Source organism: Leisingera sp. XS_AS12, assembly GCF_041224635.1.
In the GTDB taxonomy this organism is placed as follows: Bacteria; Pseudomonadota; Alphaproteobacteria; order Rhodobacterales; family Rhodobacteraceae; genus Leisingera.
The window spans coordinates 1-113,906 of record NZ_JBGFGM010000126.1; the positions used below are offsets into that span (position 1 = coordinate 1).

At 63.4% G+C, this 113,906-nt stretch carries 104 protein-coding genes, 1 tRNA gene and 2 pseudogenes (1 of these 107 running past the window's edge); 62 read left to right on the forward strand and 45 right to left on the reverse strand.

The window, feature by feature from the left end; genetic code table 11:
• The 3 genes and pseudogenes from AB9K35_RS20330 to AB9K35_RS20340 form a co-directional block, all read right to left on the reverse strand.
• A pseudogene (locus tag AB9K35_RS20330) lies at positions 1-112 on the reverse strand (EamA/RhaT family transporter); the annotation flags it as partial.
• Between the two features lie 262 nt (positions 113-374).
• On the reverse strand, positions 375-1,730 hold the full coding sequence (locus AB9K35_RS20335; protein ID WP_012112698.1) for an IS1380-like element ISPme1 family transposase: 1,356 nt from the start codon (positions 1,728-1,730) through the stop codon (positions 375-377).
• A gap of 159 nt (positions 1,731-1,889) precedes the next feature.
• The gene (locus AB9K35_RS20340) at positions 1,890-2,624 is read right to left on the reverse strand and encodes a FadR/GntR family transcriptional regulator (RefSeq protein WP_369928958.1); all 735 of its coding nucleotides are present in this window, start codon (positions 2,622-2,624) and stop codon (positions 1,890-1,892) included.
• A gap of 124 nt (positions 2,625-2,748) precedes the next feature.
• On the opposite strand from AB9K35_RS20340, the gene AB9K35_RS20345 reads away from it, so the two are divergent.
• The 15 genes from AB9K35_RS20345 to AB9K35_RS20415 all read left to right on the forward strand — a co-directional run bounded on the left by AB9K35_RS20345 (position 2,749) and on the right by AB9K35_RS20415 (position 21,833).
• Positions 2,749-3,519 (forward strand): DUF2182 domain-containing protein, encoded by a 771-nt coding sequence (locus AB9K35_RS20345; protein ID WP_369928960.1) that lies wholly within the window; start codon positions 2,749-2,751, stop codon positions 3,517-3,519.
• Between the two features lie 18 nt (positions 3,520-3,537).
• On the forward strand, positions 3,538-4,170 hold the full coding sequence (locus tag AB9K35_RS20350) for a DUF1326 domain-containing protein (RefSeq protein WP_369928962.1): 633 nt from the start codon (positions 3,538-3,540) through the stop codon (positions 4,168-4,170).
• A gap of 14 nt (positions 4,171-4,184) precedes the next feature.
• The gene (locus AB9K35_RS20355; RefSeq protein WP_369928964.1) at positions 4,185-5,273 is read left to right on the forward strand and encodes a dimethylsulfoniopropionate demethylase; all 1,089 of its coding nucleotides are present in this window, start codon (positions 4,185-4,187) and stop codon (positions 5,271-5,273) included.
• A gap of 57 nt (positions 5,274-5,330) precedes the next feature.
• Positions 5,331-6,320 carry an acryloyl-CoA reductase gene (gene acuI, locus AB9K35_RS20360; RefSeq protein ID WP_369928966.1) on the forward strand — a complete coding sequence of 330 codons (990 nt, stop codon included), beginning with the start codon at positions 5,331-5,333 and terminating at the stop codon, positions 6,318-6,320.
• 452 nt (positions 6,321-6,772) lie between these two features.
• Entirely contained in the window at positions 6,773-8,368 is a 1,596-nt protein-coding gene (locus tag AB9K35_RS20365; RefSeq protein ID WP_369928968.1) for a BCCT family transporter, read from the forward strand.
• Positions 8,369-8,661: 293 nt separating this feature from the next.
• Positions 8,662-9,885: an aminotransferase class V-fold PLP-dependent enzyme gene (locus AB9K35_RS20370; RefSeq protein ID WP_369928970.1), complete on the forward strand. Its 1,224-nt coding sequence runs from the start codon at positions 8,662-8,664 to the stop codon at positions 9,883-9,885.
• A 24-nt stretch (positions 9,886-9,909) separates the two neighbouring features.
• Positions 9,910-11,334 (forward strand): deoxyribodipyrimidine photo-lyase, encoded by a 1,425-nt coding sequence (locus AB9K35_RS20375; protein ID WP_369928972.1) that lies wholly within the window; start codon positions 9,910-9,912, stop codon positions 11,332-11,334.
• Positions 11,335-11,402: 68 nt separating this feature from the next.
• Positions 11,403-12,608, forward strand: a complete 1,206-nt coding sequence (locus AB9K35_RS20380; RefSeq protein ID WP_369928974.1) for a class I SAM-dependent methyltransferase — start codon at positions 11,403-11,405, stop codon at positions 12,606-12,608.
• Between the two features lie 31 nt (positions 12,609-12,639).
• Positions 12,640-13,080, forward strand: a complete 441-nt coding sequence (locus tag AB9K35_RS20385; RefSeq protein WP_369928977.1) for a TrgA family protein — start codon at positions 12,640-12,642, stop codon at positions 13,078-13,080.
• A 30-nt stretch (positions 13,081-13,110) separates the two neighbouring features.
• Positions 13,111-14,235 carry an NUDIX domain-containing protein gene (locus AB9K35_RS20390; RefSeq protein WP_369928979.1) on the forward strand — a complete coding sequence of 375 codons (1,125 nt, stop codon included), beginning with the start codon at positions 13,111-13,113 and terminating at the stop codon, positions 14,233-14,235.
• Positions 14,236-14,302: 67 nt separating this feature from the next.
• Entirely contained in the window at positions 14,303-15,337 is a 1,035-nt protein-coding gene (locus AB9K35_RS20395) for a cysteine synthase A (protein ID WP_222453347.1), read from the forward strand.
• Positions 15,334-17,784, forward strand: coding sequence for a DUF3772 domain-containing protein (locus AB9K35_RS20400; protein WP_369928981.1), 2,451 nt, complete (start codon positions 15,334-15,336; stop codon positions 17,782-17,784). Before AB9K35_RS20395 ends, AB9K35_RS20400 begins: the two co-directional genes overlap by 4 nt.
• Positions 17,771-18,508 carry an alanyl-tRNA editing protein gene (locus tag AB9K35_RS20405; protein ID WP_369928983.1) on the forward strand — a complete coding sequence of 246 codons (738 nt, stop codon included), beginning with the start codon at positions 17,771-17,773 and terminating at the stop codon, positions 18,506-18,508. The genes AB9K35_RS20400 and AB9K35_RS20405 overlap by 14 nt, the downstream gene beginning before the upstream one ends.
• 81 nt (positions 18,509-18,589) lie before the next feature.
• Positions 18,590-18,679, forward strand: a tRNA-Ser gene (locus AB9K35_RS20410).
• Between the two features lie 847 nt (positions 18,680-19,526).
• Complete coding sequence (locus AB9K35_RS20415; RefSeq protein ID WP_369928985.1) at positions 19,527-21,833, forward strand: Hint domain-containing protein; 2,307 nt, start codon at positions 19,527-19,529, stop codon at positions 21,831-21,833.
• 124 nt (positions 21,834-21,957) lie between these two features.
• Here the strand turns inward: AB9K35_RS20415 and AB9K35_RS20420 are convergent, their stop codons facing one another.
• The 6 genes from AB9K35_RS20420 to AB9K35_RS20445 form a co-directional block, all read right to left on the reverse strand.
• Positions 21,958-22,545, reverse strand: a complete 588-nt coding sequence (locus AB9K35_RS20420; protein WP_369928987.1) for an NTP transferase domain-containing protein — start codon at positions 22,543-22,545, stop codon at positions 21,958-21,960.
• Between the two features lie 265 nt (positions 22,546-22,810).
• Positions 22,811-25,228 carry an FAD-dependent oxidoreductase gene (locus tag AB9K35_RS20425; protein ID WP_369928989.1) on the reverse strand — a complete coding sequence of 806 codons (2,418 nt, stop codon included), beginning with the start codon at positions 25,226-25,228 and terminating at the stop codon, positions 22,811-22,813.
• A 151-nt stretch (positions 25,229-25,379) separates the two neighbouring features.
• Positions 25,380-26,690 (reverse strand): HlyC/CorC family transporter, encoded by a 1,311-nt coding sequence (locus tag AB9K35_RS20430; RefSeq protein ID WP_222453341.1) that lies wholly within the window; start codon positions 26,688-26,690, stop codon positions 25,380-25,382.
• 84 nt (positions 26,691-26,774) lie between these two features.
• Positions 26,775-27,716 carry a site-specific tyrosine recombinase XerD gene (locus AB9K35_RS20435; RefSeq protein WP_369928991.1) on the reverse strand — a complete coding sequence of 314 codons (942 nt, stop codon included), beginning with the start codon at positions 27,714-27,716 and terminating at the stop codon, positions 26,775-26,777.
• Position 27,717: 1 nt separating this feature from the next.
• Positions 27,718-29,238, reverse strand: a complete 1,521-nt coding sequence (locus AB9K35_RS20440; protein ID WP_369928993.1) for a hypothetical protein — start codon at positions 29,236-29,238, stop codon at positions 27,718-27,720.
• Positions 29,228-29,377: a hypothetical protein gene (locus tag AB9K35_RS20445; RefSeq protein WP_222453338.1), complete on the reverse strand. Its 150-nt coding sequence runs from the start codon at positions 29,375-29,377 to the stop codon at positions 29,228-29,230. The genes AB9K35_RS20440 and AB9K35_RS20445 overlap by 11 nt, the downstream gene beginning before the upstream one ends.
• Before the next feature lie 81 nt (positions 29,378-29,458).
• Here AB9K35_RS20445 and AB9K35_RS20450 point away from each other — a divergent pair, with 81 nt between their 5' ends.
• Both AB9K35_RS20450 and aroB read left to right on the forward strand, forming a co-directional pair.
• Entirely contained in the window at positions 29,459-30,049 is a 591-nt protein-coding gene (locus tag AB9K35_RS20450; protein WP_369928996.1) for a shikimate kinase, read from the forward strand.
• Positions 30,049-31,155: a 3-dehydroquinate synthase gene (gene aroB, locus AB9K35_RS20455; protein WP_369928998.1), complete on the forward strand. Its 1,107-nt coding sequence runs from the start codon at positions 30,049-30,051 to the stop codon at positions 31,153-31,155. The genes AB9K35_RS20450 and aroB overlap by 1 nt, the downstream gene beginning before the upstream one ends.
• A gap of 70 nt (positions 31,156-31,225) precedes the next feature.
• Here the strand turns inward: aroB and ssb are convergent, their stop codons facing one another.
• Positions 31,226-31,744 carry a single-stranded DNA-binding protein gene (gene ssb, locus AB9K35_RS20460; RefSeq protein WP_369929000.1) on the reverse strand — a complete coding sequence of 173 codons (519 nt, stop codon included), beginning with the start codon at positions 31,742-31,744 and terminating at the stop codon, positions 31,226-31,228.
• A 239-nt stretch (positions 31,745-31,983) separates the two neighbouring features.
• Here ssb and AB9K35_RS20465 point away from each other — a divergent pair, with 239 nt between their 5' ends.
• A complete protein-coding gene (locus AB9K35_RS20465) occupies positions 31,984-32,568 on the forward strand; it encodes a lytic transglycosylase domain-containing protein (RefSeq protein ID WP_369929002.1) in 585 nt (194 codons plus the stop codon).
• A 143-nt stretch (positions 32,569-32,711) separates the two neighbouring features.
• Complete coding sequence (locus AB9K35_RS20470) at positions 32,712-33,086, forward strand: hypothetical protein (RefSeq protein WP_369929004.1); 375 nt, start codon at positions 32,712-32,714, stop codon at positions 33,084-33,086.
• A gap of 97 nt (positions 33,087-33,183) precedes the next feature.
• On the opposite strand, the gene AB9K35_RS20475 is transcribed toward AB9K35_RS20470, so the two are convergent.
• The 6 genes from AB9K35_RS20475 to miaA form a co-directional block, all read right to left on the reverse strand.
• Complete coding sequence (locus tag AB9K35_RS20475) at positions 33,184-35,274, reverse strand: dipeptide ABC transporter ATP-binding protein (protein WP_369929006.1); 2,091 nt, start codon at positions 35,272-35,274, stop codon at positions 33,184-33,186.
• A gap of 96 nt (positions 35,275-35,370) precedes the next feature.
• Positions 35,371-36,585: an ABC transporter permease gene (locus AB9K35_RS20480; protein WP_369929008.1), complete on the reverse strand. Its 1,215-nt coding sequence runs from the start codon at positions 36,583-36,585 to the stop codon at positions 35,371-35,373.
• Positions 36,586-36,597: 12 nt separating this feature from the next.
• A complete protein-coding gene (locus AB9K35_RS20485; RefSeq protein ID WP_222453330.1) occupies positions 36,598-37,644 on the reverse strand; it encodes an ABC transporter permease in 1,047 nt (348 codons plus the stop codon).
• Positions 37,645-37,769: 125 nt separating this feature from the next.
• Positions 37,770-39,440, reverse strand: a complete 1,671-nt coding sequence (locus tag AB9K35_RS20490) for an ABC transporter substrate-binding protein (protein ID WP_222453329.1) — start codon at positions 39,438-39,440, stop codon at positions 37,770-37,772.
• Positions 39,441-39,762: 322 nt separating this feature from the next.
• The gene (locus AB9K35_RS20495; protein ID WP_369929011.1) at positions 39,763-40,536 is read right to left on the reverse strand and encodes a helix-turn-helix transcriptional regulator; all 774 of its coding nucleotides are present in this window, start codon (positions 40,534-40,536) and stop codon (positions 39,763-39,765) included.
• Between the two features lie 206 nt (positions 40,537-40,742).
• Positions 40,743-41,603: a tRNA (adenosine(37)-N6)-dimethylallyltransferase MiaA gene (gene miaA / locus AB9K35_RS20500; protein WP_369929013.1), complete on the reverse strand. Its 861-nt coding sequence runs from the start codon at positions 41,601-41,603 to the stop codon at positions 40,743-40,745.
• A 128-nt stretch (positions 41,604-41,731) separates the two neighbouring features.
• Here miaA and pyrH point away from each other — a divergent pair, with 128 nt between their 5' ends.
• The 14 genes from pyrH (at position 41,732) to AB9K35_RS20570 (ending at position 54,870) form a co-directional block, all read left to right on the forward strand.
• Positions 41,732-42,481, forward strand: a complete 750-nt coding sequence (gene pyrH, locus AB9K35_RS20505; RefSeq protein ID WP_222453326.1) for a UMP kinase — start codon at positions 41,732-41,734, stop codon at positions 42,479-42,481.
• 429 nt (positions 42,482-42,910) lie between these two features.
• Positions 42,911-43,474 carry a ribosome recycling factor gene (gene frr, locus AB9K35_RS20510; protein ID WP_369929015.1) on the forward strand — a complete coding sequence of 188 codons (564 nt, stop codon included), beginning with the start codon at positions 42,911-42,913 and terminating at the stop codon, positions 43,472-43,474.
• A 9-nt stretch (positions 43,475-43,483) separates the two neighbouring features.
• Complete coding sequence (locus tag AB9K35_RS20515) at positions 43,484-44,242, forward strand: isoprenyl transferase (RefSeq protein ID WP_369929017.1); 759 nt, start codon at positions 43,484-43,486, stop codon at positions 44,240-44,242.
• Positions 44,239-45,024 (forward strand): phosphatidate cytidylyltransferase, encoded by a 786-nt coding sequence (locus AB9K35_RS20520; protein WP_369929019.1) that lies wholly within the window; start codon positions 44,239-44,241, stop codon positions 45,022-45,024. Before AB9K35_RS20515 ends, AB9K35_RS20520 begins: the two co-directional genes overlap by 4 nt.
• Before the next feature lie 16 nt (positions 45,025-45,040).
• Positions 45,041-46,213, forward strand: coding sequence for a 1-deoxy-D-xylulose-5-phosphate reductoisomerase (gene dxr, locus AB9K35_RS20525; RefSeq protein WP_369929021.1), 1,173 nt, complete (start codon positions 45,041-45,043; stop codon positions 46,211-46,213).
• 5 nt (positions 46,214-46,218) lie between these two features.
• Positions 46,219-47,568: an RIP metalloprotease RseP gene (gene rseP / locus AB9K35_RS20530; protein WP_369929023.1), complete on the forward strand. Its 1,350-nt coding sequence runs from the start codon at positions 46,219-46,221 to the stop codon at positions 47,566-47,568.
• A gap of 140 nt (positions 47,569-47,708) precedes the next feature.
• Positions 47,709-47,834: a hypothetical protein gene (locus tag AB9K35_RS20535; RefSeq protein WP_369929025.1), complete on the forward strand. Its 126-nt coding sequence runs from the start codon at positions 47,709-47,711 to the stop codon at positions 47,832-47,834.
• A 128-nt stretch (positions 47,835-47,962) separates the two neighbouring features.
• Positions 47,963-50,362: an outer membrane protein assembly factor BamA gene (bamA, locus tag AB9K35_RS20540; RefSeq protein ID WP_369929027.1), complete on the forward strand. Its 2,400-nt coding sequence runs from the start codon at positions 47,963-47,965 to the stop codon at positions 50,360-50,362.
• A gap of 49 nt (positions 50,363-50,411) precedes the next feature.
• Entirely contained in the window at positions 50,412-50,999 is a 588-nt protein-coding gene (locus AB9K35_RS20545) for an OmpH family outer membrane protein (protein ID WP_369929465.1), read from the forward strand.
• Positions 51,000-51,074: 75 nt separating this feature from the next.
• Positions 51,075-51,545, forward strand: coding sequence for a 3-hydroxyacyl-ACP dehydratase FabZ (gene fabZ / locus AB9K35_RS20550; protein ID WP_222453318.1), 471 nt, complete (start codon positions 51,075-51,077; stop codon positions 51,543-51,545).
• A gap of 1 nt (position 51,546) precedes the next feature.
• The gene (gene lpxA / locus AB9K35_RS20555; RefSeq protein WP_222453317.1) at positions 51,547-52,332 is read left to right on the forward strand and encodes an acyl-ACP--UDP-N-acetylglucosamine O-acyltransferase; all 786 of its coding nucleotides are present in this window, start codon (positions 51,547-51,549) and stop codon (positions 52,330-52,332) included.
• Positions 52,333-52,336: 4 nt separating this feature from the next.
• Positions 52,337-53,125: an LpxI family protein gene (locus tag AB9K35_RS20560; RefSeq protein ID WP_369929030.1), complete on the forward strand. Its 789-nt coding sequence runs from the start codon at positions 52,337-52,339 to the stop codon at positions 53,123-53,125.
• Positions 53,122-54,282 (forward strand): lipid-A-disaccharide synthase, encoded by a 1,161-nt coding sequence (lpxB, locus tag AB9K35_RS20565; RefSeq protein WP_369929032.1) that lies wholly within the window; start codon positions 53,122-53,124, stop codon positions 54,280-54,282. The genes AB9K35_RS20560 and lpxB overlap by 4 nt, the downstream gene beginning before the upstream one ends.
• Positions 54,283-54,870: a hypothetical protein gene (locus tag AB9K35_RS20570; protein ID WP_369929034.1), complete on the forward strand. Its 588-nt coding sequence runs from the start codon at positions 54,283-54,285 to the stop codon at positions 54,868-54,870.
• A gap of 87 nt (positions 54,871-54,957) precedes the next feature.
• Here AB9K35_RS20570 and mnmA read toward each other — a convergent pair whose 3' ends face one another.
• The gene (gene mnmA / locus AB9K35_RS20575; RefSeq protein WP_222453313.1) at positions 54,958-56,103 is read right to left on the reverse strand and encodes a tRNA 2-thiouridine(34) synthase MnmA; all 1,146 of its coding nucleotides are present in this window, start codon (positions 56,101-56,103) and stop codon (positions 54,958-54,960) included.
• Between the two features lie 147 nt (positions 56,104-56,250).
• Here mnmA and AB9K35_RS20580 point away from each other — a divergent pair, with 147 nt between their 5' ends.
• The 5 genes from AB9K35_RS20580 to AB9K35_RS20600 all read left to right on the forward strand — a co-directional run bounded on the left by AB9K35_RS20580 (position 56,251) and on the right by AB9K35_RS20600 (position 62,167).
• The gene (locus AB9K35_RS20580; RefSeq protein WP_222453312.1) at positions 56,251-56,538 is read left to right on the forward strand and encodes a DUF1153 domain-containing protein; all 288 of its coding nucleotides are present in this window, start codon (positions 56,251-56,253) and stop codon (positions 56,536-56,538) included.
• 115 nt (positions 56,539-56,653) lie between these two features.
• Complete coding sequence (gene ctrA / locus AB9K35_RS20585; protein ID WP_222453311.1) at positions 56,654-57,373, forward strand: response regulator transcription factor CtrA; 720 nt, start codon at positions 56,654-56,656, stop codon at positions 57,371-57,373.
• 183 nt (positions 57,374-57,556) lie between these two features.
• Entirely contained in the window at positions 57,557-59,809 is a 2,253-nt protein-coding gene (gene ligA, locus AB9K35_RS20590) for an NAD-dependent DNA ligase LigA (RefSeq protein ID WP_369929037.1), read from the forward strand.
• On the forward strand, positions 59,806-61,896 hold the full coding sequence (recG, locus tag AB9K35_RS20595) for an ATP-dependent DNA helicase RecG (RefSeq protein WP_369929039.1): 2,091 nt from the start codon (positions 59,806-59,808) through the stop codon (positions 61,894-61,896). Before ligA ends, recG begins: the two co-directional genes overlap by 4 nt.
• Before the next feature lie 148 nt (positions 61,897-62,044).
• Entirely contained in the window at positions 62,045-62,167 is a 123-nt protein-coding gene (locus AB9K35_RS20600; protein WP_369929041.1) for a hypothetical protein, read from the forward strand.
• A 298-nt stretch (positions 62,168-62,465) separates the two neighbouring features.
• Here the strand turns inward: AB9K35_RS20600 and AB9K35_RS20605 are convergent, their stop codons facing one another.
• The gene (locus tag AB9K35_RS20605) at positions 62,466-62,918 is read right to left on the reverse strand and encodes an iron-sulfur cluster assembly scaffold protein (RefSeq protein WP_369929043.1); all 453 of its coding nucleotides are present in this window, start codon (positions 62,916-62,918) and stop codon (positions 62,466-62,468) included.
• Between the two features lie 75 nt (positions 62,919-62,993).
• On the opposite strand from AB9K35_RS20605, the gene hisI reads away from it, so the two are divergent.
• Positions 62,994-63,365 carry a phosphoribosyl-AMP cyclohydrolase gene (hisI, locus tag AB9K35_RS20610; protein WP_369929045.1) on the forward strand — a complete coding sequence of 124 codons (372 nt, stop codon included), beginning with the start codon at positions 62,994-62,996 and terminating at the stop codon, positions 63,363-63,365.
• 49 nt (positions 63,366-63,414) lie between these two features.
• On the opposite strand, the gene gluQRS is transcribed toward hisI, so the two are convergent.
• The 4 genes and pseudogenes from gluQRS to AB9K35_RS20630 all read right to left on the reverse strand — a co-directional run.
• Entirely contained in the window at positions 63,415-64,275 is an 861-nt protein-coding gene (gluQRS, locus tag AB9K35_RS20615; protein ID WP_369929047.1) for a tRNA glutamyl-Q(34) synthetase GluQRS, read from the reverse strand.
• On the reverse strand, positions 64,272-64,886 hold the full coding sequence (locus AB9K35_RS20620; protein WP_369929049.1) for a class I SAM-dependent methyltransferase: 615 nt from the start codon (positions 64,884-64,886) through the stop codon (positions 64,272-64,274). The genes gluQRS and AB9K35_RS20620 overlap by 4 nt, the downstream gene beginning before the upstream one ends.
• A 34-nt stretch (positions 64,887-64,920) precedes the next feature.
• Positions 64,921-66,276 (reverse strand): methylenetetrahydrofolate--tRNA-(uracil(54)-C(5))-methyltransferase (FADH(2)-oxidizing) TrmFO, encoded by a 1,356-nt coding sequence (gene trmFO, locus AB9K35_RS20625; RefSeq protein WP_369929051.1) that lies wholly within the window; start codon positions 66,274-66,276, stop codon positions 64,921-64,923.
• 387 nt (positions 66,277-66,663) lie between these two features.
• Positions 66,664-67,452, reverse strand: a pseudogene (locus AB9K35_RS20630) (enoyl-CoA hydratase); the annotation flags it as partial.
• A 55-nt stretch (positions 67,453-67,507) separates the two neighbouring features.
• Between AB9K35_RS20630 and AB9K35_RS20635 the strand changes: the two are divergent.
• Positions 67,508-67,930 carry a PaaI family thioesterase gene (locus AB9K35_RS20635; RefSeq protein WP_369929053.1) on the forward strand — a complete coding sequence of 141 codons (423 nt, stop codon included), beginning with the start codon at positions 67,508-67,510 and terminating at the stop codon, positions 67,928-67,930.
• Here the strand turns inward: AB9K35_RS20635 and asd are convergent.
• The 4 genes from asd to AB9K35_RS20655 all read right to left on the reverse strand — a co-directional run bounded on the left by asd (position 67,927) and on the right by AB9K35_RS20655 (position 70,973).
• Complete coding sequence (gene asd / locus AB9K35_RS20640) at positions 67,927-68,817, reverse strand: archaetidylserine decarboxylase (RefSeq protein WP_369929055.1); 891 nt, start codon at positions 68,815-68,817, stop codon at positions 67,927-67,929. The genes AB9K35_RS20635 and asd overlap by 4 nt on opposite strands.
• A gap of 311 nt (positions 68,818-69,128) precedes the next feature.
• The gene (speE, locus tag AB9K35_RS20645; protein WP_222453300.1) at positions 69,129-69,992 is read right to left on the reverse strand and encodes a polyamine aminopropyltransferase; all 864 of its coding nucleotides are present in this window, start codon (positions 69,990-69,992) and stop codon (positions 69,129-69,131) included.
• Positions 69,989-70,495, reverse strand: a complete 507-nt coding sequence (speD, locus tag AB9K35_RS20650) for an adenosylmethionine decarboxylase (RefSeq protein WP_222453299.1) — start codon at positions 70,493-70,495, stop codon at positions 69,989-69,991. The genes speE and speD overlap by 4 nt, the downstream gene beginning before the upstream one ends.
• Before the next feature lie 244 nt (positions 70,496-70,739).
• The gene (locus AB9K35_RS20655; RefSeq protein WP_369929058.1) at positions 70,740-70,973 is read right to left on the reverse strand and encodes a DUF1127 domain-containing protein; all 234 of its coding nucleotides are present in this window, start codon (positions 70,971-70,973) and stop codon (positions 70,740-70,742) included.
• 95 nt (positions 70,974-71,068) lie between these two features.
• Here AB9K35_RS20655 and AB9K35_RS20660 point away from each other — a divergent pair, with 95 nt between their 5' ends.
• The 4 genes from AB9K35_RS20660 to AB9K35_RS20675 all read left to right on the forward strand — a co-directional run bounded on the left by AB9K35_RS20660 (position 71,069) and on the right by AB9K35_RS20675 (position 74,402).
• On the forward strand, positions 71,069-72,472 hold the full coding sequence (locus AB9K35_RS20660) for a PLP-dependent aminotransferase family protein (protein WP_369929060.1): 1,404 nt from the start codon (positions 71,069-71,071) through the stop codon (positions 72,470-72,472).
• 164 nt (positions 72,473-72,636) lie between these two features.
• On the forward strand, positions 72,637-73,095 hold the full coding sequence (rplM, locus tag AB9K35_RS20665; protein WP_222453296.1) for a 50S ribosomal protein L13: 459 nt from the start codon (positions 72,637-72,639) through the stop codon (positions 73,093-73,095).
• Between the two features lie 5 nt (positions 73,096-73,100).
• Positions 73,101-73,586, forward strand: a complete 486-nt coding sequence (gene rpsI / locus AB9K35_RS20670) for a 30S ribosomal protein S9 (RefSeq protein ID WP_222453295.1) — start codon at positions 73,101-73,103, stop codon at positions 73,584-73,586.
• Positions 73,587-73,790: 204 nt separating this feature from the next.
• A complete protein-coding gene (locus tag AB9K35_RS20675; protein WP_369929062.1) occupies positions 73,791-74,402 on the forward strand; it encodes a CatB-related O-acetyltransferase in 612 nt (203 codons plus the stop codon).
• Between the two features lie 17 nt (positions 74,403-74,419).
• Here the strand turns inward: AB9K35_RS20675 and AB9K35_RS20680 are convergent, their stop codons facing one another.
• The 8 genes from AB9K35_RS20680 to guaA all read right to left on the reverse strand — a co-directional run bounded on the left by AB9K35_RS20680 (position 74,420) and on the right by guaA (position 82,935).
• A complete protein-coding gene (locus AB9K35_RS20680; protein ID WP_222453293.1) occupies positions 74,420-75,037 on the reverse strand; it encodes a TetR/AcrR family transcriptional regulator in 618 nt (205 codons plus the stop codon).
• Positions 75,030-75,899, reverse strand: coding sequence for a polyphosphate kinase 2 (gene ppk2, locus AB9K35_RS20685; protein WP_369929065.1), 870 nt, complete (start codon positions 75,897-75,899; stop codon positions 75,030-75,032). The genes AB9K35_RS20680 and ppk2 overlap by 8 nt, the downstream gene beginning before the upstream one ends.
• 93 nt (positions 75,900-75,992) lie before the next feature.
• On the reverse strand, positions 75,993-76,910 hold the full coding sequence (gene metA, locus AB9K35_RS20690; protein ID WP_369929067.1) for a homoserine O-succinyltransferase: 918 nt from the start codon (positions 76,908-76,910) through the stop codon (positions 75,993-75,995).
• Positions 76,911-76,969: 59 nt separating this feature from the next.
• Entirely contained in the window at positions 76,970-77,833 is an 864-nt protein-coding gene (locus AB9K35_RS20695; RefSeq protein ID WP_369929069.1) for an ATPase, read from the reverse strand.
• 162 nt (positions 77,834-77,995) lie between these two features.
• Entirely contained in the window at positions 77,996-79,108 is a 1,113-nt protein-coding gene (locus AB9K35_RS20700) for an OmpP1/FadL family transporter (RefSeq protein ID WP_369929071.1), read from the reverse strand.
• Positions 79,109-79,214: 106 nt separating this feature from the next.
• Positions 79,215-80,099, reverse strand: coding sequence for a DMT family transporter (locus AB9K35_RS20705; protein ID WP_369929073.1), 885 nt, complete (start codon positions 80,097-80,099; stop codon positions 79,215-79,217).
• A 68-nt stretch (positions 80,100-80,167) separates the two neighbouring features.
• Positions 80,168-81,187: a hypothetical protein gene (locus AB9K35_RS20710; RefSeq protein ID WP_369929075.1), complete on the reverse strand. Its 1,020-nt coding sequence runs from the start codon at positions 81,185-81,187 to the stop codon at positions 80,168-80,170.
• Between the two features lie 179 nt (positions 81,188-81,366).
• A complete protein-coding gene (guaA, locus tag AB9K35_RS20715) occupies positions 81,367-82,935 on the reverse strand; it encodes a glutamine-hydrolyzing GMP synthase (RefSeq protein ID WP_222453286.1) in 1,569 nt (522 codons plus the stop codon).
• Positions 82,936-83,165: 230 nt separating this feature from the next.
• Between guaA and AB9K35_RS20720 the strand changes: the two genes are divergently transcribed.
• On the forward strand, positions 83,166-84,713 hold the full coding sequence (locus AB9K35_RS20720) for a trimethylamine methyltransferase family protein (protein ID WP_222453285.1): 1,548 nt from the start codon (positions 83,166-83,168) through the stop codon (positions 84,711-84,713).
• On the opposite strand, the gene AB9K35_RS20725 is transcribed toward AB9K35_RS20720, so the two are convergent.
• The gene (locus tag AB9K35_RS20725) at positions 84,706-85,095 is read right to left on the reverse strand and encodes a DUF6477 family protein (protein WP_222453284.1); all 390 of its coding nucleotides are present in this window, start codon (positions 85,093-85,095) and stop codon (positions 84,706-84,708) included. The genes AB9K35_RS20720 and AB9K35_RS20725 overlap by 8 nt on opposite strands.
• Positions 85,096-85,325: 230 nt before the next feature.
• Between AB9K35_RS20725 and AB9K35_RS20730 the strand changes: the two genes are divergently transcribed.
• Positions 85,326-86,408 (forward strand): DUF6456 domain-containing protein, encoded by a 1,083-nt coding sequence (locus tag AB9K35_RS20730; RefSeq protein WP_369929078.1) that lies wholly within the window; start codon positions 85,326-85,328, stop codon positions 86,406-86,408.
• A gap of 84 nt (positions 86,409-86,492) precedes the next feature.
• On the opposite strand, the gene AB9K35_RS20735 is transcribed toward AB9K35_RS20730, so the two are convergent.
• Positions 86,493-87,041 (reverse strand): peroxiredoxin, encoded by a 549-nt coding sequence (locus tag AB9K35_RS20735; protein ID WP_222453282.1) that lies wholly within the window; start codon positions 87,039-87,041, stop codon positions 86,493-86,495.
• A gap of 297 nt (positions 87,042-87,338) precedes the next feature.
• On the opposite strand from AB9K35_RS20735, the gene lipA reads away from it, so the two are divergent.
• Positions 87,339-88,289, forward strand: a complete 951-nt coding sequence (gene lipA, locus AB9K35_RS20740) for a lipoyl synthase (protein ID WP_369929080.1) — start codon at positions 87,339-87,341, stop codon at positions 88,287-88,289.
• Entirely contained in the window at positions 88,286-89,428 is a 1,143-nt protein-coding gene (locus AB9K35_RS20745; RefSeq protein WP_369929082.1) for an amidohydrolase, read from the forward strand. The genes lipA and AB9K35_RS20745 overlap by 4 nt, the downstream gene beginning before the upstream one ends.
• Before the next feature lie 19 nt (positions 89,429-89,447).
• Here the strand turns inward: AB9K35_RS20745 and AB9K35_RS20750 are convergent, their stop codons facing one another.
• Together AB9K35_RS20750 and hpt are read right to left on the reverse strand one after the other, a co-directional pair.
• Positions 89,448-89,774 carry a hypothetical protein gene (locus tag AB9K35_RS20750; RefSeq protein ID WP_369929084.1) on the reverse strand — a complete coding sequence of 109 codons (327 nt, stop codon included), beginning with the start codon at positions 89,772-89,774 and terminating at the stop codon, positions 89,448-89,450.
• Between the two features lie 199 nt (positions 89,775-89,973).
• A complete protein-coding gene (gene hpt / locus AB9K35_RS20755) occupies positions 89,974-90,519 on the reverse strand; it encodes a hypoxanthine phosphoribosyltransferase (protein ID WP_222453278.1) in 546 nt (181 codons plus the stop codon).
• A 75-nt stretch (positions 90,520-90,594) separates the two neighbouring features.
• On the opposite strand from hpt, the gene AB9K35_RS20760 reads away from it, so the two are divergent.
• A complete protein-coding gene (locus AB9K35_RS20760; RefSeq protein ID WP_369929086.1) occupies positions 90,595-91,047 on the forward strand; it encodes a type II toxin-antitoxin system RatA family toxin in 453 nt (150 codons plus the stop codon).
• 358 nt (positions 91,048-91,405) lie between these two features.
• Positions 91,406-91,684 carry a hypothetical protein gene (locus AB9K35_RS20765; RefSeq protein ID WP_369929088.1) on the forward strand — a complete coding sequence of 93 codons (279 nt, stop codon included), beginning with the start codon at positions 91,406-91,408 and terminating at the stop codon, positions 91,682-91,684.
• Positions 91,685-91,843: 159 nt separating this feature from the next.
• On the opposite strand, the gene AB9K35_RS20770 is transcribed toward AB9K35_RS20765, so the two are convergent.
• Genes AB9K35_RS20770 through AB9K35_RS20780 form a run of 3 tightly spaced genes read right to left on the reverse strand, consistent with a single transcriptional unit; the run spans position 91,844 to position 93,941 of the window.
• Entirely contained in the window at positions 91,844-92,314 is a 471-nt protein-coding gene (locus tag AB9K35_RS20770) for a CinA family protein (RefSeq protein ID WP_369929090.1), read from the reverse strand.
• Positions 92,311-92,808 (reverse strand): phosphatidylglycerophosphatase A, encoded by a 498-nt coding sequence (locus AB9K35_RS20775; protein ID WP_369929092.1) that lies wholly within the window; start codon positions 92,806-92,808, stop codon positions 92,311-92,313. The genes AB9K35_RS20770 and AB9K35_RS20775 overlap by 4 nt, the downstream gene beginning before the upstream one ends.
• Entirely contained in the window at positions 92,805-93,941 is a 1,137-nt protein-coding gene (locus AB9K35_RS20780) for a bifunctional 2-C-methyl-D-erythritol 4-phosphate cytidylyltransferase/2-C-methyl-D-erythritol 2,4-cyclodiphosphate synthase (RefSeq protein WP_369929094.1), read from the reverse strand. The genes AB9K35_RS20775 and AB9K35_RS20780 overlap by 4 nt, the downstream gene beginning before the upstream one ends.
• 184 nt (positions 93,942-94,125) lie before the next feature.
• Here AB9K35_RS20780 and dusB point away from each other — a divergent pair, with 184 nt between their 5' ends.
• The 5 genes from dusB (at position 94,126) to AB9K35_RS20805 (ending at position 101,345) form a co-directional block, all read left to right on the forward strand.
• On the forward strand, positions 94,126-95,112 hold the full coding sequence (gene dusB, locus AB9K35_RS20785) for a tRNA dihydrouridine synthase DusB (RefSeq protein WP_369929096.1): 987 nt from the start codon (positions 94,126-94,128) through the stop codon (positions 95,110-95,112).
• Positions 95,109-96,188, forward strand: coding sequence for an ATP-binding protein (locus tag AB9K35_RS20790; protein WP_222453271.1), 1,080 nt, complete (start codon positions 95,109-95,111; stop codon positions 96,186-96,188). The genes dusB and AB9K35_RS20790 overlap by 4 nt, the downstream gene beginning before the upstream one ends.
• A gap of 3 nt (positions 96,189-96,191) precedes the next feature.
• Positions 96,192-97,559, forward strand: a complete 1,368-nt coding sequence (locus tag AB9K35_RS20795) for a response regulator (RefSeq protein ID WP_369929099.1) — start codon at positions 96,192-96,194, stop codon at positions 97,557-97,559.
• A 100-nt stretch (positions 97,560-97,659) separates the two neighbouring features.
• A complete protein-coding gene (locus tag AB9K35_RS20800; protein ID WP_369929101.1) occupies positions 97,660-99,939 on the forward strand; it encodes an ATP-binding protein in 2,280 nt (759 codons plus the stop codon).
• Entirely contained in the window at positions 99,936-101,345 is a 1,410-nt protein-coding gene (locus AB9K35_RS20805; protein WP_369929103.1) for a sigma-54-dependent transcriptional regulator, read from the forward strand. The genes AB9K35_RS20800 and AB9K35_RS20805 overlap by 4 nt, the downstream gene beginning before the upstream one ends.
• Positions 101,346-101,507: 162 nt before the next feature.
• On the opposite strand, the gene AB9K35_RS20810 is transcribed toward AB9K35_RS20805, so the two are convergent.
• Positions 101,508-101,981: a hypothetical protein gene (locus AB9K35_RS20810; RefSeq protein WP_222453267.1), complete on the reverse strand. Its 474-nt coding sequence runs from the start codon at positions 101,979-101,981 to the stop codon at positions 101,508-101,510.
• Between the two features lie 113 nt (positions 101,982-102,094).
• On the opposite strand from AB9K35_RS20810, the gene trkA reads away from it, so the two are divergent.
• The 4 genes from trkA (at position 102,095) to hflX (ending at position 106,640) form a co-directional block, all read left to right on the forward strand.
• Positions 102,095-103,471, forward strand: coding sequence for a Trk system potassium transporter TrkA (gene trkA / locus AB9K35_RS20815; RefSeq protein ID WP_222453266.1), 1,377 nt, complete (start codon positions 102,095-102,097; stop codon positions 103,469-103,471).
• Position 103,472: 1 nt separating this feature from the next.
• Positions 103,473-105,008 carry a TrkH family potassium uptake protein gene (locus AB9K35_RS20820; RefSeq protein WP_369929105.1) on the forward strand — a complete coding sequence of 512 codons (1,536 nt, stop codon included), beginning with the start codon at positions 103,473-103,475 and terminating at the stop codon, positions 105,006-105,008.
• Positions 105,009-105,129: 121 nt separating this feature from the next.
• Positions 105,130-105,369: an RNA chaperone Hfq gene (hfq, locus tag AB9K35_RS20825; RefSeq protein ID WP_005611588.1), complete on the forward strand. Its 240-nt coding sequence runs from the start codon at positions 105,130-105,132 to the stop codon at positions 105,367-105,369.
• Positions 105,369-106,640, forward strand: a complete 1,272-nt coding sequence (gene hflX, locus AB9K35_RS20830) for a GTPase HflX (RefSeq protein WP_369929108.1) — start codon at positions 105,369-105,371, stop codon at positions 106,638-106,640. Before hfq ends, hflX begins: the two co-directional genes overlap by 1 nt.
• A gap of 54 nt (positions 106,641-106,694) precedes the next feature.
• Here hflX and AB9K35_RS20835 read toward each other — a convergent pair whose 3' ends face one another.
• Complete coding sequence (locus AB9K35_RS20835) at positions 106,695-109,190, reverse strand: penicillin acylase family protein (protein ID WP_369929110.1); 2,496 nt, start codon at positions 109,188-109,190, stop codon at positions 106,695-106,697.
• Positions 109,191-109,305: 115 nt separating this feature from the next.
• Here AB9K35_RS20835 and AB9K35_RS20840 point away from each other — a divergent pair, with 115 nt between their 5' ends.
• The gene (locus AB9K35_RS20840) at positions 109,306-110,178 is read left to right on the forward strand and encodes an NAD(P)-dependent oxidoreductase (RefSeq protein ID WP_369929112.1); all 873 of its coding nucleotides are present in this window, start codon (positions 109,306-109,308) and stop codon (positions 110,176-110,178) included.
• 119 nt (positions 110,179-110,297) lie between these two features.
• Here the strand turns inward: AB9K35_RS20840 and AB9K35_RS20845 are convergent, their stop codons facing one another.
• A complete protein-coding gene (locus AB9K35_RS20845) occupies positions 110,298-110,873 on the reverse strand; it encodes a YSC84-related protein (RefSeq protein ID WP_222453261.1) in 576 nt (191 codons plus the stop codon).
• 136 nt (positions 110,874-111,009) lie between these two features.
• Positions 111,010-112,008: a porphobilinogen synthase gene (hemB, locus tag AB9K35_RS20850; protein ID WP_222453260.1), complete on the reverse strand. Its 999-nt coding sequence runs from the start codon at positions 112,006-112,008 to the stop codon at positions 111,010-111,012.
• 198 nt (positions 112,009-112,206) lie between these two features.
• Between hemB and AB9K35_RS20855 the strand changes: the two genes are divergently transcribed.
• Complete coding sequence (locus AB9K35_RS20855; RefSeq protein ID WP_369929115.1) at positions 112,207-112,728, forward strand: component of SufBCD complex; 522 nt, start codon at positions 112,207-112,209, stop codon at positions 112,726-112,728.
• Between the two features lie 47 nt (positions 112,729-112,775).
• Positions 112,776-113,906: the 5' portion of a transcription-repair coupling factor gene (gene mfd, locus AB9K35_RS20860; RefSeq protein ID WP_369929117.1), read on the forward strand. It continues 2,328 nt past the right edge of the window; the window shows 1,131 of its 3,459 coding nt (coding positions 1-1,131); its start codon is at positions 112,776-112,778; its stop codon lies beyond the right edge, outside the window.

A 113,906-nucleotide genomic window follows, 5' to 3' on the forward strand; every position in this document is an offset into this window, starting at 1 on the left:
TCAGGATCTGCCCCACCGGCAGCGCGGCGGCGGCGGATTTGAGGAACATGTCCTCCAGCGCGAAGGCCCCCATCGCCAGCACCATCAACAGGCTTCCGCGCAGCGTATCCATGCAAGACCTTTCCGCAAAAATCACTTCAAGTGAATGTCTGCCCGACATTCCCCAAGTGGCCTGCCGCTTGACTTCAAGATCGCCTGATTTTGCTCGCTGGGCAAGCGTTTTTCGCCCCGAGCGGTGTCTGTCGTCGCGCAAACGGCCGAAGTCGGGTGGATCAAGCCTCGAACCCGCAGCATTCTGGCCCGGCAGAGCCGCTTTTCCGCGCGGCAGACGGACCTGTCCTGCCGCTTTCGTTCAGCTTGGGCATGGATCGTGGTCATGCGCATGACGGAGGCGTTCGAAGACGGCGGATGGCGGCAAGGACGGCCCGCACCATCGGGCCGGTGACGGCGACCTCGGCCAACTGGAAGGTAATGGCGCGGGCGTGGCGGACGACGCGGGCGCCGATCTTGATCAGCTTGAGTTGCAGGCTGGTCAACGACCAGTCCGCCATGGCCTCGGGCAGTTCGATGCAGCGCAGGAAGGTTGCCAGGTTGTAGGCCAGCGCGTGCAGTTGCAGCCGCACCTCGTTGTGCCGGAACTTCCGGCATGACAGCCGCGTCCAGCGAAAGGCATATTTGCCTTCCTTGATGTGCTGCTCTGCGGTGCCGCGCTGGTTGTAGAACCTCACCACCCAGTCTGGCTCCATCGGCAGGTTGGTGACGATGAAGCCGACTTTGGGGAACAGCTCGCCCGGATGCCATTCGATCTTGGCGATGACGCGGCGCGGCTTGTCCCAGGACGCCGCCTGATACTCGAAGTCCTCGAAGAACCGTTTGACCTTGGTCAGCGAAGGCCGTCCCACGGGCCGTGTCAGCCGATGCGCGATCTTCTCGCGCAAGACGGCGTTGGCGGGCAGACGGATGGCGTAGAAGAACCTGGCTTCTTCCAGCCGCATATAGATCGCGGGGATCGCGTAGGCAGCGTCGGCCCGGAAGAAGCGTCCACCAAGGTCGCGGCCAGCATATCGGGCAATGACGGGATCAAGGACATCCCGCCAGCCATCGGCGCTGTGGACATTGCCGTTACGCAGGGCGCAGCGCTCCAGCATGCCAAACTGGTTGAACAAGAAGATGGGGTGATAGCAGGTGCAGTCGAAATGCCCGTTCCAGGCAGCACCTTCCTGATCGCCGTGGGTGGGGCTGACCGAGCTGTCCATGTCCAGCACGATGTATTTCAACCCGTTGCGGTCATGAAACCGGTCGATCCATTGGCCGTTCAGATCGGCCAGCGCCGCCCGGTTCGCGGCCAGAGCCAGCGTCTCGGTCTCGAACCGTCCCATCTGCGATGCCGAAGCAGCTTGCGCCTCGACGGCCCTGCCGCCAACGACCTGACGCATCACGGGATCGAGGGCCAAGCGGTCGGCATCGTTCACATCCTCGTATCCGGCCAGTCGTCCGAACACCGATTGCCGGAACAATCCGTCAAGCCGATGGAGCGTGTTCTTCCCGGTGCGGCTGTCTCGCAGCGCCTCCGACGCCAGATTGGACAGGCCGAGCACGTCATCAAGCTCGCGCATCACCAGCAGGCCACCGTCTGAACTGATCTGCGCACCACGGAACTCCAGACGCACACGGCGGTCGAAATCAACCCGATCTCCCCGCGCCAAGCCCGCACCCTCCAGGTGATCCATGAAACGCGCCCCTCGCAGCCGTCAACGCCATGATTTATATGCGAAATATCACGATTACGACAGCGAAATCAGCGACTTACTTGGAGAATGTGGGTGCAGAACAATTCATGATCCGGCCGCTATCCGGGGGGGCGGCTGAATGCGAGCCGGGTGTTCGCTTCAAGCGCTGCGGGCGGCACGCGCGGCAAAGACATCCGCGGCGAGCTTGCGGGTTTCGCCCTCAAGATCCTCAAGCCCCGCCACCGCGGCCGCCCCGTCTCCCGCCTCGATCGCATCGGCGATACGCCCATGTAGGGCGGTGATCGTGGCGCGGTCGCGGGCGGTAAAGGTGATCATGTTCATGAGCGGTTGCATGGCTTCCACCGCACCGGCCAGCTGGTAGGAGAGCACCGGGTTTCCGGCGCCATCCACAAGCGCGCGGTGAAACGCAACGTCGGACGCGCAGAACGCCTCATCGGTCAAACCCGGCTGCTGCTGGCGAAAGATCTCCGCCCGCATCGTCGCCAGTTGATCGGCACTGCAGCGAGCGGCCGACAGTGGCGCGCAAGCGCGCTCGAGCGCGTAGCGCGCCTCGCAGGCTGTGTCAAAGCTCACCGCGTTCATGCTCAGCAGCAGGGTCGAGGTGGTGATCTGCTGGGCGTAGGCATCTTCAAAGCTCAGTCGCTTGACAAAAGCGCCGCCCGTGGCACCCCGCTGGGTGCGGATCAGTGACTGCGCCGCCAGGCGTTTCAGGGCCTCGCGCACGGTTGGCCGCGAGACTTGGAAATGCTCGGACAGCTCTGCCTCGGAAGGCAGGCGCTCATCCACGTTCAAGTCGCCCGAAATGATGGCATCCTTTATCGCCTGAGCGATCTGCACCGATAGATCGGCGGAACTGTTTGGGTCGATCCGCATGTGACTGCCCTGACGCTGCGTTACGCCGGGAGAGGCCCGGCCAGAAATCATTTGTCTGACATTTAAAAGTCTGACATTTAAAACTCAAGACGTGAGTCGCAGACCCTCTTACCCGGAGCGCGCCATGAAAGCCATTCTGGCACAACGCATCAGGACCATGGCAGGCTGGCATTGGCTGGCCCTCTTCGGGCTGATCTTGGGGGCATGGATTGCATTGTACGCGATGTCGGTTCCGGCTGATCTGCGGCAGGCGAGTGCGCTTTACGGGCCGGATTTCTGGCGCGATTTCTGCACCCTGACACCGGATGCGGCGGGTTTCGCGAAGATGGCGATGATGTGGGCGCTGATGTCGGCCGCGATGATGGCACCGACGGCCTTGCCGGCCTTTGCCACCTACGAGGATTTGTCCCACACGGCGCCCGATACCGATTTTACCCGGTTGGTCGGCGGCTATCTGGCGGTGTGGGGCGGCTTTTCCGCCCTGGCGGGGCTGTTGCAGCTGCTGCTGTTCCGGGCGGAGTTGATTACCGCCTTCGGCGACAGCAATTCGCGCTACTTGTCGGCAGCGCTGCTGCTGATCGCGGGGGGCTACCAGTTCTCGCCGATGAAGGAAGCTTGCCTCAGCAAGTGCCGACGCCCGCTGGTGTTTTTCATGCAGCATTGGGAAGAAGGCCCGTTGCGCAACGGGGTGCGACTGGGGCTGGTTTGCCTGGGCTGCTGCTGGGCGCTGATGCTGCTGGCTTTTGTCGGTGGGACCATGAACCTTGCCTTCATGGGGCTCGCGACGGTGATCATGATTTTGGAAAAGCTGCCGGAGCTGGGCCGCTACATCACCAAACCGCTGGGTGCGGGGCTGGTGGGGATGGCGCTGGCGCTGGCGGCAGGAATTGTCTGAACATTAGGGAGGAAAGAAATGGCACTCGACGCAGCAGTGGGCACCGTGCCCTGGACCATCAAGGGGGAGCTGATCCTCAACTGCAACTGCACCGTCTTCTGCCCCTGCGTGGTATCGCTGGGCCAGCACCCGCCGACCGAAGGCCACTGCCAGGCCTGGGCAGGCGTGCGCATCGACGAAGGCAGCTACGGAGACGAGGACCTCTCGGGCCTGAACGTCGGCCTGTTCCTCGAGATCCCGGGCAACATGGGCCGCGGCAACTGGAAGGCCGCCGCCTTCATCGACGAGCGCGCCTCGGACGCTGCCTATGACGGGCTGGTCAATATCTTCTCGGGGGCTGCCCGCGGCACCACCGGGCTGTTCTCGCTTCTGGTGAGCGAATTCCTCGGCGCCGAACGCGCCCCCGTGGTGTTCGAAACCGAAGGCAAGGAGCGCCGCCTGATGGTGGGCAAGAAGATCCAGGGATCGGTGGTGCCGGTTGAGGGCAAGGACGGCAAGGACATCGTCGTCACCAACACCGAATACTGGATGGGTCCCGACATCACCGTGGCCAAGGCCACCAAGGGCCGCGTGCGCGCCTTCGGCCGGGTCTGGGATTTCGACGGCCGCTCGGCCGAGATCTGCCAGATCGACTGGCACGGGCCCAAGTAGGCGGAGGGCAGGGCATGGCCAGCATCTTCCCCTCGCGCCGCGTCCGGCGCACGCCCTTCTCCCCCGGCGTCGAGGCGGCGGGCATGAAAGTCTGCACCGTCTACAACCGGATGATCCTGCCGTCGGTCTTTGCCAGCCAGGAGGAGGACTACCGCCACCTGAAGACCCATGTGCAGGTCTGGGACGTCGCCTGCGAGCGCCAGGTCGCGGTGCAGGGGCGGGACGCGCGCAAGCTGCTCGACCTGATCAGCCCGCGCGACCTCGACGGCATGGCGGCGGACCAGTGCTACTACATGCCCGCCATCGACCGCGACGGCGGCATGCTCAACGATCCCGTGCTGGTGAAGCTGGCCGAGGACCACTACTGGATCTCGGTCGCCGACAGCGACTACCTGCATTACGTGCTTGGCATCGCCGATGCGCTGGCGCTGGATGTGCGGGTGTGGGAGCCGGACGTGAGCCCGCTGGCCGTCCAAGGGCCGAAGGCCGATGAGCTAATGGCCCGCGTCTTCGGCGAAGAGGCGCGGAGCATCCGCTTCTTCCGCTACAAGCGTCTGGGGTTCCAGGACACCAGCTTCGTGGTGGCGCGCTCGGGCTACTCCAGGCAGGGCGGCTTCGAGATTTATGTCGAAGGCAGCCACTACGGCATGCCGCTGTGGGACGCGCTGTTTGCGGCGGGCGCGGACCTCGAGGTGCGCGCAGGATGCCCCTCCACCATGGAGCGGGTCGAGGGCGGCTTGCTCAGCTACGGCAATGACATGACGCGCGAGAACACGCCCTTCGAATGCGGGCTGGGCAAATTCGTGAACTCGCCGCGCGACTATATCGGCAAAGCGGGCCTGATGGCCCGGTCCGAGCCGAAGCAGCAGATCCGCCCGGTGGAGATCAGCGGGGAGATCCCGCCGATCACCGCGCCCTGGCCGCTGATGGCGGATGGCAAGCAGGTCGGCCAGGTCACCACCGCCACCTGGTCGCCGGACTTTGCCACCAACGTGTCGATTGCCATGGTCGAACGCTCGCATTGGGATGCGGGCACCGTGCTGGAGGTGGAGACGCCTCTCGGCACCCGCCGGGCCGAGGTGAAGCCCGGCTTCTGGATTTGACGGCGCCCGCAGGCGCCAATCGGAAACAGCGGGAAAGCCCCGCGGAAAGGAGATAGGATGAAAGCTCTGGTCGTACGCAAGGAAGGCGACGAAAAGCCCGTTGCCGCGGTCGAGGACGTCACCGAGGACATGCTGCCTGAGGCTGACGTCACCGTGGCGGTGGACTATTCCACCGTGAACTACAAGGACGGGCTGTGCATCGGCCCCGGCGGCGGTCTGGTGCGCAAGTACCCGCATGTGCCGGGCATCGACTTTGCAGGCACCGTGGAGGCCTCCTCGGATGACCGCTATAAGCCCGGCGACAAGGTGGTGCTCACCGGCTGGCGCGTGGGCGAGGCGCATTGGGGCGGCTACGCCCAGAAGGCGCGGGTGAAGGCCGACTGGCTGGTGCCGCTGCCCGAGGGGCTGGACACACGGCAGGCGATGGCCGTGGGCACCGCGGGCCTGACCGCAATGCTCGCCGTGATGGCTCTGGAAGATCAGGGCATGGAAAAGGACCACGGGCCGGTTCTGGTCACGGGTGCCGCAGGCGGTGTCGGCTCGGTTGCCACCGCGATCCTCGCCAACCTCGGCTACGAGGTCGCCGCCGTCACCGGCCGCCCGGATCAGGCCGACTACCTGAAATCGCTCGGCGCCACCGAGATCGTCGCCCGCGACGAGCTGACCGAGGTGACCCGCAAGCCGCTCGAGAGCGAGCGCTGGGCGGGCTGCGTCGACGCCGTGGGCGGCGCGATGCTGGGCCGGGTGCTGAAGCAGATGAAATACGGCACCTCGGTTGCTGCCATCGGCCTTGCAGGCGGTGCCGCCATCGACGGCGCGCTGGTCACGCCTTTCATTCTGCGCGGGGTGAACCTCTTGGGCATCGACTCGGTGATGCAGCCCTTCGCCAACCGCCAGCGCGCCTGGCAACGCATCGCCAGCGACCTGCCGATGGACAAGCTGGAGGCGATGGTGCAGCCCGCGACGCTCGCAGACCTGCCGGAGCTCGGCAAGGGCATCCTCAAGGGCCAGGTCAAGGGCCGCGTCGTGGTCGACGTGAACGCCTGACGCGACGCGCACCGCATTTGCATAAATCTGACAGGGGGCGGTCTTTGGGGCCGCCCCTCTCTTTTCGCCGCTGCTTCCACGGCGCGCTTCGACACCGCGTCCTGACGCTGTTGCGCAGCAGGCAGAAGCCGGTTCAGCCCGATCCCGGGCTGTCTGTTTTACGATCCTGATCATTGCTGTTAGGTAGCCCGCTCGCAGGAGGCTTTTGCCGCCCTGTCCCAGCCTGCATGCGGCGTGGAGATCGCGCTTTGATTGTATTTTGTCGGCAGCGGACGGGCGCGATGGCCATAGGATTGCGGCATGGATGCGCAGGTTTGCGCACACGCCACAGGGCTGGTCTGTCACAAATCTGTGGCAATGTCGCTTTTTCGCGGATTGGAGTCTCAATTTCGGCTCCGTCGGCGGCGGATCCTGCGGATGACAGAAGGACTGACTAAACGGGGAGACAAGTCATGACGACAGAATCTACTGAGTCCGATGCCGACTATGAGGTCGGGCAGGACAATATCCAGGTACTGGGACTGGATGTACATAACCCGGTGTTTGCCATTTCGGCTGTGACCATCGTCGCATTCGTCTTCTTTTCGCTGGTGTTCAAGGAGCAGGCCTCCGAATTCTTTGGCTGGCTGCGCCCGACGTTGACCAGCAAGTTCGACTGGGTCTTCATGATCTCGACGAACATCTTTGTGCTGTTTTCGCTGTTCCTGGTGGTGTCCCCCTACGGCAAGATTCGCCTCGGCGGCGATGACGCACGGCCGGACTACTCCTATGCCGGGTGGTTCGCGATGCTGTTCGCTGCGGGCATGGGCATCGGTCTGGTGTTTTGGGGCGTTGCAGAGCCGATCTCGCATTTCGGCGCCTCCGTCGGCGGCACCGCCGTCGGCGAGGATGGGCTGCGCACCGACTGGGCACCGCTCGGCGCCGCCGCAGAGAACCCGGAACAGGCGCGCTCTCTGGCGATGGCATCGACCATCTTCCACTGGGGCCTGCACCCCTGGGCGGTCTATGCGATCGTTGCCCTGGCGCTTGCCTTCTTTTCCTTCAACCGCGGTCTGCCGCTGACCATGCGTTCGGTATTCTACCCGCTGTTCGGCGAGGCGACCTGGGGCGTGATGGGGCATATCGTCGATGTGCTGGCGGTGTTCGCCACCATTTTCGGCCTCGCAACCTCGCTCGGCTTGGGTGCGTCGCAGGCGCTGGCCGGTCTGAACTACCTGTTCGGCGTGCCGCTGACCGACGGTATGAAGGTCGCGCTGATCGTAGCAATCACGCTGTTTGCCTTGGTGTCCGTGGTGGCTGGCCTGGAAAAGGGCGTCAAGCGCCTGTCCGAAGCCAACATGATTCTCGCAGCCGTTCTGCTGGTGCTGGTTCTCCTCGTTGGCCCGACTGTGGCGATCCTCTCCGGCTTCTTTACCAATCTGGTGGATTACGTGGTCTACCTGCCGGAACTGTCGAACTGGGTTGGCCGGGAAGACACCAACTTCATGCAGGGCTGGACCACCTTCTACTGGGCATGGTGGATCTCCTGGTCGCCCTTCGTCGGCATGTTCATCGCGCGTATCTCGCGCGGGCGTACGGTGCGGGAGTTCGTCACCTGCGTTCTGCTGATCCCTACAGTTGTCGGCGCCCTGTGGATGAGCGTCTTTGGCGGTGCGGCACTGGATTTGGTCATGGGCGAAACAGGGCAGGCCCTGCAGGATGCGGCGCTTGAGCTGAAGATGTTCAAACTGTTCGAGACCTTCCCGCTGACTGGCATTCTGTCTTTCGTCGGTGTCATCCTGGTGGTGGTGTTCTTCGTGACCTCCTCCGACTCCGGGTCGCTGGTGATCGATACCATCACCGCCGGCGGCAAGACCGATGCGCCGACCGCCCAGCGTGTGTTCTGGTGCATTCTGGAAGGGGCCATCGCCGTTGTGCTCCTGCTGGGGGGCGGCCTCGGCGCGCTTCAGGCCGCCGCCATTGCGACCGGTTTCCCCTTCGCAATCGTGCTGGTGCTGATGTGTGTGTCGGTCTTCATCGGCCTGGCCCGTGAGCGACGCCTCAAGTAAGCAGGCCCATCGTGCGTAACCAGAAAGGCCCCGGCGTTCGTCGGGGCCTTTTTCATGTCGGCTGCTCCCGGCGCCCGGTCGCGGCGACGCATGCCGCGCCATCCCGGTTGACCGCCGGGCGGATGGTCCGCTACGCAGGTTGTGTCCTGGTCTGACGTTTCTGACTTGCAGGACTGCCGACGGTCCCTCAATCCTGATGCGGGAGCGCGGCTCGGCTGGAAGACCTGCCATGCCCGGGGTGTCCCTGACATGTGCAGTCGGCCCCCGACCCGCAGCGATTGAGGAGACATGCGATGAGCGTTTTGGATATTGATTTCGTACGGGCACAGTTCCCCGCTTTTTCTGAGCCATCCCTTCAGGGGCAGGCGTTCTTTGAAAACGCGGGCGGCTCCTATACCTGTCGACAGGTAATCGACCGGCTGACCCGCTTTTACACTCAGCGCAAGGTGCAGCCCTATGCCCCCTACGAAGCCTCGCGTCTGGCAGGGGCCGAGATGGACGAGGCCCGTAGCCGGTTGGCCGCATTGATGGGCGTTGCCACCGAGGAGTTGAGCTTTGGTCCTTCGACCACGCAGAACACCTATGTGCTGGCGCAGGCGTTCCGCCAGTTCCTGAAGCCGGGCGAGGCGATTGTCGTCACCAATCAGGACCACGAGGCGAACAGTGGCCCCTGGCGGCGGCTGGCGGACGCAGGCATCGAGGTCCGCGAATGGCAGATCGATCCGCAGACCGGGAGCCTGGACCCGGCGCAGCTGGAAAACCTGCTGGATGACAAGGTGCGTCTGGTCTGTTTTCCGCATTGCTCCAACGTCGTGGGAGAGATCAACCCGGTTGCCGAAATCACCGCCATCGCCCATGCCGCCGGTGCCTTTGTCTGTGTCGACGGGGTGTCATATGCGCCGCACGGTCTGCCGAACGTGGATGACCTGGGGGCCGATGTTTACCTGTTCTCCGCCTACAAGACCTATGGGCCGCACCAGGGGGTGATGGTGATCCGCCGGGTGCTGGGGGAGCTGCTGCCGAACCAGGCGCATCACTTCAATGGCGACACGCTGTACAAACGCTTCACGCCCGCGGGCCCGGACCACGCCCAGGTCGCAGCCTGTGCAGGGATCGCGGATTACTTCGAGGCGCTGGCGGCCCATCACGGTCATCAGGGCGATGCCGCCGGAACCGGGGCTTTTGTCCACGACCTGATGCGCGCTCACGAGGTGGACTTGCTGCAGCCTTTGCTGGACAGGCTGGTTGCGCGGAATGATCTACGGCTTCTGGGGCCATCGGATGCCTCCCGGCGCGCGCCCACTGTGGCGCTGGCGCTGGGACGTCCGGCTGAACCGGTGGCAGCGCATCTCGCTGAGTTCGGTATCATGGCGGGCGGCGGTGATTTTTACGCCCAACGGCCACTGGAGGCTATGGGTGTTGATCCAGCGCAGGGCGTGCTGCGTATCAGTTTCACCCATTACACCTCAAGTGCCGAGGTCGAGAAGCTGACCGAGGCGCTGGACCGCGTGCTCTAACGCACCAAGACCAAAGGATAGACCATGAGCAGCTGCCCTCCCGTGATCTGGTGGATCAGGCGCGACCTTCGCCTGCATGACAACCCGGCGTTGAAGGCGGCGCTCGAACACGGCGGGCCGGTGCTGCCCGTCTATATCCTGGATCCGCAGGAAGAGGCGCTGGGCGCTGCGCCTAAGTTCCGTCTGGGGCGGGGGCTGGAGCATTTTCAGCAGGTGCTGGAAGAGCTCGGCTCGCGTCTCATCCTGCGGCGTGGCGCCGCCGCGGCGGTGCTGGAGAAACTGTGCGAGGAGACCGGCGCGAAGATGGTCGTCTGGTCGCGTCTCTATGATCCAGAGGCCATTGCGCGCGACAGCGAGGCGAAACAGCTGCTGAAGGCGCAGGGGATCGACGCAAAATCCTTTGGCGGTCGACTGCTGTTTGAACCATGGACGGTCGAGACCAAGGCCGGCGGCATGTTCAAGGTCTACACGCCGTTCTGGAAATCGGTTCGCAGCCGCGACGTTGCGGATCTTCTCCCCGCTCCGAGCAGCCTGCCCGCACCAAAGGCATGGCCCAGGAGCGAGGCGCTGGCGGATTGGGCGCTCGATGCGGGTATGTCGCGCGGGGGCGACGTAGTCGCCCGTTTCTGTCACGTGGGTGAGACGGCCGCGCTGAACCGGCTATCGGACTTCCTCGAGCAGCGGGTGGATGCCTACAAGGAGCGCCGCGACTTTCCGGCGGAGGACGCCACCTCTGGCCTGTCCGAGAACCTGGCCTGGGGCGAGATCAGCGCGCATCGCACGTGGCATCAGGCGCGCGCGGCCATGCAGCGCGGCGGGCAGGGCGCCGAGACCTTCCTCAAGGAACTGGTCTGGCGCGAGTTCGCCTACCATCTGCTCTATCATTCACCGCATATCCTGACCCGTAGCTGGCGCGACGAATGGGGCCAATTTCCCTGGCGCAAGGAGGACAGGAACAATTGGGCCGCATGGCAACGCGGCCAGACCGGCTATGATTTCGTGGATGCCGCCATGCGCGAACTCTACGTGACCGGCAGGATGCACAATCGTGCGCGGATGATCGTCGCCAGCTTTCTGACCAAACACCTGATGATCCACTGGAAATGTGGAATGGATTGGTTCGCGCAAACGCTGGTAGACTGGGATCCGGCCAGCAATGCGATGGGCTGGCAATGGGTGGCGGGGTGCGGTCCCGATGCTTCGCCGTTCTTCCGCATATTCAACCCCGATGGCCAGCTGCAGAAATTCGACGCGAAGGGCGTTTATACTAGCCGCTGGATCGCCGAAGGACAGAGCGCGCCGCCCGAGGAGGCTCTTGCCTTTTTCGACGCCGTGCCGCGCAGCTGGAACCTGACGCCCGACATGGCGCGCGCGACCCCCGTCATCAGCCTGCAGCACGGACGTGAACGGGCGCTGGCAGCCTATCAGAACATGCGCAACGCGGGCTAACGCACAGTTTTCTTGCCACAAAGCGTTCCGCGCCCTAGCATTTTGTAAGGATGCCGAGGAGGTGCGGAATGATCTTCACACAGACCGAAGGCCACAGCGATCTGCCGCGCTACTTTGCACCGGTCTTTGCGCAGGTGCAGCGGATGGAGGTCGGACAGCTGGACATCCACTTGCCCGATGGTCGCATCTTTCGGACCGTGGGGGCGAACCCCGGCCCGGCCGCGGATCTGCGCATTCACAACCCGGATTGCTTCACCCGGCTGATCCGCGAAGGTGATCTGGGCTTCTCGGATGCCTACCTCGACGGATGGTGGAGCACGTCGGACCTGCAGGCATTCATGGATCTGGTGCATATGGGCGCCGACACGGTTTATGACGGGTTCCAGGGCCGCGCCCTGTTGCGTGCCTATGAACGGTTGCGCTTCTGGCTGCACCGCAATCACCGTCGCCAAGCGCGCAAGAACATCTCGCATCACTATGACCTCGGGAATGACTTCTACCGACTGTGGCTGGATGACACGATGACCTATTCCAGCGCGCTGTTCACCAGCGGCCAGCAAAGTCTGGAAGCGGCGCAGATCGCCAAATACGCCTCGCTCGTCGATCAGATGGGCGTAAAGCCCGGCGATCACGTGCTTGAAATCGGCTGCGGCTGGGGCGGGTTCGCGGAATATGCGGCCCGCGAACGCGGCCTGCGGGTAACCGGCCTGACAATCAGCAAGGAACAGCTGAGCTTTGCACGTCAACGCATTGATGATGCCGGGCTTTCTGATCAGGTCGAACTGCGGATGCAGGATTACCGCGACTGCCGGGGCCAGTTTGACGGCGTCGCCTCAATCGAGATGTTTGAGGCCGTTGGGCAGAAATACTGGCCGACCTATTTTGCCGCGGTGCGTGACCGGCTGAAACCGGGCGGACGGGCCACCTTGCAGATCATCACCGTCGCCGACCGCCGCTGGGAGGTATATCGCCGCGGCGTGGACTTCATCCAGAAATACATCTTTCCCGGTGGCATGCTGCCTTCGCCTTCAGCGCTGCGCGAGCAGGTGGAACAGGCCGGGTTGGGGGTGGTGCGCACGATCGAGTTTGGCGACAGTTACGACCAGACATTGCGGCGCTGGCATGAGACCTTCAATGCACGCTGGGACCAGATTGCGGCCTTGGGGTTTGACGAGCGGTTCCACAAAATGTGGAACTTTTACCTGACCTCTTGCGCGGCAGCCTTTAAAACGGGAAATTGCGACGTAACGCAGATTACCCTGGCCCATCGCTGAACCGGGCAGGCCTGACAACGGAACCGCGCCCATGCCTACAGCCGCCCGCCTGATCGCCGCCATATCCTTGGGCGCGGTGGCTTTCGTGGTGTCCTACCTGGTGATGCCGCTGCTGCCGGAGGGCACGGATTTCGGCTATTTCGTACATGTGAATGTCGCCCTGGGGCTGCTGTCCGGCTGGATCTTCATGGGGCGGCGCGCCGGACGCGGGGTGGTGCCTGCCATCAACAACGGTCTCACCGGAATGGCGGTGATGGTGCTTTGGGCGCTGTTCGCGCAGGGCACATGGGAGATGTTTCGTCTGGCCATGCGCCATCGCTACGATGGCCCGTTCGAAGCGCTTTCGGCAATTTTTGTTATTGCGCTGGAGTACTTCTTTGTTATCGCTGTGCCCAGCGTCATGCTGACCTTGATCACGGGCGGCATCCTGGCGGGCCTGGTGACCGAAAACGCCTTTCGACGCTGGCGCTGATTTAAACAACTTATCAATAGGTTCTGACACGTGGCTGATCTGTTTTTCTATGGCACGCTGCGCCATCTCCCGCTGCTCGAACTGGTGCTGGGTCGCAAAGGCGAAGATTTGGATGCCGTGCCCGCGCAGCTGCCCGGCTACGGCGTTTTCTGGGTCAAGGATCAACCTTTCCCCGCGATCGAGGCGCGGGCCGGATGCAGCGCGGATGGCCTGCTTGCGCGGGGGCTGTCTGATGCGGATCTGGCCGCCTTGAACTTCTATGAAGGCGGGTTCGACTATGCGTTGGAGCGTGTCACCGTGCAGCTTGCCGATGGCAGCGAGGCTGTCGCGCAGGTCTATTTCCCCGAGCCGGGGTTGTGGCAGACCGGCAATCCCTGGGACCTGGAGGAATGGGTGCGGCAATGGGGGGCGCTTTCCCTGCGCGCGGCCGAGGAAGTCATGGCCTATCAGGGCCGGATGACCGCGCAGGAAGTGGCCCGCGTCTTTCCCTCGATCCGCCGTCGCGCGGCGGCCTGGTTGGCGGGACAGGCCCGCCCGGCCGATCCGGCGCATGATCCGGCGCGCGACGTCGTGGTGCATGATCACAAACGCGCCTACATGAACTTCTTTGCGATGGAGGAAATGGACCTGCAGTTCCGTCGCTATGACGGCAGCCTCAGCCCGGTCATCAACCGCGGCGCCGCAATGGTCGGCCATGCCTCCGTGGTTCTGCCCTATGACCCCCAGCGGGACCAGGTGCTGCTGGTCGAACAGTTCAGGGCACCGCCCTTCATCATGGGCGACACGTCCCCGTGGATGTGGGAGCCGGTGGCCGGGGTCATCGATCCGGGCGAAACTGCAGAGCAGGCGGCCATTCGCGAAGCGCAGGAAGAGGCAGGCGTTGCCATCCGGCAGCTCGAAGCGGTGACGCGGGCCTATCCTTCCAGCGGCGCGCTGGCCGAATTCATCCATGTGTTTGTCGGCCTGTGTGATCTGTCCGACCTCAACGGAGGTGGCGGCATGGCGGGGGAGGGAGAAGACATCCGCAGTGAGATCATCAGCTACGACACGCTGATGCAAAGGGTCGACGAGCAGGCCTACAAGGACTTGCCGCTGATGATCTGCGCATTGTGGCTGTCACGCCACCGGGAACGTCTGCGCGCCATGCATCTGTGACAGCTTCGCTGCTTGTGGTCGCCTGATGGCTTGGCTACACCTGAGGGGAACGATTGAAAGGGATACCATGCGCATTGCACGCGATCTGGCTGATGCCATCGGCCACACACCTCTTATCCGCCTGAACCGCGTCAGCGAAGAGACCGGCTGCGAGATCCTGGGCAAGGCGGAATTCATGAATCCCGGCCAGTCCGTCAAGGACCGCGCCGCGCTCTACATCATCAAGGATGCGATCGCCCGTGGTGAGCTGAAGCCGGGCGGCACCATTGTCGAAGGCACCGCCGGCAACACCGGCATCGGCCTGGCCCTGGTTGGGGCCTCGATGGGGTTCAAGACGGTTATCGTGATACCGGAAACCCAGTCGGAAGAGAAAAAGGACATGCTGCGCCTCGCTGGCGCGCAGCTGGTTCAGGTGCCTGCGGCCCCCTACAAGAACCCCAACAACTACGTGCGCTATTCCCAGCGGCTGGCCGAGGAACTGGCCAAGACCGAGCCGAACGGCGCGATCTGGGCCAACCAGTTCGACAACGTCGCCAACCGCCAGGCCCATGTGGAAACCACCGGCCCGGAGATCTGGGAACAGACCGGTGGCAAGGTTGACGGCTTTGTCTGCGCCGTTGGGTCCGGCGGCACGCTGGCGGGCGTTGCCGAGGCATTGCAGCCCAAGGGCGTCAAGATCGGTCTCGCCGATCCGCTGGGCGCGGCGCTCTACTCGTATTACACCGAGGGCGAATTGAAGTCCGAGGGCAGCTCGATCACCGAGGGCATCGGCCAGGGCCGCATCACTAAGAACCTCGAAGGCTTTACGCCCGATTTCAGCTATCAGGTGCCTGACGCCGAAGCGCTGCCTTATGTCTTTGACCTGTTGCACGAAGAAGGCCTGGTGCTGGGCGGCTCGTCCGCGATCAACATCGCCGGTGCCGTGCGCATGGCCAAGGACATGGGGAAGGGCAAGACCATTGTCACGGTGCTGTGTGATTACGGCACCCGTTACCAGTCGAAACTGTTCAACCCGGACTTCCTGCGGGAAAAGGATTTGCCGGTGCCGGAGTGGATGACCCATGCACCCGCCTCGATTCCCGGCGTTTTTGAGGACGTATGACACCTATCATAACCGCTTTGCGGGCATTGCTGCTGGGGCTGGCCTTGATGGCCAGCCTTGTCATGCCTGCCATGGCCCAGCTGAGCGAAGAATCGCGGGCCGCCTATCAGAAATGGCTCAAGACCGCGGAACGCGCCGAAGAGGTCATTGATGCCAACCGCGCCTCCAGCGCCGCAATGGAAGCCTTGCGGCTGGAGCTGACCAGTTACCGCCAGGAGTTTCTTGAGGCCCGGACCGACAACGGTGACCGGATCCGCACCCTGGAAAGTCAGCTCGAGGCCCTCGGACCTGCCCCCGGGGACGGGGAAACCGAACCCGAGGACATCGCCCAGCTGCGCGCATCGCTGCAAAGCCAGCTGAACGAGCTGAAAGTACCGCGCATCGTCTCCGAAGAGGCCTATAACCGGGCCAACGGGTTGATCGCGGAAATCGACAAGATCATCCGCGAGCGCCGCACCCGAACCTTGCTGGAGCGCGGCCCGTCGCCGCTCAACCCTGAACATTGGGGGGAGGCCTGGCGGGCGCTAGCGCGCTCGGGCACCGCGCTCTGGAACGAAACCGCCTACAAGATCGGCAGCGCCACCACGCGAGAGCGTATTCAGAACAGCCTGCCGGCGTTGCTTTTCCTGCTGACGATCTCGCTTCTGTTGTTGCTGCGCGGGCGCCCTTGGGCGCATCGGGCGGGCGAATACCTGCGCAGCTTCGGCAGCAGTGGCCGCGGCGTGTGGACCTTCGTGGTATCGCTGCTGGAGGTCATTCTGCCGTTCGTCGGCATCATCTGCCTTGTGGCGGCTGTCAACCTGTCGGGTGTCCTGGGGATCCGCGGGTCAATCCTGCTGGATTACGTCCCGGGCTGGGCGCTGCTGATCCTGTCGTTCCATTGGCTCGGCAATCAGCTGTTTTCCAGCCGCATCGAAAACGAACTGGTGCCGGTACAGGAAGGTCGGCTGAATGAAACCCGCCTGATGGTGGACATCCTGGCGCTGATCCTTGTGGCGCAGGACGTGCTCCGACAGCTGGAGGTCATCGACAACCTGCCGCCGGAGGCGCATTCGGCGCTCAGCTTCCCGCTCATCCTGGCGGCGGCCCTGGTTCTGCTGCGCCTGCACCGCATCGGCGTCAAGCAGCGCCAGAAACAGGCTGAAACCGATACCGAGGAAGATGGCGCCCTCACGGCGGGCGCGAACCGCGTCATTTCGATCGTGCGTCGTGGCAGCTACCTTCTGGGGTTCATCGCGCCCGTTCTGGCAGCCTTTGGCTATGTCAACGCTGCCGAGGCGCTGATCTTCCCGGCGGTGTCCACCCTGGCGCTGCTCGCGGCCCTTCTGGTGGTGCACCGGTTCCTCGACGACCTGTATGGCTGGTTGTCGGGGCAGGGGCAGGACGCCCGCGAATCGCTGGTTTCGGTCATGCTCGGCTTTGCGCTGGCGGCAGTATCGTTGCCGCTGCTCGCGCTCATCTGGGGCGCCCGGGTGGCGGACCTGACAGAGCTTTGGTCGAAGTTCCTGGCCGGTTTCAGTGTCGGCGATGTGCAGATCTCGCCGACGGCCTTTCTGACCTTCGCCATCGTCTTTGGGGCGGGTTACACGGTCACCCGGCTGGTTCAGGGGTCGCTTCGCAACTCGTTGCTGCCGAAAACCCGAATCGATGCCGGTGGGCAGAATGCGATCACCGCCGGGCTGGGCTACGTCGGTATCTTTCTCGCCGCTCTGGCCGCGATAACCAGCGCGGGCATTGATCTCACGGCGCTTGGCTATGTCGCGGGTGCCCTGTCGGTCGGTATCGGTTTCGGCCTGCAGAACATCGTCTCGAACTTCGTGTCGGGCATCATCCTGCTGATCGAGCGGCCGATCTCCAAGGGCGACTGGATCGAGGTCGGTGGCCTGATGGGCTACGTGCGGGATATCTCGGTCCGCTCAACCCGGATCGAGACCTTCGATCGCTCGGACGTGATCGTGCCCAACTCAGACCTGATTTCCGGCACCGTCACCAACTTCACCCGCGGCAACACCGTCGGGCGGGTCATCGTTCCGGTCGGCGTGGCCTATGACACTGATCCCCGCAAGGTCGAGGCCATCCTGAGCGAGATCGCGCGTGCGCACCCGATGGTGCTGCTGAACCCTGCTCCCTCGGTGGTGTTCCAAGGCTTTGGGGCCGACAGTCTCAACTTTGAGATCCGTGCGATCCTGCGCGATGTGAATTGGGTTCTGTCGGTGAAATCTGACATGAACTACGAGATCGCCAAACGGTTCCAGGAAGAAGGGATCGAAATTCCCTACGCACAACGCGACATCTGGATTCGCAACCCCGAGGCGCTGGCCGCTTCGGGCGTGGCTGGGGCAGGCGCGCGCGCCATGACCACATCCCCGGCGCCTCTGAAACCGGATGCGGAGGACTTGAACCTGACGGACGACGCTGACGAAGGGGATTCGGATGTCGACAAGTGAAAGGCTGTTTGACAGCGACGCCTATGCCCGAACCGCAGAGGGGCGGGTGCAGGCCCATGTCGATATGGGAGACGGGCAGATCGGCGTCGTGCTGGACCGCAGCCTGTTCTATCCCACCGGCGGCGGTCAGCCCGGCGACACCGGGCAGCTCAGCTGGGCGGGCGGGAATTGCCATGTCTCGACCACCCAGAAGGGCGAGGCGGGCGGTATTGTGCTGGTGCTGTCAGACGGCGACGTCCCGCCCGAGGTCGGCGCGACCGTCACCCAGACGCTGGATTGGCAGCGACGCTATGGCCACATGCGCGTGCACACGGCCCTGCACCTGCTCTCGGTCGTGATACCCTTCCCGGTATCGGGCGGGGCAATCACCGCCGAGAAGGGGCGGCTCGACTTCAACATGCCCGAAGCCCCGGCCGACAAACAGGCGGTGCAAGAGCAACTGCAGGCGCTGATCGACCGCGGTCTGGAAGTCGGCGATGACTGGATCACCGACGCCGAGCTCGATGCAAATCCACAGCTTGTCAAAACCATGTCCGTCGCACCTCCCCGCGGAGCGGGCCGGGTGCGCCTGGTGCGTATCGGTACCGAGGATGAACAGGTGGACCTGCAGCCCTGCGGTGGCACCCATGTCGGACGTACTGCGGAAATTGGTCGGATCCGGATCGGGAAGATCGAGAAAAAAGGCAAGCAGAACCGAAGGATATACCTGCATCTGGAGGGCTGAGACGGATTTCGGGGATAAGTGAATTTTTTGCTGATTCAGCTCTTGCATTTCTCCCCGCAATCCTTCAAAAGCCCCCTCAACGGAGAGGTGGCCGAGTGGTCGAAGGCGCACGCCTGGAAAGTGTGTAGGCGGGAAACCGTCTCCAGGGTTCGAATCCCTGTCTCTCCGCCATAACCCCAATCATCGCGATCCGATTTCAGCGCCACCGCTGGTCTTTCAATGTTGACCGGCTGCTTTGGGGGCTTGGCGACCTTCTGTCAGGGATACGCAAGATGCCGATTATGGGATGGTGCGCCCAACTCGGCTTTGAGTTTTCCCGCGCGGCAATTGTTAAAGTATTCAACTTTTTTTCTTTGCGCTTGACCGTTTTCGCTTGTGACTGATTCGTGAGCCTAGCCCGCAGCGCTTCCCTTTCTGGAAACAAAGCATGCTATTTTCCCCAATTGGGCGGCGATCAGTGACTTTACGGAAAGTGCTGTTAACCATTGACTGATCTGCGTTCCGCCTGGTCAGGGTTTGAGGTCTGTTTCCAATTTTTGGCCAATTGAACGCCCTCAGGGTCCGGATTTCCCGGATTTCAGGCGATAGGCGTCGATTGCTTTTGGAATTTCCACGTCGTTGGTTCCAAAGTGGAAACAATGGCAGCCGCCAGGGCGCTCCCAACGCGAAAGGGATTGGCTGCGGCCCCAGTTAATGCAGGTTTAAGGAAATTTTTATTCTTTGTGGAGCCGCGAGGCTCAAGTAAGCATGTTTCAGCCCATCTGGGGGCAAGCGCTGTACGCTGCTGGATTGTCGGCCCGCAAAGACGCCCGGACGCTCGTCTGGTTGGATTGTCGCGGTCACGGAACGGCAGGTGAAGGTATCGCCACCGCGCGCCGGTTTTGATGCGCGGCGCGCTGGCTTCGTGCAGAACGCCGGTTTGGATGAGCGGATTTTATTCAGGGTTCCGCATAAGCGTGCGGCTGTTCGGCTGGTCCCGGGAAGGGGCTTGGGGCCAGATCGGTAAGGAGAGTGTTTGATGACCACGATTGTTGACGAGCCTGAGAACGGTCGCGACGGAATCGTCGAGGGGACCGGCGGCAATGACCTGATTGATGGGGATTATACCGGCGACCCTGAAGGCGACATGGTCGACAATGGCGATGCCATCGACCCTGCGGCAGGCCCCGACGATGACGTGATCGAGGCCGGTAGCGGTGACGACACCGTTTATGCCGGGTCCGGGCAGGATACCGTGTACGGCGGCAGTGGAGATGACGTGATCCACGGCGATGGACATTCCGGTGGCTCCAGCGCGATCAGCGTTCGCATCGACGCCAACAACGGCGGTTACGTGAACAGTGTCTTTGCCTACACGATCGACCCTGCGACCGGCGAAATCGGCGACATCGTCGAACTGACCGCCAGCGCAAAGGACAATGTCGGTCAGGTCTTCACCTATCACGCCCCGGAAGGTGCCTTGGTCGGGATCGGCATTTCCGGGCCGGGCGGCACCTTCTATTCCTCCGGCTATGGTGCGAATGCATCTCTGAACTCGGATGGGCTGCCGCACACCGGTGGGTTCGGCCAGAACCCGGACGGTTCGGTCTCGATCGGTTTCGAGGACATGGCCAATCTGGGCGACCAGGATTACGACGACGTCTTGCTGACCGTCGACCTCGGGACCTCGGGGACGCGGTTCGACAACGCGCATTATGACTATGCCTCCGATCCCGAAGGCGCGGTCTATGGCGGCGACGACAGCCTTGTCGGCGGCGAGGGTGACGACACCATCATCGCGGGCGCCGGGGATGATACCGTCGAGGGCGGCGACGGCTCCGATTCGGTTGAAGGCGGGGCCGGAGATGATGTCATCGACACGTCCGGCGGCGACGCGCTGCCCGATCGTGGCTTTCCGGGCTACAGTGGGACCAATCCGAACATCCCCTACGTGCCTGCTGATGGTGACCCCTACGATGATCGCGATACGGTCATTGCCGGTGCCGGCAATGACACCGTCACCACGGGCGATGACGCCGATGTGATCGATGGCGGCAGCGGCATGGATATGCTTGATGGCGGCATCGACGACGACAGTATTGACGGCGGCGCAGACGACGATGTGCTGATCGGCGGCGAAGGGTCTGACACGCTTGTCGGCGGTAGCGGCAACGACACCATTTACGGTGGCCTGGATCCGTCAGTTTCCGATCGGCTGAACATCACCGATGATGGCAGTGACGGACGCCCTGCGGATCCGGACCCGACCAACGGCCGGGACATCATCCACGGCGGTGCCGGGGACGACGTGATCTATGGTCAGGACGATGACGATCTGATCCGGGGCGGCAGCGGCAATGACACCATCGACGCGGGCATCGACGATGACACCGTCCTTGGTGGCAGCGGCGATGACGTCATCCGCGGCGGGCAGGGCGACGATCTGCTGCGCGGTGGGCGCGGCAATGACGCCATCGACCTCGGCGCGGGGGACGGCGAAGACCGCGCCTACGGCGGCGTCGGGTCGGACAGCTTTACCGGGATCAGTGCCGGTGACATCGTTTATGGTGGGGAGGACCCGGATGGGTCCGACAACGACGTCCTGGATCTGACCGGTGCCGCCGAGGCGCAGAACCCCGGTGGCAGCCTCAGCGTGACCTATGATGCCAGCAACCCGGAAAATGGGACGGTGACCTTCTTCGACGCCGAGGGCCACGCCACCGGCAGCGCGGAGTTCTACGAGATCGAACGCGTGGTGGTGCCCTGCTTTACGCCCGGGACCCTGATCGCGACCCCCGATGGTGAACGCCGTGTCGAGGAGCTGAAGGTCGGTGACAGGGTCATCACCCGTGACAACGGCATTCAGGAGATCCGGTGGATCGGAAGCCGCGCCCTGGCAGCCGCCGACCTGGCGGACGCGGAGCATTTGCAACCGGTCCTGATCCGTCAGGGCGCTCTAGGCAACGGGTTGCCGGAACGTGACATGATGGTCAGCCCCAATCACCGCGTGCTGATCGCGAACGACAAGACCGCGCTGTATTTCGAAGATCGCGAGGTTCTGGTGGCGGCCAAGCATCTCACCGGGTTGGATGGTGTGGACCAGGTGGCGACCTCGCAAGTGACCTATATCCACTTCATGTTCGACCAGCACGAGGTGGTGTTGTCTGACGGGGCCTGGACCGAAAGCTTCCAGCCGGGCGACCATTCCCTGCGTGGACTGGACAATGCGCAGCGCAACGAATTGTTCGCGCTGTTCCCGGAACTGCAGTCCGAACAGGGCCGGATAAGCTACGCCGCCGCACGCCGCGCGCTGCGCAAGCATGAGGCACATCTTCTGGTGCACTGAAAGGTGCAGCCGCAGCCTTGGGGGAGGTTGCGGCAGCTGGCAAGATGTGGCGGGGCGGGGCTTTAGGTCCCGCCCTTTCCGTATTGTCGTCTTGGGTGATCCGTGCGTGAGTCGGGGGCTCGGGTCAGCGCTGTTCAGTGCTACGCCATCTGGCCCAGTCTTCGGGCGTGTCCAGATCCGTCAGCGCCCGGTTGCCGGGCAGGGGCACAGGATGAACCGTCTCATGAACCAGCAGCGGGCGGGCGCCCTGGTCGCCCTGCAAGCCTTGCAGCGCGGCAAAGCAGCGGCGGGGAAACAGGACGGGGTGCCCCGGTTTTCCCTCTGCCGTGCAGGCGCGCAGAATTTGCCCGTCATGCTCCGGCGCTTTCGCGGCGATGGACAGCAGGTCATCAGTGGTGATCTCCGGCATATCGGCAGGCAGGATCATCACTGCATCGGTCGCCACTGGCAGCGCCGCCACGCCGCGGCGGATGGAGGCTGCCATGCCGTCTGAGGCGTCGGGGACTTCGACGGGCCGCGCCGCGCCGATGTGGTCAGCACGCGGATGGTCGAGGCCAGGCAGCGTGACGTAGGTGACCAGTCCCGTCAGCGTGGCCCGGCGACACATCACCGACAACAGGGGGTGGCCGTCAACCACCTCCAGCAGCTTGTCACGTCCTTTCATGCGAGAGGAGGCACCGGCGGCGAGCAGGAGTATGGAAATCGTGGTCATCTGTATTGGGTCCTTGGCAACCGGTGGAACGGCCCTGCGCCCGCGGCAGGTGCAATCGGCATCGAGGAAATCAGCGATAGCCCACAGGTGCAAGCCGAGAGGCGGTAGCCGTGGATAGGTCAGCATCGGTGACCAGATGTTTCGCGCGCGAAACATTCGGGTAGCGGCCCTGACGTATCCGTTGCGGCCAACTCAGCGAGGAGCGCGCGCCGCTGAGGCAACGGCGCGCAGGCAGGTCAGCATTGTTGACCTGCCTGGGGCAGATTCATCCACGCATTTGGGCGCCATCGGCGTCAAACAGCGGCTCGGTCATCAGGCGCGCCCTGTACCGCTTTCCCAGGATTTCAATTTCCACCTGCAGACCGTCCTCGATGCGGTCTGTCGGCACGAAGCCCAGGGCAACGGATTTCTGCGCGTAATGAGAGTAGCCACCCGACGTGCAAAAGCCGACCACGGCGTCCTCAAGCCAGATCGGCTCATAGGCGACCACATCGGCGTCGTCCGTTTCCACCTCGAAGGCGCAGAGCCGTCGGGCAGGTCCGGCGTCCCGCTCGGCCTCGGCGGCGGCGCGGCCGATGAAATCCACGGGCTTCTTAAAGGAGATGAAGCGGTCGAGCCCGGTTTTGGCGGCGGTGTAGTCGGGGGAGAATTCCCGAAGCCACGAGCCGAAGAACTTGTCGAGGCGGAGCGACATCATCGCGCGCATGCCGAAGGGTTTCATGCCGTGCGGCTGGCCTGCCTCCCACAGCGCCTGCCAGAGCGCGCGCTGGCTGGGCAGGTCGCAGAAGATTTCATACCCGAGCCCGCCGGTGTAGCTGACCCGCTGCACGATGCAGTCGGCCATCCCGACGGTGAGGCGGCGCACCTCCATGAAGCGCATGTCCGAAATGTCTTGCCGTGTGCAGGCTTGCAGAACGTCGCGGGCGCAGGGGCCTGCGATCTGGAAGCCGGTGCGGCTGTCGGAGATGTTTTCGACCCGGACGCCGTCCTGCGCGTGCTGCTGGAACCAGCGCATGTGATAGGCCTGCGCGCCGTAGGAGGCGGTGAGCTGGAACTCGTCTTCGGCGAGGCAGGAGATGGTGAAGTCGCCGATCAGCCGACCCTTAGGCGAGAGCATCGGGGTGAGCGAGAGGCGGCCCGGCTGCGGCACGCGGCCCGCCATGATACGGTCGAGCCAGGCGCGGGCGCCGCGGCCGGTGATGCGGTATTTGCCGAAGTTGTGAACCTCATTGATACCAACGGCTTCGCGCACGGCCTTCACCTCGCGCGCGGTGGCGTCAAAGGCGTTGGAGCGGCGGAAGGAGGGGGTCTCGTACCTCGGCTCATCGCCGGTCGCAAAGTAGTTCGGCACCTCCAGACCGTATTGCGCGCCCCAGACCGCGCCCATGCGATCGAAAATGTCGTACATCGGTGTGGTGCGGAACGGGCGGGCGGCGGGCAGCTCCTCGTTCGGGTAGGCGACGGAGAAGCGTTTCTGGTAGTTCTCGATCACCTTGGGGCGGGTGTAGCCCGGGGTTATCCAGTTGCCGAAGCGGGCGCAGTCCATCGCGAAGGTGTCGCGCTCGCATTCGCCCTCGACCATCCATTGCGCGAGCATCAGGCCGACGCCGCCGCCCTGGGAGAAGCCTGCCATCACCGCGCAGGCGGACCAGTAGTTCCGCATCCCCGGCACCGGGCCGACCAGAGGGTTGCCGTCGGGGGCGAAGGTGAAGGGGCCGTGGATCACCGATTTGACGCCCGCGCGCTCCAGCGCCGGGAAGCGGCGGTAGGCGAAGGCGATGGAATCCTCGATCTTGTCGAAATTGTCGGGCAGCAGTTCATGGCCGAAATCCCAGGGCGTGCCGTCCACCGCCCAGGGTTTGCAGGGCTGCTCGTAAAAGCCGATGCAGAGGCCGCGGCCCTCCTGCCTCAGGTAGCTTTCGCCGGCCGGGTCCATCACGTGCGGGTGTTCGCCGCCCGCGTCGATGATGGCGGCGATCTCGGGCACCTCGTCGGTGACGATATACTGGTGCTCCATCGGGTGCAGCGGGAAGTAGATGCCCGCCATGGCGCCGACCTCGCGCGCCCAGAGGCCGCCGGCGTTCACCACATGTTCGGCGTGGATGGTGCCCTTTTCGGTCACCACGTCCCAGGTGCCGTCGGGGCGCTGGTTGGTCTCCACCACCTTGCAGTGAGTCTCAATGGTGGCGCCGCCCATGCGCGCGGCCTTGGCGTAGGCGTGGGTGGTGCCGGAGGGGTCGAGGTGGCCGTCGAGCGGATCGTAGAGCGCACCGAGGATGCCGTCGGTATTGGTGATCGGCGAGAGCTTCTTCACCTCTTCGGGACCGATGATTTCGGTCTCCAACCCCATGAAGCGGTGCTTGGCGCGCTCCGCCTTCAGCATGTCGAACCGTTCCTGGTTGTCGGCGAGGGTGATGCCGCCGACGTGGTGCAGCCCGCAGGACATGCCGGTGAGCGCCTCCAGCTCGCGGTAGAGCTTGATGGTGTAGCCCTGCAGCGCCGCCATGTTGGTGTCGCCGTTCAGCGTGTGAAAGCCGCCCGCCGCGTGCCAGGTGGAGCCGGAGGTGAGCTCCGAGCGTTCGATCAGCATGACATCGGACCAGCCGAGCTTGGTCAGGTGGTAAAGAACGGAGCAGCCGACAACGCCGCCGCCGATCACTGCCACGCGGGTGGTGGTTTTCATCTTGGCCTCCCTCTTGAACCGTCGCCTTCATTCTGGACATATGTGAACAGTAGTCCAGTCAGAAAACGACACCGCATGCCGCGGACTGCCGAATTTGTACCGGCGATCCACGGCATGAAGGGGGGCTGAGGTTGGGGTGAACCCGAAGGGGTCAGTAAAGCGGCCGGATCTTCAGGGCGGTGACGCGGTTGCCTTCCCGTTCGGTCACCTCGAACCTGAAGCCATGGAAGGAGAAGACCTGCCCTTTTGTCGGGATGGTCTGGGCCTCGTGGATGACCAGACCGGCGATGGTGTTGGCCTCTTCGTCCGGCAGGTTCCAGTCTGTTGCCCGGTTGAGATCGCGGATCGTGGTCGCGCCCTCCACTAGGTATGATCCATCGGCGGTCTTCTTGGCGATGTTGCCCTCGGCCGGGTCGAATTCATCGGTGATCTCGCCGACGATCTCTTCGAGAATGTCCTCCAGCGTGATGAGCCCCTGCAAGGCACCATATTCATCCACCACCAGCGCGAAATGCGAGCGCATGCGCAGGAACTGTCGCATCTGTTCATCCAGCGTGGTGGTTTCGGGCACGAAGTAGGGCGCATTGGCGACCTGGGTGATGTCGAAGGATTTCAGCCGGTCCGCATCGCCGCCGGCACCGCCGAGCTGCTCGTACATGGCGCGGGACAGATCCTTGGCATGGACAACGCCGATGATGTTTTCCTGCTCGCCGCGGAACACGGGCAGGCGGGTGTGGGGGCTTTGCAGGCATTGTTCCAGGATTGCCTCGGGATCGGCATCGGCATCAATCATCTGGATGTGCGAACGGTGCAGCATGATCTCCTCGACGAAACGCTCGGAGAGGTCGAGCGCCCCAAGGATCCGATCCCGGTCCTCCTTTTCCACAACGCCCTCGGAGTGGCCGAGGTGCAGGGCGCCGGCGATCTCCTCGCGCACCGCCATGATATGGCTGTCGGGGTCGATCTGTACGCCGAAGATCCGCAAGACACCGCGCACCAGCAGCCGCACCAGGCCAACCACCGGGGCCAGAACGGTCACCAGGACCGAGATCACCGGCGCCACCGCCGCGGCGGCCTTTTCGGCGTTGGAGATGGCATAGGTCTTGGGCAGGACCTCGGCAAAGATCAGCACCAGGAGGGTCATGACCAAGGTCGCCAGGGCAACGCCGCTTTCGCCAAAGGCGCGGGTGAACAGGGCGGTGGCCAGCGAGGTGCCGAGGATGTTGACGAGGTTGTTGCCCAACAGAACGGAGCCGATCAGTCGCTCGTTGTCCTCGGTAACGGTGAGCGCGGTCTGCGCCCCGCGCGAACCCTTGTCGGCCTGGCTGCGCAGCTTGCCGCGAGACGCGGCTGTCAGCGCGGTTTCAGAGCCGGAGAAAAACCCCGAAAGCACCAGCAGCAGAACGATCGCCCCGGCGGTGATCCAGAAGGCGCTGTCAAATACGGTGGAGGCTGTGTCCATGGTGGGTCTGAAATCCGGTCGGTTGTGGAAGGTTTACCGCAGTTATGGGGGCTTGGAGCGCGCGCTTCAAGCGCTGGAGGAGGATCAGTTGCCCTTGGCCAGCGGGTGGTGCTCCAGCACCAGTTCCTGCAGCCGCGCGTCCAGCACGTGGGTGTAGATTTCGGTGGTGGCGATGTCGGCGTGTCCCAGCAGTGCCTGGATGGCGCGCAGGTCGGCCCCATTGGCCAAAAGATGCGTTGCAAAGGCGTGGCGCAGCGTGTGCGGGGTCACCTTGTCCGGCGAGACACCGCCGGTGACCGCCAATTCCTTGATCAGCAGGTAGAAGCGGTGACGGGTCAGGTGGCCGGACTTGCCGCGCGAGGGGAACAGGAAGCGCGAGGGCGGCTGGCCCTTCGCTTCGCGCAGTTCCTCTGCGGCATCGCGTTCCTGCAGCCAGGCCGCCAGCGCCTCGCGGGCGGGCGGGGACAGCGGCACCATGCGCTCCTTGCCGCCTTTGCCCAGCACCAGGAGCATGCGCGGATCGCCACGTGCGGCAGAGACCGGCAGGGACACCAGCTCGGTCACCCGCATGCCGGTGGCATAAAGCAGTTCCATCAGGCAGGTGTTGCGCAGCCGGTCCGCGACACTGCGGCCGGTTTGCCGGGCCGCGTCGAGCAGGCGGTCGACCTCGCTGACGTCCAGTGTCTTGGGCAGGCGTTTTTCCCGTCCGGGACCGCGGATCTGGATGGCCGGATTGTCCGCGCGCCATCCTTCCTCAAAGGCGAAGCGGTAGATCTGCTTGGTCGCCGAGAGCCTGCGCGCGCGGGTGGCGCGCGCGAGCCCCTGGGCGTCGCAGCTGATCAGATACGCCTCGAGATCGTCCTGGCTGGCGCTGAGAAAGTCGAGGTTGCGGTGTTCCAGCCAGCCGCTCAGGTCCTTGAGGTCACGTCCATAGGCCAGCAAGGTATTCTGAGAGGCGCCAGTCTCGGCGGCCTGGGCGTCGAGAAAGGTCGAAATCCATTGGAAGTTGTCGCGCGGTGCCGTCATCTCATTGCGGCTCCAGTAGCAGCAGCTGCAGGGCGGCGCGTCGGGCCGTGTCCTCCAGCCCGACCGCGCGGAAGGCGGCCAGGGCCGCGCTGAGATCGCCGAGATTGCCGTTGGCGCCGCGCCCATACAGCACCATCGCGCGCAGAATGGCCTCGCCCAGCTGACCATCGTCCAGCAGCTGCCGGATGCGGGCGGGCACCGGGCCGGGAGAGGTGAACCCCAGCGCGATGGCGCGGGCGGTGGCGTCAGGAGCAATGTCGGCGTCGGGGCGTCCTTGCGCGAGCGCGGCCAGGAAGCGGCTTGTGTCATCTTCCGCCGGGGCATCCAGCGCGGCCAGTTCGTATTGCGGCGACAGCAGCCTGATGCGCCAGGCCAGCGCCGCGGTTCTCGGCTCGCTGATCGGGGCGCGGGCAAGATGGTCGGCAAAGAGGTCGGCAAACACCGTTTCGGTGCCGGCCGCTTGCATGGCGCTCCAAGCCTCGGCCAGGGTCTCCGTGATCTTTTCGGGGTCGGTGCCGTTCAGCGCCGATTCGAGCCGTTGAACAGCGGCAACCCGATCCCAGATACCGCCCGAAGCGGCGGGTTTGCGGGCGCTGAACAGCCCCAGGAATTGGTTCGGGTTCAACGCACCGCCGCGCGCCAGCCGTTCGGCAGCCTCCAGCTGGGCTTTCCAGCCTGCGATGTCCCGCAAATCCGCAGCGGCAAAGGCGGTCGGCAAAGGTGCGGTCGGCATCGCCTCGCCAATGGTTTCAAACAGGCGGAAGGTCAGCGGATCAGGTTGCGAAGGGCGCGACAGGGGGGTCGCCTGCTCATAGAGATCGGGGTTTAGAAACCGGTCCAGCAGATCGATCTGTGCCTGGGGCAGCAGCTCCAGCGCAATGGCGGTTTCCAGCATCAGCGCCGCCGTCGACCAGTCGCTGCGCCGCGCCGCGCAGAAGATCCGCGCAGCGTAGTTGTCGGACAGATGCGGATCCGCAGCCAGCGCCATGCAGGAGGCATCTTCGCCGCCGGTCAGCAGGGTGGCATCGAACCAGCGGGAAAACCGTGCCGGTGTGGCGGTTGGGCCCGCCTGTTCGGCCAGCGCCTGCGCCGCGTCCGTCGCCCCAAGTGCGAGCAGGCGGTCAAGCCGGGCCAGCAGGATCTGGTCGCCACCGTCCTCCGGTGCGCGGGTCTCCGACAACAAGAGGGTAAACAGCAGCGCCTGCATCGCCGGGCTGCGGCGCACCGGAACGGTGCGGATCAACTGGCTGATGTCACCGGCATCACTGCCCCGCCACAAGTCCGTGGGGAGGCCGGTCGCCGAGGCTGGCACCAGCCCGGCCGGCGGCCGCAAGGCCTCCAGCGGCGTGACCGAAACCTGCGGCAGCGCGGCGGTGCCGGTGACGGGTGGTTCCAGAAGCACGGTTCCGGGCAGTTCGCTGCGTGGCTGCGGCTTGTTCAGCCAGTCGATGGCCGTCAGCGGTTCTGTGGCGAGCGCAGGCCCGGCCAGCAGGACCGCGGCGACGGCCGACTTAATCCGCATTCAGCACCACCGGTTTGCGCACCTCGGTGCTCGGGGCGCTGAAATCAGCGCCAAACCACGGCCCGACATAGGTATAGGCAACGAGCCCTACTGCCGCCAGAACCACCAAGTAGATCAGATATTTGAACAATCGCCCCATGGGTCATCCAGTGCCTGTTTCCTGCTCTTTTGCGGAAGTTATATATTCCCTTTTCCGCAAGATCACGTCATTCACTGAAGAATGAGCGAAAAAGAGCAAAGCAGCGGCCAGAAGGCCGCAGGCCAGGTGCCGGGAACCTTGAAGAAGACCATCGTGATGGTGGGGATGATGGGCGCAGGAAAGACCGCCGTGGGCCGCGCGCTCGCGGCGCGGCTCGGGGTGCCCTTTCTGGACAGCGACCACGAGATCGAGGCCGCTGCCAACATGACGATACCAGAGATATTCGCGCGCGACGGAGAGCCGTTCTTTCGCCAGAAGGAACGGCAGGTGATCGCGCGCCTGCTGGAGGAGGAGCGCGGCGTGCTGTCGACCGGCGGCGGCGCCTTTTTGGCGGAGGAGAACCGTGAGGTGATTTCGGCCAAGGGCGTTGCGGTCTGGCTCAACGCCGATCTTGAGGTGCTGTGGAATCGGGTGCGCCATCGCGACACGCGGCCCCTGCTGCGCACCCCGGATCCGCATGCGACCCTCAGCGCCCTGTACCGCGACCGGGTGCCGCTTTACCAAAAGGCGGATCTGGCGGTGGTCTCGGATGGGCAGGCGTCGATTGAAACCATGGTTGACCGGGTGCTTGAGGCCTTGCAGTCGCGCCCCGATGTGCTGGAGTGGAAATGATGGAACGCAAGGTTCATGTGCCGCTGGATAGCCGCGCCTATGATGTTGTGATCGGCCCCGGCCTGCTGGAGCAGGCGGGCAAGCGGATTGCGCCGCTGCTGAAGCGGCCGCGCGTGGCGGTGCTGACGGATGAGACCGTCGCGGCGCACCACCTGGACGCTCTGCGCGCCGGGCTGGCCTCGGACGGCATCGAAATGAGCGCGCTGGCGCTGCCGCCGGGCGAGGCCACCAAGGGTTGGCCGCAGTTCAGCCGCGCAGTGGAATGGCTGCTGGACCAGAAGGTAGAGCGCGGCGATGTCGTGGTGGCCTTCGGCGGCGGCGTCATCGGGGACCTGGCGGGCTTTGCCGCTGCGGTGCTGCGCCGTGGCGTGCGTTTCGTGCAGATCCCGACCTCGCTTTTGGCGCAGGTCGACAGCTCGGTCGGCGGCAAGACCGGTATCAACGCACCGCAGGGCAAGAACCTGATCGGCGCTTTCCACCAGCCCTCGCTGGTGCTGGCCGACACCGCCGTGCTGGGCACGCTGGAGGCGCGCGATTTCCTGTCGGGCTACGGCGAGGTGGTGAAATACGGGCTGCTGGGTGATGCCGAGTTTTTTGCCTGGCTGGAGGACAACGGCCCGGCGCTGGCGGCGGGCGACATGGCCGCGCGGGTTGAGGCAGTTGCGCGCTCGGTCCAGATGAAGGCCGACATCGTGGTGCGCGACGAGACCGAGCAGGGCGACCGCGCGCTGCTGAACCTGGGCCATACATTCTGTCACGCGCTGGAGGCCGCGACGGGCTATTCCGACCGGCTGCTGCACGGCGAAGGCGTGGCAATCGGCTGCGCCCTGGCGTTTGAGCTTTCGGCGCGGCTGGGCCTGTGCTCGCAGGAGGATCCCAGCCGGGTGCGCGCGCATCTGAAGGCGATGGGCATGAAGACCGATCTGGCCGACATTCCCGGCGAGCTGCCGAACGCCGAGGCTCTGCTGGAGCTGATGGGGCAGGACAAGAAGGTGGTCGAGGGCCAGCTGCGCTTCATCCTCGCGCGCGGTATCGGCGAGGCCTTTGTCACTGGCGATGTGCCGCCTGAGGCCGTGCTGGATGTGCTGCGCGACGCCGGAGCGTGAGGGAAATTTCATCCTGAAACTGAAAAGGGCAGCCACTGGGCTGCCCTTTTTGATAACTGCGGTCCTGTTCTCAGAACGGGATTTCGTCGTCGTCGATGTTGTGCGAGGCGCCACCGCCGAAGCCGCCGCCCTGACCGCCGCCCTGCGGGCCGCTGTCATAGCCGCCGCCGTAACCGCCGCCGCCCTGGCTGCCGCCGCCATAGCCGCCGCCCTGACCACCGCCGCCACCGCCTTCACCGCGGCCGTCCAGCATGGTCAGCGTGCTGCCGAAGCCCTGCAGAACAATCTCGGTGGAGTAACGGTCCTGGCCGCTCTGGTCCTGCCATTTGCGGGTCTGCAGCTGGCCCTCGACATATACTTTGGAGCCCTTGCGTAGATACTGTTCGCAGACCCGCACCAGGCCTTCGCTGAAAACCGCGACGGAATGCCATTCGGTGCGCTCGCGGCGCTCGCCGGTGTTGCGGTCCTTCCAGGTCTCGGAGGTGGCGATGCGCAGGTTGCACACTTTGCCACCGTTCTGGAAGGTGCGCACCTCGGGGTCGCGGCCCAGGTTGCCGATGAGCATGACTTTGTTCAGTGAGCCGGCCATAGGGTTCGGTCCTTTGTCTTTATGAGTCTTTTGGTGTTCCGGTTCGGCAGCGGTGCGGGGCGAATCCCGCCGCGCCGGTTGCATGCACAGTATAGGCCCATGCGGGGTGAGGAAACCCGGTCTCTGTGGAGGAAATCCCGTGCGGTGGCGGGGAATGGCGGATTTGCGACGCGATTGCTTTAAATTTGTGGCGCATCGGGTATAGTCCCCGCGAGTGGGACAGTGTCAGGACAGCGGACATGCGAAAAGCCGTTGCTGGGTTCGTTATTGCAATTGTCGGGGTAGGGCAGCCTGCCATCGCGGATGTACTAAGCAGCAAGAATCGGAAGGCCTTGTTTGCCGCCCATACCCGGGTGCTGGATGGTCGCGCGGCCAGCCAGTACAGGAATTCGGTCAGGTTGCAGCCTAAAACCTACGAGGTGCCCTCGGCGGCGGCGACCTTGCGCTACAATGGCAAGTACCGGGGCGAGTTCCTGACCATGGCGCGCGAGGCGGCGCGCAAGCACAATGTGCCCGAGGAGTTGTTCCTGCGGCTGGTGCAACAGGAAAGCAACTGGAACCCGACCGCCAAGTCGCACAAGGGCGCGCTGGGACTTGCGCAGCTGATGCCCGCGACGGCGCGGGCGCTGGGGGTGGACCCGGCGGTGCCGCGGCAGAATCTGGAAGGGGGCGCGCGCTACCTGGCGCAGCAGTATCGCAAGTTCGGGGATTGGCGGCTGGCCTTGGCCGCCTATAACGCCGGGCCTGAGGCGGTGCGCAAATACGGCGGCATCCCGCCGTACAAAGAGACGAAGAATTACGTCAAGAAGATCTGGGGCAGCTAACCGCGCTTGTCGGCTGACGTCGGGCATTAATCTTCGGGTAAGATCCGTTAATGCCCCGTTAACTCCGTGGGTTTGCCATGTATTTGTCTAAATTTTTCATGAATCTCTCGGCTGAAAATACACGCTGCCAGGAGATTTAACCCATGTATGTCAACAGCTTCGAGGAACGGGTTCATCGGATCGAGTGGCGCCCCACGGCGGTGCCGAGCCGCGCGCTGATCGACAACATGCTGGGCGCGCGCCTGCCACGACGGCCGCGCAGCGCCGTGTTGAGCCTCGCAGCGGCGATTACCGGCCTGCTGATCGGTGTCGGGCTGAAAGGCATGACGCTGGAGGGATCGCCTTGGGGGCCGGGAACGGGGTTTGCCGGGCTGATCGGCGGCGGCCTGTCGCTGGCTGGGCTTGCACTGTCGGTGACGGCGGCCATAGCGGCGGCCTGGCAGGGCAGGAAGACGCCGCGGTTGATGCAATTTGCCTCGATGAACCTTTTGATGATCGTCGTCCTGCTGCTGAGCTGAACGGACCGCCCACTCCTTCGCTGCAACAGAACACTTATCGCCGGGCGCGGGTGCGTTCCATGTCACCTGCGCCCGGCAGATCGTGGCGGAGCTTCGGTTACTCGGCCGCGGTTTTGATGACCGGCGTCATCCGTGCCAGCGTTGCATCGTCCAGATGGCACTTGATCTGGTGACCTTTGCCCAGCTGGCGTTGCGGTGGCACCTCCCGCTCGCACAGATTGCCGGGTACTTCGGACTTCCAGCGGCAGCGGGTCTGGAACGGGCAGCCCGGCGGCGGATCCATCGCCGAGGGAATGTCGCCTTCCAGAACGATATGTTCCTTCTCGACCGAGGTGTCGGCGATCGGCACGGCGGACAATAGCGCCTCGGTGTAGGGATGGTAGGGCGGCGAGAAGACCTGTTCGGTGTCGCCCAGTTCCACCACATGCCCGAGATACATGACCATGACGCGATCGCTGAGATAGCGCACGATGCTGAGGTCATGCGAAATGAACAGCAGCGTGGTCTTCTCCTTCCGCTGGATCTCCATCAACAGGTCGGTCACGGCGGCCTGCACCGACACATCCAGCGCCGAGACCGGTTCATCCGCCACCACGATCCGTGCGCCGCCCGCAAAGGCGCGGGCAATGCCGACACGCTGCTTCTGGCCGCCCGACAACTGCCGGGGCATGCGGTTTGCGAAGGCGCGGGGCAGTTTCACCAGGTCGAGGAGTTCCAGCATCTTCTGACGTCGCTCTGCCTCGGAATCGCCGACCTGAAAGATTTCCAGAGCCCGCATGATCTGACGTCCCACCGTCATCGAGGGGTTCAGCGTGTCGAAGGGATTCTGGAACACCATCTGCACGTCTGAAATGGTGCGGGTGTCGCGGGCTTCGATCGGGGTCTGCTCGATATTGCGGCCATCCAGCAGAATTTCCCCCTCGGTCGCGGTTTCCAGACCCATCAGCACCTTGGCGAAGGTAGATTTGCCACAACCGGATTCCCCGACGATGGCAAGGGTTTCGGATTCGCGGGCCTCGAAGCTGAGCGTTTCGTTCGCCTTCACGACCTTCTTTTCGCCGCCGCCAAACAGCGCGTTGGCGGCAACCTCGTAGTATTTCTTGAGGTTGTCCATTTTCAGCACGACCTTGCCGGGGGCGGATTTCTCCTTCTGCTCGGCAAGGGTCAGCGGGGCGTTCCAGTCGATCTCCTCGAACCGGAGACACCGGGTCTCGTGGCGGTCGTTCCCCGGCACCGGCCGCATCGGAATGACCTGATCCACATCGCAGCGCCCGGCCTCGAAGTAGTCGCAACGCGGCCCAAAGTTGCAGCCGGGCGGGCGTTCATGCGGCAAGGGGAAGTTGCCGGGGATTGCCACCAGGGGGCGGGCGTTCTTGTCGGCTCCGGGCAGGGGGATGGAGCGGAACAGTGCCTGGGTGTAGGGGTGCTGCATCTCGTCGAAGACGTCATGGATCGAACCGCGCTCGACCGCTTCGCCGGAGTACATCACGCAAAGGCGGTCGCAGGTTTCCAGAACCAGGCCGAGGTTGTGCGAGATGAACAGCATCGAGGTGCCGTATTTCTTGCCGAGATCCTTGACCAGATCCACCACCGCGGCCTCGACCGTCACGTCAAGCGCGGTCGTCGGCTCGTCCAGGATCAGCAGCGAGGGCTTGGACATCAGCGCCATCGCAATGACGATGCGCTGCTGCTGGCCGCCCGACAGCTGGTGCGGATAGGAGTTCAGCATCCGCTCGGGGTCGGGCAGGCGGACGTCGGTCACCACCTCCAAGGCGCGGGCATAGGCTTCCTTCTGGCCGACGCCTTCGTGGATCATCGGCACTTCCATCAACTGCTTGCCGATCTTCATCGCCGGGTTCAGGCTGGCCATCGGCTCCTGATAGATCATCGCGATCTCGTTGCCGCGGATGTCGCGCAACTCTTCGGCTGTCATCTCGGCCAGGTCGCGTCCTTTGAAGCGGATGCTGCCGCTGACCACCCGGCCGTTCTTGCCGAGGTCCTGCATCACGCCCAGCGCCACGGTGGATTTGCCGCAGCCGGATTCCCCGACCAGGCCGACCGCTTCGCCCGGCTGAACAGTGACTGAAAAGTCCATTACCGCCGGGATCTCGCGCAGTCGGGTAAAGAACGAGATCGACAGTTTGTCGATTTCAAGGATCGGGCCGTCGTAGTCCGCCAGTTTGCTCATGTTCAATTCTCCCTGTCGGAGCTGGAAACCTGTCTTTCCGTTTGCCCCAAGTCGCCGAGGGGCCGGAGGGCATCCCCCCGGTCCCGTCGGTACGGATCAGTCTTTCAGGCTTTCTTCGCGCAACCCGTCGGCCAGCAGGTTCAGCCCAAGTACCAGCGTCAGCAGCGCAAAGGCCGGCGCAAGGGCGGGGTGCAGGTAGACCGACAGCAGCTTGCGCCCGTCGTTGATCGTCGAGCCCCAGTCAGGGCTTTCCGGCGGCAGTCCCAGCCCAAAGAAGCCCAAGGTGCCCAGCAGAATGGTTGTATAGCCGATGCGCAGGCAGAAATCGACGATCAGCGGTCCGCGGGCATTGGGCAGGATCTCCCACAGCATGATGTACCACGGGCCTTCGCCACGGGTCTGGGCGGCGGCGACATAGTCGCGCGTCTTGATGTCCATCGTCAGCCCGCGCACGATGCGGAACACGGTGGGCGAGTTGACGAAGACGACCGAAACGAACACCACCAGGATGCCGCCGGGAATGTCAAAGAAATCCAGAACGCGGGGCAAGCCCCAAAGGGAAAAGGTCGGCGTGTTCACCAGGTAGCCGCCATTGGAGACCGTTTGCAGGTAGAGCCAGAAGGCGATCACCAGCACCCCGGCGAGCAGCGGGTTGCGAAGCTTGGGGCGGGTGTAATAGCGCGTGTTCAGCAATACGGTGACAAAGACAATCGGGAACAGGAACAGCACGATCGCCATGTAGTTCGGCACGCCTGTGGCAACGATCTCCGGGGTGACCAGAAGGTAGAACAGCAGGATCACCGGGAAGGCCAGGATCAGGTTCGCGAGGAAGGACAGGAACACATCCATTCGTCCGCCGTAGTAGCCCGCGGGCAGGCCCAGGGTGATGCCAACCATGAAGGCGAACAGGGTTGCCAGCGGCGCGATCTGCACCACCACCCAGGCCCCTTTGACCAGACGGCTGAACACGTCCCGTGCAAGGTTGTCGCCGCCAAGCAGATAGTAGGGGTAGCTGCCTTCCTCCGGGTTGCGCAGCGGGGTGCCGGGGGCCTTGTTCTTCATCCCGGACAGCTGCGCCAGCGGATCATGGGTCACGATCATGTCCATGGCCCCGTAGATGCCGGTGAAGACCCAGAACATCACCATGCCAAAGCCGATCATGCCGATCGGACTGTCGAACAGCTTGCCATAGAGCCCCAGTCGCCGCTTGAAGGCGATGGAGAAGATGAACAGGATGACCAGCGTGACCCAGACCGGCGACAGCTGGTAAAGGATCCGCAGGGTGATCTCAAACGTGCCAAGTGGTTCCATCTGCGGCCTCCCTCAAGAAATCCGGATCCGGGGGTTCAGATACACGTAGCCGATGTCGGAAATCAGCTGCGTGATCAGAACCACCAGGACCGAGACCACCGAAACCCCAAGCAGCAGTTCGATGTCGTTGTTGCCGGCTGCCTGCACCAGCGTCCAGCCGAAGCCCTTGTAGTTGAACAGGGTTTCGACGATCACCACGCCGTTCAGCAGCCATGGGAACTGCAGCATGATGACGGTGAAGGGGGCAATCAGCGCATTGCGCAACGCGTGTTTCAGCACGATGTTGTGAAAGCTCACGCCCTTCAGCCGCGCGGTGCGGATGTATTGCGCCGTCATCACCTCGGTCATCGAGGCGCGGGTCATGCGGGCGATGTACCCCATGCCGTAAAGCACGATCGTCAGCACCGGCAGGGTGAAATTCTCGAAATTCGGGTTCTCCATGGCGCTGGTGGCGGTGCCCTTGAACCACTTCAGCCCCACTGCGGAGGAGGAAAAGATGGCGATGAACAGAACGCCCGAGACATACTCCGGTGTCGCCGTGGTGGTGATCGCCACCGTCGACAGGGAGCGGTCCATTGCCGAGCCTTCACGCATCCCGGCCAGCACGCCGAGGATGAGGGCCGAGGGCACCATGATCAGCATCACCCAGAACATCAGGTAACCGGTCAGCCCCAGACGGGTGGCGATGATATTGCCGACCTCGTCGCGGAACACGGTCGAATAGCCCCAGTAGCCCTGCAGGATGCCGCAGTAGCGGGGGGCTTCCTCTGCCGTCATGCCAGGTTGGATGCAGCGCCCTGTGACCGTTCCATCTTCGGCGACGTGCCGGTAGGACGGCGCCAGCCCGATCCACTCCAGGTACTTCTTGGGGGTGGATTGCAGGTAGCCGCCCCGTTCCAGCCAGGTTGCCACGGCCTCGTCCGACATGCGGAAGTTGCCCTGGGTCTTGGCCAGCTTTTCAAGGTTTGGATAGAGGTTCGTCATGAAGAACACGACGAAGGTCAGGCAGAGCGCGGTCAGCAGCATTACACCGACCCGTCTGAGGATGAACACTCCCATGGATTGCTCCCATTGGTGGCTTTGCGCACAGTCCGGGTCTGACCGGCATATGCCGGTCAGGCAAAGGGCGCGACTTGCGTCCAGAAGCGGTCGGCCGCCCGGCGTGGGCGACCGGTTGGGTCAGATCAGGCTTTGCGCGCCCATTTGTAGATCTGCGGCAGATCGGCAATGTGCTTGTCGACGCCGGTGACGGCATCGGTGTGGTGCCGAATTGCGGTGCGCCAGTAGGGCTGGATGGTGACGCCTTCCTCGATCATGATGGCTTGCAGCTTGCCCATCACTTCGCGCCGCTTGTCTGCGTCCGCGATCGAGTTGGCTTCGGCCAGAAGGGCATCGAACTCCTCATTGGCAAAGCCGCTTTCGTTCCAGGCCTCGCCCGAGCGATAGGCCAGCGCCAGCACCTGTGTGCCCAGTGGGCGGTGGTTCCAGTTGGTCGAGGAGAACGGGTATTTCGCCCAGTCATTCCAGAAGGTCGAGCCCGGCAGAATGGTGCGCTTGACCTTGAAACCCGCGTCGCGCAGCTGCGCGGCGACCGCGTCGGTGGTGTTCTTGCGCCAGTCGTCATCAATAGACAGCAGCTCATGCTCGTAGTCCAGCATGCCTGCCTCTTCCATCAGCGCGCGTGCCTTTTCCGGGTCATAGGGCAGGCGGGTCACGCTGGGGTCATGCTCGGGGTGCATCGGCCCGACGTGACAGTTGTCGGCGACGACGCCATAGCCCGACATGCCGAGTTCAAGGCAGACGGCGTTATCTACCGCCATTGCCAGCGCCTGGCGTACGCGCTTGTCGGCATAGGGTTTCTTGCCGTCGACCTCGGCCTGCTGGTTGGGCCGGATCACGATGGTAAAGCCAGACGGAATTTCCGAACGGGTGAGGCCGATGCCATCGAAGATATCGACGTATTCGCCCACCGATTCCCAGTTCATGTCGATTTCCTCGGCCTCATAGGCGGCGAGGAAGGCAGCGGGGTCGGTGCCGTAGTCGATGAACTCGATACGGTCGAGGTAGCCGCCCTTTCCGGCCTCATAGCCCCACCACTCGTGGTTCTCGTTGCGGACCAGCACGCCCTTGACGCCAACTTCCATGCTTTCCGGGAGCATGTAGCCGGTGCCGATGGGGTTCTCCAGCATGGTCGCCGGGTCGTGGCTGGCGTGGGTGATCGCCGCCGGGTAGTCGGCCATGCCGGGGATCAGGGTGATGTCGGGGGTCTGCGGGCGCAGGACCACGGTGTGGCTGTCGACCACGGTGATCGCCCCTTCGGCGGCCTTGCCACTCTCGTTGTCGATCAGCGAGGCCATCCGGCCCGCCATCGAGTTGCCCTCGATGCTCTTGTCGCACCAGCCGGTGATGTTGCGGGCGACGTCTTCAGCGGTAAAGTCATCGCCATTGTTCCACTTCACCCCCTTGCGCACATGCAGGGTGAATTCGGTGGCGTCGTCGTTGGCCTCCCAGCTTTCCAGCAGCATCGGCGCGAACGAGCCATCGCTGTTGTATTCCACCAGGTATTCCAGCCAGCCCGCGGTGAACGTGGCGATCTGGGTCCAGTCGTAGGTGCGCGGATCCTTGAGCGCGCGCACTTCCATCTGCATGCGCAGAGTGCCGCCTTGCTTGGCGTCTTCCGCGGCGCGAACCGGGGCTGCCATGCCCAGCAGACCATAGGCCGCAGATGCGCTCACCCCCAGTGCCGTGGCCCGGCTGAGGAATTCACGCCGGTCCAGCTTGCCGTCCAAAACTTCCCTGGCGTGCATCTTGGCGGCCCAGTGGATCGGGGCGGCGGTACGGATGTCCTTGGTCATGTGGGTCTCCCTGGTTTTGTCTGGAAATTTCGTGTCGCACGATAGACATGCTCAGCTGCCCCGTTGGATGGGCGGCTGTGAGATTTCTTTGTGTTAAAGTTTCCCCATGGCTCCATTCGGGCAGAGATATTTTATTTCGTCAATCCATAGTTTCGGTATTTTGGGGGCGAATAACGACATTTTTCCTGTCGTTTTCTGCGGTTTGGGGGTTTTCAACTCCCACTTCTGTTCACTTGTGTACAGAATCTCTCTGAGCGACAGGCGGATGTCGCAACGCAGGACGGGGAGGGGCGGGAATCGGGGCGTCCCACTGCCCGGGGGATCAGTCGGCGCTGGATTGGGCATATTTGCGCAGCGCGCTGGGTGTCTTGCCGGTGTGGTGGGTGATAAAGCGGGTGAAGTAGGCGGCGCTGCCAAAGCCGAGGCGGCCAGCAATGTCCCGGATCGGCAGATCGGTGGAAATCAGCAGACCCCGTGCCGCATGTAGCTGATGCTCCGTCAGCAGGGCCGCGGCGGTTCGACCGGTTTCGGCTTTGCAGACACGGGTGAGATGGGTGGGGGTCACGGACAGCGCCGCGGCATGGTCGGCCATGCAGGTCTGTGCGCCGGGATGTTTCGCGATCCGGCGGCAATAGGCGCGGCTTAGTCGACGCGCGGCCGAGCTGCGAGCCGGTTCCGGGGTTGCGTCAGCCTGGCGCTGGAGGCTGATGGCAGCCAGCTGGCTGAGGGCATGTACCGCACGCTGCCAATGTGTCTCTTGCGCCGCCTGCTCGCGGTTGATCGTCTCCAGGAGCGCGCTCAGTCGGCTTTGCTCCTGCAGGTTGGCAAGTCGCTTGTGCGTGGCATGCTCCGGAAACGGCGGCGACGGCGGGCCGGTGATCTCGAGCACCTGTCCAAGACACTGCCGCGAGAAGTCCGCGGACCACAGGGTGCCAGCCGGAATGAAGATAGCATGATGGGGGCCGAAGCCCCGCTGGGATCCGTCGACGCAGATGCGCCCCTGGCCGCGGGTGATCCATATCAGCAGGTGGCTGCTCCGGGTGTGGGACAGGCCCGTCTGCCATGCGCCGTCTGGCGCGAGCCGAATGAGCGGCATGACATGAACGTCCCTGGAGAAGCTGGGATCAAATGGCATTTCGTATCGCGTCAAGAAAAAGACGCCTCAAACCAGCCATGAAACGGGTGATTCGGGCAAGTTTTCACCAAATGAGGTGAAAATTTGAATGGAATTTACAGGGGTGTGCTGGCGGGTTATCACCGCCAGCCAAGAGGCTTCAGCGCGCTGCCGATCAAGCGGCGACCTCAGCCGAGTGTCACTTGGGTCCAAGCCTTCATGCGGGCGCGAAACCAGCTGCGTTGACGCTTGGCGAATTGCCGGGTGGCGATTGCGGCGCGTTCCTCGGCGTCCTCGATGGAGATTTCTCCGGCCACATAGGCCATCAGTTCCGGCACGCCGATCGCCTTGCAGGACGGCAGGGCAGGGTCGTAGCGGTCCCGCATCGCTTCGATTTCCTCGAGGGCGCCCTGTTGCAGCATCTGGCCAAAACGTCGGCGAATGCGGGCTTCGAGCCATGTCTTGTCTGAGTTCAACACCAGAGCGGTACAGTCTTCGAGCGCAAGCGCCGGGGCGGGGGTGTCGTCCTGCCAGCCGGCCAAGGGGCGACCGGTGGCGCGCAGCACCTCCCAGGCGCGTTGGACACGGGCGCGGTTCTGCAGGTCGATGCGGCTGGCGGTCTCGGCATCCAGCCCGGCCAGAAGCGCGTCCAGCGACATGCTGTCCGCCTCGGCCCGGACCGCAGCAGGAGTGGCGGGAATCTCCGCCATGCCCTCGGTCAAGGCCGTGAAATACAGCCCTGTTCCGCCCACGATAATTGGTCGCTCTCGCGCGTCCAGCAGGGGCAGCACCTCACGCAACCAGTGCCCGGCGGAGTAGGGGGCATCATAGGGCTGGTGCCCATAGAGCGCATGCGGAGCAATGGCTTCCTCCTCCGGAGAAGGGCGCGCGGTGATGACCCGCCAGCAGTCGTAGACCTGGCTTGCGTCGGCATTGACGATCACGCCTCCGTGGCGCTCGGCTATTTCGAGTGCCAGCGCGGATTTTCCGGAGGCGGTGGGCCCGGCGATCAGGACCGGCAGGTCCGGGGCGATTTCGGGCAGCTGCATCTTGGTATTTTCCGTTTCTCTGGCGGCTTGCGCAAAACTGCGGTCAAACCGCGCCGCGTGCATTGAATCCCACGGCGATTTGATCCATTTTGCGGCCAAACTAACCCTCACATCTTCTGGAGCGCAACATGCCTCAACCGCAAGACAAGCCGGAGCTCGATCCGGCCGCCGCCTATAAACGCGTCATGCTGAAAATTTCCGGTGAGGCCTTGATGGGGGATCAGGGGTTCGGCCTGCATCCGCCGACGGTTCAGCGCATCGCCCGTGAGGTCAAATCCGTGCACGACATGGGGGTCGAAATCTGCATGGTGATCGGCGGCGGCAACATCTTCCGCGGCTTGTCCGGCTCGGCCCAGGGGATGGAGCGCACCACCGCCGATTACATGGGCATGCTGGCCACGGTGATGAACGCGCTGGCGATGCAGTCGGCGTTGGAAGGTCTGGGCGTGTTCACTCGGGTAATCTCCGCGATCCGGATGGACGAGGTGGCCGAGCCCTATATCCGCCGTCGCGCCGTGCGCCACCTGGAAAAGAAGCGAGTCTGCATCTTTGCGGCAGGCACCGGCAACCCCTATTTCACCACCGACACCGCCGCGACGCTGCGCGCCAATGAAATGGCCTGCGAGGCGATCTTCATGGGCAAGAACGGTGTTGACGGCGTCTATGACAAGGATCCCAAGGAGCACACCGACGCGGTGCGTTACGACGAGGTCAGCTACGACGACGTCTTTGCCAAACGGTTGAAGGTCATGGACGCTTCGGCCATCGCCCTGGCCCGCGACAACAACCTGCCTCTGATCGTCTTCCCGCTGGATGAGCCCGGCGGTTTCCGCGGCATTCTCGCAGGCAAGGGCACCTATACCAAGGTACACGGCTGACCCTCACCGGGCGATCGCGCCGGTTTCGCTGCGCGCCATTTGTCGTGGCGACCGGGTGCGCGCCTGTCATCCAGGTGTCATGCGGACCCGTTAGTGTCCGGGCTGGCGGCAGGGTGTTCTGGTAATCCGGTTTGGGCAATTTTGGGCCTGCCTGCCGCCGGGTCTATTTCGGCCAGTTGAAATGCGCGTGGCGGAGAACCGTCACGCGCATTGTCTTTTCCGCGGTCTGTGGCGCACAGTCTGATGCTCGCCCCTGGGGCGGTAAAGGCAGGACCTTTCTCGGCGTCGGCCTATCTTACGCGTAGAGACGGGCCGGGGTGGCGCGGCGGAGGGTCTTGGCTGCGAATCCTCGCCATGATCGCTATACATCGGCCCGGCAATGGCTTATGAGCCAAGGGAAGACCGCCTCAAATAAGGGGAGAGAGCAGCATGTCTGATGAATTTGAACTGGATACCGACGATCTGAAACGCCGCATGGATGGCGCCATGGCCAATCTGCGGACCGAATTCGCCTCCTTGCGCACCGGCCGGGCTTCGGCCTCGATGCTGGAACCGGTGATGGTGGACGCCTACGGGTCGATGACGCCGATCAACCAGGTGGGCACCGTCAACGTGCCGGAGCCGCGCATGGTCACCATCAACGTCTGGGACAAGAGCCTGGTCGGCAAGGTCGAAAAGGCGATCCGTGAGTCGGGCCTGGGGATCAACCCTCAGCTGAATGGCACCATCATCATGTTGCCGATCCCGGAGCTCAACGAAGAGCGCCGCCGCGAGCTGGGCAAGGTGGCAGGCCAATACGCCGAGCACGCCCGCGTCGCCATCCGCAACGTGCGCCGCGACGGCATGGACCAGATCAAGAAGGCCAAGGCCGACGGGATGTCCGAGGATGACCAGAAGTTCTGGGAAGCAGAGGTCCAGGAGCTGACGGACAAGATGATCAAGGTCGTGGATGAGGCGCTAGAGGCCAAACAGGCCGAGATCATGCAGGTCTGACGGCACAGTATGCCGCATGATCCGAATCCAAGAGTGAGTGCTGTCGGCGAAGCTCCGGCAGCGCGCACCGGTCCGCGCCACGTGGCGATCATCATGGATGGCAATGGGCGCTGGGCGCAGGCCCGGGGTCGTCCACGCCTCTTTGGTCATCACGCAGGTGCGCGCAGGGTGCGTGAAGTTGTCGAGTGCTGCCCGGATCTGGGCGTCGAATATCTGACCATCTTTGCTTTCTCGACCGAGAACTGGAAACGCACCCAGACCGAGGTCGCAGGTCTGATGAGCCTGTTCCGCCGCTATATCTCCAAGGAGATGAATGCCCTGGCAGAGCGCAATGTCCGGGTGCGGTTCATTGGCGACCGGGTGCGCCTGGACGCCAAGCTGATCGACCTGATGGACAAGCTGGAACAGAAGACCCAGAAGAACGACGGCACCCAGCTGACGATCGCGCTGAACTACGGCGGACGCGACGAGGTCGCTCGGGCCACGAAGCGGTTGGCGCGTGACGTCGCAGAGGGGCGGCTGAACCCCGAGGATGTCGACGTCGAGACGCTGCCGCGTTACCTTGATACCTGCGTGTTGCCGGACCCGGACCTGGTGATCCGCACCAGCGGCGAAGCCCGGATTTCGAATTTCCTGCTGTGGCAGTCAGCCTATGCCGAATATGAATTCATCGATACGCTCTGGCCAGACTTCACGGCCGAGGAATTGGCGCGGTTGTGCCGTAGTTTTGGACGCCGCGACCGCCGTTTCGGAGCGGTGAAGACATGAGCGGCGCGGCCAAGGATCGTTGGGCGGACCTGCTGCCAAGGCTGTTGTCGGCGGTCGTCATGGTTGGCCTCGGCGGCTGGGCGGTCTGGGTCGGCGGCATCGTCTTTGATGCGCTGATCGCATTGTGCTGCGGTGGCATGATCTGGGAACTGATGCGGATGCTGGCACCGCAACGGCCCGCGATGGCCCTGCAACTGGGTGTCGTCTCTGGCCTGGCAGTGCTTCTGGCGTCCTTTCTGCCGGTGGCCTGGGTATTGCCGGTTCTTGCAGCGCCCGTCACGGTCGGCTTTGGCCAGATCCGCGAGAACAGGCAGCATTTCACCGGGTTTGCATTGTGGGTGATGTTGGCCGGGTTTGGCTTCATCTGGCTGCGTGGGCAGCCGGACACAGGCCTGCTGGGAATGCTGTGGTTGGTCAGCGTCGTCGTGGTGACGGATGTTGCCGGTTACTTCGCAGGCAAGATTATTGGCGGGCCGAAATTCTGGCCCCGTGTCAGCCCGAAGAAGACGTGGAGCGGCACCTCGGCCGGATGGCTGGCGTCGGCGGCTGTTGGTGCCGGGTTTGCCGTGTGGCTGGACAAGGGGGCAGGGATGGTAGTCCTGTCGGTGCTGCTGTCGATGGCGAGCCAGGCAGGGGATGTTGCGGAAAGCGCCTTGAAGCGAAAGATGGGCGTCAAGGATTCCAGCAATCTCATCCCGGGGCACGGCGGGCTGTTCGACCGGTTCGACGGCATGCTGGGGGCCGCGGCCATGTTCCTGGTCGTGACCGCATTCTGGGGCTGACCAGACAGGATCTACCATGCGTAAAATCTCGATATTCGGGGCAACGGGGTCGATCGGGCAAAACACCATCGACCTGATCCGCCGCGCACCCGATAGCTATAACGTGGTGGCGCTGACCGGCGGTGCCAACATCGAGCGGCTGGCGCAGGACGCGATAGCCCTGCGCGCCGATATTGCTGTCACGGCCTATGACTGTCACTTGCCCGCCCTGCAGGCAGCGCTTCAGGGAAGCGGTGTCGAGGCGGCGGCCGGGCAGACGGCGCTGCTGGAGGCGGCGGCGCGCCCGGCAGACTGGATCATGTCCGCCATCGTCGGAGCCGCAGGTCTCGCGCCCGGCCTCGAAGCGCTGAAGCATGGCACCACTCTGGCGCTGGCCAACAAGGAATCGCTGGTCTGCGCGGGCCAGCTGTTGCTGCAGACGGCCGAGCGGTATGGTGCCCGGCTGCTGCCGGTGGACAGCGAGCATTCGGCAGTTTTCCAAGGGCTGGTGGGCGAAGATATCGCGGCGGTGGAGCGTATCATCATCACCGCATCCGGTGGCGCGTTTCGCGATTGGCCGCTGGAAGATCTCCCCAAGGCCACCCTGGCGCAGGCGTCCTCGCATCCCAATTGGGACATGGGGCAGCGGATTACCATCGACAGCGCATCAATGTTCAACAAGGCCTTGGAGGTTATTGAAACCAAGGAGTATTTCGGCGTTCGCCCGGATCAGATTGAAGTCCTGGTGCATCCTGAATCCCTGGTGCATGCGCTGGTCGGCTTCAATGACGGCGCCATCATGGCGCATCTGGGGGCGGCGGACATGCGCCACGCAATCGGCTACGCGCTGCATTGGCCCGAGCGGCAGAGCCTGCCGGTCGAACGTCTGGACCTGGCCCGTATCGGGCAGCTGAATTTCCGCGCGCCTGATCCGGCGCGCTACCCGGCGCTGCGGCTGGCCAATGAGGTCATGGCCCGAGGTGGCATGATGGGCGCCGCCTTCAATGCCGCCAAGGAGCAGGCGTTGGACGATTTCATCGCCGGGCGCATCCGTTTCACTGACATGGCGGTGGTCGTTGAAACCGTGCTGGAGCAGATGTCAGGCGAAAGTGATCTCATTGACGCTGAAATGACCCTTGATAACGTCGGCCGGGTTGACCATCTGGCCCGCAAACAGGCAGCGCGTGCTGCTGCAGAACGCATAGGATAGATCCCTTGGACCTTGTCGCTTTCGTGCCGCAGCTTGGCGGTTTTCTGTATACCATCGCCAGCTTTGTCATCGCGTTGTCGGTGATCGTTGCGGTGCATGAATACGGCCATTACATCGTCGGTCGCTGGTCCGGCATCCATGCCGAAGTGTTCTCGCTGGGATTTGGGCCGGTGCTGTGGAGCCGGGTAGACAAGCGCGGCACCCGTTGGCAGGTGGCGGCGTTGCCCTTTGGCGGTTACGTCAAGTTCCTCGGTGATGCGGACGCGGCCTCCGGCAAGGACGCGGCGGTAATGGAGAGTGCGGCTGCGGATCCGGCCGCATTGCGACGGACCATGCATGGCGCTCCCTTGTGGGCCCGTACGGCGACCGTGGCGGCGGGGCCTGTCTTCAACTTCGTGATGTCGGCGGTGATCTTTACCGCGGTGGCCTTGTCGCAAGGCGTGATGCGTGACCCGTTGACGGTGGGCCAGCTGGCGAGCCTGCCGCAGTCGGCGACGGGCCTGCAGCCGGGCGATGAGTTGATCTCCGCAGGTGGGGTTCCGGTGCCGAGCTATGACGACAGTGCGGCCTGGGATGCTTTCCGCGATAACGTGCCCCAGCGGCAGCCGCTTGAGTACCTGGTGCGGCGCGATGGCACCGAAATGACGGTGGACGGGCCGTACCTGTATCCCCCCCATGTGCGCGGCGTGGCGCCCCGCAGCGCGGCGTCTGACGCTGGGTTGAGACCGGGCGACGTGATCGTCGCAGTTGACGGTACTCCGCTGGTGTCTTTCGATGAACTGAAGGACCACGTGGAGGCCGCGGACGGTCGCGTGCTGGTGCTGGACGTCTGGCGCGAGGGGGAGGTGGTCGAAATGGCGCTGGCTCCCCGGCGCACGGATGAGCCGCAGCCTGATGGCAGTTTTGCCACGAGCTGGCGGATCGGCATTATCGGCGGCATGGCGTTCGAGCCTGCGACCGATGCGGCGGGTTTCGGGGAAGCGCTTGCCGCGGGGAGTTACCAGGTCTGGGCCGTGGTCGAGACGTCGCTGTCTGGGTTGAAGCACATGATCACCGGCGCGATCAGCACCTGTAACCTGTCCGGCCCGATTGGCATTGCCGAGACCTCCGGAGCGATGGCGAGCCAGGGTGCGGAAAGCTTCATCCGGTTCATCGCGGTGCTGTCGACAGCGGTGGGGCTTCTGAACCTCTTCCCGGTGCCGGCGCTGGATGGCGGTCATCTGGTGTTCTACGCCTATGAAGCCGTAACAGGCCGTCCGCCCAGCGACGGCGCAGTCCGGGTCTTGATGACCTTTGGCATCGCCATCGTTCTTTCTCTGATGCTCTTTGCAGTCGGCAACGACCTGTTCTGCTGAAGCTGTTCAACTGGGCGCCGACGGCCAATCCCGGCCATGTTGGTGCCCAATTGACGCCATATTCCGCGGTTAACTTTTTGGAAACCCGTTGACGGTGCACGCTGCGACCGTGAACGGGAGGGTGAGACCGGGGGTTAGACATGCAAACATTGACACAATCCTGCCGTGGCTTGGGGCTGTTGGTGCGGCTGAACTGGGATCGGGCGCTGGCCGGGTTTGCAATCTTTGGCGCATTGACGGCCGGGACCTGGCTGGCCACCTTGTGATTCCCTGCAACCCGAGCCCTGCGATTGGGTTCAGGTTGCAATCTCCAAGTGTCTTGGTTGGTTTTGACAACCGCATTCAAACCCGCTACGCACATGCCAAAGCTGCTATAATAATCGGGTTCTGAAAAATGGTTTGGGGGAAAAACGCAGGCAAGTCCTGTGGGGCGCGCAACACTGGCGTCAACATCTTGTATCGTAAAGTCTCTGCAATTTCTCTGGCCGTTGCCTTGGGTTATGCCTTTGCACCACAGATGGCCGGGGCGCAGAGCTATCGTTTCAATACCGTTCAGGTCGAGGGCAACCAGCGCATCCAGACCTCCACCATCGTGGCCTATACCGGGCTTGAACGTGGCCAGACCGTCAGCGCAGGCGAGTTGAACGACGCCTATCAACGCATCCTTGACAGTGGTGTATTTGAGACGGTCGAGCTGGTTCCCCGCGGCAATACGCTGGTGGTGAAAGTGACCGAGTTCCCCACCATCAGCCAGATCAGCTTCGAGGGCAACGATCGTATCAAGGACGACGCCCTGTCGCAGGTGGTCGAGTCGGCGCCGCGGCGGGTATTCAACCCGTCGGTGGCTGAACGCGATGCCGCTGCCATTGCCGAAGTCTACAGCGCGCAGGGGCGCCTCGCGTCGCGGGTGACACCGCGCATCATTCGCCGCAGCAACAACCGCGTCGACCTGGTGTTCGAAATCTCCGAAGGCGACACCGTCGAAGTCGAGCGCGTGTCCTTCACCGGCAACCGGGTCTATTCCGACCGCCGTCTACGGCGTGTGTTGGAAACCAAGCAGGCAGGGTTGCTGCGCACTTTCATCCGCTCCGATACCTTGATCGAAGACCGTCTGGAGTTCGACAAGCAGGTTCTGCGCGATTTCTACCTGTCGCGCGGCTATGTTGATTTCCGGATCAACAGTGCCAACGCCGAGGTCACGCAAGAGCGTGATGCCGTCTTCCTCGTGGTTGACGTCACCGAGGGTCAGCAGTTCCGTTTCGGCAACATCTCCGTCAGCAGCGAACTGCCCGAAGCGGATGCGGATCTGTTCCGCTCTGTGCTGAAGATCAAGCCGGGCGTGGTCTATTCTCCGACGCTGGTCGAAAACTCCATCGACCGTCTCGAAGGGCTGGGTGTTAAGCAGGAAATTGACTTTCTGCGGGTGGAGCCGCGGATCACGCGCAATGACCGTGATCTGACGCTGGATGTGGAATTCGTTCTGAAACGCGGCCCGCGGGTTTTCGTTGAACGGATCGACATCGAAGGCAACACCACGACACTGGATCGGGTCATCCGCCAGCAGTTCCGGACCGTAGAAGGCGATCCCTTCAACCCGCGCGCCATTCGCAACAGCGCCGAACGCATCCGCGCGCTGGGGTATTTTGCCAATGCCGACGTGGAAACCCGGCAGGGCAGCGCGCCGGACCAGATGATCGTCGATGTTGACGTCGAAGAGCAGCCAACCGGTTCTCTGAACCTTGGTGGTTCCTACTCGGTCAATGACGGGTTCGGCATCAATGTGGGGTTGAGCGAGCGCAACTTCCTCGGGCGCGGCCAGCGGTTGTCGTTTCAGCTCGCCACTGCGACAGAATCGGATTCCTATATTCTCGGCTTCTCGGAACCCTATCTTCCGGGCCGGGATCTGCGCTTCGATCTGGATCTTGGGTTAAACGAGACCGACTCGAGCTACTCAGAGTATGAGACCAAGCGGATTTTCTTCCGCCCGGCGCTGACCTTTGCCACGGGCGAGGATACGACCCTGCAGGTGCGCTACACTTGGGCCGAAGATGAAATGCGCTATACCGAAAGCGACCGGGAACTTGAGGCCGGAACGCGCACGGGCGACTTTTTTGCCGGACCGATCGTGCAAAGCGAAATTGCACAGGGTGCGCGCACGTCCAGCGCCATCGGGCTGACCTATCGCTACGATAGCCGTCTGACCGGGCTGGACCCGAATGCGGGCTTCCTGGTTGAGATCGGCGCGGACTATGCCGGGCTTGGCGGTGATTCCAAGTTCCTCAAGACCACGACCAAAATGGTGGCGCAGAAACGTGTCTTCAACGAAGAAGTCACCCTGCGCGCAACTCTGGAAGCCGGATCGCTGCATTGGAAGAGCGACGGTTTCAGCCGTTCGGTGGACCGCTTCATTCTCACACCGTCGATCATGCGCGGCTTCGAACCCGGTGGTATTGGCCCGCGGGACCAGTCGGCTGGTTACAATGATTTCCTAGGCGGCAACTACTATGCGGTCGCGCGGTTCGACGCGGAATTCCCGCTGGGTCTGCCCGAGGAAATCGGTATGCGAGGCGGCTTCTTCTACGATGTCGGCAGCCTCTGGGGGCTGGAGAACGTCGACACGATGCAATCCAACCGGGTTGTCGGCAACCAGCGCTCGTTCCGGCACGTGATCGGGGTGTCGCTTCTGTGGACCACCGGCATTGGTCCGCTGCGGTTCAACTTCTCCAAGGCTCTGGAAAAAGAGGACTTTGACGAGGAGCAGAACTTTGACCTCACCTTGCAGGCGCGGTTCTGATCGGGTGCCAGTGCCGACGTTCCTGGGCAAAATCCGGCTGACGGGGGCAATTGTGCTCCTGTCAGCCGGGCTGGCCCATGCGCAGGAGGCATCTGATGAAGGCCCAAGGCCGGGGCCGCCATTGGCGCTGGCGACGGCAAGCAATTACCAATTGGGTTTGCCGCAAAGCGGAATCCTTACAATTCAGCCGGATCGGTTGTTTTCGCAAAGCGCCTTTGGGCGCCGGATCGAGCGCGAGATTGAGGCCGAAGGCGCGGTACTGACTGCGGAAAACCGCCGGATCGAGGCGGAGCTGCGGGCCGAGGAACTGGAGCTGACCAAGCGGCGTGCCGAAATGGAACCTGACGCCTTTCGCGCCTTGGCGGATGCGTTCGATCAGAAGGTTCAGGAAACCCGCCGCCGTCAGGACCAGAAACTGCGCGAGATCAACCAGATGGGCGAAGAGGCCCGGCGCGAGTTCCTGAATGCGTCGCTGCCGGTGCTGCAGCAGATCCTGGCCGAAACCGGGGCAGGTGCGATCCTGGATCACTCGTCTGTGTTTCTCAGCGCCGAAGCTGCGGATATCACCGGGCTCGCCATATCGCGGATCGACGAGGTTCTGGGCGATGGCGTCGACACCGATGAGGATGCGCCCTGAGCGCGCAAACTTGCCCAAGCGCCGCTGTCTTGCTAGGCACGGCGAACTACATTTGACGAACATGGGAAATCACGCATGACCACCGAGCTGCAAAGCGCTGACATTCAACTGATCCAGCGGATCCTGCCGCACCGCTATCCGTTTCTGCTGGTCGACAAGGTGGTCGATATCGACGGCTACAAGTCGGCGCGCGGCATCAAGAACGTCACGATGAACGAGCCGCACTTCCAGGGCCATTTTCCCGGCACGCCGATCATGCCGGGCGTGACCATCGTCGAGGCGATGGCGCAGACCGCCGGCGTGATGTTGGGCGTTGGCATGGACATGGTCGACACCGAATTGCTGATCTACTTCATGAACATCGACAAGTGCAAATTCCGCCGCAAGGTGGTGCCGGGCGATGTGTTGGAAATGCAGGTGGAAACCGTCCGTGGCAAGCCCGGCGGCAAGATTTTCAAGTTTTCCGGTCGTGCCACTGTTGACGGCGAAACCGCCGCAGAGGCCGAATTCACCGCAATGGTCGACCGCCAAAGCGAAGAGGCCTGAGATGAGCAGCATCCACCCGAGCGCCATAATTGAAGACGGAGCCAAGATCGGAGAGGGCTGCGAAATCGGCCCGTTCTGCGTGGTTGGCCCTGACGTGGTTCTGGGGGACCGGGTGGTGCTGAAGTCCCATGTCATCGTCACCGGCGATACCGAGATCGGTGACGATACGGTCGTGTTCCCCTTTGCCGTGTTGGGGGAGATCCCACAGGACCTGAAGTTCAAGGGCGAGAAGTGCCGCACCGTGATCGGCAAGCGCAACCGCATCCGCGAGCATGTGACGGTGAATGCCGGCACCGAAGGCGGCGGCGGCATCACCCGGATCGGCGACGATGGATTGTTCATGGCTGGCTGCCACATCGCGCATGATGCGCAGGTGGGGGACCGGGTGATCGTGGTCAACTCCGCCGCTGTTGCGGGCCATTGCGTGCTGGAGGATGACGTCATCATCGGCGGGCTGTCGGGCATCCACCAATGGGTGCGCATCGGTCGCGGCGCCATCATCGGCGCGGTGACGATGGTGACCAACGACGTGATTCCCTACGGGCTGGTGCAGGCCCCGCGCGGCGAACTGGACGGGCTGAACCTTGTTGGCCTCAAACGCCGTGGTGTGACCCGCAGTGACATCACCGCGCTGCGTGCCGCGTTCCAGATGCTGGCACAGGGCGAAGGCACCTTTCAGGAACGGGCGCGGCGGCTCGGCGACGAGACCGACAGCGATTATGTTCAGGAAATCGTTGCCTTCATCACCGGTCAAAGCGACCGTTCCTTCCTGACGCCCGGAGGCTGATGCGATGCTGGCACTGATTGCAGGAACCGGCCAACTGCCGGCCGAGGTCGCGGCGTGTGCGCCGGGGCGACCGCTGATCTGCGCCATGGCGGGATCGGAGCCTGACCAGGTCGACCCCGAGATCACCTTTCGCCTGGAACAGTTGGGCTCGTTCATCGAACGGCTGAAGGCAGCGCAGGTCACGGAGATCTGTCTGGCCGGTGCGGTGAAACGCCCCGCCATCGACCCTGCGGCGATCGATGCGGCGACCATGCCGCTGGTGCCGGTTTTGCAAGGTGCGCTGGCCTCGGGCGACGATGGAGCCTTGCGCGCTGTCATCGGAATTTTCGAACAGGCGGGTTTCACCGTTCGCGCGGCGCATGACGTGGCTCCGGATCTGTTGATGGCAGAGGGGGTGCCGACGCAGGTGCAACCCGGTGAGCTGGACAAGGCCGACGCCGAGCGCGGTGCCGAAATCGTCGCGGCGATGAGCGCGGCGGACATCGGGCAGTCTTGTGCGGTTCGCAAGCGTCAGGCGATCGCGGTCGAGAATGTCTTTGGCACCGACTGGATGCTGTCGGCACTGGCACAGCGCCCCGACGGGCAGGGCGGATTGCTGTTCAAGGCGCCGAAGCCCGCACAGGACCGGCGGGCCGACCTGCCAACCATCGGCGTCGAAACTGTCGAGGCCGCGGCGCGCGCGGGCCTGTCCGGCATTGTACTGGAGGCGGGCGGCGTCATCGTGCTGGACCAGCAGGCGGTGATCGACGCCTGCGACCGGCTCGGCCTGTTCTTGTGGCTGCGCGCAGCATGAGCCTGCGGGTGTTCATCCTGGCCGGGGAGCCTTCGGGCGACCGGCTGGGCGCAGCACTGATGGCGGGGCTGAGGCAGCTGGCGCCGGGGGTGCAGTTCGACGGCATCGGCGGCGCGCTGATGGCGGAGCAGGGGCTGGTGTCGCGTTTCCCGATGGATGAGCTGTCGGTGATGGGGCTGGCAGAGGTGCTGCCGAAGTACCGGCATCTGAAGCGTCGGATCCGGGAAACCGCCGACGCGGTGCTGGAGACCAAGCCGGATGTGCTGATCACCATCGACAGCCCGGATTTCTCCTTGCGCGTGGCGCGGCTGGTCAAGGCGCGCAGCAACATCCGTACCGTGCATTACGTGGCGCCTTCGGTCTGGGCCTGGCGGCCCAAGCGGGCCGGAAAAATGGCTGAAGTGATCGACCACGTTCTGGCGCTCCTGCCGTTTGAGCCGCCGTATATGGAAGCAGCCGGCATGGACTGTGATTTCGTCGGGCACCCGGTGGTCGCCGAGCCGCAGGCAACAGCCGATGAGATCGCTGCGCTGCGGGCGGAATTCGGGCTTGGAGATTCGCCTTTCGTGCTGGCGCTGCCCGGCTCGCGCCGGTCCGAGGTCGGGCGCTTGGCGCCGGTCTTTGGTGAGGCCCTCAAACGTTTTGTGGCTCAGCATCCCGAGTACCGCGTGGTTGTGCCAGCCGCTGCGCCGGTCGCCGCGATGGTGCAGAAGGCCTTGGTGGACTGGCCAACGGACACGGTGATGATCGACCCGGGCCGGTTTCTGCCAGAGCGGGCCAAGGCCCATAAACGCGCGGCTTTCGCCGGGGCGGATCTGGCGCTGGCGGCCTCTGGCACCGTGTCGCTGGAACTCGCCGCCGCCGCCACTCCGATGGTGATTGCCTATCGGTTCCAGTGGCTGACCTGGCAGATCATGAAGCGCATGGCGCTGATCGATACGGTGACGCTGGTGAACCTGGTCAGCGACAGCCGGGTGGTGCCGGAATGTCTTGGTCCCGATTGCACGGCGGAAAACATCGCCGCGCAATTGGATGCAGTGCTGACACAGGCTGACGCGCAACAAGACGCGATGGCGCTGACGATGCAACGCCTGGGGGCAGGCGGGGAGGCACCCGGCCTGCGGGCGGCGCGTGCCGTGCTGGAGCGGCTTGGCTGAATGCTGCTGGACGAGCTTGCCTTTGCTCTTACCGCGGCTGCGGCACAGATGGCGACCAGTCTCGATAACTTCGCGGTGCTTCTCGCGCTGCTGCTGACGGTTGGAAAGGGGCGGGCGATCGCGGGGTATCTCCTGTCGCAAGCCCTTATGTTATCGGTGGCCTTGGGATTTGCACTGGGGGCGGATCACTCGATGCCCGGTGGGCTGGCGGGCTACCTTGGGCTCATCCCATTGGCGATCGGTCTGCGCGGGCTTGTTCGGATGCTGACGCGCCAGCCCGGCGCTGTTGATGTTCAGTTGTCTTCTCGTGCGGGTGTGCTTGGCATTGCGGCGCTGTTTCTGGCGTTGTCGTTTGACAGCCTGGCGGTCATGGCGCCGCTGCTTGCGGACAGTCACCCGGGCTACCGGCCCTGGGCGTTCGGCGGCGCGGCTGGCGCTGTCGCAGGCTTGGCAGGCGCAGCTGCGATGACGGCCAAGGTAGCGGGCCCGATTGGAGCTTGGGCCGCCAGAATCGACCGTATCGGCCCATTTGTCATGATCGCCGCGGGAATCTATGTCCTGCTGAACAGCGGCACTGATCTGCAGTAATGTGAACGCCAGCGCCTCGGTGAAGGGCGCTGGCGATCAGATGGCGAAAGTTTTCAGGCCCGCAGGAACGGCGTGCGGGCCGGTTTTTCAGTAGCCGCGCCAGATCCAGCCGCCGCCAAAAATGCGGCTGCCTTCGCTTGCATAAAAGACGCAAGCCTGGCCGGGGGAGACGCCCTCTTCCGGTGTCAGCAGTTCCACCTCGGCGGTGGTGTCGGTGAGGGGGCGGATGATCGCCTCGCGCGGGGGGCGCGTCGAGCGTACCTTGACCTTCAGATGCCATTCTTCGCGGCTGGTGAAGGGCTCGTCTCCCAACCAATTGATTTCGCGTACAGGAATCGTGCGCGTGGCCAGCAGTTCCTTGGGGCCAACCACGACGTGCTTTTTGTCGACATCGAGCTTTACGACGTACAATGGCTCTGACAGGCCGCCGATGCCCAACCCGCGGCGTTGACCGATGGTGTAGTGGATGACGCCATCATGGGTGCCCAGAACCCGGCCATCCGCATGTACGATCTCGCCCGGCTCTGCGGCACCGGGGCGCAGCTTTTCGATCACGCTTGCGTAATTTCCATTGGGCACGAAGCAGATGTCCTGGCTGTCGGGCTTGTCCGCCACGGCCAGCCCGTATTGCGCCGCCATCTCGCGGGTGGCGTCCTTGGAGGGCAGGTGCCCCAACGGGAATCGCAGGAACTCAAGCTGTTCCGGCGTGGTGGAGAACAGGAAATAGCTCTGGTCGCGGTTGGCGTCTTCGGCCGAATGCAGCTCGGGTCCGTTGGGGCCCATCTTGCGCTGGATGTAGTGGCCGGTCGCCATGCAGTCGGCCTCAAGGTCGCGGGCCGTTTCCAGCAGGTCCTTGAACTTCACGCGCTCGTTGCAGCGGATGCAGGGCACCGGGGTTGCGCCGGCCAGGTAGCTGTCGGCGAATTCGTCGATCACCGCATCCTTAAAAATGTTCTCGTAATCCAGAACGTAATGCGGAAAGCCGCGCTCTTCGGCGACACGGCGGGCATCATGGATATCGATACCGGCGCAGCACGCACCTTTCTTGGCCAGTGCCGCACCGTGGTCATAAAGCTGAAGCGTCACCCCCACCACGTCATAGCCTTGGTCTGCAAGATGGGCGGCCACAACAGAGCTGTCGACGCCGCCTGACATGGCGACCACCACGCGGGTTTCCGAGGGCGGTTTGGCAAAGCCGAGCGAGTTCAATTGCGGGTCTTGGTCCAGCGCCATGGGGCAGCTCCTAAAGGCAAGGGGGCAGGCGTCGCAGAATATATGAAAATCCTAAGGACTCTCAAGGGGCGTGGTTCACGCGCCGTTAAGCCTGATGGGAAATTCTTGCGCCAATGTCCAATGAATAAGATCTTCGGGGGAAGACGGATGTTCTTGAAGAAAGTTGACGGACCGCGCGCGGTCACCTTGCCGGATGGTACCATCATGACACGGGCGGATCTGCCGCCAGAGAAGACCCGGCGCTGGGTGGCCTCCCGCAAGGCCGCGGTGGTGCGCGGCGTGCTGTATGGTCTGCTGCCCCAGAGCGAGGCGATGCGCCGCTATGGGCTGAGCGAAGAGGAGTTCCGCAGCTGGGTGGCCGCGGTTGCAGACCACGGCGAGGAAGCGCTCAAAACGACACAGCTCAAAAAATTCCGCAACAGAGAGGCGAAATAGAAGGACGCCCAAGAGTTGAATTCATAAATTAACCATCATGGTAACGGGCCATTAACTTTTTTCCAGCAAGGTTAACGAGACCTGAGGGAAACAGTGTACAGGCGGAGAAAACAATATGCGCATTCTTTTGGTTGAGGATGATCCAACCACGGCAAAGAGCATCGAGTTGATGCTGACCCACGCGAATCTGAACGTCTACACAACAGATCTGGGTGAGGAAGGGATCGATCTGGCCAAACTTTATGACTACGACCTGATCCTGCTGGATCTGGGGCTGCCGGACATGAATGGCCACGAGGTTCTGCGCCAGCTGCGCATGTCCCGTATTGAAACTCCGATCCTGATCCTGTCCGGTGCCGATGATACCGACAACAAAATCAAGGGTTTCGGGTTCGGTGCCGACGATTACCTGACCAAACCGTTCCATCGCGAGGAGCTGGTTGCCCGGATTCACGCGATCATCCGCCGCTCGAAAGGACACTCGCAGTCCATCATCAAGACCGGCAAGATCTCCGTCAATCTGGACGCGAAGACCGTGGAAACCGGTGGCAAGTCCATCCACCTGACCGGCAAGGAATACCAGATGCTGGAGCTCCTGAGCCTGCGCAAGGGGACCACGCTGACCAAAGAAATGTTCCTGAACCATCTCTACGGCGGTATGGACGAGCCGGAATTGAAGATTATCGACGTTTTCATCTGCAAGCTGCGCAAGAAGCTGAGCACGGCGACCGGCGGCGAAAACTATATCGAAACTGTCTGGGGCCGTGGCTACGTGCTGCGCGATCCGCAAGAGGACCAGATGGGCGGCGATCAGAGGATGGCCGTGGGCGCTTGAAAGCGTGAGGATCCCAGCGGAGCCTGAGCCAGGCTCCGCCGTTTCTGAAAGACCTGCCTTGCGGCGGGTCTTTTTGTTTGTGGTACGCGGCATTATGCAGGGACGGTGCAGGGGCATTACAGGTGCTGGACGCGACGGGCACGGCACCGTATCACCTTGGGCCAGAACGAAGAGGGACCGTGCGTGGCAGACATTCACAAAAAAGACGTGGCAGAGCTGACGGCAGACGAGGCGCGAGAAGAGTTTCTGGCGCTGGAACAGCAGCTGCAAACTGCGGATATCGCTTACCACCAGGCGGATGCTCCGGAAATCAGCGACGCCGAGTATGATTCTCTGAAACGGCGGTATCGCGAACTGGTTGCGGCGCATCCTGACCTCGCCGAGCAGGCCACCCAGCTGGAGAACGTCGGTGCGCCTGCGGCCTCGGGCTTTGGCAAGGTGACCCACGTGGTCCGCATGCTGTCCCTGGGCAATGCCTTCGAAGATGAAGATGTCGCCGATTTCGATCGCAGCATTCGCAAGTACCTCGGGCTCGGGGCGGATGCGGAGCTGAAGTACACGGCCGAGCCCAAGATTGATGGCCTGTCGCTGTCACTTCGCTATGAGCAAGGCCAGCTGGTTCAGGCCGCCACTCGCGGCGATGGCAGCATCGGCGAGAATGTCACCGCCAACGCGCGCACCATTGCGGATATTCCGCAGCAGATCGAAGGCGCGCCCGAGGTTCTGGAGGTGCGTGGCGAGGTCTACATGAGTCATGAGGACTTCGAGGCGCTGAACGCGCGCCACGCCGAACGTGGGGGCAAGATTTTTGCCAATCCGCGCAACGCCGCGGCGGGGTCCCTGCGCCAGCTGGATGCGGAAATCACCCGCGCGCGCCCCTTGCGCTTCTTCGCCTACAGCTGGGGAGACTTGAGCGCGCCGCTGGCTGAAACCCAGATGGAGGCCATCGCGCGGCTGCAAGCGCTGGGGTTTCAGACCAATCCGCTGACGCGGCTCTGTGCCTCAACCGAGGAGATGATCGCCCATTACCGCCAGATTGAGGAACAGCGCGCCACGTTGGGCTATGACATCGACGGCGTTGTCTACAAGGTGAATGACCTGTCCCTTCAGGAACGTCTGGGCTTCCGCTCGACGACGCCCCGCTGGGCGATTGCGCATAAGTTTCCGGCAGAGCTGGCATGGACCCGGCTGGAAGGGATCGACATCCAGGTGGGTCGAACCGGCGCGCTGAGCCCGGTGGCAAGGTTGAAACCGGTCACGGTTGGCGGCGTGGTTGTCTCCAACGCCACCCTCCATAACGAAGACTACATCCAGGGCCGTGATTCCAAGGGCGGGGAAATCCGCGGCGGCAAGGACATCCGGATCGGCGATTGGGTCCAGATCTACCGCGCAGGGGATGTGATCCCGAAGGTGGCGGATGTCGACCTGTCCAAACGTCCCGCGGATGCACAGCCCTACCAGTTCCCGCAGACCTGCGAAATTTGCAACAGTCCCGCCGTGCGCGAGGAGGGGGACGCGGTCCGTCGCTGCACCGGCGGCATGATCTGCCCGGCGCAAGCGGTGGAAAAGCTGAAGCATTTCGTCTCCCGCGCGGCGTTTGACATCGAGGGGCTGGGTGCCAGGCAGGTCGAGCAGTTCCATGCCGACGGCTGGATCAAGGAACCCGCCGATATCTTTGACCTGAAAGAGAAATATGGGTCCGGCCTGCAACAGTTGAAGAACCGTGAGGGCTGGGGCGAAAAATCGGCGGAGAACCTCTTTGCCGCGATCGAGGAAAAGCGCACCATCCCGCTGGCCAAGTTGATCTTTGCTTTGGGCATTCGCCACGCGGGAGAGGTCGCGGCTCGTGATCTGGCGCTGCATTACCGCAGCTGGTCCGCGATGGCTGAGGCGATCGACACCGCGCGCCCCGCGGCCCTCGCGCATCGCGCGGCGGATGAAGCGGAAGGGCAAGAGCGCGAGGCCGCGCAGAAGGAAGGTCGCCGGGCGCGCATATCCGACACCCGTGCGGCCGCGATTGCGGCCTGCGATGTCCCGGCAGCAGCGGCCGCTGCCTGGGCCGACCTGATCGGTGTCGATGGCATTGGTGCGGTGCTTGGTCTGTCCCTGTCCGACGCCTTTGCGAACACGGATGAGCGGGCGGCGTTTGACCGGCTGGTCGCGAAGCTGACCATCGTTGCCCCGGACGCGCCCGCCGCCGACAGCCCGGTTGCCGGCAAGACGGTGGTGTTCACCGGATCGCTGGAAAAGATGACCCGGGCCGAGGCGAAAGCGCGGGCAGAGGCGCTGGGGGCCAAGGTTTCCGGCTCGGTGTCGAAGAAGACCGATATCTTGGTGGCGGGGCCGGGGGCCGGCTCCAAGGCAAAGAAGGCTGCGGAACTGGGGATCCAGACTCTGGACGAGGACGGCTGGCTGGAGCTTATCGCAGGCGCATGAGCGGTCGTCCGGAGATCCTGTTCCCCTTGTTCGCAGGGGCGGAGACCTTGCCAGGGGTGGGGCCGAAAACCGCGCAGTCGCTTGCCCAAATGGGCGTGGAAACGCCGCGCGATCTGCTGTTTTCGCTCCCTTATTCGGTGATCGACCGACGTCGCCGTAGCAGTATCAAGGGTGCGGAGTTGCCCGCCACATTGACGGTTGAGGTGACCATTGGGCGTCATCGGCCGACAAGGAACCGTGGCGGGGCCTACCGCATCCACGTGACGGATGCCGAGGTCGAATTCCAGCTGGTCTTCTTTCACGGTCGCAGCCGTTACCTGGAGGCGCAGCTGCCCGAGGGGGCCCGCCGCGTCGTTTCCGGCAAGGTGGAGCTGTTTGACGGCGTCGCTCAGATGGTTCACCCAGACCACATGGTGCCCCTTGCCGAGGCGGACGACATACCCGCCTTTGAGCCGATCTACCATCTGACCCAGGGCGTAACGCAAAAGACCATCTTTAAGGCCGTGCGCGGTGCGTTGGAGCGCGCGCCCTCGCTGGCGGAATGGATCGACCCGGGACAGGTAACGCGGGAGGGCTGGCCGTCCTGGACTGAGGCCATCGCGTCCGTACATGCGCCACAGGGAACTGCGGACCTCGCGCCCGAGTCGCCCGCGCGGGCGCGACTAGCCTATGACGAGCTGTTTGCCCATCAGCTGACTCTGGCCTTGGCCCGCCAGAAAGAACGCAGGGTTCGCGGGCTCCAAAGCCAGGCCACGGGCCGTCTGCAATCCAAGGTGCTGGCGGCGCTGCCGTATCGGCCCACGAACGCCCAGGCCCGCGCGATCGAGGAAATTGCCGAGGATATGGCCTCCGACAAGCGCATGAACCGGCTGCTGCAAGGGGATGTGGGGGCTGGCAAAACCCTGGTTGCCTTCATGGCTCTGCTGGTCGCGGTCGAAGCAGGCGGTCAGGGGGTGATGATGGCCCCGACGGGCATCCTGGCACAGCAGCATCTCGAAGGATTGGCACCTCTGGCCGAAGACGCGGGGGTGGTGATCGAGATCCTGACCGGCCGTGACAAGGGAGCCGAGCGCAAGGCCAAGCTGGCGGCGCTGGCGCGCGGCGACATTCAAATTCTGGTGGGCACCCATGCGGTGTTCCAGCAGGACGTCGCCTTTCGCGATCTGCGGCTGGCCATCGTCGACGAGCAACACCGGTTCGGCGTCCGCCAGCGGATGGAATTGGCGGAAAAGGGCAAGGGAGCGGATGTGCTGGTGATGACCGCAACGCCGATCCCGCGCTCTCTGGCGCTGGCCCAATATGGCGATATGGATGTTTCGGTCCTGGATGAGAAACCGCCGGGACGCAAACCGGTCAAGACCGCCGTCGTCAGTACCGAGCGCATGTCGGAGGTGGTGGATCACCTCCGCAAGGCGATCGCCGAGGGGCGGCAGTGCTACTGGGTGTGCCCGCTGGTGGATGAAAGCGAGGTGAGCGACCTGACGGCGGCGGAGGAACGTTTCAAACATCTGCACGCGATCCTGGGGGACGATGCCGTGGGGCTGGTGCACGGCCAGATGCCGCCTGCCGAAAAGGATGCGGCGATGGCGGCTTTCCAGGATGGGAGGACCAAGGTACTCGTCGCCACCACGGTGATCGAGGTCGGGGTGAACGTCCCGAATGCCTCGATCATGGTGATCGAGCGGGCAGAGATCTTCGGTCTCGCCCAGCTGCACCAGCTGCGCGGCCGGGTTGGCCGGGGCAGCGCGGAATCGACCTGCCTGTTGATGTATCAGCCGCCGCTGACGGAAGGTGGCCGCAAGCGGCTGGAGGTTTTGCGCGAAACTGAGGATGGCTTCCGCATTTCCGAGACCGACCTTCAGATGCGCGGCGCCGGCGACATGATTGGAACGGCTCAGTCAGGTTTGCCGCGATTCCAGGTCGCCGACCTTGAACGGCAGGCGGGGCTGATGGCGGTGGCGCAGAGCGACGCACGGGCGTTACTCGCCGCGGATCCGCACCTGCAAAGTGACCGCGGGCAGGCGGCACGCGTTCTTCTTTGGTTGATGAAACAGGATCAGGCAATCCGTTTGATTTCAGTGGGTTAAAACGCCTTCGCGCCGTCTTGGGAGGGCGGTGTTCCAGTTTGTTCGCAGATGTTCTCAAAAAGTTCTTTACAGGTGCGCCTGAAAATGAGAACAAAGGGGCAACAAATTTGCCAGAGAGCGAAAAATCAGACTGGAGGAGGCCCGCGCCATGATTTCACAGATCAAGACCACGATTGAGAATGCTCATTCCACGCTTCTGCAGGACGCCATCGGCGCGGCCTCTTTGCTGGTGATGCTGGTTGCGGCCTTGCACCTGCCGAGCCTGCTCTGACGGCTCGTCGCTGCGCCGGTTTGACCGTCGCTAATCGATTTTCCTGATTGCATCTGCGGTGCCGGGTTGGCCAAGATCCCGTCCCGGATTGCCTGGGGGTCACCCGCCTGTCCCGATCCCCGTCTGGATTGCCTCAAGATCCTGCCGGGCCGACCCGGATCCCGCACCGCAGAGCATGACTGCCGCCGCCATCTGCCCGGATGTGCGGCGGTTTTTTCATGTCTGCACAAGGCGACCGACCCGCGGCGGCGGGGCAGGTTGCCAAGGTTGCCTCATCATGGATGCGGGCGTCGACCGCTCAGGCGCACTGTGCCTTTGTGGCTGTCTTCAGGGCCTCCAGCGTGGCCTCCAGCGCCAGCAGAATGGAGGCGTGGCGGTTCTTGAACTCTTTGGCGGGTTGCAGGACCTCAAGCGCATCGAAAGGGGCGTCAGGGACCGGTCCGCCTGCGGTCAGCATCGCTTTCAACTGGTCCCGGGCGGTTTCCACTTCCTCGAGCGACCGGCCGATCACGTTGGCGCCGACGACGGCGGCAGAAGCCTGCCCCAGCGCGCAGGCTTTCACGTCCTGGCCAAAGGCGCTGATCCGGCCATCGGATACCTCGACATCCACCGTCACGGTCGATCCGCAAAGGGGCGAGCGCTTCTTGACGGTCGCATCCGGGGAGTCAAGCCGCTGGAGATGCGGAATATCCGCTGCCAACGCCAGAATGCGGGTGGAATACAGCTTGATCAGATCGCTTTCGCCAGACATCGATACCGGGCTTTCCCTGCTAGTTCGTTCCTCATACATAGGGAGCCGACCAACAGATGCAAAAGGTTTTTCACCATGTCCCTTTCCGCGCGCTTTGATCCCGCCACGCTGTCCTACAACGAAGCGGGGCTGATCCCCTGTATCGCCCAGGACGAGAGCTCGGGGGAGGTGTTGATGATGGCGTGGATGAACGCCGATGCCGTCGCACGCACGCTGGAGACTGGTCGCGTGACCTATTGGTCCCGCTCGCGCCAGTCGTTCTGGATCAAGGGGGAAACGTCAGGCCACGTGCAGGAGCTGGTGGACCTGCGCGTGGATTGCGACAGGGACTGTCTGCTGGCAGTTGTGCGCCAGACGGGCGCAGCCTGCCACACCAACCGTCGGACCTGTTTCTATACTGCCGTGCGCGACGGGGAAGAGGTCGAGCTTATGAAGCCGATGGAGTGATCCTGGCGCGCAAGGGCTTGGCACCGGACGGGGCTGCCCGCGCTGGATGTCAGCAAGAGGAAGGTGGCAATCCGACCATCTCGCGGATGTCCTGCGGGCGGGCACCTTCGGCGCGATATTTGGCGATGGCGCGCGCGTCATCGCGTTTCGCCAGCCTCTTGCCGGTTTCATCGCGGATCAGCCGGTGATGGTGGTATTCAGGCGTGGGAAGCCCCAACAGCGCTTGCAGCAGCACGTGGATCTGCGTCGCCTCGAACAGGTCGGCACCGCGCACCGCATGGGTGATGCCCTGATCCGCGTCATCCACCACCACCGACAGGTGGTAGGAGCTGCCCATGTTGCGGCGAACCAGGATGATGTCCCCGACCGCTGAAAGCAGCTGTTCGGGATCGAGTTCGTAGGTGCCGTTGAACTCCGGCCCGCTTTCCAAAAAGCCGCGCAGTTCAACGGCAGAAATCGCCTTTTCCATGTTCAGCCGCACCACGTCCTGCGGCGTTCTGCCAGCCGTGGGGCGGCTGCGGCAGGTGCCGGGGTAGATGCGCCCGTCTGGGCCAAATTGCGGAACGCCTTCCTGCGGCGCTCCGGCGGCGGCCTCAATATCGGCGCGGTTGCAACGGCAGGGGTAGGTGAGCCCCATGGCGGTCAGCTGCTCGAGCGCCGCGCGGTAGCGCGCCAACCGGTCAGACTGGCGCATTACCGGCTGCGGCCAGTCAAGGCCGAGCCAGCTGAGGTCGTCGTAGATCTGGCGCTCCCACACAGGTCGGGCGCGGGATTGGTCGATGTCCTCTATCCGCAGCAGGAAACGGCCGCCGTGGGCCTGTGCCATGTCATGCGCCAGTAGCGCGGAATAGGCATGGCCCAGATGCAGCGGCCCGGTTGGAGAAGGCGCAAAACGGGTGGTGAATGTCACGCTTTTTCAATTACATATACGGTTGATTTCAGGTCGATGCCCGGCAGGTGGTCGCCGTATTCCCGAAATAGCAGCCGCGCGGCGGAACAGTCCAGCCAATCGTTCAGCTTGCCGGTGTAGGCCCGGTCTTCCAAGGCGTGATCGTTGTAGGAGAAGACGAAAAGCCCGCCGCGATCCAGCCCACGCATGATGACATCGAAGGTGGTCGGCGGCGCCGCCCCCTTGCTGAGCAGGCCGCAGCCCACGATGGCCCGGTAGGTGCCCGGCTTTACCGGCGCCTTGTCGCTGGTGTCCAGTTGCGACAGGTGCCGATAGGCACCCTTGGTGCGGGCCTGGTCGAGCATTTCGGGCGAGGGATCCAGCCCGTCCACGACCTCGTAGCCAGCGGCGCGCAACGCAAGGCCGGCAAGGCCGGTGCCGCACCCGAAGTCAAGGATCGGGCTTTGCGGATCGGGCAGGTACTTCTTCAGGGCGGTCGCAATCCGCCCCGGCGTGGCATAGCCGTTTTCCGCGATTTCAGCATCGTAAGAGGCGGCCCAGCTGTCATAGTGCTTGCGGATCGCCTCGGGGCCGTCCAATCCGTAGGACTTGTCGAGAAACTTGTCGCTCATACGCCGGATGTTAGACCTGCAGGCGGCGCAGCGTCTAGGAAAAGTTGCTCAACCACTCCTGCCAGACCAGTTTTGCGCGGTCGGTATAGGCCTTGTACCGGTCCTTGCGGCCGCGGCGCCCCCCCTTCAGGCCATCCACCGGGCGGAACAGGCCGAAGTTCACATTCATCGGCTGGAAGGTCTTGGCCTCGGCACCGCCGGTGATGTGATGAATCAGCGCCCCCATGGCGCTGTCCTGTGGAACCTCCGGCAAGGTTCGGCCCAGAATCTCGGCGGCGGCCATACGTCCTGCCAACAGGCCCATGGCGGCGCTTTCAACGTAGCCCTCGACACCGGTAATCTGCCCCGCGAAACGGATATGCGGTTTGGATTTCAGCCGCATCTGCGAATCGAGCAGCGTCGGCGAGTTCAGGAACGTGTTGCGGTGAATACCGCCCAGCCGGGCAAAGCTGGCATTCTCCAGCCCCGGGATCATCCGGAAGACTTCGGTCTGCGCACCGTACTTCATCTTGGTCTGGAAGCCGACGATGTTGTACAGCGTCCCCAGCGCGTTGTCGCGGCGCAGCTGCACCACGGCGTAGGGTTTTTGATCCGGCTGGTGCGGGTTAGTCAGCCCTACAGGCTTCATCGGACCGTGGCGCAGGGTCTCGCGGCCGCGTTCGGCCATCACCTCGATCGGCAGGCAGCCGTCGAAATAGCCAGCGGTTTCGCCTTCGTGGAATTCGGTCTTGTCGGCGGCGAGCAGCGCGTCGATGAAGGCCTCGTACTGGTCCTTGGTCATCGGGCAGTTGAGGTAGGCGGTGCGCTCTTCCTCGGTTACGCCCTTGTCATAGCGCGACTGCATCCAGGCCTGCGACATGTCGATCGACTCGGCGTAGACGATCGGCGCAATAGCGTCGAAGAAGGCCAGCGCTTCCGCGCCGGTCTCGGCCTGGATCGCCTGGCCCAGCTCGGGCGAGGTCAGCGGGCCGGTGGCAAAGATCCAATGGCCACTGGTCGGCAGTTCGGTGATTTCCTCGTAGGAGACAGACACATTCGGATGCGCCTTCAGCTTGGCGGTGACGGTTTCGGCAAAGGGCTCGCGGTCCACGGCCAGCGCGCCGCCTGCGGGCAGTCGGTGTTCATCAGCGGTGGCCATGATCAGGCCGCCTGCCGCGCGCATTTCCCAATGCAGCAGCCCAACGGCGTTCTGCTCGTCATCGTCCGAGCGGAAGGAGTTGGAGCAGACCATCTCGCCCAGGTTGCCGGTCTGGTGGGCAAAGGTCTCCACCTTGGGGCGCATTTCGTGGATCACCACTTTCACGCCCATGTTCGCCGCCTGCCAGGCGGCTTCGGACCCGGCCATGCCGCCGCCCACGATATGCAATGTCTGTGCCGAATGATCTGTCATGATCCGCCACATAGGGCAGGGCGCGGGAGCGTGCAATAGGCTTGGCAAGCGTGGGGCGTCTTGGGCCTTGCGGCAACTCGGATGGTCAAATGCGCCGCAGGCTGCTGGGCGCGATGTCGTGTCGGGGTTTGGGGGGATTTGGGGCCGCCGCTGCGGGAATAGGTACACCGGTGAGAGAGAACCGGCTGGAGGGACCCTTCCGCAGCAGCAGCCCAAATTGTGCAGACCGTCTGGCCTTGCCCAATCTTTGCCATCTTTCCGCCCAGATTGAAAGGCAGTTGGCTGGCGTCTTATGGAAACAATAAGTTGCGATTGGTAAACAAAGCCTAAAAATTTCCGAAAACTTCAGGAAAATTTCCGGAAAATGCCAGTAAAGGCTTTGGCGGTTCAATCCTGCCAGTCGGGCGCGCGTTTTTCGATGAAGGCGGCCATGCCTTCGACCGTGTCGCGGTGCATCAGGTTCTCGACAATCGCGTTGCTTGTATAGGCATAAGCCTGATCCAGCGGCATTTGCAGCTGCTGGTAGAATGCCTCCTTGCCGATCTTGACCGCGGCGCCCAGCTTGGCGGCGATGACCTCGGCCATGCGGGTGGTCTCTTCCTCCAGATCCGACAGCGGCACGGCGCGGTTGATCAGCCCCAGCTCGGCGGCGCGGGGGGCGTTGATGAATTCTCCGGTGGTCAGCAGCTCGAACGCCTGTTTGCGCGGGATGTTGCGCGACAGCGCCACCATCGGTGTCGAGCAGAACAGCCCGATGTTGACACCGTTGACCCCGAACTTGGTGTCTTCGGCTGCCAGCGCCAGATCGCAGCTCGCTACCAGCTGACAGCCTGCCGCGGTGGCAATGCCGTGGACCTGTGCAATTACCGGCTGGGGCAGGGACTGCAGACCTGTCATCACATCGGTGCAGCGCGCGAACAGATCCTGGAAATAGGCCAGCCCGCCATCTTCCGCCTGGCGCCCCGCGGTCATCTGCTTGATGTCATGCCCGGCGCAAAAGCCCTTGCCGGCGCCGGACAGGATCACCACCTTGATGCGGCTGTCCGTGCGCAGGGCGTCGATCTGCTCCTGCAGGGCGGCCAGCATCTCGTCCGACAGGGCGTTCAGCCGCTCGGGCGCGTTCAGGGTCAGCCGGGCAATCCGGCCTGTGTCGCAACGTTCCAGAATTGCCATCTTGCTCTCCTCCTCTGGCTTGCGGAAACATTATTCGGGCACAGGCGAAAGGAAAAGCATGACGCTGGTTTTTGACGTGGCGGGGCTGACACAGTACCTGCATGAGATTTTTCCGCAGGTGCGGGATGACTTCGCGATTGAAACGATGGACGGGCAGACTCTGCGGATGCGGCTGCTGACCGGCGAGCGCCACCTGCGCCCGGGAGGCACGGTGTCGGGGCCGTCGATGTTCGCGCTGGCCGATTGCGCGGTCTATGCGCTGATCCTGTCGCGGCTGGGGCCGGAGGCGCTGGCGGTGACCACCAACTGCAGCATCGATTTCATGCGCAAGCCTGCCGCCAAGACTGACATGATCGCCGAAGCGCGGCTTCTGAAACTGGGGCGGGTGCTGGCAGTGGCGGATGTGCTGATGTATTCCGAGGGGCAGGCGGAGCCGGTGGCGCGCGCCTCGATGACCTATTCGATCCCGCCGAAACGCTAGATGGCCGTGGCCAGCGGCTGGCCCAGTTTGATCAGCGTCTCCCGGCCCTTGCCGCTGTTTTCGACCAGATCCTCGGCAAAGCGCACCTTGCCCGGCTCGAACACCACCACCACGGTGGAACCGCCGAATTTGAAGTAGCCCTTTTCCTCCATCTTCCGCGCCGCGCCGGAGGTGCGCGTGTTGACGATGGAACCGACGCCGAAGGCGCCGACCTCGACAAAACAATAGCTGCCGATGGTGTCCGTCTCGATCAGGGTCCAGCTGCGCTTGTTTTCGCCGAACACATCCGGCCCAGCGCCCAGCGCGATCGGGTTCACCGAATGCAGCGCGCCGTCTATGTCGCGCGCGTCCGTGATGCGCCCGTCGGCGGGGAAGTGGTAGCGGTGGTAATCCGCCGGGCACAGCCGCACGATGGCCAGCGCGCCGCCGATGAAGCGGTCTGCGATGCCGGGCAGCATGCTGCGTACCGACATCGGATGGCCCTTCACCGGGACAAAGACGTCTTCGGCCAGTTCGGGAAACACCAGCACCCGTCCGTCGGCGGGAGAGACGATGTCCCTTGGATCATCGCTGTAGGGGCGGACCTCGGGTTTCAGGTGGCGAATGAAAAAATCATTGAAACAGGTGAAGCTGTCCTGCGGTTGCGCGGCCTCACTCATGTCGATGCCGAGTTCCTCGACGACCCTGGCGATCTTGGTCCGCGACAGCCGCGAGTCGAACCAGGCCCCCATCAGGCGGCTCACCAGGGCGGAGCGGAACAGCAGTTTCTCCACCGGCCGGGCACTGGCGCTCTGGTAGGCCCAGCGGATCCATTTTTCCCCCAGCACGGCCTCTTCGAAGGTTTCGCCGGTGGCGCGGTCGACGACAAGGATGGGCTGGTGCTGCATGAATTCCGCCATATGTGGGTTTTGCTGCCGCGTCGCCTAGCAAAGACCGGCAGTCAGGCCAAGAGGGGATTGGCCGGGGTTGCGGCAGGACCGCCCATGGCCGGGGCCGAGCAGGGGCCGGAGGCCGTATTACAAAAGCTCCACCGGAGCTTTTGAGGCCGCAGGGTGCGCTAGCACCGGGAGCGCAAAAGCGTGCCCGCCCTCCGGGCTGGACGGGCACGGCCCGGACGCGGAGCGTCCGCGCGTCACTTGTTTTGAGAGCTGGAAAGCGTGACATGAAAAAGGGGGCCGCGGCCCCCTGGTTCACTCCCTTACGGGAACAATTTCTTCACGTAGTTCGGCAGGGCGAAGGCCGCCTTGTGAACTTCGGGGTTGTAGTAGTCCGTCTCAATCCCGGCGGCGGCGAAACGCGCTTCCAGATCGGCGAGGCTGACGTTGCGCGCCTTGTCCGAATGGCTTCCCCAGCCGAAGGCCATCGGTCCGCCCGCATAGGTCGGGATGGTGGCGAGGTAGCAGGACGCATCGGCAAACAGCGCCTGGAAGGCCCGCAGCGTGCCGGTCAGCTCATCGCCCTGCATGAACGGCACGCCGTTCTGGGTCACGATGATGCCATCCTCGGTCAGCGCGCGCGCGGCGTGGCCATAGAACGTATCGGTGAACAGGACCTCGCCCGGCCCGATCGGGTCGGTGGAATCAACGATGATGACGTCGAACTTCTCGGAGGTCTCCTTCATGAAGACCGCGCCGTCGTTGATCACCAGGTTCAGGCGCGGATCGTCAAAGGCGCCGTCGCTCAGCATCGGCAGATACTCTTTCGAGAAATCCACGACGCCGGCGTCGATCTCCACCATGGTGACATGTTCGACCGACTTGTGCTGCAGCGCCGCGCGGGCCATGCCGCCGTCGCCGCCGCCGATGATCAGCACGCGCTTGGCAGCCCCATGCGCCAGGATCGGCACATGGGTCAGCATCTCGTGGTAGATGAAGTTGTCGCCTTCGGTGGTCTGCACCACGTCGTCGAGCGTCAGGATGCGGCCGAATTGGCCGTTCTGGAACACTTTCAGGCGCTGGTGCTCGGTGTTGCTGTCATAGAGCATTTCATCCACGCGCAGGGACTGGGCGTAGTGGTCATGCAACCGTTCGGTCATCCACTCCTGCTTGTCGGTGTTGCTCATGCCGCGATCTCCTTGGCGATCAGCTCCTCTCCGCGCAGCAGCTCGCGGACCTCGACCATGTCGGTGGCAAAGGCTTCCTTGAGGACATCAACCGCATTCCACGGCTCGGCGTCACCGCACATGAACACGTCAAACGCGCCATAGCCGATCTCGGGCCAGGTGTGGACGGAGATGTGGCTCTCGGCCAGCACAGCCACGCCGGACACGCCCTGCGGCGAGAACTTGTGGGTGTGGATGTGCAGCAAGGTGGCGCCACAGACCTCGACCATGCGGCGGAAGGCTTTCTGGATCCGCTCCTCGCAGTCCAGGCCGGTGCCTTTCATCACTTCGATGATCAGGTGTGTGCCGGCAAAGACCTTGCCGTTCTTGCGGATAAAGTGGTCCTCGCGGTCGCTGTCGACCAGAGAATCAGCAATAGCGGTGTTTACACCGCGGGCGGTATCTTCCTCATGGGCGCCTGTCTCCAGACCGATCCCCAGTTGGAAGAGGTTGGCGTCCGTCATGACACTCCCCTTCGTTCCAGTAGATGACAATCCAGCCGGCCCTTAGCGCCCCCCCGGATAAGAGTCCGGGGTTGGGATCGGTACCGAAAGTGAGGCGGCGTTTAGGATGCATGGCAGATTCGATCAACACCTAATTTCAGCCATCCCGCCGGACGCATGGCTGCCTGCCGACTGGGACAGGTCTGCGCGAAAAAAAAAGGCCGGGGCGAACCCCGGCCGTCAGGAAGTTCCTTTGCCCAGGGGATCACGGGCGCCAGAACGGAAGAGTGGCTTCATGATGGGCGTCCTCGCGGGTCAGCCCGATGTCCTTCAGATGCGCGTCGCTCAACTGCTTGAGCTGTCGGCGGCTGCGCTGGCGCAGGCTCCACTTGGTCAGCATTACCGCGAAGGCCACCGCCCATTGTGCCAGAACCGGCATCGCGCGGCGGCCGGCCAGGTAGGACATGTTCGATTGTGCGGTGGTCAGATACTGTGCCATGGGATATTCCTTGTTATTGTATTGGTACAATCCTGTTGATTTGTCGTGTTGTTTTGATACAAATTGCGACACACTTTGTCTAAGGAACGATTGTAATGGGTACAATTTGGCCGCAAAGTCTTGGGGACAGCAAAGGGCCCAAGTATAAAAAGGTCGCCGATACAATCCGTTCGGCAGTTCAGAGCGGCGCCCTGACGGCTGGTACAAAATTGCCCCCCGTGCGCGAACTGGCGTATCAACTGGGGATCACGCCCGGCACCGTGGCCCGCGCCTATAGTATCCTGACGGATGAGGGCGTGCTGGAGGCCGAGGTCGGCCGCGGCACATTTGTAGCGCACAGGAAGACGCCGGTTCAGGATGACGTATGGTCGCGGCAGCTGCACTTGCTGGAGGCGAAGGACCCGGGACATGTCAGTCTGTTCAGTCCGCGGATCGCGGATATGGGGCAGGTCGCCGCGGTACGCGAGACCTTGCAGAAAGTCGCCGAGTGCGACGCTTACAAGCTGCTGAACTATCCCACCCGCGATGCCTACCGTCCGGTGCGCGAAGTGGCTGCCAGATGGTTGTCACAGTCCCCGGTGGGGTCGGTCAGCGAAAATGACGTGGTCCTGACGCATGGTGGGCAGAACGGCCTGATGGTGGTTCTGCAGGCAATCCTGAAAGGGCCGCAACCGGTCATCATGGTCGAGGACTTGACCTATGCGGGGTTTCGGCGCGCGGCAGAGCTTCTGCGCGCGCAGGTCGTCGGCGTGGCCATGGACGAAGAGGGCATCCGCCCTGATTCCATGGAACTGGCAATCCGCAAGAGTGGCGCGACGGTGCTGTGCACCAGCCCGGAGGTTCACAACCCCACCGGCCAGTTCACGCCCCTGGCCCGGCGCAAGCAGATCGTCGAGATTGCCCGGCGCCACGGCGTGCAGATCATCGAGGACGACTGCTATCGCCTGGGCGAGGCCCGTGCCCCTGGCTACCGCGCGCTGGCGCCGGAGCTGGCCTGGCATGTGTCCTCGATCTCCAAGCTCCTCACTCCGGCATTAAGGGTCGGATTTGCCCTGGCGCCGGAAGGGCGCGCGGCGGATCTGCGCAGGGTGGCCGAATATGGGTATTTCGGGCTGGCCCAGCCGCTTGCGGAACTGGTTCGCATCCTGCTCAGCGATCCGCGGATGCCGGAGTTGATGGCGGCGGTGCGGGCCGAGATGGCGCGATATGTGCGCGTCGCGGTGAATGTGCTGGGGGCCTTCGACCTGACGTGGAACCCGGACGTGCCCTTCGTGTGGCTCCGGCTGCCGTCGGGGTGGCGTGCCGCGGCTTTCACCCGCGCAGCCGAGGCACGTGGGGTGCAGATCCGCTCGGCGGATGAATTTGCCCTGCGCGACGGGCGAGCGCCGCATGCGGTCCGTATCGCGGTCAATGCCCATGTGCCGCTGAAACAGTTCGAAGAGGCAATGCTGCGCCTGCGCGCCCTGTTGGACAATCCGCCGGAACAGATCAGCGTCTAGGTTTGGGGTATTATAATACCTAATTTTTAAACCGTTGAAAACGAACGGTTTTATGTGGTTTGTCTCTGTTGACGTGATCTGTGGATAGCCGTAAACACCCTCCATCGCATTCAGGCGCTCCCGCCTTGGGATTCTGCCTTCACGACAAACAGGATTGACCTGCCATGAAAACCTTCTCTGCTACTCCGGCAGATATCGAGAAGAAGTGGATCCTGATCGACGCCGAGGGCGTTGTTCTGGGCCGTCTTGCCTCGATCGTTGCCATGCGCCTGCGTGGCAAGCACAAGCCGTCCTTCACTCCGAACATGGACATGGGCGACAACGTCATCATCATCAACGCCGACAAGGTGCAGATGACCGGCAAGAAGCGCGACGAGCACTTCTACTGGCACACCGGCCACCCGGGCGGCATCAAGTCGCGCACCAAACAGGAAATCCTGGAAGGTGCCCACCCGGAGCGCGTTGTGTTCCAGGCCGTCAAGCGCATGCTGCCGGGCAACCGTCTGGCGCGCAAGCAGATGACCAACCTGCGTATCTATGCCGGTGCCGAGCACCCGCATGAAGCCCAGGCCCCCGAAGTTCTGGACGTCAAGTCCATGAACAAGAAAAACACCCGGAGCTGATATCGATGGCTGATCAGATCAACACTCTCGAAGAGCTCGCAGCTGCAACCGGTGTGGAAGCAGTGGCCGAAGAAACCATCACCCGTGAGCCGGTTCGTGACGAGCTGGGCCGCGCCTATGCCACCGGCAAGCGTAAAGACGCTGTTGCCCGCGTCTGGATCAAGCCGGGCTCCGGCAAGGTCGAGGTGAACGGCAAGGAAATCAACAAGTACTTCGCCCGTCCGGTGCTGCAGATGATCCTGCGCCAGCCGTTCCAGGTTGCCGGTGTGGAAGGCGAGTTCGACGTCTACGCCACCGTCAAGGGCGGCGGTCTGTCCGGTCAGGCCGGTGCGGTCAAGCACGGCATCTCCAAGGCGCTGCAGCTGTACGATCCGTCCCTGCGCGGCGCGCTGAAAGCGGCAGGCTTCCTGACCCGCGACAGCCGTGTGGTGGAACGTAAGAAATACGGTAAGGCCAAAGCCCGCCGTTCGTTCCAGTTCTCCAAGCGTTAATTCGCAGCGAGACAGTTTTTGGAAAGGCCCGCCGTTCGGCGGGCCTTTTCGCATTCTGGCCCCTGGTCGCATTCTGGCCTCTGGCTACGGGCGATAGCTTTGGGTGGTCGACAACCACAGGTGGGGATTTTCAGGTTTCTTTTAGAAAGTTTGCATAAACAGTGTCCGGCACTTTCATGCAGATCGTAAGGATGGACCGGATAAATGGTATCAGCAGACAGTTTCAAAACCGCGCCGATTGGCGATGGTACTCTCGAAATCGGCCGCTTTACGCATGGCTATGAAGACATGTCGATCCGCGGGCAGGGCGGCGGCACCAATGTCTCGATCGGCTCGTTCTGCACGATCGGCGAGGGGGTGCAGATCCTTATGGAAGCGGCACCACAGGTCGAGTGTCTGACGGCGTTCCCGTTTGGTGCGGTCTTTGCCGAGGAAATGGGCGGCCCGGACGTGCACCCTGCCGCGCCGCGCAGTGGTGATGTGGTGATCGGCAACGATGTCTGGATCGGGGCCAACGCGACCCTGCTGGCAGGCGTCACCATTGGAGATGGTGCGGTCATCGGACCCAATTCCACGGTGACCGAAGACATTGGCGCCTACGAGGTCTGGGGCGGCAACCCGGCGCAAAGGATGCGCAAGCGATTCGACGAAGCGGTCTGCGCGAAGCTGCAACGGTTGCGCTGGTGGGACCTGCCCGTGCCCCTGATCCGGGAGATGACACCGCTGCTGACCGCGCAGCCCACCGTGGAGTTGATTGAGGGACTGCAGTCCATCGTCGACGACCTGGTCACCTTCTCGGATGACGCCGCGGCCTGAGAAGGCCGGGGCGTGCCTCAGCTGTCCGGTTCGATCAGACCCAGCCCACGCAGGTAGATGCCGATGCCGCTTTCCAGCAGGTCTTCGGCCGGGAAGGGCGACGCCGCACCGGGCGAGTTTCGCGCATAAAGCTCGACCACGCCGTGGCTCATCGCCAGCACATGCGCCGAGAACATCGAGGCCGGCGGACGTTTCTCCGCCGGAATATGCTGGCTGAGATCCGCCGCCGCACGTTCCAGAATGGATCTGGCCCGGGCCGCGGCATCAGCCAGTTCCGGTGTGCGGTTCACGGAAATTCCGCTTTCGAACATGGCGATGTAATGGCCGGGATGCTTGCGGGCAAAGGCGAGATAGGCCCGGCCGGTCGCTTCGAAGGCTGCCAACGCCGAGGGCTGATATTTTTCATAGGCGTGCTGCATCAGGTCGGCGAACATCACATAGCCCTGTCGTCCGGCTTCGGCGATCAGGTCCTCGCGTCCCTTGAAATGACGATAGACCGCAGCCGGTGTGACGCCCGCCTGCTTGGCAGCCTCTGACAGGGTGAACCCGGTCGGGCCTTTGGATTCAATCAGTTGCAGCGCCGCTTCGACCAGCGCTTGCCGCAGATTTCCGTGATGATAGCCGCGTTTAGGCATCCCAGATGTCCGGGCCTCCGCAAATTTTCGGGTCCGCAACGCCCACGCGGTCGGGATCCTTGTTGTCGTAGTCGATCGCCGAGAGCACCCGTCGAATGACGGCCAGCCGGGCGCGGCGCTTGTCATCGGACCGCACGATCGTCCACGGAGCCTGGGGGCTGTGGGTGCGGGCAAATGTCTCGGAAATTGCGGCCGTATACGCGTCCCATTTCTGCAACCCCTGCACGTCGATTGCGCTCAGCTTCCATTGCTTCAAAGGGTCGGATTCCCGGTCGAGGAACCGTCGCAATTGTTCGGCGCGCCCAACGTTCAGCCAGATTTTGAACAAAAGGATCCCGTCATCGACCAGCGCGTTTTCAAAATCGGGAACCTGGTGAAAAAAGTGTTCGCGCTGTTCGTCCGTGCAGAAGCCAAAGACCTTTTCGACGACCGCCCGATTGTACCAGCTGCGGTCAAACAGGGTGATCTCGCCGCCGGAGGGCAGATGCTGCACGTAGCGCTGGAAATACCATTGGCTCCGCTCGGCCTCGCTGGGTTTGGACAGGGCAACCACGCGGGCACCGCGAGGGTTCAGATTCTCGCGGAAACGCTTGATGGTGCCGCCTTTGCCGGCGGCATCACGACCTTCAAACAGGATCGCCACCCGCGTGCCGCTGCGCCGCACCCAGTCCTGCAGTTTGACCAGCTCGATCTGAAGCTCTTCGAGTTCCTGCTCGTAGGTCTTGCGCTTCATCCGCTCCCGGTAGGGGTAGCTGGGGCTTAGGATTTCATCCTTGTCCGCCGTCTTGATCGCCTTGCGGATATCTTCGGGCGCGCCCGACTTGCAATAGCTGCTGATGGCGCCGTCAAATGGCAGTTGCATAAGCAAAACCCCTCTGTCCTCAACCCTTTATATGGGAAGGCACTATGGAATGTTAAATGCCTTTACGCAAATGACGGCCCCTAGGCAGCTGTTTCAGCTGCCGATCCGCTCCAGCTCATACGGTGTGGTCTGGTAGATTTCGTTGATCCAGTTGCCGTAAAGCAGATGCGCGTGGCTGCGCCAGCGGTTCTGTGGCTGGCGGCTCGGATCGTCATCCGGGTAGTAGTTTCCGGGCACGTTGATCGCGGTGCCATTCGCCACGTCGCGGTCGTACTCCTGCTTCAGCGTGTCATTGTCATACTCGAAATGATTGAACACGTAGAGCGCGCGATGGGCGGTGTCTTCCACCAGGCAGGGGCCGACCTCGTCACTGCCCAGCAGCGTCTTCAGCCCCGGCACCGCATCGATCTCCGACTGCTTCATCTCAGTCCAGCGGCTGACCGGCACCACGAAATCATCCGAGAAGCCGCGCAGGTAGGGGGACGCGGGCGCCAGGTTCTGGTGGCGGAAGCAGCCAAAGGCCTTGTGGTCCAGCATGTGCTTCTTCACGCCATGGAAATAGTTGATCATCGCCATGCCCCCCCAGCAGACGCCGAAGGTGGAATGCACGTTGGTCTGGGTCCAGTCGAACACCTCACGCATTTCATCCCAGTAGGTGACATCGGTGAATTCCAGATGTTCGATCGGCGCGCCGGTGATGATAAGCCCGTCGAACTTCTCGTGCTTCACCTCCTGAAAGGGGCGATAGAACTCGGCCATATGCTCGGCGGCGGTGTTTCGGGTCCGGTGTTCGCTCATCCGGATCAGGCTCAGCTCGATCTGCAGGGGCGTGGCGCCGATCAGCCGGGCGAACTGGTTCTCCGTCTGGATCTTCTTGGGCATCAGGTTCAAAAGCCCGATCCGCAATGGCCGTATATCCTGACGCGCCGCTTGATCCGGCGACATGACCATGACGCCTTCGTTCGTCAGAACGTCATAGGCGGGAAGGTCTGCGGGGATCTTGATGGGCATGGTTCTGTCCTGATTTGCGGATGTGTGTACGATATAGCGGAGGCTGACAAATAGGCGACCTAGTGGCAGTCCTCAAGAGCCGTGGCGATCAAATCGACGAAACCGGCCTCGTCGCGCACGGCCGAGATCTGGTCGGCAGTCACGGTGATGCCCCAGTTGTCCGCCATCGCCTGATAGCGCGGCTGACGGTGTGCCAGCGCCTGTGCATAGGTCCAGCGGATGAAGGCGTCGGGGTCCACATTCGCTTCTGATAGACCGTTTTCCTTGAGATATTCTTGCCAGACCCGGTCGAGGAACTGGGGTTGGTAGGACATCGGCTTGGGCGCACGGTCGAACCGGCGCACCAGCTCCGCGGTATGGTTTTCATCGCCCTTGATCCACACCATCAGCGTGTGCTTCGACAATTCCGACAGGATGTGGTCATTGGGGTCATCCGGATCGACCCATTCGCAGATCGAGCCGCCGGTGTCGCAGATGAAATTGTCGTAGCCGTAAAGCTGCTGCGCACGGGTCTGGAAATACTGGGTGTCGAGCAGGGCGCGGATCTCCGCCACGCGGAACTGCTCCTGGCGGCGCCGGTATTCATCTATCGGCAGACCGCCCTTGGTCGTGTCGCCCGGTTTTCCGAGGTAGGCCGCGACGGGGGTGAGATTCTCAAAGGTGATGTTGGAACCGATATAGATCGAATCCGACAGCAGCAGCTCGCGCAGGAAGGGCACTTTCATCGCCTCGGCCTTGGCGTTGTCGGCGATGTATTCACCCATGTAGCGGGTGCCGATGCGGTAATCGATCGAGTAGTGGAACCAGCTGCCCGCGCCGCGCAGAATGTTGCTGACATAAGTTTTGCCAAGCCCGGACATGCCAAAGAACAGCACCCGTTTGTTGGGCGCGTCGCGCCAGTCCTGTGCGGAAGAATAAAGCATCGAAGTCTCAAAGTCGCTGAAGGTGTCGCGTCTTGCTAATCGTCAGAGCAGGCGCGGTCAATTCCATGCGCGCCCGTGCCGCAGACGGGGCCGGGTACAGGGCATGAAAAACCCCGCCACCTGTAGCAGGGGCGGGGCTGTCAGTACGGTGCGCGCTGTGGCTCAGAAGTGGTAGCCGACTTTCACGCCAAAGCTGACCGCTTTGTTATCGCGGAAGTTGGCTACCGGCACGCCGCCGGGCGATGCAACTGCATCCCCCAGGTCGGTGTAGCGGATGCCGGCAGAGACCGTCATCTGGTCCTGCTTGTACTGGACGCCCAGACGGATCGCCTCATAGCCATGCGTCGGGGCCAGCGGCGACACGTTCTGGTCGCCGTCCACATCGGCATAGATCAATGCCAGGGAGCCGGACCAGTTCTCGTTGAACTTGCGCCCCACGCCCAGAGTGTAGGTGAAAGAGTCGTCCAAATCGATCAGGTCGCGACCGAAATTTCCGGGGACCAGATCGGTGACACTGTGCTCTGCCCAGCGGATGCCGCCGAACAGGAGCGTGTCTGCGGCAATGCCTGTCTGGAAGTCCAGATTGACCGACTGCGGAGTCTTGGTCTTTGTCGAGCTGTTTGCGCTTACGCTTGCCGGCCCGGAGAAGGTTTCGGTCAAGTCGAAGTCATGTTCGATTTCAGAGCTGTAGGTCAGTGCGGCGCGCAAGGCGATTTCGGGAATCTCATATGCAACGCCTGCAACCCAGCCGAACGCACCGTCCTTGTCGACTTTCACGTTGTAGGAATTAAAAGGCGCTGGCAATGCTGCTCCGTAGAAAGTTCCGGCCAGGTTAATCTCGCCGTCGATCTCCTGATAGCGGATACCGCCGTGGACACTGAAACGTTCGTTGAACTTGTAGCGCAGCAAGGCGGTCAACGCGTTGGAATCCGCCTGTGCGGTGGTGCCGCCCAAGAATGCAGAGCCGCCGACAGGATAGTTTACATCCACGCCCCAGGGCTGGTCGAAGATAAGCGCGAAAGACAGCTGCTCGTTGATGTCTCGCTTGTAGCCTGCGCCGAACATGTTGAAGCGTTCCCCGACATCGCCGGAGGCTGCCCCACCTGATAAGTCATTGCCCGACAGGTCTACCGATGTGGTCGCGGCGGAGAACTCGACGTAGGAGCCTTCCTCGAAGATGATGCCGATGGGCTGGCCGGTGCGGTCCAGACCGCTGGCCATTGCGCCGCCCGAAACCAGCGCCAGCGCGGCTGACGTTGCAAGATAGCGTTTCATTGTTCCTCCCTCAGAAAAAGCCGACGTGCGGCTTCTTGTCATAGAACCGTAACCGCCGATTTTTTGCCAAATCAATGTTAACGGAACGGAAACTTGCCGAAATACATCAGCTGAGGGCGGTTGGACGCGGTTTGGGCGCAACTATATTGAGGTAATTTGCCACGCAGATCACCGCCGCGCCGCCCAGCACCCAGGCATCCAGCGCCTCGCCGTAGATCACCATGCCCAGCACGGCGATGGTCGGCAGACGGGCGAAATCGATCGGCACGACGACGCTTGCAGGGGCCAGCGATAACGCGGTGGTGAGGCAGAAATGCGCGGTCAGACCGGCAATGCCGATCAGCACCAGCCAATGCACGACGTCAGCGGACGGCAGCGCCATGTCGCCGTCCCAGCCAGCCATCAGCAGTCCCATGACCAGCTGCATGACGGTGAGCCACAACAGGATCGAGGCGGTCGGCTCCTTGCGGGTCAACCGCTTGGTCAGGATCGCCGTCAGCGCAAAGAACACCGCACAGGCCGCGGCCGCCAACACGCCCAGGTTCACGGTTTCCGGGCTGGGGCGCGCGACGATCAGGATGCCGATAAACCCCAGTACCACGGCCAGCATCCGCCGACGGGTCAGGATCTCGCCCAGCAGGAGCGGCGACAGGATGATGACCCAGAGCGGCGACGTGAATTCCAGCGCAAAGACCTGCGCCAGCGGGATCAGCGTGACTGCCAGGAACCACAGGTTCTGGCCCGTGAAATGGCAGGCATTGCGCAGAAGATGCACGCCCAGTCTGGCCCGGCTGACCTGATGCCAGCGACCGGTGAAGGTGAGTACGCCCACCACGATCAGAACCCCGACGAGACTGCGGTAGGTCATGATCTCGAAGGTATCCAGTGTCAGACCGGCCTCGCGTCCCGCAATCGCCATTGCAGAGAAGGAGACAATTGCCCCCAGCATCCACAGCGCGGCGCGGCCCGCGCGAGGTTCTGCCTGTTCCATTTATGCGCTCCCCGCTTGCTGGCGGTCACAGAGCGGCAAATTCGCGGCCGGGTCAAGACGGGATGCCCTCAGCCGCGGGCATCGCGCGGCGGGCAGACACGCTTGCGGTGGCTTTGGCGTTTGTCGCTTTGCCTCAGGCAGCCAATGCGTTTTGCGCTGCCGGGGCGGACAGCGATTTTCCCGACTTGATGTAGTCCGACGCCAGGGCGACCGGATCGAACCTCATCCGATTGAGCACTCTGCGGATTTCGGCTGTCAGCGCCTCGGTGACCTGATTGTTGAGCCGTGCGGCATTCTGTTTGGGGGGGCAGAGTTGGTTCGGCTTTGTGTCCCAACGCCGCCAGCAGCCTTGTTGCGCCTTGTGGTGTTGTCGCTTCTTCAAGGCGCGTTTCGACAAAGTTTATCCGATCACTGAATTTCAGCACGTAGTAGGCGTATCGCGGCTCCATCTCGAGAGCGTACCAGAGGGTCCAGCCGATCTGCCCCATCGGGCGCAGGATCGCGGGGTTCACGATGATGTTCGGATAGCTGATGTCCAGATACCATTGCCAGGCAACGGTGATGTTCTGGAAATCATTCCGACTGACGTAGCTTGCACATTGCTTTGCCAGGTCGCGGCGCAGGATGATCAGGGTGCTGCGGTCGGCCAGATCGCTTTCGGCCAGCGCCTCGATCAGGCCGCATTTGCCAAGGGTGTGATTGGTTTCCGCATAGGGGGCTTGCAATGAGGCCAGCTTGTTTTGCCAGAAGGTGTTCATGGAGGCGTCCATGCCCAAGGTGTTGAACCGGCGCATATGGCTGATTTCCGGCATCTGCGAGCCGAAATCCAACACCCCGAGGGGTTCATGTTTCGACGCCACGTTCAGATTGTCGCCGAGGAATTGCACCAGCCACGTCGTGCCCGTGCGCCCGGCCGGAATGTGATTGTAGAAATGCGCTTCGGTTTCGGTTCCGTCCGGCCAGACCTGCCTGCGATCATTTTGCGCCCCCCCCCCGATAGCCCAGGCCTGCGCGGATTTGCTCGTCCGCAGGTTAAATCGGAGTGATGATGCTGTCGTCGTCGCAAAAGCTGGAAAGGGCAATTTCAAATGATGTTCCGCCGACCTTCTTGGTTTTGATGAAGATCAGCTTCAGTGGGTGGCAAATGATCATCGCGTCCTCCGGGCGTTCCGTCTTTGCCGACAGATTCCAGAAACCCCTGACGGGTTTATTACCCAGCTTCAAAAGAAAAACCCCGGCCGATGGGGCCGGGGTTTCGGTATGCGCTTTATTCCCACTCGATCGTGCCCGGAGGCTTCGAGGTGATGTCATAGGTGCAGCGGTTGATGCCCTTGACCTCGTTGATGATCCGGGTGGCGGTTTCGCCGAGGAACTCGTGGCTGAACGGGTAGTAATCCGCGGTCATGCCGTCGACGCTGGTCACGGCACGCAGGGCGCAGGCGTAGTCATAGGTCCGTCCGTCGCCCATCACGCCAACGGTGCGCACCGGCAGGATCGCCACGAAGGCTTGCCAGATTTCGTCGTACAGGCCGTGACGGCGGATCTGGTCGATATAGATGGCATCGGCCTCGCGCAGGATCTCCAGCTTTTCGCGGGTGATCTCGCCGGGGCAGCGGATGGCCAGGCCCGGTCCGGGGAAGGGGTGGCGGCCGATGAAGCTGTCGGGCAGGCCCAGTTCGCGGCCCAGGGCGCGGACCTCGTCCTTGAACAGCTCGCGCAGAGGCTCCACCAGCTTCAGGCCCATCTTTTCCGGCAGGCCGCCGACGTTGTGGTGCGACTTGATGGTGACGGACGGCCCACCCGAGAAGGAAACGGATTCGATCACATCCGGGTACAGCGTGCCCTGTGCCAGGAACTCGGCGCCTTCGATGGTGTCGGCGTGCTTCTGGAACACGTCGATGAACAGTTTGCCGATGATCTTGCGCTTGGTTTCGGGGTCGGACACCCCCTCCAGCTCGCCCAGGAACAGCTCGCTCTCATCGGCGTGGATCAGCTGGATGTTGTAGTTGTCGCGGAACATCGTGACAACTTCTTCGGCCTCGTTCTTGCGCAGCAGGCCGTGGTCAACGAAGACGCAGGTCAGCTGGTCGCCGATCGCCTCGTGGATCAGCACTGCGGCAACCGAGGAGTCGACGCCACCGGACAGCCCGCAGATCACCTTCTTGTCGCCAACCTGCTCGCGGATCTTCTCGATCATCTGTTCGCGGTAGGCGCCCATGGTCCAGTCGCCGGTAAAGCCCGCCAGCTTGACGAAGTTCTCATACAGCTTGGCACCGTTGGGGGTGTGGTGCACCTCCGGGTGGAACTGCACCGCGTAGAAGTTGCGGCTGACATCTGCGGTGATCGCGTAAGGCGCGTTGGGGGAGGTGCCGTAGACCTCGAAACCCGGCGCTATCTGGCTGACATGATCGCCGTGGCTCATCCAGACCTGTTCACGATCGCCATCATTGGCGAACCAGCCATCCAGCAGCGGCAGACGCGCAGTGGTGGGGGTGACAAAGGCGCGGCCGAATTCGGCGGTGCCATGGCCGCTTTCCACCTTGCCGCCCAGCTGGTGCATCATTACCTGCTGGCCATAGCAGATGCCCAGGATCGGCACGCCTAGATCGAAGATCTCCTGCGGCGCACGGGGGGAGCCTTCGCGGGTCACGCTGTCGGGCCCGCCCGAGAAGATCACCGCCTTGGGCGCCATCTCGCGCACAAAGTCCATGGTGACATTCTGATAGGGGTGGATTTCGCAATAGACGTTCAGCTCGCGCAGGCGGCGCGCAATCAGCTGCGTGACCTGGCTGCCAAAGTCGATGATGAGAAGGCGGTCATGGGATGTCTCTGTCATGCACGCGCCATAGGGCAGGACGACCATTTCCGCAAGAGGCTTTGACAGCGCGGCATCGGGTTTTCCGGCCGGGGCGTCGATGCTTGTCCGGTATGCCATCGCCGGCCACGAGGGGCTGAAATGCGTAGGGCATGTCGCTTTTCAACGTGAAAGGACGCAATCCTGCGGCGCGGCAGGGCAGGCGGCCTATAATACCCTTGGCAATGAAATGCCTGTGGTGAGGATAAACCATGACAGAAGCAGCAGCACCGCGCCGTCGCGCCCGGGGTGGCGGCGGCGCCGCCCGCCGCGCCGAACGGTCCTCCGTCAAGATCGAGACGGCCAAGTACATCGAGCGCAACATTCCGAACTTTGAGGTTCTGAACGCCGAGGCGCTGGAGATCATCGAGCACAACGCCGATACCATCCTTGAGGAAGTCGGTGTCAACTTTGTTGACAACCCGGCCGCGCTGGAGCGCTGGCGCGAAGCGGGCGCTGACGTCGAGGGAGAGCGCGTGCGCATCCCCCGCGGTCTGGCGCGCAAGCTCTGCGAAACCGCGCCTGCGGAATTCACCCAACACGCGCGCAACCCGGAGAAATCCGTCGTCATCGGCGGCCGCAACCTGGTGCTGGCGCCGGTCTACGGCCCGCCCTTCGTGCGTGATGCCAATGGTGGCCGCCGCTATGCCACCATGGACGATTTCAACAAGTTCGTGAAACTGGCCTACATGTCGAAGTGGCTGCACCACTCCGGCGGCACCGTGTGTGAACCCACCGACATCCCGGTGAACAAGCGCCACCTGGACATGCTGATGGCGCATATGACCCTCAGCGACAAGCCGTTCATGGGCTCCGTCACCGAACCCAGCCGGGCGCAGGACTCCGTCGACATGGCGGGCATCCTGTTCGGTCAGGACTTCGTGCAGAACAACACGGTGATGACCTCGCTCACCAACATCAACTCGCCGATGACCTTCGACGACGTGATGATGGGCTCGCTGGAAGTCTACGCCAAGAACATGCAGGCCTGCATCATCTCGCCCTTTATCGTCGGCGGCGCCATGGCGCCGGTGTCGGTGGCGGGCACGCTGACCCAGGTGCTGGCGGAAGTGCTGGCGGGCATCGCCTACAGCCAGCTGGTCCGCCCCGGTGCTCCGGCGATCTTCGGCGCCTTCGTGTCCTCGATCGACATGAACTCCGGCGCGCCGACCTTTGGCACCCCGGAAGCGTCGCTGGTGACCTATGGCGCAGGCCAGCTGGCCCGCCGCCTGGGCGTGCCGTTCCGCTCGGCCGGGTCCTTCTGTGGCTCCAAGCTGCCGGACGCGCAGGCCGCGTATGAAACCGCGAACTCGCTGAACATGGGGCTGATGTCGGGCGTGAACTTCATGCTGCACGCCTGCGGCTGGCTCGAGGGTGGCCTGGTGGCCGACTTCGAGAAGTTCGTGATGGATGCTGACCAGCTGGGCGCGCTGCACGGGCTGGCCAAAGGCGTCATGGTTGACGAAAATCATCAGGCCATGGATGCCATCCGCGAGGTGGGCCCCGGCGGCCACTACCTAGGATGCGCGCACACCCAGGCCAATTTCAAGTCGGCCTTCTGGAAATCCGACCTCCTCGACTACAAGCCCTTCGAGCAGTGGGAAGAAGAGGGCAGCCGCGACACCTATGCGCTGGCGTCCAACCGGGTTGAGCATCTGCTCAACACCTATCAGCAGCCGGCTCTCGATCCGGCGATCAAGCTGGCGCTCGACGAATACGTCGCCAAGAAGAAAGCGTCGATGCCGGACGCCTTCATGTAAACGGGCCAATTGGCGCGATATCTTCCGGCCCGGAGACGGGTGCGGGCGGACAACGGCGGTCTTTCGAGGCCGCCGTTTCTGTTTTGGCTTGGCTGCGGCGCGCCGGGCCGCCCAGGCAAGCCGCTTCGCCGACCAGTGCGATCAGCACGTCAACGTGGCGGATCATCGAATATCCCGGGTCATCCGCCTTGCGGGCCGTGTTGAGGTCCTGTTCCAGCTCCAGCAGCCGCAGGGCGGCGACGGCGGGTTTGGGAAGCTGTCCATGGCCGAGGACACGGCGCAGGTCGCGTTGCCTGCAATAGCTCTGGGCCCCCAATCGGGCCGCGCGCGCCAGGATGCGCGGACGGCGGAGCAACCTCACCCGGCTGAATAGATCCTGCATTCCAGTCTCCTTTCCTCTCTTGGTGCAGGCTCTGCTATAACACAACCTCAGGTAGTGTTGCGCCGGGTGCGATATTGGCGAACGGTCCGTTTGAGGAAGATTATGTATTTTTTGGAAACATCCCTGCCTGAATTGAATTTTTGTTGACTGTCTGGCGGATGTTTCTGCACGGGCCGAAGGGGACGCAGTAGGCCCGTACGGTGGCATTCGCTGACGACCGGGGTTGAACCATGCACAACAGTCCGCAGTCGCCCTTGCCAGGTTGGGTGCCGCCAGAAGCCAGCCGTTATCTCCAGCACACAGAGGCTGGCCGGTCAATTCGTCAGCTCGCGCGCAAGGCCGGTTGCCACCCGTCGACCATTTCGCGCCAGGTGCGACGGGTGGAGACCCTGCGGGATGATCCGTTGATCGACGAGGTGCTCACCTATCTGTCCGCGCCTTACCGGAGGGGGGCGGGAAACACTCAGCGTGCGGGGGCGCCCTCGCAGGCGTCGGCCCAGCCTGCCCGAGGGTTGATGTCGGGTTTCGAGCGGGAGGCAACGGGCGTGCTGACCCTATTGAGCCGGGGCGGGGCAGTTCTGGCGGTTGCCGAGGGTATGGAGATGGCGGTCGTGGTGCGTGAGGGCGCGGAGCCGGACCGGCACAGGGTTGCGGTGTCGCGACCGCTGGCAGGTGCGCTTGCGCTGTCCGGCTGGATCACCTGCAGCCGCCAGGGGCGGATCTGTCGCTATGTCATTACCACGGCTGGACGCAACGCGCTCAACCGGATTATCGCGGATCAGGAAAACCGCGCCCGCGCCCGGCTGGAGGGTGGCTTTGCCGAGGCGCAAGATCCGTTTCTGGCCCCTGACAGCGGCGGTGGGAACGCGGCGCGCAAGTCGCGCTATGGCGGTGCGGAAACGCCCTTGGAAATGCTCGCCCGCCTGAGCGACCGGAACGGCAAACCCTTCCTGACCGCGGCGATGGTGCGAGCGGGGAAGCGTCTTCGGGAGGATTTCGAACTCGCGCAGATCAGCTGTCACCTGCATCAGGATCAGCGCCATTACAGCGCGGACAACCAGCTGCTGTGTTCCGGCAGCCATGCGGCAGGCGCAGAGGCGCGCGCGCGACTGACCCGCGCATTGCAGGCGCTTGGCATGGGGTTGAGCGATATCGCCTTGCGCTGTTGCTGCCACCTGGAGGGGTTGGAAACGGCCGAGCGGAACCTCGGCTGGCCTGCCCGCTCGGGCAAGGTCGTGCTGCGCATTGCCTTGCAGCACCTTGCGGAACACTATGGCGAAGATGGCGCCTCGGCGGATGAGATGATCGGATGAAGGATGCGGCGTCGGGCGGTGCAACAGAAAACGGGCCCACCCATGGTGGACCCGTTGCAATCAGACCAGCTGATCGGCTTCGGCTCAGGCCGGAACCGCTGCTTGGGTTTCTTTCAGGTACTTCAGCACGTTTTCCGGTGCGGATTCGCCATAGGGGTCTTCGTTGTGGTTGTCGCACAGGCCGGGCTCTTCGAACCAGGCTTCGACCACGCCGTCGTTCACGATGGCGGCATAACGCCAGGAGCGGGCACCAAAGCCCAGGTTGTCCTTGGCCACCAGCATGCCGATGCGACGGGTGAACTCACCCGAACCATCCGGGATCACCTGCACGTTTTCCAGCTTCTGGTCACGCGCCCAGGCGTTCATCACGAACGCGTCGTTCACGGACATGCAGTAGATCGCGTCGATGCCCTCGGCCTTGAAGTCGGCAAAGCCCTTCTCGTAACCCGGCAGCTGGTAGGTGGAGCAGGTGGGGGTGAAGGCGCCGGGCAGCGAGAACAGAACGACGCGCTTGCCTGCGAAATAGTCTGCGGTGGTCTTGTCTTCCCAGCGGAACGGGTTCGGGCCCTCGATGGACTCGTCACGAACGCGGGTGCGGAAGGTCACGTCGGGCAGCTTAACGCCAGCTTTCATATCGGGATGCTCCTGAAAATGTGGATGTTCGTTTCGGCGCGCAGGCTTAAAATGATTCTAAGCGGGTAGCAACACGTGCCGATGCGCCTCGGCGTCGCAGCGCCTCCGGACTGCTTTTGATGCGGAAAAACTCGCGGGCTGGCCCGGTAAAATGGCCAGAAGTCCCCCGGAAAACCCAGTTGTAATTGTCGGACAGCCATGTCTGCGGCGCAATGCCGGGTTGACGATATGCTCGTGCCAAGCCAGATCAGCTGTGCTACACCCGCTAGAAAGCCAGAGGCCGGAAGGGAAACCCACGTGAGAGACCTAAAGATCCCGGAGCAGCGCCACCCAGAGAAGGCGCATCGTCCCGATAACGCTCAGCCAAAGAAGCCAAGCTGGATCCGGGTCAAGGCGCCGGGCGGCAAGGGCTATGCCGAAACCCACAAGATCATGCGGGAAAACAACCTGACCACCGTGTGCGAGGAGGCCGGTTGCCCCAACGTGGGGGAATGCTGGAGCCAGGGTCATGCCACCATGATGATCATGGGCGAGATCTGTACTCGCGGCTGCACCTTCTGCAACATCGCCACCGGCAAGCCCGACACGCTGGACGCCTTCGAGCCGGGCCGGGTAGCCCATGCGGTGCAGAAACTGGGCCTCAATCACGTGGTCATCACATCCGTTGACCGCGACGACCTCGAGGACGGCGGCGCCGATCACTTTGCCCAGACCATTCGTGCCGTGCGCCATCGCTCCCCCGGGACGACGATCGAAATCCTGACACCCGACTTCATCAAATGCGATGCCAGCGCGCTGGAAAAGGTGGTCGAAGCCAAGCCGGACGTGTTCAACCACAACCTGGAAACCGTGCCCGGCCTCTACCCCGAGGTTCGCCCCGGTGCCCGCTACTTCCACTCGCTGCGCCTGTTGCAGCGGGTAAAGGAGCTGGACCCCTCGATCTTCACCAAATCCGGTATCATGGTTGGCCTGGGCGAGGACGCGCAGGCGGTGAAACAGGTGATGGACGACATGCGCGCGGCGGATGTCGATTTCCTGACCATCGGCCAGTATCTGCAACCCACGCCCAAGCACCACGCGGTGGACCGGTTCGTCACACCTGAAGAGTTCAAGACCTACGAGAAAGCGGCCTATGGCAAGGGCTTCCTGATGGTTTCCGCGACGCCGCTGACACGGTCTTCCTACCATGCGGGCGACGACTTTGCGCGTCTGCGCGAGGCCCGCAACAAGAAGCTGGGGCTTGCATGACGCCGCAACGCCTGGAGCAGCTGACGCGGCTGCGCCAGGCCCTGCACCAGATCCCCGAGGTCTCAGGTGCCGAGGAAAAGACCGCCGCCATGGTGGCGGGCTACCTGCGTGATTTTGCTCCTGACAAGCTGCTGACCGGGCTTGGCGGCCATGGGGTCGCAGCGGTCTACAACGGGCTGGCGGCAGGGCCCACGGTCCTGATCCGCTGTGAGCTTGACGGATTGCCCATCGCCGAACTTTCCGACCAACCTTACCGCTCTCGGCACGAAGGGCGCGGCCATCTGTGCGGCCATGATGGCCACATGGCCATGGTCGCTGGGCTGGCAGCAGAGCTGGCTGCGCGGCGTCCGGCCCGGGGGCGGGCGGTGCTGTTGTTCCAACCCGCTGAAGAAACCGGCAAGGGGGCGACGGCGGTTCTTGCCGACCCTGCGTTCGCGCAGATTGTGCCGGACTATGCCTTTGCGCTGCACAATCTGCCGGGCCTCGCGGTGGGCAAGGTGGGGCTGTGTTCCGGTGCAGCCAACTGCGCCTCGCGCGGCATGCGAATCCGGCTGACCGGGCGCACCTCGCATGCGGCCGCGCCGCGGGACGGGATCTCACCCGCGGCAGCTATGGCGCAGCTGATGACCGGGCTGCCGGACCTAGGGCAGGGCGGTGATCTCGACGCGGATTATGCGCTGGTCACGCTGACCCACGCGCGGCTGGGCGAGGCGACATTCGGCATTGCACCCGGATTGGGCGAGGTCTGGGTGACCCTGCGCACCGTCACCGACGCGCGGATGGAGCAACTGGTCGCTGATGCGACCGCGTTGGCTCGCCGCGCTTGCGCGGATCACGGGCTGATGCTGGATATCGAATTCGATGACGTGTTCGAGGCCTGCACCAACCACCCCGCCGCTGTTCAGATCTTGCAGGACGCCTGCGCAGAGGCAGGCCATCCGGCGCAGCTCGGCGATTTGCCGCAACGCTGGTCCGAGGATTTCGGGCAATTTGCCCGCCACGCCAAGAGCGCCATGTTCTGGCTTGGCTCTGGCGTCACCCAGCCGCAGCTGCACAACCCGGACTATGACTTCCCCGATGCGGCGATCCCGGTCGGAACCGGGATCTTTCTGCAAACACTACGGACCCTGCTGGGCTGACTGACCAGGGTGCCCCCCGTCAGTTGGTCAGCGCGTCGACCACGGCCACCGCGCCGATGATGGCGAGCGTGTCCTTGACGACTTCGTAGATCTTGCCGTCCTTGCGGATGTAATCATGGCCTTCGCGCGGAGGTTTCAGGCCCCAGCGGTCGTAGTCCTCGACCCGGACCCAATCGCCGCCGTGAAGATGCCCGTGCTTGGCGCTGTGCCGCTTCTTCACCTGCCCGGGCGCGTAATGTGCGGCGCTGTTCTTGTGGCCGGGGGCCCATTTTGGCGGGCCTGCGTGAGCGGCAACAGCCGACAAGGCAATGCTGGTGGCCACGGTGGCAAGCAGGGGTCTGAACATGGCATCTCTCCAGTGAATTCTGCTGTTTCCAGAGACATGGGAGAGGCGCAGGCAAAAGGCAAATCGGCATTGCCGGAATCTGCCGACCCCTGACCGGGAACCGGCGGGATAGCGCCGGTTCCCATGGTGGGTGTCAATGGTGTTCTCTGTGGCCTCGGCGCGACAGCGGCGCACCGGAGGTGCTCACGAACGGTTCAGGTCAGCCCGCGTCGGTAAAGCGCACTTTGCCGATATAGGGCAGGTTCCGATTGCGCTGGGCGTAATCGATTCCATAGCCGACGACGAATTCGTCCGGGATCTCGAAGCCGACCCAATCGGAGCGGAAATCCACCTCGCGCCGCGATGGTTTGTCCAGCAGCGCGATGGATTTCAGCCGCGCCGGGTTGCGGCTTTGCAGCAGGTGGGTGACGTGGTTGAGCGTGTGACCGGTGTCGACGATGTCTTCTACGACCAACACGTCCCGGCCTTCAATGGCGCCGCGCAAGTCCTTGAGAATGCGCACTTCCCGGCTGCTTTCCATCGCGTCGCCATAGGAGGAGGCTTCCAGGAAGTCGACTTCGATCGGCAGATCCAGTTCACGCACCAGATCGGCGATGAAAACGAAACTGCCGCGCAGCAGGCCAACGACAACCAGCTTGTCGGTATCGCCGAATTCGCGCTGGATTTCACCGCATAGCTCTTCGATCCGGGCCGCGATGGCCTTGGCCGAGATCATCACATCAATGACATATGGACGCTGTGACATGGCTGCCCCCTTGAAATTTCCGCGCGTTCATAGGACATGACGCGCCACGATCATAGCAGGAAATTCGACGCAGACATGCCAACCCATTCGGAAACCCGCCCGCTGCCTTATACCGCCCAGCAGATGTACGATCTGGTGGCAGACGTGGCGCAGTATCCGAAATTCCTGCCGTGGTGCGCCGCCGCCCGCATTCGCAGCCGCGCGCCCTTGGGCGAGGCCGAGGTGATGGAGGCGGATCTGGTGATCTCCTTCAAGGTCTTTCGGGAGCGGTTCGGCAGCCGGGTCACTCTTTACTCGGACGCCCACAAGATCGACACCGAATACCTGGACGGGCCGTTTCGCTACATGAAATCGCACTGGCAATTCACCCCGCGTGAGGACGGGGGCTGTGATGTGTCCTTCTTTGTTGATTTCGAGTTCAAGAACGCCGTGCTGCAGGGGATCATCGGCGTGGTGTTCAACGAAGCAATGCAGCGTATCGTGCGCGCATTCGAGCGTCGCGCGGCGGAGCTTTACGGCGGCCGGTAAGGGCGCTGCCTGACCATCTGTTAATCATTCGTTTACCACGCTCCCGGGAAACCCGGCATTGCTCAGGTTTTGCCGGATTCCTGCCTTATTTCGGGAGCACCTCCGCGTGCAGAATTAACTTTCTGTTAGGAGTTTTGAGACGATGGTCGTAGGTGGAATTATTCCGGCATCCCCACAACCGCAACCTCAGCCACAACCGGAGCCTGCCCCGCAGGAAGCCGGACCGGCTGCCCCGAGCGGTGCGGGTGAAGCCAGCGGGGGGCAGGCGGACGGCGGGCAGTCCGGAGGGCAGGCCGCCGACACTGGCAGCGCGCGCCGGGGCGGCCGTCGGGGTGCCGAGATGCGCGCCGGAGGCCGGGTGGCGGCAAAACCGGACCAGCCCACTGATGAGCCCCGCACGTCGGCGAGGGACGTGCAGGCGCGTGCACGAGCGCAGGCGGCGCTTGATGATGCCCGCGCCATGGCGCTGATCAGCAGCATGGCCACACCGCAGAACAACGAAGGCTATCTCGGAGCGCTCGTTGGAGGGCAGGCGGCAGCCGATGGCGCACCCATGGTTGCACGCTATGTCGAAAGCCTCGGCGCAATTGCCGTGTCGCCGGGGCCGGAGGTGCAGGCCGCCAACCGCGCGGTCTGACGCCGGATACGAAGCAGGGATGAAACATAAAACGGCCCGCCCACGGGCCGTTTTTCCGATCGCTTGGGCGGCATTGAGGTGCCGCCGCTACCGCGCGGTGCAGAGTGTCCGGGGCGGGAGGAACTGCAGTGGCGGCTGAGGCTGCCGCTGCAAAGTGGCTCAGGGCAGCGCGCTGCGCAGCAGGTTCAGGGCACGATCGCACGCGGCACGACGCACCTCGGCGCGGCCGCGGGCACCGAACTCGACAGTCTCGGTCTGGGTTGCGCCGCCTTTCACGGCCAGGCCAAAGCATACCCGCCCTTCGGGTTTGAACTCGGACCCACCCGGACCCGCGATGCCGGTGACGGATACAGCCAATGCAGTGCCAGAGCGGTTCAGGGCGCCCTCGGCCATCTCGCGTGCCACTTCCTCGCTGACGGCTCCATGGGATTTCAAGGTATCTTCCCGCACGCCCAGCATCTGCATCTTGGCTGCGTTGGAATAGGTGACAAAGCCGCGGTCGACCACGGCTGAGGAGCCCGGAACGTCTGTCAGCGCCGCGGCGATCAGCCCGCCGGTGCAGCTTTCAGCCGTTGCAATGGTGACCCCCGACTCCGTGGCCCGGACAATCAGGTCTGTCGCCTCTGTCATAGCCCAAGGACCCCGTGTGAAAAGCCCGCAAGCAGCGCGACACCGATGGCGGCCAGGATGCCCGCGATGACATCATCCATCATCACGCCGAACGGCCCCTGCTTGCGGTCGGCCCAGCCCACGGGGCCGGGTTTCCAGATGTCGAACAGGCGAAACAGCACGAAGGCGGCGATCCAGCCGGGCCATAACGCGGTGACTGGCAACCCATGCAGCCAGGCGGGCAAAGACACCGCCCAGATCGCGATACATTGGCCGGCCACTTCATCGACGACGATCTCCGACGGATCGTGGTCGTCGCTTCCAGCGGTCATCTGCGCCGTGGCCCAAAGCCCGGCGGGGATGCAAAGCAGCGTCGCCAGCGCCAAGAGGGGAAAACCGCCAAGCTGGTGCAGCCCGTAGGCCAGCGGCAGCGCCGCGAGCGAGCCCCAGGTGCCGGGCGCGGGCCGCAAGTAACCGATGCCGCCGACGGTTCCGATCAGCTGTGCGGCAGTCATGATTTCACCAAGGCCGCGGTGGCGAGAGCTGCGATACCTTCGCCGCGGCCAGTGAAACCCAACCGTTCCGACGTGGTCGCCTTGATCGACACCCGGCTGGCATCGATCCCGAGGATGCCGGCCATCACCTCCTGCATCCGCGCGGCGTGGGGGCCAACTTTGGGGTATTCGCAGACCAGGGTGCAGTCGACGTTGGAGATGGTGAAGCCCATGCCGCGAGCGAGTTCGGCGGCGTGGCGCAAGAAGATGTCGCTGGCGGCACCTTTCCACTGCGGGTCGGTGGGCGGGAAGTGGCGGCCGATGTCGCCCTGTGCCAGGGCGCCATAGATCGCGTCCGTCACCGCATGCATGCCGACATCCGCATCGGAGTGGCCCTGCAGGGTTCTGTCATGCGGGATCTCCACCCCGCAGAGGATGACGCTGTCGCCGGGCCCGAACCGGTGCACGTCGTAGCCATTGCCAAGCCTGATATCCATTTCTGCCCCCAGAATGCGTTCCGCCCGGGCAAAATCCTCGGGGCGGGTGATTTTGATGTTGTCCGGCTCACCCGGAATGATGCGCACGTCAAGCCCCGCGGCGCGGGCGACCTCGACATCATCGGCGGCACCGCCGGGATGGGCGCGGTGTGCGGCCAGAATCGCCTCGAAGTGAAAACCTTGCGGTGTCTGCGCTGCATATAGCCCGCTGCGGTCGCGGGTACCGGTCACGCTGCCCTCGGCACCGGTCCACAGGGCGTCGCTGACGGCAAGCGCGGGCGCGGCGGCGGGCGTGCCGTCCAGCGCGCCCGTTATGCGGTGAACAAGGTCAGGGCTGACACAGGGGCGGGCGGCGTCATGGATCAGTACCTTGTGCGGCTCCAGTGGTGCCAGCGCCAGCAGCCCGTTCAGCACCGAGGCGGCGCGCTCCGCCCCGCCTTTTGCCAGGATCAATCCGGGCCGCTCTGCGAATTCCTGCCAGGCTGTGGTATCGTCTGGCGAAAGCACCAGCGCGATATGCTCCACCCCCGCCTTTTCAAAGGCTTGCAGGGTCCAGTCAATCACCCGTCGCCCTTTCAGCGGCCGCCACTGCTTGGGCAGCCCGCCGCCTGCGCGGGTGCCGCGGCCGGCGGCGACGATCAGGGCGGCTGTGGTCATGGGAAACCTCCTGCGGGACAGACGTGCTTTGTTTATGGGGTGGCGCGGGCTTAGGCAATCACCTGGGGTGAAGCGCCCAAAAATTAGGCAAGTAGCGCTTTGCCGGGCCTTGAACAGGGCGATTTCATTGCTGCATAGCAGGGGCTTCGGGTAAAAACAGATCAACTGCACAAGGATTAGGCATTTGTCCTTCACCCTCGGAACCACCGACATGACCCCGCCCATCGCGCTTGCACCGATGGCTGGAATCACCGACCGCCCGTTCCGGGATCTGGTCCGCTCCTTCGGGGTGGGGCTGATGGTCAGCGAAATGGTGGCAAGCCAGGAAATGGTTCAGGCCAAGCCGGGCGTGCGCGAGCGGGCGGAGCTGAGCGCGGATGTCGAGAACACTGCCGTGCAGCTGGCGGGACGCGATGAATATTGGATCGCCGAGGCCGCCAAGCAGGTGGCCGGGCAGGGCGCGCGGATCATCGACATCAACATGGGTTGCCCGGCCAAGAAGGTGACCAACGGCTATTCCGGATCAGCCCTGCTGAAGACGCCCGACCACGCGCTGCGGCTGATCGAGGCCGTGGTCAACGCGGTGGATGTGCCGGTGACGTTGAAGACACGGCTCGGCTGGGACGATCGTTGTTTGAATGCTCCGGACGTCGCCCGACGTGCCGCCGATGCCGGTGTGAAGATGGTTACGATCCATGGCCGCACCCGCTGTCAGTTCTACAAGGGCTCCGCCGACTGGGCGGCGATCCGCGCCGTGAAGGACGCCGTGCCGGTGCCGCTACTGGCCAATGGGGACATCGTGGATACCGCGACTGCGCGGCAGGCGTTGAAACTGTCTGGCGCAGATGGCGTGATGATCGGCCGCGGGGCCGAAGGTCGCCCTTGGCTGCTGGCCCAGGTGGCGCATGAGCTGTGGGGGTCCCCGGCGCCGACCATCCCTGTAGGGGAGGCGTTTGTGCAAATGGTTTCAGATCATTACGAGGCAATGCTCACCTTTTATGGTGCGGATCTGGGGTTGCGCGTCAGCCGCAAGCACCTTGGCTGGTACATGGACTACGCAGGCACCGGACCGGTGATGCGCCGTCGCGTCCTGACCGAGAAATCTCCGGCGGAAGTGCTGGCGCTGCTGCCTGAAGCGCTGATGCCGACCGCGACGGAGGTCGCAGCATGAGCGACAGTTCCGCACTCTGGGCCTCGCTGCCGGTTCCGGCTTTTCTGATCGATGCCTGGGACAAGATTGCCGATGTCAACGCCGCGGCGGAAGGGTTCCTGAACACCTCCCGCCGGGCGCTGCTGGGGCAGCCGGTCTGGGATACCTTGGCCATCGACGCGCCGATCGAAAGCGCCTTTGCCCGCGCCCGGGTTCAGGGCACGCCATTGTTCGTGAATGACATCGACGTCGGGTCCGGCAGCCGGGCGCCGCTGCAGTGCGGGGTTCAGGTGGCGCCTTTGCAGGGGCAGGACGGCACCATGCTGATGATGGTCACGCCGCGCGAACTGGCCGGGCGGTTGACGCAGAACCATTCGTCGAAATCCGCCGCCGCCTCGGCCATCGGCATGGCCGAGATGCTGGCGCATGAGATCAAGAATCCGCTGGCGGGGATTACCGGCGCGGCGCAGCTTCTCAGCATGAACCTGTCGGGCGAGGATCTGGAACTGACCGATCTGATCGTCAGCGAGAGCCGCCGCATCGTCAAGCTGCTGGAACAGGTGGAGCAGTTCGGCAACCTGTCGGAGCCGGATTTCAAGCCGGTGAACCTGCATGATGTCCTGGACCGTGCGCGGCGCTCGGCGCTGCTGGGTTTCGGCGCGCATATGACCATCACCGAAGGCTATGATCCGTCGTTGCCAATGGCCTGGGGGGATGCGGACCAGCTGTTGCAAGTGGTGCTGAACCTTCTGAAGAATGCCTCGGAAGCCGCTGATAAAAAAGGCGGAAACATTCATATCCGCACCTATTACGAGCATTCCTTCCGGCTTCGTCGGAGTGACGGAACAGGCAAGCTGCTGCCGCTGCAGATCGAAATCTGCGACGACGGCCCCGGCCTGCCGGAGAAAATCAAGGACGATATTTTCGACCCCTTCGTGTCGGGGCGCGAAAACGGCACCGGGCTCGGTCTTGCTTTGGTGAGCAAGATCGTCTCGGAGCATAATGGCTGGATCTCGGTAAGCTCGGTTCCCGGGCGCACGGTGTTCCGGCTGTCGCTGTCGCGCGTCCCGCGCGACGTAGAACTGCAGGAGAGCTGATCCATGGATGGCACCGTTCTGGTCGCAGATGACGACCGCACCATTCGCACCGTTTTGACCCAGGCGCTGACCCGCGCGGGCTGCAAGGTGCATGCCACGTCCTCCCTGACCACGCTGATGCGCTGGGTCGGAGAGGGCAAGGGCGACGTGGTGATTTCGGACGTCATGATGCCCGACGGGAACGGTTTGGAGATGTTGCCCAAGATCCAGGCCGACCGGCCCGGCCTGCCGGTCATCGTGATTTCCGCGCAAAATACGATCATGACGGCGATCCGCGCGGAGGAGGCCGAGGCCTATGACTACCTGCCCAAGCCGTTTGACCTGCCCGAGTTGATGAAGCGTACCTCCAAGGCGTTGTCGGCCAAGCGGACCGCGTCGACGCCCACCCGGGAAGAGACGCAGGAGCGGCCCGAGGAACTGCCGCTGATCGGCCGCAGCGAGGTGATGCAAACCCTATACCGGCTGATTGCGCGGGTGATGAACACCGATTTGCCGCTGCTGGTGACGGGCGAGAGCGGGACGGGCAAGTCGCTGATTGCGCGGGCCATCCATGACTTTTCCGATCGCCGGACCTTGCCTTTCGTCCATGTGGATGGCGCGTCTCTGATCGAGCTGGAAGGTCCGGCGCGGCTGCTGGCGCAGGCCAAGGGCGGCATGCTGGTGATTGATGAACTGGCCGATCTGCCCGAGGAAGCCCAGGCGCGCCTGGTGCGGATGATGGATGCGCCGGGCGACCACGCACCACGGTTCCTTGCCTCCAGCCAGCGTGATCTGGCCGCGGCGATGGAGGCAGGTGAGCTGCGGCAGGATCTCTACTATCGCATCTGTGGCACTGCCTTGCATGTGCCGGCGCTGAGGGAGCGGGTGGAGGATATTCCGCTTTTGGCGGAGCATTTCCTGACGCGGGCCGAGAATGAGGGCGCGCCGCATCGGAGCATGAACGAGGCCGCGCGCGAAGCGCTACGCCATTTTGGCTGGCCCGGCAACGTGCGGCAGCTGGAGAACACCGTGCGTCGACTGGCGCTGACCGCACGGGGCGAGGAAATCACCGAGGCCGACGTGAATGCGGTCCTTGGCCCACATTTTGGCCCGGAGCCGAGCAGCGCCGGTTTTGCCAACGAGAAGCTGTCCGAAGCCGTGGGGCGCCACCTGCAGCGCTATTTCGATCTGCATGGTGACATGTTGCCGCCGCCGGGCCTCTACATGCGGTTGCTGCGCGAGGTGGAAACCCCGCTGATCGAAATCGCCCTGGCTGCGACCGGGGGAAACCAGGCCAAATGTGCCGATCTGCTGGGGATCAACCGGAATACGTTGCGCAAGAAAATCACCGATCTGGATATTGAGGTGACACGCCGCCGCAAACTGATGTAATATCGCCACAGAAATGTGGCCGCGTTGCGATTTTCCTCGGCAGGGCCACGATATATGGCGGTGACTCGTTTTGAGTCACACATCGGGATGAGGGCAGTCAGTGGCGCATAAGTCACATCTGAGGGCGGCATACGGGCCGTTTGCGGCTTTGGACCGCTGGCGTAAAACGCGTCGGGCGCGCAATATCGGCACCATCGGGCTGGTGCTGCTGGGGCCGATCCTGGCGCTCGTGACCTTCCTCATCATCGGACCGTTGGGCCAGGGGGCGTCGTCGCGCTCGCTGCGGCTGATTCTCCTGGCGGACCTTGTTTACATCCTGACCATCGCGGCGCTTGTGCTGGCGCAGATCCTGCGGCTGTTTGCGGCGCGGCGCTCGAAATCCGCAGGCTCCCGGCTTCACCTGAGGCTGATCGGCGCGTTTGGCTTCCTGGCCCTGATCCCGACTGTGATCGTCGCGGTCTTTGCCGTGCTGACCGTGAACGTCGGGCTTGAGGGCTGGTTCTCGCAGCGGGTGCGTCAAGTCATCGGCAGTTCGCTGGCTGCGGCGGAAGCTTATCAGACCCAGCAGAAAAACGATCTGAGCGAGGACGCACGGGCGCTGGCGCGTTACCTCGACAACAGCCGGGCGCGCAGTTTCTTCATCAACGATGCGGAGCTGCGGCAGGTGCTGGCACAGGGGCAGTTGCAGATCCAGCGTGGGTTGCGTGAGGCCTATATCGTCGACAGCGCCGGATTGATCCGCGCCCGCGGCGAACGCTCGTATGAGTTCGACTTTGAAAAGCCGAACAGCCGACAGATCGAGGTCGCGCGCGAAGAAGGGCTGTTGCTGATCGAGGATTGGGCCACCAGCGAGTTTCGGGCGCTGGTCCGGCTGAACGCTTTTGTTGATCGCTTCCTGTACATCAGCCGGGATGTGGACGGCGAGCTTCTGAACCTGCTCGACGATACCCAGGAAACCGCGCATCTGTATCAGCAGCTCGAAAGCGAGCGGGGGCGGGTGCTGTTTGAATTTGCCCTGCTCTACATCGGCTTTGCGGTGATTCTGATCCTTGCGGCGATGTGGCTGGGGATGTGGTTTGCGGAACGGCTTTCGCGGCCGGTCGGACGGCTGACGGTGGCCGCGCAGCGCGTGGGTGCGGGTAATCTCGACGTCAAGGTGCCGGTCGATGATGGCGGCGACGAGATCGCGCAATTGGGCCAGTATTTCAACCAGATGACCCGCGAGTTGAAAGCCCAGCACGAGCGGCTGCTGGACAACACCCGGCAGATCGAACGCCGGCGTCGGCTGTTCGATTCGGTGCTGTCCTCGGTGACATCCGGGGTGGTCGGGCTCGACGCCGAAGGCCGTGTGACCTTTGTGAACCGCTCGGCCGAACGGTTGCTGGACTGGCGCGAGGATCAGCAGTCACTTGCTCTGGCCGTTGCGGTGCCGGAGTTCGGTCCCCTGTTCGATGAACTGGCCGAAAGCGGCGCCGATGTGGCTCAGGAGGAGATCAAGGTCACGCGTCAGGGGCGGTTGGAAAATCTGCTTGTCCGCATGTCGCCGCGCCGCTCGGAGGAGGGTGGCCTTGAAGGATACGTGGTGGCCTTTGACGATGTCACCGATCTTGTCAGCGCCCAGCGAATGGCGGCCTGGGGGGATGTTGCCCGACGGATCGCACATGAAATCAAGAACCCGCTGACCCCCATCCAGCTGAGCGCCGAACGGATCAAGCGCAAGTTCGCGCCCAAGCTCGGCGAGGAAAACAGTGACCAGTTGCAAGCGATGACCGATGTGATCGTGCGCCAGACGAATGATCTGCGCCGCATCGTTGACGAGTTTTCGAAGTTCGCCCGCATGCCGGAACCGGAGCGGCGCGAAGAGGATCTGGCCCGGTTGGTGCGCGACGCGGTTGTGCTGCAACAGCAGGGCCAGCCGGGTGTTCAGATCAAGGCCGATCTGCCTGAGGAGCCGATGCGCTCGGATCTGGATGCCACCATGATCGGTCAGGCGCTGACCAATCTGATCAAGAACGCAGGTGAAGCCATCGAAAGCCTGCAAAACAAGAACCCGCCGCAGGATCTGGCACCGGAAATCCGTGTGTCGGCCCGCAAGGAGGGCAATGCCTATGAAGTCCGCATCGCCGACAATGGAATCGGCCTGCCGGAGGATCGGGCACGGTTGTTCGAACCCTATGTAACCACCCGCGATGCGGGCACCGGGTTGGGGCTTCCGATCGTCAAGAAGATCATCGAGGAGCACGGGGGCACGCTGACGCTGGAAGACGCCCCGGTGTTTGAAGGACAGGCGCATTTCGGGGCCATGGCGGTGATCCGTCTACCCGCCGCGGCCATGACGGCAGCGCCGAACAAGAATACAGTGAAAGCAGGTCTGACATGAGTGACATTCTGATTGTAGATGACGAGCGCGATATTCGTGAGCTGATCTCGGACATTCTGGAGGACGAAGGCTTTGCCACCCGCAAGGCCGGGTCGTCAGAGGAATGTATGGCGCGCCTGGAGGAGGCTCAGCCTGCGCTGATGATCCTGGATATCTGGCTCAAGGACAGCCAGATGGACGGCATCGACATTCTGAAGACGGTCAAGCGCGACAACCCGGAAATTCCGGTGGTCATCATCTCGGGGCATGGCAACGTGGAAATCGCGGTCGCCGCGATCAAGCAGGGGGCCTATGACTTTATCGAAAAGCCCTTCAACATTGACCAGTTGATGGTGGTGATCCGCCGCGCCATGGAAACGTCGCGGTTGCGCCGGGAAAATACCGACCTCAAACGGCGCGACAGCGGCCCGGCCGAGATGATTGGCACCTCTGCCGCTTTCCGGACCCTGTTGGGCCAGTTGGAAAAAGTGACCAAATCCAACGGCCGGGTGATGTTGACCGGGCCTGCCGGCAGCGGCAAGGAGATCGCGGCCCGCTACATTCACGCCAACTCGAGCCGGGCGTCGGCGCCGTTCGTGACAGTGAATTGCGCCAGCATCGAGCCCGATCGGATGGAGGAGGTTCTGTTTGGCCGCGAGTCCGCCGAGCGCGGCGTGGAACCGGGGCTGCTGGAGCAGGCGCATGGCGGTGTCGTGTTCTTTGACGAGGTCGCGGACATGCCCCTGGGCACCCAGTCGAAGATCCTGCGCGTGCTGGTGGATCAGCAGTTCCAGCGGGTCGGTGGCAACGACAAGGTACGGGTGGACCTGCGGGTGATCTCCGCGACCAACAAGAACCTGGAGGCCGAAATCGCCGCCGGCACCTTCCGCCAGGAGCTCTATCATCGCCTCAACGTGGTGCCGGTCGAGGTGCCGTCCCTTGCGGATCGGCGCGAGGACATCCCGCTGCTGGCCAATCATTTCATTGCGCATTTCAACGAAACCCAGGGTCTGCCGCTTCGCGAGCTGACCGAGGAGGCCGTTGCGTTGATGCAGACAATGCTCTGGCCCGGCAATGTGCGCCAGTTGAAGAACCTGGTGGAGCGGGTGCTGATCCTTGGCGATGGCAGCGGCCCGATCGAGGCAAAGGACCTGCCGCGCGAGGAAGAAAAGCCGCAGGAGGATGGTCGCGTGGTGCTCTCCGGTGCCTTGGCCACCCTGCCGCTGCGCGAGGCGCGTGAAGCCTTCGAACGCGAATACCTGTTGACCCAGATCAACCGCTTCGGCGGCAATATCAGCCGTACCGCGTCCTTCGTGGGCATGGAGCGTTCGGCGCTGCACCGCAAGCTGAAATCGCTGGGGGTGGTGACCTCGAACAAGGCCGGCGCGCGCGTGGCCCACGTCGAGGCCGAAGAAGAGCAGGTCTGAACCAGCCTGCATGGTGCCCGCACCGGCTGCGGGCGCTGCGCTCACCAAGTGGCGGACGAGCTGTTGCACGGAGATGTCAGGCCGTGATGCGCCGCGCAGGTGGTTTCGACGCAAACCGGGCTGTGGCACTGCCGCCCGCGGGGCTGCAGCACATGGGGCTGGTCAGCCTTTGGTCCGGATACTGACCGTTCCATCGCGATTGCGGATGGCACAGGATGTCTCGTCCAGAGGGCCAAGCAATGTCTGGCCCACGGTTTCGCCTGCCGTGCTTGCCCCTGTACAGCGTTTCAATTCGATCTGCTGATAGCCTTTGTCGGCCATGCAGGCCTTGGCTAGTCGCTGGCGGAGCTGCCGGTTGGTGTCGACGGTGTAGGTGCCGCCGTCAGCCCAGTAGCCTGGCCGATAGTAACATTGTCCGCCGCTGCAATAGCGGTGACCGGGGTAGAAGACCGCCGGGCGTTGGCGGATCTCGGTCGCTACCGGGGCGTCCTTGAGGGCACGCGTCTCGCAGCTCAGGGTGTCGGCTTCCAGGCGCGAAACCTCGGCGCCGGGTTTGTAGTAGGCGGGCAGAGGGCCGCAAGCGCTGACCATCAGCAACCCGGCGGCGCCCAGGGAGCGGAAAAATGCATCGATCATATGGGGAAGATGGGGGCAAGCAGAGGATTTTACAATTAATTTGACCGTGAATGCGGCTTCTGTCATGCACAGTGCGCGAAACTCTGCGCCTCACTTCGCCAAGGAACACGTCTATGAAGGTCATTATCTGTGGTGCGGGCCAGGTTGGCTGGCAGATCGCCCGGCATCTGTCCGGCGAACACAATGATGTCACGGTTGTCGATAACAATCCGGATCTGGTGCGTCGCGCCACTGACACGCTGGACGTGCAAGGTATCCACGGCTTCGCGTCCTACCCGGATGTGTTGCAGCGCGCGGGCGCACGGGATGCGGATATGATCATCGCCGCGACCCATTCGGACGAGGTCAACATGGTGACCTGTCAGGTGGCGCATTCGGTGTTCAAGATCCAGCGCAAGATCGCCCGGCTGCGGGCAAAGAGCTACCTGACCGCGATCTATTCCGATCTGTACCAGCGGGAGCACTTGCCGATCGACGTGGTCATCAGTCCTGAGCGCGAAGTTGCTGCGGCGGCGATGCAGCGGCTGTCGGCGCCTGCGGCGTTTGACACTGAAACGTTCATGGACGGCAAGGCACAGCTTCTAGGCATCCAGATCGATGAGGGCTGCCCGGTGGTGAACACGCCCCTGCGCCAGTTGACCGACCTGTTTTCCACCCTGCGCGCGATTGTTGTCGGCGTGCGTCGGGACGGGACCCTGTTTGCGCCGGAACCGGGTGACCAGCTGTTCGTCGGCGACAGCTGCTATGTCTTTTGCCACGTCGATGACGTGTCGCGCACCATCGAGGTCTTCGGCAAGCACGAAAAGCGCCAGGACCGCGTGGTGGTCGTCGGGGGCGGCAATGTCGGGCTTGAGGTGGCAAAGGCACTGGAGGCCAGCACAACCCGCATACGCGCCAAGATGATCGAGCGGGACCGCCGCTCCGCCGAACGCGCGGCCGAGCAGTTGGAGCGCACGATCGTGTTGAATGGCGACGGGCTCGACCGGGCGCTGATGATCGAGGCCGGCATCGACAAGGCTGACGCCATGCTGGCCGTGACCGATGACGACAAGACCAACATGCTGGCGGCAGTGCGGGCCAAGGCCGAGGGCTGCCCCTTGGCGATTGCCCTGATCAACGATCCCACGCTGGTGCCGCTTCTGCCGCATCTTGGGATCGACGCCTATATCAACCCGCGCTCCACCACCGTCAGCTCGATCCTGCGTCATATCCGCTATGGCCGGGTGCGCCAGGTGTATTCGCTGGGTGACGCCGAGGCCGAGATGATCGAGGCCGAAGTGCTCTCGACCTCGCCCATCGCCGGTCAGATGATCCGCGAGACGGATTTCCCCGAAGGCGTTCTGGTTGGCGGCGTGCTGAAGGATGGCGAGATGCTGCGCCCCTCCGGCGAAATGCGGATCGAGGAGGGGGATGTGATCGCCCTCTTTGCAATGGCGGATGACGTGCCGGAGGTCGAGCGCCTGTTGCAGGTCTCGATCGACTATTTCTAGAATGCGACAATCGGTCAAAGCCCCGGTCGGGGTGCTGCGGCTGCCGCTGTTCTTGCTGATCTCGGGGATTGCTTCGCTGGCGATGTGGCTGCCGGCCGTCCATGCGCTGGTGCTGGACGACCACCACACGTCGCGCAGCTTCTTCTACTCTGGCATCCTGGGGCTGACGCTGGTGGTGATGATCGCGCTGGCGCTGGGCAACAAGGTGCCGCGCTACAGCATGACGGGTCAGTTGCTGTCGCTGCTGGCGACTTTCACGGTGCTGCCACTGTTCCTTGCGGTGCCGGTGCAGGACGCCTTGGTCAGCACCCGCTATCTCAATGCCTATTTCGACATGGTCAGCGCGATCACCACCACCGGCGCAGACATCTGGGCCGATCCGGCGCGTCTGCCGCCCAGCGTGCATCTGTGGCGCGCGATGGTCGGCTGGCTCGGGGGTCTCTTGATGTGGATTGCCGCATCGGCGGTTCTGGCGCCGATGTCGCTGGGTGGGTTCGAGGTCACGGCAAGAGGCCAGCCGGGCGGCGGCACCGCCGCGCCTGCACATATGGAGCGGGCGGATCCGCGCCGCCAGTTGGTGCTGGTGACCCGGACCCTGTCGCCCATTTACATCGGCCTGACGCTGGTGCTGTGGGTTCTGCTGATGATCACCGGGGAACAGGCGCTGATCGGGCTGAGCCATGCCATGTCGGTGATGGCGACCTCCGGGATCTCCGCCGTCGGTGGCGTGGAACGTGCGGCCAGCGGTCTGGCGGGCGAGATGGTGATGTTCCTGTTCATGTTCTTCGCCCTGTCGCGGTTGACGTTTTCCAGCGACACGGTGACGGCCGGGCAGGGGCGCCTCGACCGCGACCCCGAGTTCCGGACCGGGCTGATGATCGTCTTCGGGGTGCCTTTGCTTCTGTTCCTGCGCCACTGGGTTGCCGCCTATGAGGTCGACGCGGGCGAGGATGTGGCGCAGGCTCTGCGGGCGCTGTGGGGGACCATCTTCACCGTGCTGTCGTTCCTGTCCACCACGGGGTTCGAGAGCGCCCATTGGCAAGCGGCACGGGATTGGTCGGGGCTGGAAACGCCGGGGATGATCCTGCTTGGATTGGCGGTGTTCGGCGGCGGCGTCGCGACGACCGCCGGCGGGGTCAAGCTGCTTCGGGTCTATGCGTTGTATCTGAATGGCCTGCGCGAGATGGAGCGGCTGGTGCACCCCCACTCGGTCAGTGGCGAGGGGGATCGGACGCGCAGGCTGCAGAAGAACGGTGCTTTCGTGGCGTGGCTGTTCTTCATGTTGTTTGCCCTGTCGCTGGCGGTAATCAGTACGGCGCTGGCGGCGGTGGGATCCGATTTCGAGCAGTCGCTGGTGCTGGCCATTGCGGCGCTGTCCACCACCGGGCCGCTGACGGAAGCCGCCGCAAGCGAGCCGATCGTGTTGGCGCTTCTGACCACGCCGGCCAAGTTGATCCTGTGTTTCGCCATGGTACTGGGGCGGCTGGAAACCCTGGCCTTCATCGCGTTGCTGTCACCGAATCTGTGGCGCAGCTGAGCGCGGGTGAGGCCGGAAAGTGTTTTTGTGGTGGAAACTTGCCAATTCTGGGTCCATAATCGACTGCAACATGCGTGCTGGTCCGCAGCGCGCTGCAAGAACAAAGGCGAGATAATAAAAAATGGCTTCGGACAGACAGAATCTTCAGGATGCCTTCCTGAATCACGTTCGCAAAACCAAGGTTCCGGTCACAATTTTTCTGATCAACGGGGTCAAGCTGCAGGGTGTTATCACCTGGTTCGACAATTTCTGTGTGCTGCTGCGCCGCGACGGACAGTCGCAGCTTGTCTATAAACACGCGATTTCGACCATCATGCCGGCCCAGCCGATCAGTCTCTATGAGGGTGAAGACTCCAATTGATGGAGCATGACAGGAAGCGTACCCGGGCCTGGGTGCTGCATCCGGAAATCAAGTCAGACAGCGGGCGCCGCGATGCCGGTCCCGCACTGGAAGAAGCCGTTGCCCTGGCAGCGGCCTTGCCCGACCTTGACGTGGTCGGGTCAAACGTCGTGCGCCTGCCCAAGGCGCACGCAGGCATGCTATTCGGCTCCGGCAAGATCGAAGAACTGGCCGGTGTCTTCAAACAGAACGAGGTCGAACTGGTTCTGATCGACGGGCCGGTCACACCCGTTCAGCAGCGCAATCTCGAGAAGGCGTGGAAGGTCAAGATCCTCGACCGGACCGGGTTGATTCTCGAGATTTTCTCGGATCGTGCGGCCACGCGTGAGGGCGTTCTGCAGGTCGAGATGGCGGCGCTGAGCTATCAGCGCACCCGCCTGGTGCGGGCGTGGACCCACCTTGAGCGTCAGCGAGGCGGTCTTGGATTTGTCGGCGGACCCGGCGAAACCCAGATCGAGGCCGACCGGCGGGCCATTGACGACCAGCTGGTGCGGTTGCGTCGGCAGCTCGACAAGGTGGTGAAGACCCGAACGCTGCACCGCGCCTCTCGGGCCAAGGTGCCGTATCCGATCGTCGCGCTGGTAGGCTATACCAACGCCGGGAAATCGACGCTGTTCAACCGGCTGACCGGTGCCGAGGTAATGGCCAAGGACATGCTGTTCGCCACGCTGGACCCGACCATGCGACGGGTGCAGATCCCGGATGGGCCGGAAGTGATCCTGTCCGACACGGTGGGCTTCATCTCGGATCTGCCGACCGAGCTGGTCGCCGCCTTCCGCGCCACGCTGGAGGAGGTTCTGGCCGCCGATGTGGTGCTGCATGTGCGCGACATCAGCCATGCCGAGAGCGAGAATCAGGCCGAAGATGTCGAGGCGATTCTCGCGTCGCTCGGGGTGGAGGACAACCGCGCCCGTATCGAGGTCTGGAACAAGCTGGATCAGCTGCCTGAAGACGAGGCGGAGGCCCGTCGTCAGCGCGCCGCGCGAGAGGAGGGGATCCACGCGATTTCGGCGCTGACTGGTGAGGGTTTGGATGACCTTCTGCGCGACATCGCCGAGAAGCTACAGGGGGTGCGCCACGAGGAGGTTCTCAACCTCAGCTTTGCCGAGGGCAAGCAGCGTGCCTGGCTGTTCAAGGAGGATCTGGTCCAGAAAGAGGAGCAGACCGACAGCGGGTTCGAGGTCACCGTTCTGTGGACCGACCGGCAGAAGGCGCGGTATCGAAAACTGTGATCCTGACGGTAGTCTGGACATGAAAACGGGCGCCGCGGCGCCCGTTTTTTATTCTCAGTCTCGGGGTGTGATCCGCGTGATCCCCACGGCGGCGGCGCGGGCCAGCTCCTCATCCAGGGACATCGGGATGTATTCGCCCCGGCGCCACAGCTGCGCCATGTCGTCGTAATAACGTGACAGCGGATGGCCGGACTGCCCCGTCGAGGTGATGAACACCGAGCTGTCGGGATCGGCGAAATCATAAACGCCGCGGTAGCCGGCAGCATGGACGTTGTGGAACGGATCCGGGTCGCGCCCCGAGGTCTTGCCCCGTTGCAGGGTGTTGTCGCTGCCGCTGGTGGACTGGCGGATGTTCACAAAGTAGCGCAATATCGGCACCTCGCCCAGCACCGGGTGGTCTTGGGTGGCCTGGTGCGCATCGCCCCAGCGCAGCGATTCCAGCGCGCTGCCGTAGCGCTCCGAGATCCAGACCAAGGCGTCGTCGAGCGCCAGCCGGGCCATGTCCTCGCAGGTCTCTCTGGGCGCGCTCTGGCGGACGTCGCACCATGCAGAGGCCCCATCGACGTTGCGAAACACCCGTTCGATGAACAGCGGCTCGACATGACCAAAGCTCTTGGCCAGCGGCCCAAGGTCATCGGTGATCAGCCGGGCCTGAAGAGCGCGCAGCCAGGCCGCGTAGATCAGCGGCTCCGGCAGGTGCTCGTTCATCTCCCCGTTCCATTCCGACAGCAGTGACAAGGCGATCTGGCGCTGCCGCTCCGGTGTGCCAGCGGGCGCGGCCTCACCGGTGAACCACAGGTTGGCACCGATCAGCGGCAACAGGCTGCGGGCGGTATAGGACACCGTGTCGAGCTGCGCCTCGATGAAGCTGTCACGGGTGTGCACCTCGCGGGTCTGCATCAGCTTGTGCCACCGGTGGATGCGCTGGGTGTCCCCCCAATCATAGGACATGTGATTGGGGAAGGGGCGTTCGAGGATCTTGTTGTTGGTGTTCCCAAGGATCCCGCCCTGCGGAGAAACGAACTGGGGATTGTCCTCGTAGGGCGCGCGGCCCTTCCAACGGTTCTCTGGCCGCCAGCCCTGGCTTGGCATGCGGCCCCGGCTCTGGTGGGCGGCGTCGCGTTGCGGGAAGGCGCCCACGGTCTTGAGCGCGATGGTCTCGCGATCCACCAGCGTCAGGTTTTGCGACGGGGCGATGAAATCCTTGCCCGCATCGATGGCTTCGGCCACCGTGCCGCTGCGCATCAGCGCCAGGGCTGCGGTCATCGACGTGTCGCGCGGGCTGAGCGCGGTCCAGGCAAGCGAAACGACGTGGCCGGGCGGGGTGATATCTGCGAGGTTGAACATCGAGCCCGGCAGCACGGGGCCATTGTCCGTCCAGCGCAGGGTCAGGGTGACCGGCGGCTGGTCCTTGATCTGGATGATCGACGGTCGGGTGACGAATTTCTTGTAGCCGTCGACGCTCAGATATTCTTGCGGGTTGTCCGGGTTCAGCCGTTCGATGAACAGATCCTGATCATCGAGGTAGGAGGAGGTCACCCCCCAGCCGAGGCTGTCAGAGCGAGCGGTCAGAACCGCCGGGATGCCGGGGATGGTGCCGCCGATCACCGCGCCTGTGCCCAGTTCGAGCCGGGCGAGATACCACACGCCGGGCGCCGACAGGCCCAGGTGGGGGTCATTGGCAAGAAGCGTGCCGCCCGCGGCCGACCGGCTGGGGGCTGCGGCCCAGGCATTTGACGCCCCGGCAAGGCCGCGTGGCGCGACAGGGAACAGCAGGCTGTCCTCGGTCGTGTCGGTGCGTGCTGCGCGTCGGCTGGACGCCTGATGCAGGCCTGCGCCGGGGACCAGTTCGGCGTATTCCGGCAGGGCGGTCAGGCCGCTGCCTGGTGCATCGGGCAGGATGTCGCGCAACCGATCGCCGTCCTGCAACGCCAGAGAGGTGCGGGCGCGCAGGATTTCTTCCTTCATGTGGCCGGAGAGCTGCAGCGCCATCAACTTCATGATCGCGATGCTGTCCGCGGGCTGCCACGGAGCCATCGGCATATTGAACAGGAACATTTCCGGCGCGCCCCGGCCAAGCGCCTTTTCATTGATCTCCTGCAGGCGGGCGTTGACGCCGGCCGCATAGGCGGTGAGTGCCGCCATCGCCTCGGGGGACTGGACGGAGACCGATTGCTGCGCCAGCCGGTACAGGTCCAGTCGGCGCAGGTAGGTATCGGTCTCCACCGTGCGGCTCCCGAAGACCTCGGACAGGCGGCCCTGGGCGGTCCGGCGCAGCACCGCCATCTGCCACAGCCGGTCCTGTGCGTGCGCATAGCCGAGGCCATAGTACACGCTGTCGTCACTGGCGCCGAAGCTGCCGAAGATATGCGGAACGTTGGCGTTGTCGCGGACGATTTCGACCGGGGAGGACAGGCCGGGCAGGGCGATATCCTTGTCATAGTCCGGAAGCGATTGCGAGGCGAGGTAGTAGACCAGGGCAACTGCCAGAACGCAAAGCAGGATGAGGCCTGCGGTCAGGCGCAGAAGCCAGCGAAAGAGATGTCGCATCAGCAGTGTTTTTCCGGTTCAATTTGTTGTTTCCGGCCTCCAGCGGATTGCACGCGGAGGGCCGGGTGGTAGTGTCGTCGCCAACATATGCGAAGTCTGAACAGGGGAAAAGCACATGGCGAAAATCGCGTTTCTGGGTCTCGGTGTGATGGGCTATCCGATGGCGGGGCACTTGCAGGCCGCAGGGCACGAGGTGACCGTCTACAATCGCACCACGGCCAAGGCCGAGGCTTGGGCCGCAGAGCACGGCGGCGGCTTTGCCAAGACGCCGCGAGAGGCTGCGGACGGGGCAGAATTCGTCATGGCCTGTGTTGGCAATGACGACGATCTACGGTCGGTCTGCCTGGGCGAAGACGGTGCATTCGCAGGTCTGGCCGAGGGGGCGGTATTCGTCGATCACACGACCGTGTCGGCCAAGGTGACCCGCGAGCTTTACGCGGCGGGGCGCGAGCAGGGTATCGCCTTTGTCGATGCGCCGATTTCGGGCGGTCAGGCCGGTGCCGAAGGCGGCGTTCTTTCGGTCATGTGTGGCGGCGATGCGGACGCCTATGCGCGGGCGGAACCGGTGATGGATGCCTACGCCCGAATCTGCCGCCGGATCGGCGAGAGCGGCGCGGGGCAGATGACCAAAATGTGCAACCAGATCGCCATTGCCGGTCTCGTGCAGGGGCTCAGCGAGGCGCTCCATTTTGCCGAGAAGGCGGGGCTGGACGGGCGTGCGGTGGTCGAGGTGATCAGCCAGGGCGCGGCGGGCAGCTGGCAGATGTCGAACCGTTACGAGACGATGCTGGACGATCATTTCGAACACGGCTTTGCCGTGGACTGGATGCGCAAGGATCTGGGTATTTGCCTGGACGCCGCTGACGAGACCGGCGCCAGCCTGCCGGTGACCGCGCTGGTGGACCAGTTCTACAAGGACGTTCAGAAGATGGGTGGCGGTCGCTGGGACACCTCGTCGCTGTTCAAGCGGCTGCGCGAACTGGGCTGATCGCCGGACGCCTGAAACCAAGACACCCGAAACCAAAATGGCCTTTCCCGACGGAAAGGCCATAGTTTTTCCTGGGTGCCCGGATCAGGCCGACTTGGGCCTGGTCGACATCGTTACGGTCAGGGGATGATCCGGGTGTATTTCGTGCCTTCCACGGTTGCGCCGATGCGGAAGCCGGCCTGACCAAAGACCACCGCCAGCACGGGCGAGGTCAGCGTATTGGTGTCGGCGGTGACGGATTCGCCTTCGTTGTTCGCCACGGCTTCGATGTCGGCACCGGCCACCCAGCCGCTGGAGCGGCGGAAGTCGGCGAGCGCCTTGGGGGTCATGAAAAACAGGACATGCGAATGCTGCTGGGCGCCGAGCTGCAGGCCTGCGTTGCCCTTGATCGCCGAATAGTAGTCCACCGTCACCCCATCGATGCGCAGCACGCCGCGCCCGTAGGCCCCACCCAGCATGAAGCCCGCCTCGGTGACCAGGGGCATCACGAGCATGCCGCTGGCCTTATCGGCCAGGGTGCGGGTGTTGGGATATTGGCTGTACATCTGCCGCAGGGTTGCATCTGCGCGGGCATCGATGATCGCGCCGTTCTTGGTGCCGACGCCGTTGCCACAGGCGGCGGTGACGCCAGTGGCGGCCAGCGCGCCAAGGGCAAAGCTGCGGCGGGTCAGGGTGGGGGAGGATGAGCTGCTCATTTTCTCGGGTGCCTGTAATGGTTTGTGCCATGGCCGGTTGGCTCCGGCGCTGGCGCGGTTATACGCGGAAAACCGCTGCCTGTCATCTGCCGGGCAGACGTGGGCGGCGGCTTCCCGCTGAAACGTTCAGGTGGGCTCAGCCGTTCAGCAGCCGGGCGGCCTCGGGCGCGAAATAGGTCAGGACACCGTTGCAGCCCGCCCGTTTGAAGGCCATCAGACTTTCCATCATCACCTGCTCGCCGTTGATCCACCCATTCTGTGCCGCGGCTTGGATCATCGCGTATTCCCCGGACACCTGGTAGGCGAAGGTGGGCACGCCGAAGGTGGACTTCACGCGCTGGCAGATATCCAGATAGGCAATACCCGGCTTGACCATCACCATGTCCGCGCCTTCCATCAGGTCGCGTTCGATCAGCCGCAGCGCCTCGTCGCTGTTGGCGGGATCCATCTGGTAGGTCTTCTTGTCGCCCTTCAGCGCACCCGAGGCGCCCACCGCATCGCGGAACGGACCGTAAAAGCCCGAGGCGTATTTGGCGGAATAGGACAAGATCGTCACGTTGGGATGGCCTGCTTGCTCCAGGGCCCGCCGCATGGCGCCGATACGCCCGTCCATCATGTCGGAGGGGCCGATGATGTCGGCACCCGCCTCGGCCTGGGCCAAGGTCATCTTGACCAGGGCTTCGACCGAGGCGTCATTGACGATCTCGCCGTTCACCACGTAACCGTCATGGCCGTTGATGTTGTAGGGATCCAGCGCGACATCGGTCATCACCGCGATGTCCGGTGCCGCCTGCTTGATGGCGCGAATGGCCCGGTTGGTCAGGTTGTCCGGGTTCCATGCCTCGGCGCAGTCCTCGGTTTTCAGCGACGCATCGGTATAGGGAAACAGGCAGATCGCCGGGATCCCCAGCGCCTGTGCCTCGACCGCAGCCTCCGCCACCTTGTCGACCGAGCGCCGCAGAACCCCGGGCATCGACTCGACAGGCTCCATCTGGCCTTCGCCCTCGCGGACGAAGATCGGCCAGATCAGATCGGCAGTGGTCAGGGCGTTTTCACGCACCAGGTCGCGGATGGGCTGGCTGACACGGGTGCGGCGCAGGCGAGCGGCGGGGAAGGGCGCAACGGTAGGCTTCATGGAGGACTCTCAGGTTGATTGGCCCATGGGTGGCATACCTGCGCTGGGCGCACAAGCGGCTGAACTGGCAAGGTGCGGTTTGGCCGCGGCTTTCAAGTTATCGACGCCATGGTCTTGCCTGCGCGGGCCGGGCAGTTGATATAGGGCCGGTTGACGCAATTGCGGTCCGAATTTCCGGGGCCGCAGAAGGGGGCAGGCGTGGATCTTCTTCAGATTATCTACGAAATGATTGAGCTGCGGTCGTTTTCCAACCTGTGGTACTGGATCGCGCTGGCGGTCCTGTGGTCCTCGGCCAGTCATTGGATCCTGGGGGTGCCCTACGACATGGTGCACAGGGCCGCGCGCAAGGGCGGCCAGGCGGAACGCGATCTGGAGGATATCACACGGGTCAATGTGAACCGGATGCTGTATATCGCCGAGGTGTCCGGCCCGTGGCTGGTGGCGCTGTCCTGTTTCCTCCTGAGCGGGCTAGCGGTTCTGGGTTTTGGCTACTTGATGGAGATCGCACAGGCGGTCTTCTTGTTGTTGTTCCCGATGGCCATCGTGAGCGTCATCACCTTTGCCACCGCGCGCCGTATCGCGCGCGAAGCGGCAACGGGCAGGGTTCTGCGGCGGCGTCTGGCCTTTTGCCGACTGTATATCCAGATGGTCGGTGTCGTCGCGATTATCATAACCGCCTTCTGGGGCATGTATCAAAACCTGACGATCGGCGCATTCTGACCGAGGCGTGAGCCGGGTGGGTTCGAGGGTTTGAAGAGGAAAACGGCATGGCACAGCGTGCAATCACCATGGGCGGTGCGCCCGAAGGCTTTGATGCCCGGCTGATCCTGAAAGAGGTGCAAAGCTCTGGCGCGCCGTTGCTGCATGTGGCGCGCGACGACAAGCGGATGGAGGCGATGCGTGCGGCGCTGGCCTTCTTTGCGCCCGATATGCCGGTGTTCGTCTTTCCGGGATGGGACTGCCTGCCCTACGACCGGGTGTCTCCGAATGCTGACATCTCTGCCGCCCGTATGGCGACGCTGGCGGCCCTCGTGCATGAGATGCCCCGGCAGTTCGTGCTGCTCACCACGCTGAACGCGGCCAGCCAGCGGGTTCCCGCGCGATCCGTGCTGCGCGAAGCCGCCTTTACCGCGCGGGTCGGCGGGCGGGTCGATGAAGACGCGCTGCGCAAGTTCCTCGTCCGCATGGGATTTACGCAAAGCCCGACGGTGATGGAGCCGGGGGACTACGCCATCCGGGGGGGGATCATCGACATCTTTCCCCCGGGGGAAAGCGGGCCGGTGCGGCTGGATCTGTTCGGGGACGTTCTGGACGGGGCACGCCGGTTCGATCCGGTGTCGCAGCGCACCACCGAAAAGCTCGAGGTGGTGGAGCTGGCGCCCGTTTCGGAGGTGATCCTTGACGAGGCGGCGATCACCCGGTTCCGTCAGAACTATCGCATCGAATTCGGTGCCGCGGGCACGGATGACCCGCTGTACGAGGCCGTGAGCGCTGGGCGCAAACATCAAGGCATCGAACACTGGCTGCCGTTCTTTCACGAAAAACTGGAAACCCTGTTCGATTACCTGCCGCAGGCCACGGTCACGCTGGACGATCAGGTGACACCGGCGCGGCTGGCGCGCTGGGACACGATTGAGGATCAGTACCAGACCCGCAAGCATGCCATGGCGCAGAAAGGGCGGCTCGACACCGTTTACAAGCCGACGCCGCCGGGGCTGCTGTATCTGGATGACGGCGCCTGGGAACAGGCCACCAGCAACCACCGGGTGGTGCAATTTCACCCCCTGCCGCAGGCCTCGGGTCCGGGCACGGTGGATGCGGGGGGGCGCATCGGTCGCAATTTCGCACCCGAGCGGCAGCAGGAAAAGATTAGCCTTTTCGGGGTTTTGGCGGAGCAT

Coding starts and splice junctions, on each gene's coding strand:
- miaA (WP_369929013.1), bottom strand. CDS start 41,603: ATGCAGCTGCCCGAAATCGCCCCGGACCTGCCGGTCCTGATCGCCGGG.
- AB9K35_RS20355 (WP_369928964.1), top strand. CDS start 4,185: ATGGCCAGCATCTTCCCCTCGCGCCGCGTCCGGCGCACGCCCTTCTCC.
- AB9K35_RS20440 (WP_369928993.1), bottom strand. CDS start 29,238: ATGCGGATTAAGTCGGCCGTCGCCGCGGTCCTGCTGGCCGGGCCTGCG.
- AB9K35_RS20770 (WP_369929090.1), bottom strand. CDS start 92,314: ATGACAGAGGCGACAGACCTGATTGTCCGGGCCACGGAGTCGGGGGTC.
- AB9K35_RS20405 (WP_369928983.1), top strand. CDS start 17,771: ATGTCGACAAGTGAAAGGCTGTTTGACAGCGACGCCTATGCCCGAACC.
- AB9K35_RS20470 (WP_369929004.1), top strand. CDS start 32,712: ATGTATGTCAACAGCTTCGAGGAACGGGTTCATCGGATCGAGTGGCGC.
- aroB (WP_369928998.1), top strand. CDS start 30,049: ATGGAACGCAAGGTTCATGTGCCGCTGGATAGCCGCGCCTATGATGTT.
- metA (WP_369929067.1), bottom strand. CDS start 76,910: ATGCCCATCAAGATCCCCGCAGACCTTCCCGCCTATGACGTTCTGACG.
- AB9K35_RS20820 (WP_369929105.1), top strand. CDS start 103,473: ATGCGACAATCGGTCAAAGCCCCGGTCGGGGTGCTGCGGCTGCCGCTG.
- rpsI (WP_222453295.1), top strand. CDS start 73,101: ATGGCTGATCAGATCAACACTCTCGAAGAGCTCGCAGCTGCAACCGGT.
- AB9K35_RS20840 (WP_369929112.1), top strand. CDS start 109,306: ATGGCGAAAATCGCGTTTCTGGGTCTCGGTGTGATGGGCTATCCGATG.
- ppk2 (WP_369929065.1), bottom strand. CDS start 75,899: ATGCAACTGCCATTTGACGGCGCCATCAGCAGCTATTGCAAGTCGGGC.
- hemB (WP_222453260.1), bottom strand. CDS start 112,008: ATGAAGCCTACCGTTGCGCCCTTCCCCGCCGCTCGCCTGCGCCGCACC.
- lpxB (WP_369929032.1), top strand. CDS start 53,122: ATGAGCCTGCGGGTGTTCATCCTGGCCGGGGAGCCTTCGGGCGACCGG.
- speE (WP_222453300.1), bottom strand. CDS start 69,992: ATGAGCAACACCGACAAGCAGGAGTGGATGACCGAACGGTTGCATGAC.
- hfq (WP_005611588.1), top strand. CDS start 105,130: ATGGCTTCGGACAGACAGAATCTTCAGGATGCCTTCCTGAATCACGTT.
- fabZ (WP_222453318.1), top strand. CDS start 51,075: ATGACCACCGAGCTGCAAAGCGCTGACATTCAACTGATCCAGCGGATC.
- AB9K35_RS20465 (WP_369929002.1), top strand. CDS start 31,984: ATGCGAAAAGCCGTTGCTGGGTTCGTTATTGCAATTGTCGGGGTAGGG.
- AB9K35_RS20705 (WP_369929073.1), bottom strand. CDS start 80,099: ATGGAACAGGCAGAACCTCGCGCGGGCCGCGCCGCGCTGTGGATGCTG.
- AB9K35_RS20475 (WP_369929006.1), bottom strand. CDS start 35,274: ATGAGCAAACTGGCGGACTACGACGGCCCGATCCTTGAAATCGACAAA.
- AB9K35_RS20375 (WP_369928972.1), top strand. CDS start 9,910: ATGAGCAGCTGCCCTCCCGTGATCTGGTGGATCAGGCGCGACCTTCGC.
- AB9K35_RS20605 (WP_369929043.1), bottom strand. CDS start 62,918: ATGTCTGGCGAAAGCGATCTGATCAAGCTGTATTCCACCCGCATTCTG.
- acuI (WP_369928966.1), top strand. CDS start 5,331: ATGAAAGCTCTGGTCGTACGCAAGGAAGGCGACGAAAAGCCCGTTGCC.
- AB9K35_RS20835 (WP_369929110.1), bottom strand. CDS start 109,190: ATGCGACATCTCTTTCGCTGGCTTCTGCGCCTGACCGCAGGCCTCATC.
- AB9K35_RS20790 (WP_222453271.1), top strand. CDS start 95,109: ATGAGCGACAGTTCCGCACTCTGGGCCTCGCTGCCGGTTCCGGCTTTT.
- AB9K35_RS20430 (WP_222453341.1), bottom strand. CDS start 26,690: ATGGACACAGCCTCCACCGTATTTGACAGCGCCTTCTGGATCACCGCC.
- AB9K35_RS20435 (WP_369928991.1), bottom strand. CDS start 27,716: ATGACGGCACCGCGCGACAACTTCCAATGGATTTCGACCTTTCTCGAC.
- AB9K35_RS20580 (WP_222453312.1), top strand. CDS start 56,251: ATGTTCTTGAAGAAAGTTGACGGACCGCGCGCGGTCACCTTGCCGGAT.
- pyrH (WP_222453326.1), top strand. CDS start 41,732: ATGCCTCAACCGCAAGACAAGCCGGAGCTCGATCCGGCCGCCGCCTAT.
- AB9K35_RS20450 (WP_369928996.1), top strand. CDS start 29,459: ATGAGCGAAAAAGAGCAAAGCAGCGGCCAGAAGGCCGCAGGCCAGGTG.
- AB9K35_RS20635 (WP_369929053.1), top strand. CDS start 67,508: ATGACGCTGGTTTTTGACGTGGCGGGGCTGACACAGTACCTGCATGAG.
- trmFO (WP_369929051.1), bottom strand. CDS start 66,276: ATGACAGATCATTCGGCACAGACATTGCATATCGTGGGCGGCGGCATG.
- AB9K35_RS20385 (WP_369928977.1), top strand. CDS start 12,640: ATGCCTACAGCCGCCCGCCTGATCGCCGCCATATCCTTGGGCGCGGTG.
- AB9K35_RS20480 (WP_369929008.1), bottom strand. CDS start 36,585: ATGGAACCACTTGGCACGTTTGAGATCACCCTGCGGATCCTTTACCAG.
- trkA (WP_222453266.1), top strand. CDS start 102,095: ATGAAGGTCATTATCTGTGGTGCGGGCCAGGTTGGCTGGCAGATCGCC.
- AB9K35_RS20515 (WP_369929017.1), top strand. CDS start 43,484: ATGCCGCATGATCCGAATCCAAGAGTGAGTGCTGTCGGCGAAGCTCCG.
- dxr (WP_369929021.1), top strand. CDS start 45,041: ATGCGTAAAATCTCGATATTCGGGGCAACGGGGTCGATCGGGCAAAAC.
- hflX (WP_369929108.1), top strand. CDS start 105,369: ATGGAGCATGACAGGAAGCGTACCCGGGCCTGGGTGCTGCATCCGGAA.
- AB9K35_RS20535 (WP_369929025.1), top strand. CDS start 47,709: ATGCAAACATTGACACAATCCTGCCGTGGCTTGGGGCTGTTGGTGCGG.
- AB9K35_RS20335 (WP_012112698.1), bottom strand. CDS start 1,730: ATGGATCACCTGGAGGGTGCGGGCTTGGCGCGGGGAGATCGGGTTGAT.
- frr (WP_369929015.1), top strand. CDS start 42,911: ATGTCTGATGAATTTGAACTGGATACCGACGATCTGAAACGCCGCATG.
- AB9K35_RS20345 (WP_369928960.1), top strand. CDS start 2,749: ATGAAAGCCATTCTGGCACAACGCATCAGGACCATGGCAGGCTGGCAT.
- recG (WP_369929039.1), top strand. CDS start 59,806: ATGAGCGGTCGTCCGGAGATCCTGTTCCCCTTGTTCGCAGGGGCGGAG.
- AB9K35_RS20370 (WP_369928970.1), top strand. CDS start 8,662: ATGAGCGTTTTGGATATTGATTTCGTACGGGCACAGTTCCCCGCTTTT.
- AB9K35_RS20680 (WP_222453293.1), bottom strand. CDS start 75,037: ATGCCTAAACGCGGCTATCATCACGGAAATCTGCGGCAAGCGCTGGTC.
- AB9K35_RS20675 (WP_369929062.1), top strand. CDS start 73,791: ATGGTATCAGCAGACAGTTTCAAAACCGCGCCGATTGGCGATGGTACT.
- AB9K35_RS20560 (WP_369929030.1), top strand. CDS start 52,337: ATGCTGGCACTGATTGCAGGAACCGGCCAACTGCCGGCCGAGGTCGCG.
- AB9K35_RS20795 (WP_369929099.1), top strand. CDS start 96,192: ATGGATGGCACCGTTCTGGTCGCAGATGACGACCGCACCATTCGCACC.
- AB9K35_RS20810 (WP_222453267.1), bottom strand. CDS start 101,981: ATGATCGATGCATTTTTCCGCTCCCTGGGCGCCGCCGGGTTGCTGATG.
- AB9K35_RS20780 (WP_369929094.1), bottom strand. CDS start 93,941: ATGACCACAGCCGCCCTGATCGTCGCCGCCGGCCGCGGCACCCGCGCA.
- AB9K35_RS20395 (WP_222453347.1), top strand. CDS start 14,303: ATGCGCATTGCACGCGATCTGGCTGATGCCATCGGCCACACACCTCTT.
- speD (WP_222453299.1), bottom strand. CDS start 70,495: ATGACGGACGCCAACCTCTTCCAACTGGGGATCGGTCTGGAGACAGGC.
- AB9K35_RS20750 (WP_369929084.1), bottom strand. CDS start 89,774: ATGTTCAGACCCCTGCTTGCCACCGTGGCCACCAGCATTGCCTTGTCG.
- AB9K35_RS20350 (WP_369928962.1), top strand. CDS start 3,538: ATGGCACTCGACGCAGCAGTGGGCACCGTGCCCTGGACCATCAAGGGG.
- AB9K35_RS20700 (WP_369929071.1), bottom strand. CDS start 79,108: ATGAAACGCTATCTTGCAACGTCAGCCGCGCTGGCGCTGGTTTCGGGC.
- AB9K35_RS20735 (WP_222453282.1), bottom strand. CDS start 87,041: ATGAAAGCTGGCGTTAAGCTGCCCGACGTGACCTTCCGCACCCGCGTT.
- AB9K35_RS20725 (WP_222453284.1), bottom strand. CDS start 85,095: ATGCAGGATCTATTCAGCCGGGTGAGGTTGCTCCGCCGTCCGCGCATC.
- AB9K35_RS20775 (WP_369929092.1), bottom strand. CDS start 92,808: ATGACTGCCGCACAGCTGATCGGAACCGTCGGCGGCATCGGTTACTTG.
- AB9K35_RS20415 (WP_369928985.1), top strand. CDS start 19,527: ATGACCACGATTGTTGACGAGCCTGAGAACGGTCGCGACGGAATCGTC.
- hpt (WP_222453278.1), bottom strand. CDS start 90,519: ATGTCACAGCGTCCATATGTCATTGATGTGATGATCTCGGCCAAGGCC.
- AB9K35_RS20400 (WP_369928981.1), top strand. CDS start 15,334: ATGACACCTATCATAACCGCTTTGCGGGCATTGCTGCTGGGGCTGGCC.
- bamA (WP_369929027.1), top strand. CDS start 47,963: ATGGTTTGGGGGAAAAACGCAGGCAAGTCCTGTGGGGCGCGCAACACT.
- AB9K35_RS20660 (WP_369929060.1), top strand. CDS start 71,069: ATGGGTACAATTTGGCCGCAAAGTCTTGGGGACAGCAAAGGGCCCAAG.
- hisI (WP_369929045.1), top strand. CDS start 62,994: ATGTCCCTTTCCGCGCGCTTTGATCCCGCCACGCTGTCCTACAACGAA.
- AB9K35_RS20745 (WP_369929082.1), top strand. CDS start 88,286: ATGACGCCGCAACGCCTGGAGCAGCTGACGCGGCTGCGCCAGGCCCTG.
- AB9K35_RS20695 (WP_369929069.1), bottom strand. CDS start 77,833: ATGCTTTATTCTTCCGCACAGGACTGGCGCGACGCGCCCAACAAACGG.
- mnmA (WP_222453313.1), bottom strand. CDS start 56,103: ATGGCGCTGGACCAAGACCCGCAATTGAACTCGCTCGGCTTTGCCAAA.
- AB9K35_RS20570 (WP_369929034.1), top strand. CDS start 54,283: ATGCTGCTGGACGAGCTTGCCTTTGCTCTTACCGCGGCTGCGGCACAG.
- rplM (WP_222453296.1), top strand. CDS start 72,637: ATGAAAACCTTCTCTGCTACTCCGGCAGATATCGAGAAGAAGTGGATC.
- AB9K35_RS20520 (WP_369929019.1), top strand. CDS start 44,239: ATGAGCGGCGCGGCCAAGGATCGTTGGGCGGACCTGCTGCCAAGGCTG.
- AB9K35_RS20720 (WP_222453285.1), top strand. CDS start 83,166: ATGACAGAAGCAGCAGCACCGCGCCGTCGCGCCCGGGGTGGCGGCGGC.
- AB9K35_RS20600 (WP_369929041.1), top strand. CDS start 62,045: ATGATTTCACAGATCAAGACCACGATTGAGAATGCTCATTCCACGCTT.
- AB9K35_RS20420 (WP_369928987.1), bottom strand. CDS start 22,545: ATGACCACGATTTCCATACTCCTGCTCGCCGCCGGTGCCTCCTCTCGC.
- AB9K35_RS20445 (WP_222453338.1), bottom strand. CDS start 29,377: ATGGGGCGATTGTTCAAATATCTGATCTACTTGGTGGTTCTGGCGGCA.
- ctrA (WP_222453311.1), top strand. CDS start 56,654: ATGCGCATTCTTTTGGTTGAGGATGATCCAACCACGGCAAAGAGCATC.
- AB9K35_RS20655 (WP_369929058.1), bottom strand. CDS start 70,973: ATGGCACAGTATCTGACCACCGCACAATCGAACATGTCCTACCTGGCC.
- AB9K35_RS20730 (WP_369929078.1), top strand. CDS start 85,326: ATGCACAACAGTCCGCAGTCGCCCTTGCCAGGTTGGGTGCCGCCAGAA.
- guaA (WP_222453286.1), bottom strand. CDS start 82,935: ATGACAGAGACATCCCATGACCGCCTTCTCATCATCGACTTTGGCAGC.
- AB9K35_RS20340 (WP_369928958.1), bottom strand. CDS start 2,624: ATGCGGATCGACCCAAACAGTTCCGCCGATCTATCGGTGCAGATCGCT.
- AB9K35_RS20365 (WP_369928968.1), top strand. CDS start 6,773: ATGACGACAGAATCTACTGAGTCCGATGCCGACTATGAGGTCGGGCAG.
- AB9K35_RS20760 (WP_369929086.1), top strand. CDS start 90,595: ATGCCAACCCATTCGGAAACCCGCCCGCTGCCTTATACCGCCCAGCAG.
- asd (WP_369929055.1), bottom strand. CDS start 68,817: ATGCAGCACCAGCCCATCCTTGTCGTCGACCGCGCCACCGGCGAAACC.
- AB9K35_RS20485 (WP_222453330.1), bottom strand. CDS start 37,644: ATGGGAGTGTTCATCCTCAGACGGGTCGGTGTAATGCTGCTGACCGCG.
- AB9K35_RS20845 (WP_222453261.1), bottom strand. CDS start 110,873: ATGAGCAGCTCATCCTCCCCCACCCTGACCCGCCGCAGCTTTGCCCTT.
- lpxA (WP_222453317.1), top strand. CDS start 51,547: ATGAGCAGCATCCACCCGAGCGCCATAATTGAAGACGGAGCCAAGATC.
- AB9K35_RS20805 (WP_369929103.1), top strand. CDS start 99,936: ATGAGTGACATTCTGATTGTAGATGACGAGCGCGATATTCGTGAGCTG.
- AB9K35_RS20620 (WP_369929049.1), bottom strand. CDS start 64,886: ATGAGCGACAAGTTTCTCGACAAGTCCTACGGATTGGACGGCCCCGAG.
- AB9K35_RS20490 (WP_222453329.1), bottom strand. CDS start 39,440: ATGACCAAGGACATCCGTACCGCCGCCCCGATCCACTGGGCCGCCAAG.
- AB9K35_RS20380 (WP_369928974.1), top strand. CDS start 11,403: ATGATCTTCACACAGACCGAAGGCCACAGCGATCTGCCGCGCTACTTT.
- AB9K35_RS20425 (WP_369928989.1), bottom strand. CDS start 25,228: ATGAAAACCACCACCCGCGTGGCAGTGATCGGCGGCGGCGTTGTCGGC.
- AB9K35_RS20495 (WP_369929011.1), bottom strand. CDS start 40,536: ATGCCGCTCATTCGGCTCGCGCCAGACGGCGCATGGCAGACGGGCCTG.
- ssb (WP_369929000.1), bottom strand. CDS start 31,744: ATGGCCGGCTCACTGAACAAAGTCATGCTCATCGGCAACCTGGGCCGC.